At 42.3% G+C, this 115,343-nt stretch carries 83 protein-coding genes, 1 tRNA gene and 2 pseudogenes (1 of these 86 running past the window's edge); 53 read left to right on the forward strand and 33 right to left on the reverse strand.

Features of this window, described 5'->3' with window-relative positions; genetic code table 11:
* A protein-coding gene (locus CZ794_RS08070) for a MobA/MobL family protein (RefSeq protein ID WP_179207275.1) crosses the window boundary here: on the reverse strand, window positions 1–523 show its beginning. It extends 1,703 nt beyond the left edge of the window; only the first 523 of its 2,226 coding nucleotides appear in the window; it begins with the start codon at window positions 521–523; its stop codon lies beyond the left edge, outside the window.
* A 285-nt stretch (window positions 524–808) separates the two neighbouring features.
* Between CZ794_RS08070 and CZ794_RS08075 the strand changes: the two genes are divergently transcribed.
* From CZ794_RS08075 to CZ794_RS08090, 4 genes are all read left to right on the forward strand, one after another.
* Window positions 809–1,321: a hypothetical protein gene (locus CZ794_RS08075; RefSeq protein WP_087041105.1), complete on the forward strand. Its 513-nt coding sequence runs from the start codon at window positions 809–811 to the stop codon at window positions 1,319–1,321.
* Between the two features lie 75 nt (window positions 1,322–1,396).
* Window positions 1,397–4,135 carry a DNA methyltransferase gene (locus CZ794_RS08080; RefSeq protein WP_087041106.1) on the forward strand — a complete coding sequence of 913 codons (2,739 nt, stop codon included), beginning with the start codon at window positions 1,397–1,399 and terminating at the stop codon, window positions 4,133–4,135.
* On the forward strand, window positions 4,128–6,056 hold the full coding sequence (locus CZ794_RS08085) for a DEAD/DEAH box helicase (RefSeq protein ID WP_087041107.1): 1,929 nt from the start codon (window positions 4,128–4,130) through the stop codon (window positions 6,054–6,056). The genes CZ794_RS08080 and CZ794_RS08085 overlap by 8 nt, the downstream gene beginning before the upstream one ends.
* Complete coding sequence (locus CZ794_RS08090; protein WP_256958924.1) at window positions 6,056–7,300, forward strand: GIY-YIG nuclease family protein; 1,245 nt, start codon at window positions 6,056–6,058, stop codon at window positions 7,298–7,300. Before CZ794_RS08085 ends, CZ794_RS08090 begins: the two co-directional genes overlap by 1 nt.
* 424 nt (window positions 7,301–7,724) lie before the next feature.
* On the opposite strand, the gene CZ794_RS08095 is transcribed toward CZ794_RS08090, so the two are convergent.
* The 3 genes from CZ794_RS08095 to CZ794_RS08105 all read right to left on the reverse strand — a co-directional run bounded on the left by CZ794_RS08095 (window position 7,725) and on the right by CZ794_RS08105 (window position 11,377).
* A tRNA-Leu gene (locus CZ794_RS08095) sits at window positions 7,725–7,809 on the reverse strand.
* 240 nt (window positions 7,810–8,049) lie between these two features.
* Window positions 8,050–9,903, reverse strand: a complete 1,854-nt coding sequence (locus CZ794_RS08100) for a sigma 54-interacting transcriptional regulator (RefSeq protein WP_087041108.1) — start codon at window positions 9,901–9,903, stop codon at window positions 8,050–8,052.
* A 112-nt stretch (window positions 9,904–10,015) separates the two neighbouring features.
* Window positions 10,016–11,377: a nitrogen regulation protein NR(II) gene (locus CZ794_RS08105; RefSeq protein ID WP_087041109.1), complete on the reverse strand. Its 1,362-nt coding sequence runs from the start codon at window positions 11,375–11,377 to the stop codon at window positions 10,016–10,018.
* Between the two features lie 148 nt (window positions 11,378–11,525).
* Between CZ794_RS08105 and rimO the strand changes: the two genes are divergently transcribed.
* From rimO to CZ794_RS08170, 13 genes are all read left to right on the forward strand, one after another.
* Window positions 11,526–13,106 (forward strand): 30S ribosomal protein S12 methylthiotransferase RimO, encoded by a 1,581-nt coding sequence (gene rimO, locus CZ794_RS08110; RefSeq protein ID WP_087041110.1) that lies wholly within the window; start codon window positions 11,526–11,528, stop codon window positions 13,104–13,106.
* 170 nt (window positions 13,107–13,276) lie between these two features.
* Window positions 13,277–14,002 (forward strand): UMP kinase, encoded by a 726-nt coding sequence (pyrH, locus tag CZ794_RS08115; RefSeq protein WP_087041111.1) that lies wholly within the window; start codon window positions 13,277–13,279, stop codon window positions 14,000–14,002.
* A 96-nt stretch (window positions 14,003–14,098) separates the two neighbouring features.
* Window positions 14,099–14,653 carry a ribosome recycling factor gene (frr, locus tag CZ794_RS08120; RefSeq protein ID WP_087041112.1) on the forward strand — a complete coding sequence of 185 codons (555 nt, stop codon included), beginning with the start codon at window positions 14,099–14,101 and terminating at the stop codon, window positions 14,651–14,653.
* 331 nt (window positions 14,654–14,984) lie between these two features.
* The gene (uppS, locus tag CZ794_RS08125; protein WP_087041113.1) at window positions 14,985–15,743 is read left to right on the forward strand and encodes a polyprenyl diphosphate synthase; all 759 of its coding nucleotides are present in this window, start codon (window positions 14,985–14,987) and stop codon (window positions 15,741–15,743) included.
* Window positions 15,744–15,995: 252 nt separating this feature from the next.
* Window positions 15,996–16,805, forward strand: coding sequence for a phosphatidate cytidylyltransferase (locus CZ794_RS08130; RefSeq protein WP_087041114.1), 810 nt, complete (start codon window positions 15,996–15,998; stop codon window positions 16,803–16,805).
* A 99-nt stretch (window positions 16,806–16,904) separates the two neighbouring features.
* Entirely contained in the window at window positions 16,905–18,107 is a 1,203-nt protein-coding gene (gene ispC, locus CZ794_RS08135) for a 1-deoxy-D-xylulose-5-phosphate reductoisomerase (protein WP_179207276.1), read from the forward strand.
* Window positions 18,108–18,140: 33 nt separating this feature from the next.
* Window positions 18,141–19,517 carry an RIP metalloprotease RseP gene (gene rseP, locus CZ794_RS08140; protein WP_087041116.1) on the forward strand — a complete coding sequence of 459 codons (1,377 nt, stop codon included), beginning with the start codon at window positions 18,141–18,143 and terminating at the stop codon, window positions 19,515–19,517.
* Between the two features lie 261 nt (window positions 19,518–19,778).
* A complete protein-coding gene (bamA, locus tag CZ794_RS08145; protein WP_087041117.1) occupies window positions 19,779–22,193 on the forward strand; it encodes an outer membrane protein assembly factor BamA in 2,415 nt (804 codons plus the stop codon).
* A 139-nt stretch (window positions 22,194–22,332) separates the two neighbouring features.
* Window positions 22,333–23,349, forward strand: a complete 1,017-nt coding sequence (lpxD, locus tag CZ794_RS08150) for a UDP-3-O-(3-hydroxymyristoyl)glucosamine N-acyltransferase (protein ID WP_087041654.1) — start codon at window positions 22,333–22,335, stop codon at window positions 23,347–23,349.
* Window positions 23,350–23,401: 52 nt separating this feature from the next.
* Entirely contained in the window at window positions 23,402–23,911 is a 510-nt protein-coding gene (gene fabZ / locus CZ794_RS08155; RefSeq protein ID WP_087041118.1) for a 3-hydroxyacyl-ACP dehydratase FabZ, read from the forward strand.
* A 180-nt stretch (window positions 23,912–24,091) separates the two neighbouring features.
* The gene (gene lpxA, locus CZ794_RS08160) at window positions 24,092–24,871 is read left to right on the forward strand and encodes an acyl-ACP--UDP-N-acetylglucosamine O-acyltransferase (protein WP_087041119.1); all 780 of its coding nucleotides are present in this window, start codon (window positions 24,092–24,094) and stop codon (window positions 24,869–24,871) included.
* A 287-nt stretch (window positions 24,872–25,158) separates the two neighbouring features.
* Window positions 25,159–26,676 carry a sodium-dependent transporter gene (locus CZ794_RS08165; protein ID WP_087041120.1) on the forward strand — a complete coding sequence of 506 codons (1,518 nt, stop codon included), beginning with the start codon at window positions 25,159–25,161 and terminating at the stop codon, window positions 26,674–26,676.
* Window positions 26,677–26,716: 40 nt separating this feature from the next.
* On the forward strand, window positions 26,717–26,848 hold the full coding sequence (locus CZ794_RS08170; RefSeq protein WP_087041121.1) for a methionine/alanine import family NSS transporter small subunit: 132 nt from the start codon (window positions 26,717–26,719) through the stop codon (window positions 26,846–26,848).
* A 130-nt stretch (window positions 26,849–26,978) separates the two neighbouring features.
* Here CZ794_RS08170 and tgt read toward each other — a convergent pair whose 3' ends face one another.
* Window positions 26,979–28,130: a tRNA guanosine(34) transglycosylase Tgt gene (gene tgt, locus CZ794_RS08175; protein ID WP_087041122.1), complete on the reverse strand. Its 1,152-nt coding sequence runs from the start codon at window positions 28,128–28,130 to the stop codon at window positions 26,979–26,981.
* Window positions 28,131–28,525: 395 nt separating this feature from the next.
* On the opposite strand from tgt, the gene CZ794_RS08180 reads away from it, so the two are divergent.
* Window positions 28,526–29,116, forward strand: a complete 591-nt coding sequence (locus CZ794_RS08180) for a heme-binding protein (RefSeq protein WP_256958925.1) — start codon at window positions 28,526–28,528, stop codon at window positions 29,114–29,116.
* A 140-nt stretch (window positions 29,117–29,256) separates the two neighbouring features.
* Here CZ794_RS08180 and asd read toward each other — a convergent pair whose 3' ends face one another.
* Window positions 29,257–30,390: an aspartate-semialdehyde dehydrogenase gene (asd, locus tag CZ794_RS08185; RefSeq protein WP_087041124.1), complete on the reverse strand. Its 1,134-nt coding sequence runs from the start codon at window positions 30,388–30,390 to the stop codon at window positions 29,257–29,259.
* Between the two features lie 418 nt (window positions 30,391–30,808).
* On the opposite strand from asd, the gene CZ794_RS08190 reads away from it, so the two are divergent.
* Entirely contained in the window at window positions 30,809–31,942 is a 1,134-nt protein-coding gene (locus CZ794_RS08190) for an endonuclease/exonuclease/phosphatase family protein (RefSeq protein ID WP_179207277.1), read from the forward strand.
* A gap of 434 nt (window positions 31,943–32,376) precedes the next feature.
* Here CZ794_RS08190 and CZ794_RS08195 read toward each other — a convergent pair whose 3' ends face one another.
* Both CZ794_RS08195 and CZ794_RS08200 read right to left on the reverse strand, forming a co-directional pair.
* A complete protein-coding gene (locus tag CZ794_RS08195) occupies window positions 32,377–33,771 on the reverse strand; it encodes a peptidylprolyl isomerase (protein ID WP_087041125.1) in 1,395 nt (464 codons plus the stop codon).
* Window positions 33,772–33,944: 173 nt separating this feature from the next.
* Window positions 33,945–36,947, reverse strand: a complete 3,003-nt coding sequence (locus tag CZ794_RS08200; protein ID WP_087041126.1) for an LPS-assembly protein LptD — start codon at window positions 36,945–36,947, stop codon at window positions 33,945–33,947.
* Between the two features lie 427 nt (window positions 36,948–37,374).
* On the opposite strand from CZ794_RS08200, the gene CZ794_RS08205 reads away from it, so the two are divergent.
* Together CZ794_RS08205 and murU are read left to right on the forward strand one after the other, a co-directional pair.
* Window positions 37,375–38,451 carry an aminoglycoside phosphotransferase family protein gene (locus CZ794_RS08205; protein WP_087041127.1) on the forward strand — a complete coding sequence of 359 codons (1,077 nt, stop codon included), beginning with the start codon at window positions 37,375–37,377 and terminating at the stop codon, window positions 38,449–38,451.
* 97 nt (window positions 38,452–38,548) lie between these two features.
* Complete coding sequence (murU, locus tag CZ794_RS08210) at window positions 38,549–39,292, forward strand: N-acetylmuramate alpha-1-phosphate uridylyltransferase MurU (RefSeq protein ID WP_087041128.1); 744 nt, start codon at window positions 38,549–38,551, stop codon at window positions 39,290–39,292.
* Between the two features lie 310 nt (window positions 39,293–39,602).
* Here the strand turns inward: murU and cydB are convergent, their stop codons facing one another.
* From cydB to CZ794_RS14170, 7 genes are all read right to left on the reverse strand, one after another.
* The gene (gene cydB / locus CZ794_RS08215) at window positions 39,603–40,619 is read right to left on the reverse strand and encodes a cytochrome d ubiquinol oxidase subunit II (RefSeq protein ID WP_087041129.1); all 1,017 of its coding nucleotides are present in this window, start codon (window positions 40,617–40,619) and stop codon (window positions 39,603–39,605) included.
* A complete protein-coding gene (locus CZ794_RS08220; RefSeq protein ID WP_087041130.1) occupies window positions 40,619–42,127 on the reverse strand; it encodes a cytochrome ubiquinol oxidase subunit I in 1,509 nt (502 codons plus the stop codon). The genes cydB and CZ794_RS08220 overlap by 1 nt, the downstream gene beginning before the upstream one ends.
* A 645-nt stretch (window positions 42,128–42,772) precedes the next feature.
* Window positions 42,773–45,238, reverse strand: coding sequence for a triacylglycerol lipase (locus tag CZ794_RS08225; RefSeq protein WP_087041131.1), 2,466 nt, complete (start codon window positions 45,236–45,238; stop codon window positions 42,773–42,775).
* Between the two features lie 324 nt (window positions 45,239–45,562).
* Window positions 45,563–46,735 (reverse strand): hypothetical protein, encoded by a 1,173-nt coding sequence (locus tag CZ794_RS08230; RefSeq protein WP_087041132.1) that lies wholly within the window; start codon window positions 46,733–46,735, stop codon window positions 45,563–45,565.
* A 232-nt stretch (window positions 46,736–46,967) separates the two neighbouring features.
* A complete protein-coding gene (gene coq7 / locus CZ794_RS08235) occupies window positions 46,968–47,612 on the reverse strand; it encodes a 2-polyprenyl-3-methyl-6-methoxy-1,4-benzoquinone monooxygenase (RefSeq protein ID WP_087041133.1) in 645 nt (214 codons plus the stop codon).
* A 199-nt stretch (window positions 47,613–47,811) separates the two neighbouring features.
* Window positions 47,812–49,143: an MFS transporter gene (locus tag CZ794_RS08240; RefSeq protein ID WP_087041134.1), complete on the reverse strand. Its 1,332-nt coding sequence runs from the start codon at window positions 49,141–49,143 to the stop codon at window positions 47,812–47,814.
* Window positions 49,144–49,462: 319 nt separating this feature from the next.
* Entirely contained in the window at window positions 49,463–49,588 is a 126-nt protein-coding gene (locus tag CZ794_RS14170) for a hypothetical protein (protein ID WP_256958926.1), read from the reverse strand.
* On the opposite strand from CZ794_RS14170, the gene CZ794_RS08245 reads away from it, so the two are divergent.
* Together CZ794_RS08245 and CZ794_RS08250 are read left to right on the forward strand one after the other, a co-directional pair.
* Window positions 49,587–53,108 (forward strand): BamA/TamA family outer membrane protein, encoded by a 3,522-nt coding sequence (locus CZ794_RS08245; RefSeq protein WP_087041135.1) that lies wholly within the window; start codon window positions 49,587–49,589, stop codon window positions 53,106–53,108. The two genes, CZ794_RS14170 and CZ794_RS08245, sit on opposite strands and share 2 nt — an antisense overlap.
* Before the next feature lie 68 nt (window positions 53,109–53,176).
* Window positions 53,177–58,171, forward strand: coding sequence for a translocation/assembly module TamB domain-containing protein (locus tag CZ794_RS08250; protein ID WP_087041136.1), 4,995 nt, complete (start codon window positions 53,177–53,179; stop codon window positions 58,169–58,171).
* Between the two features lie 110 nt (window positions 58,172–58,281).
* On the opposite strand, the gene hemP is transcribed toward CZ794_RS08250, so the two are convergent.
* A complete protein-coding gene (gene hemP / locus CZ794_RS08255; RefSeq protein WP_227672156.1) occupies window positions 58,282–58,440 on the reverse strand; it encodes a hemin uptake protein HemP in 159 nt (52 codons plus the stop codon).
* Between the two features lie 305 nt (window positions 58,441–58,745).
* Between hemP and CZ794_RS08260 the strand changes: the two genes are divergently transcribed.
* From CZ794_RS08260 to CZ794_RS08350, 20 genes and pseudogenes are all read left to right on the forward strand, one after another.
* The gene (locus tag CZ794_RS08260) at window positions 58,746–59,831 is read left to right on the forward strand and encodes an NUDIX domain-containing protein (protein WP_087041137.1); all 1,086 of its coding nucleotides are present in this window, start codon (window positions 58,746–58,748) and stop codon (window positions 59,829–59,831) included.
* 443 nt (window positions 59,832–60,274) lie between these two features.
* A complete protein-coding gene (locus CZ794_RS08265; protein WP_087041138.1) occupies window positions 60,275–61,429 on the forward strand; it encodes a lipocalin family protein in 1,155 nt (384 codons plus the stop codon).
* 332 nt (window positions 61,430–61,761) lie between these two features.
* Window positions 61,762–63,207, forward strand: a complete 1,446-nt coding sequence (locus CZ794_RS08270; protein ID WP_087041139.1) for a glyceraldehyde-3-phosphate dehydrogenase — start codon at window positions 61,762–61,764, stop codon at window positions 63,205–63,207.
* A gap of 320 nt (window positions 63,208–63,527) precedes the next feature.
* On the forward strand, window positions 63,528–64,730 hold the full coding sequence (cgtA, locus tag CZ794_RS08275; RefSeq protein ID WP_087041140.1) for an Obg family GTPase CgtA: 1,203 nt from the start codon (window positions 63,528–63,530) through the stop codon (window positions 64,728–64,730).
* Between the two features lie 78 nt (window positions 64,731–64,808).
* Window positions 64,809–65,981 carry a glutamate 5-kinase gene (gene proB / locus CZ794_RS08280; protein WP_087041141.1) on the forward strand — a complete coding sequence of 391 codons (1,173 nt, stop codon included), beginning with the start codon at window positions 64,809–64,811 and terminating at the stop codon, window positions 65,979–65,981.
* A 254-nt stretch (window positions 65,982–66,235) separates the two neighbouring features.
* Window positions 66,236–67,372 carry a uroporphyrinogen decarboxylase gene (gene hemE / locus CZ794_RS08285; RefSeq protein WP_087041142.1) on the forward strand — a complete coding sequence of 379 codons (1,137 nt, stop codon included), beginning with the start codon at window positions 66,236–66,238 and terminating at the stop codon, window positions 67,370–67,372.
* 129 nt (window positions 67,373–67,501) lie between these two features.
* Complete coding sequence (gene argC, locus CZ794_RS08290; protein ID WP_087041143.1) at window positions 67,502–68,569, forward strand: N-acetyl-gamma-glutamyl-phosphate reductase; 1,068 nt, start codon at window positions 67,502–67,504, stop codon at window positions 68,567–68,569.
* A gap of 102 nt (window positions 68,570–68,671) precedes the next feature.
* Window positions 68,672–69,538 carry a hypothetical protein gene (locus CZ794_RS08295; RefSeq protein WP_087041144.1) on the forward strand — a complete coding sequence of 289 codons (867 nt, stop codon included), beginning with the start codon at window positions 68,672–68,674 and terminating at the stop codon, window positions 69,536–69,538.
* Between the two features lie 240 nt (window positions 69,539–69,778).
* Window positions 69,779–70,174 carry an ATP-dependent Clp protease adaptor ClpS gene (locus tag CZ794_RS08300; protein WP_087041145.1) on the forward strand — a complete coding sequence of 132 codons (396 nt, stop codon included), beginning with the start codon at window positions 69,779–69,781 and terminating at the stop codon, window positions 70,172–70,174.
* Window positions 70,175–70,897: 723 nt separating this feature from the next.
* Window positions 70,898–72,214 (forward strand): annotated as a pseudogene (locus tag CZ794_RS14295) (AAA family ATPase); the annotation flags it as partial.
* A 150-nt stretch (window positions 72,215–72,364) separates the two neighbouring features.
* A pseudogene (locus tag CZ794_RS14300) lies at window positions 72,365–73,447 on the forward strand (AAA family ATPase); the annotation flags it as partial.
* Window positions 73,448–73,610: 163 nt separating this feature from the next.
* Window positions 73,611–74,348, forward strand: coding sequence for a uracil-DNA glycosylase (locus CZ794_RS08310; RefSeq protein WP_087041147.1), 738 nt, complete (start codon window positions 73,611–73,613; stop codon window positions 74,346–74,348).
* Window positions 74,349–74,918: a tRNA adenosine(34) deaminase TadA gene (gene tadA, locus CZ794_RS08315; protein ID WP_087041148.1), complete on the forward strand. Its 570-nt coding sequence runs from the start codon at window positions 74,349–74,351 to the stop codon at window positions 74,916–74,918. It abuts the gene before it with no gap.
* A gap of 159 nt (window positions 74,919–75,077) precedes the next feature.
* Complete coding sequence (cmk, locus tag CZ794_RS08320) at window positions 75,078–75,848, forward strand: (d)CMP kinase (protein ID WP_087041149.1); 771 nt, start codon at window positions 75,078–75,080, stop codon at window positions 75,846–75,848.
* Window positions 75,849–76,142: 294 nt separating this feature from the next.
* Window positions 76,143–77,831, forward strand: a complete 1,689-nt coding sequence (gene rpsA / locus CZ794_RS08325; protein WP_087041150.1) for a 30S ribosomal protein S1 — start codon at window positions 76,143–76,145, stop codon at window positions 77,829–77,831.
* Between the two features lie 344 nt (window positions 77,832–78,175).
* Window positions 78,176–78,481: an integration host factor subunit beta gene (locus CZ794_RS08330; RefSeq protein WP_062844148.1), complete on the forward strand. Its 306-nt coding sequence runs from the start codon at window positions 78,176–78,178 to the stop codon at window positions 78,479–78,481.
* Between the two features lie 116 nt (window positions 78,482–78,597).
* Entirely contained in the window at window positions 78,598–79,005 is a 408-nt protein-coding gene (locus CZ794_RS08335; protein WP_087041656.1) for a lipopolysaccharide assembly protein LapA domain-containing protein, read from the forward strand.
* 80 nt (window positions 79,006–79,085) lie between these two features.
* Complete coding sequence (gene pyrF, locus CZ794_RS08340; RefSeq protein ID WP_087041151.1) at window positions 79,086–79,784, forward strand: orotidine-5'-phosphate decarboxylase; 699 nt, start codon at window positions 79,086–79,088, stop codon at window positions 79,782–79,784.
* A 269-nt stretch (window positions 79,785–80,053) separates the two neighbouring features.
* Window positions 80,054–80,851 carry a metallophosphoesterase gene (locus tag CZ794_RS08345; RefSeq protein ID WP_087041152.1) on the forward strand — a complete coding sequence of 266 codons (798 nt, stop codon included), beginning with the start codon at window positions 80,054–80,056 and terminating at the stop codon, window positions 80,849–80,851.
* A gap of 159 nt (window positions 80,852–81,010) precedes the next feature.
* Complete coding sequence (locus CZ794_RS08350; protein ID WP_087041153.1) at window positions 81,011–81,847, forward strand: histidine phosphatase family protein; 837 nt, start codon at window positions 81,011–81,013, stop codon at window positions 81,845–81,847.
* A 145-nt stretch (window positions 81,848–81,992) separates the two neighbouring features.
* Here the strand turns inward: CZ794_RS08350 and rpsT are convergent, their stop codons facing one another.
* Entirely contained in the window at window positions 81,993–82,259 is a 267-nt protein-coding gene (rpsT, locus tag CZ794_RS08355; protein WP_010200097.1) for a 30S ribosomal protein S20, read from the reverse strand.
* 593 nt (window positions 82,260–82,852) lie between these two features.
* Here rpsT and CZ794_RS08360 point away from each other — a divergent pair.
* The 5 genes from CZ794_RS08360 (at window position 82,853) to CZ794_RS08380 (ending at window position 90,554) form a co-directional block, all read left to right on the forward strand.
* Complete coding sequence (locus tag CZ794_RS08360) at window positions 82,853–83,554, forward strand: NAD-dependent epimerase/dehydratase family protein (RefSeq protein WP_087041154.1); 702 nt, start codon at window positions 82,853–82,855, stop codon at window positions 83,552–83,554.
* Window positions 83,555–83,694: 140 nt separating this feature from the next.
* Window positions 83,695–84,210, forward strand: a complete 516-nt coding sequence (rraA, locus tag CZ794_RS08365; RefSeq protein ID WP_218778323.1) for a ribonuclease E activity regulator RraA — start codon at window positions 83,695–83,697, stop codon at window positions 84,208–84,210.
* A 284-nt stretch (window positions 84,211–84,494) separates the two neighbouring features.
* On the forward strand, window positions 84,495–88,199 hold the full coding sequence (gene mfd, locus CZ794_RS08370; RefSeq protein ID WP_087041156.1) for a transcription-repair coupling factor: 3,705 nt from the start codon (window positions 84,495–84,497) through the stop codon (window positions 88,197–88,199).
* A gap of 196 nt (window positions 88,200–88,395) precedes the next feature.
* Window positions 88,396–88,827 (forward strand): HIT domain-containing protein, encoded by a 432-nt coding sequence (locus CZ794_RS08375; protein ID WP_062844155.1) that lies wholly within the window; start codon window positions 88,396–88,398, stop codon window positions 88,825–88,827.
* A 305-nt stretch (window positions 88,828–89,132) separates the two neighbouring features.
* Window positions 89,133–90,554, forward strand: a complete 1,422-nt coding sequence (locus CZ794_RS08380) for an adenylate/guanylate cyclase domain-containing protein (RefSeq protein WP_087041157.1) — start codon at window positions 89,133–89,135, stop codon at window positions 90,552–90,554.
* Between the two features lie 105 nt (window positions 90,555–90,659).
* Here the strand turns inward: CZ794_RS08380 and fdx are convergent, their stop codons facing one another.
* The 8 genes from fdx to CZ794_RS08420 form a co-directional block, all read right to left on the reverse strand.
* Window positions 90,660–90,998, reverse strand: coding sequence for an ISC system 2Fe-2S type ferredoxin (gene fdx / locus CZ794_RS08385; protein WP_062844157.1), 339 nt, complete (start codon window positions 90,996–90,998; stop codon window positions 90,660–90,662).
* Between the two features lie 93 nt (window positions 90,999–91,091).
* Complete coding sequence (gene hscA, locus CZ794_RS08390) at window positions 91,092–92,972, reverse strand: Fe-S protein assembly chaperone HscA (protein ID WP_087041158.1); 1,881 nt, start codon at window positions 92,970–92,972, stop codon at window positions 91,092–91,094.
* A gap of 267 nt (window positions 92,973–93,239) precedes the next feature.
* Window positions 93,240–93,821 (reverse strand): Fe-S protein assembly co-chaperone HscB, encoded by a 582-nt coding sequence (hscB, locus tag CZ794_RS08395; RefSeq protein ID WP_087041657.1) that lies wholly within the window; start codon window positions 93,819–93,821, stop codon window positions 93,240–93,242.
* 76 nt (window positions 93,822–93,897) lie between these two features.
* Window positions 93,898–94,218, reverse strand: a complete 321-nt coding sequence (gene iscA, locus CZ794_RS08400; RefSeq protein WP_058024184.1) for an iron-sulfur cluster assembly protein IscA — start codon at window positions 94,216–94,218, stop codon at window positions 93,898–93,900.
* A gap of 215 nt (window positions 94,219–94,433) precedes the next feature.
* Complete coding sequence (gene iscU, locus CZ794_RS08405) at window positions 94,434–94,835, reverse strand: Fe-S cluster assembly scaffold IscU (RefSeq protein ID WP_087041159.1); 402 nt, start codon at window positions 94,833–94,835, stop codon at window positions 94,434–94,436.
* Between the two features lie 185 nt (window positions 94,836–95,020).
* Window positions 95,021–96,247, reverse strand: coding sequence for an IscS subfamily cysteine desulfurase (locus tag CZ794_RS08410; RefSeq protein ID WP_087041160.1), 1,227 nt, complete (start codon window positions 96,245–96,247; stop codon window positions 95,021–95,023).
* Window positions 96,244–96,753: an Rrf2 family transcriptional regulator gene (locus tag CZ794_RS08415; protein ID WP_087041161.1), complete on the reverse strand. Its 510-nt coding sequence runs from the start codon at window positions 96,751–96,753 to the stop codon at window positions 96,244–96,246. Before CZ794_RS08415 ends, CZ794_RS08410 begins: the two co-directional genes overlap by 4 nt.
* Before the next feature lie 443 nt (window positions 96,754–97,196).
* A complete protein-coding gene (locus tag CZ794_RS08420) occupies window positions 97,197–97,841 on the reverse strand; it encodes a hypothetical protein (protein WP_087041162.1) in 645 nt (214 codons plus the stop codon).
* A 493-nt stretch (window positions 97,842–98,334) separates the two neighbouring features.
* Between CZ794_RS08420 and CZ794_RS08425 the strand changes: the two genes are divergently transcribed.
* Both CZ794_RS08425 and CZ794_RS08430 read left to right on the forward strand, forming a co-directional pair.
* Complete coding sequence (locus CZ794_RS08425) at window positions 98,335–98,607, forward strand: HU family DNA-binding protein (protein ID WP_045445077.1); 273 nt, start codon at window positions 98,335–98,337, stop codon at window positions 98,605–98,607.
* A 399-nt stretch (window positions 98,608–99,006) separates the two neighbouring features.
* Window positions 99,007–100,881 (forward strand): SurA N-terminal domain-containing protein, encoded by a 1,875-nt coding sequence (locus CZ794_RS08430; RefSeq protein WP_087041163.1) that lies wholly within the window; start codon window positions 99,007–99,009, stop codon window positions 100,879–100,881.
* 120 nt (window positions 100,882–101,001) lie between these two features.
* Here CZ794_RS08430 and purH read toward each other — a convergent pair whose 3' ends face one another.
* The 6 genes from purH to mrcB form a co-directional block, all read right to left on the reverse strand.
* Window positions 101,002–102,582 (reverse strand): bifunctional phosphoribosylaminoimidazolecarboxamide formyltransferase/IMP cyclohydrolase, encoded by a 1,581-nt coding sequence (purH, locus tag CZ794_RS08435; protein ID WP_087041164.1) that lies wholly within the window; start codon window positions 102,580–102,582, stop codon window positions 101,002–101,004.
* A gap of 153 nt (window positions 102,583–102,735) precedes the next feature.
* Window positions 102,736–103,098, reverse strand: coding sequence for a DNA-binding transcriptional regulator Fis (gene fis / locus CZ794_RS08440; RefSeq protein WP_087041165.1), 363 nt, complete (start codon window positions 103,096–103,098; stop codon window positions 102,736–102,738).
* Between the two features lie 164 nt (window positions 103,099–103,262).
* Window positions 103,263–104,420, reverse strand: coding sequence for a zinc-ribbon and DUF3426 domain-containing protein (locus CZ794_RS08445; RefSeq protein ID WP_087041166.1), 1,158 nt, complete (start codon window positions 104,418–104,420; stop codon window positions 103,263–103,265).
* A gap of 180 nt (window positions 104,421–104,600) precedes the next feature.
* Window positions 104,601–105,527, reverse strand: coding sequence for a 50S ribosomal protein L11 methyltransferase (gene prmA / locus CZ794_RS08450; protein ID WP_087041167.1), 927 nt, complete (start codon window positions 105,525–105,527; stop codon window positions 104,601–104,603).
* A gap of 120 nt (window positions 105,528–105,647) precedes the next feature.
* On the reverse strand, window positions 105,648–106,424 hold the full coding sequence (locus tag CZ794_RS08455; RefSeq protein ID WP_256958927.1) for a tetratricopeptide repeat protein: 777 nt from the start codon (window positions 106,422–106,424) through the stop codon (window positions 105,648–105,650).
* 93 nt (window positions 106,425–106,517) lie between these two features.
* A complete protein-coding gene (gene mrcB, locus CZ794_RS08460) occupies window positions 106,518–108,992 on the reverse strand; it encodes a penicillin-binding protein 1B (RefSeq protein ID WP_087041169.1) in 2,475 nt (824 codons plus the stop codon).
* 410 nt (window positions 108,993–109,402) lie between these two features.
* Between mrcB and CZ794_RS08465 the strand changes: the two genes are divergently transcribed.
* On the forward strand, window positions 109,403–112,243 hold the full coding sequence (locus CZ794_RS08465; RefSeq protein ID WP_087041170.1) for a heavy metal translocating P-type ATPase: 2,841 nt from the start codon (window positions 109,403–109,405) through the stop codon (window positions 112,241–112,243).
* Window positions 112,244–112,349: 106 nt separating this feature from the next.
* Here CZ794_RS08465 and CZ794_RS08470 read toward each other — a convergent pair whose 3' ends face one another.
* Window positions 112,350–113,072, reverse strand: coding sequence for a Bax inhibitor-1/YccA family protein (locus CZ794_RS08470; RefSeq protein WP_062844171.1), 723 nt, complete (start codon window positions 113,070–113,072; stop codon window positions 112,350–112,352).
* Between the two features lie 307 nt (window positions 113,073–113,379).
* On the opposite strand from CZ794_RS08470, the gene CZ794_RS08475 reads away from it, so the two are divergent.
* Entirely contained in the window at window positions 113,380–114,384 is a 1,005-nt protein-coding gene (locus CZ794_RS08475; RefSeq protein ID WP_179207278.1) for an NAD(+) kinase, read from the forward strand.
* A 56-nt stretch (window positions 114,385–114,440) separates the two neighbouring features.
* Window positions 114,441–114,752 carry a YeaC family protein gene (locus CZ794_RS08480; protein WP_062844173.1) on the forward strand — a complete coding sequence of 104 codons (312 nt, stop codon included), beginning with the start codon at window positions 114,441–114,443 and terminating at the stop codon, window positions 114,750–114,752.
* 74 nt (window positions 114,753–114,826) lie between these two features.
* Here CZ794_RS08480 and CZ794_RS08485 read toward each other — a convergent pair whose 3' ends face one another.
* Window positions 114,827–115,201 carry a HopJ type III effector protein gene (locus tag CZ794_RS08485; RefSeq protein WP_010199421.1) on the reverse strand — a complete coding sequence of 125 codons (375 nt, stop codon included), beginning with the start codon at window positions 115,199–115,201 and terminating at the stop codon, window positions 114,827–114,829.
* Between the last annotated feature and the right edge of the window lie 142 nt (window positions 115,202–115,343).

A 115,343-nucleotide genomic window follows, 5' to 3' on the forward strand; every position in this document is an offset into this window, starting at 1 on the left:
TATTAGGACCAAGGGTAGGCGCTCGAGTGGTCACTAAAATATGGGCATGAAAGTTACGCGGATCAGGGTTTTCCTCCCCTTCGCGTAAGCGTTTCGAGCTAGGCTTAGCATCAGGATCAAATGGCAACTTCATCACCGGACGATGAATACACACATCCGCAATCACATCCATGTCATCAGCAAGCTTTTGAGCGAATTCTAGTGCTAGCGTATGGCGTTCTTTCTCAGACAACTCATAAGGCAGATTAATCAACCACTCACGCGCTACTCGACTATCCGATCGATTTTCTGCTGCCTCAGCCAAATTCCAAACCATTTCTCTGTCTACACTCACACCTAACGCCTTCAATGAAAGTGGTAGAACGATATCGGCACTCATTACTCCACGCTTTCTTGAATAGTCATGGATTTTTCCATACTTAACATCCTCCAAAATATCTCCAGCACGATAAGCTGCACACGCCACCGCTGATTGTCCTGCCTTTCGAGAAATTGCTTTAGTATCGAAATGCACCATGGTCATAAAGAGCGCCTCGTAGTTTGGTTTTTTGCCCCACGTCATTTTGTGGGGCATGGGGTTTGGGGTTTCCCCAACGAAGAAGGATTCAAAATTAAGATAGTAACGAAGTGAATAGATTGAATTTTGAGTCGTTGCTTCGCCCTTAGTCAGGGAGACTCAAACACCCTATACTAAAATATAATGGACTAGAGTTTAGATCGTTTTATGTTAACGGCTATAATGAAATATTGAATCATTATTTAGCACTTGTTATGGTTAGGAAAAATATTACTATAGAGAACAAAAGTTATGTCAGACTTCAACAAAAAACTGTCTGTATCTATTTTTAATAATCAAGATACTAACGACTTAAAAGAGCGAAAACGTTTAGAGGAGTTACAACGCCAAGCTAAAATCCAGCAAGTAAAGTTGGATAAACGACTGAACAAGCAGAAAATTTTGATGGGGGCATTTTTAGGTCAAGTATTGGCAAGTGACGGCGATGATGAAAAGATGATTCAGGATTACTTTGCGATGAATTTTCCGGACTTTCTTACAAGATCGTCTGATAGGTATTTATTTAAAAGTATGGTTGAGAGTTTGGGCGGTGATATGGGCTTGGATAAAGAGGTAGATCCGTTTGTGTTGAATACAAAAGAAAGTAAGCAAAAAGTTGTTGATCAAAGTGTCACTATTGAAGACAGTCAGGCTATAAACAATCAACAGCTGTCATTTGATGCTACTAATCATGAGGAACAGAATTCGCTATTAAACGAAAGTGGTTATTCTAACCACGCAAACAATCAGATTTATCGCGGATAGAAAAACATCTATCGAGAATCAAAAATTAGTATTAGTGAATATTGTGGCTAACTTAGAGCAGCTTAAGGAAATAAAGTGAACGTAACCCAAATAGAAGAAACCGTTAAGAAGTTAGCTTCAGATGTCCTTAGTAGTGCAGTTGACAAGGATCAGTTTATATACGAGTTGATGGCAGCTTATGGGCATAGAAAGACAACAGTAAGCCGTATCAAATCCGGTGAACGTAATCTAGCAAAGGTCGCAGGGGAAGTCAGGGCCAAGCGCCATATCTATTTCAAGCATAGTGATAGCAATAAAGTGTTCTCAGATATCGATGACATGAAGAAAGAGCCTTCTGTCACGCGAGAGAAGATACGCTTTATTATTGCAACTGATTTTAATCAGTTTGTAGCTATAGATACGCGTACTAATGACACACTTGATATTGAGTTTGGTGAGCTTGGTAAACATTTCGACTTTTTCTTACCTTGGGCCGGTATGGAAAAAGCCGTATATCAAGGTGATAATCCAGCTGATGTAAAAGCAGCTGAAAAAATGGCTAAGCTGTTTGATTTGATTAAAGCAGATAATTTCAGTGAAAAAAATAAGAATGATACTGCCGCACTTCATAGTCTGAACGTATTTTTAACTCGTTTACTCTTTTGTTTCTTTGCAGAAGATACGGGTATATTCGCGGACAACCAATTTAGCGGTGAGATTGAGTCTCATACCAAAGCAGATGGTTCTGATGTAGACAGTTACCTTAACCGTTTGTTTAAAGTCTTAAATACTAGCAAAGAAAATCGTCATGATTTACCAGATTATTTGGCCAAATTTGAATACGTTAACGGTGGACTCTTTGCTGACGCTATTGCTTCACCAAAGTTCTCTACCAAGTCTCGCAGAATGCTCATTGAATGCGGTAGCGAGCTAGATTGGTCAAATATCAATCCTGATATTTTTGGTTCTATGATTCAAGCCGTCGTACATCCTGATCAGCGTGGCGGTATGGGGATGCATTATACTTCTGTCATCAACATCATGAAGGTCATTGAACCACTGTTCTTGGATGATTTGTATGCAGAGCTGGAAAATATTGCAGAGAATATTGATGCAAAATTAAAACCTAGTCGTTTACGTAAATTGCATGATCGCATCGCTAATATCAAAATATTCGACCCAGCGTGCGGTTCAGGTAACTTCCTTATTATTGCCTTTAAAGAGCTTAGAAAACTTGAGATGGAAGTCATTAAGCTACGTCAAGAGCTAGTAAAAAACGGTCAGCAAGATGATTTCTTTGATGAAATTAGTCTAGATTCATCATTTTCACGAATTAGGCTTTCTCAATTCTATGGTATAGAGCTTGATGATTTTGCCCATGAGGTTGCTATTCTGTCTCTTTGGTTGGCTGAGCACCAGATGAATGTAGAATTTAAAGCCGAGTTTGGAGATTGTGCCCCATCCCTTCCTTTGAAAGCTTCAGGGGGGATCTTTCATGGTAATGCACTAAAGCTCGATTGGTTCGCGGCTTGTCCTCCACTAGAAAAGGAAGAAGTCTATATTATCGGAAACCCTCCGTATATAGGCTCTAAAAACCAAAATAAAGAACAAAAAGAAGATATGAAACAGTGCTTAAAAGAGCTAACAAATACTAAGGCTCTAGACTATATAGCATGCTGGTTCATAAAGGCCGCTCAGGTAATTAATAGTAAAAGTGCATTCGCCTTTGTGACAACGAACTCTGTATGTCAGGGAACTCAAGTACCGTTACTATGGAAAATTATCTTTAACTACAATGTAGAGATTTTCTTTGCTTACAAGGATTTTAAGTGGAGAAATAATGCAAAAAATAATGCAGGAGTTACTGTTAGCATTTTAGGTTTAAGGAAAGAGTCAAAAACATCTGTGAAAAAGTTTATCTTTGAGAACGAAATTCGACGTGAAGTCACCAATATAAACCCATACCTAATTGATTCAGATAATATTTTAATAGATAAAGCGGTGACTTCGATTTGTGACTTACCAAAAATGCAAGTTGGTAACGAACCTTATGATGGTGGCAACCTAATATTTACAGATAACGAGAAACAACAATTTATTGTTGGAAGTCCTACTTCTGAAAAGTATTTTAAGAAACTTGTGGGCTCAAATGAGCTTTTGAAAGGTACTTACAGATGGTGCCTATGGATTGAAGATGATGAGCTTGAAGAAGCTAAGAACATCCCTGAAGTAAATGCAGTAATTGATGCAGTACGTATATCACGAGAAAGTGGTGGGATGAATGCTAGAAGCTGCGCTCATAGACCTCATCAGTTCCGATGGGTAAACAGATCTAAAACCAATCAAATAGTAATTCCGTTAGTATCGTCAGAGCGTAGACCATATATACCTATATCTTTCATCGATAAAGAAACTATTATTACGAATTTGGGGCAAGTTATCTATGATGCTCCTATTTATATTTTTTCAATTATAAGTTCTCATATCCACATGACATGGGTTAGAGCTATAACTGGTCGATTAGAGAGTCGCATTCGTTATTCTTCTGGGATTTCTTATAATACATTTCCTGTACCTAATATTAGTTCAGGAAAACTAGCTCAACTAGAGATTGCAGCCCTTAATATCATTGAAGCTCGCGAAAGTTATTCAGAGCTAAATTTAGGAGACATGTATGATCCCAAAAAGATGCCTGATGAGGTGCGAAAAGCTCATGAAGAAAATGATAAGTTAGTTGATAGTCTTTATTCCTCTAAGGGCTTTAGCAATGACACAGAGAGGTTAGAGTGCTTGTTTTCACAGTATAAAAAAATAACAGGATGTCAAAGTGCCTAATTTAATACATTTCGAATACGCTCAAACAGGCGCTAGCTCAAACGAAAACTCTATGGGTATGCGATCAATGCAAGCACGAGCCTATGCTGCTAGAGGTAGCCAATACCTATTGCTAAAAGCGCCGCCTGCATCAGGTAAATCACGCGCGCTCATGTTCTTGGCACTGGATAAGCTACATAATCAAGGCATTAAAAAAGCCATTGTAGCGGTGCCAGAGCGATCTATTGGCGGGTCGTTTAGCTCTACAGAATTAAGTAAGTATGGTTTCTTTTGTGATTGGGAGATTGATGATAACAACAATCTATGCATTCCTGGTGGTGAAAGCAGTAAGGTCAAAGCGTTTAAGCGTTTTATGGCAAGCGATGACGAGATATTGATTTGTACACACGCTACCTTACGTTTTGCCTTTCAGGAAATAGAAGATAGCGTGTTTAATGACTGTTTGCTCGCTATTGACGAATTTCATCATGTGTCTGCCGATGGCGATAACGTCTTAGGTGGTGTGTTGCGTAGCATCATGGCAAATACCAATGCCCATATCGTCGCTATGACAGGCTCATACTTCCGTGGCGATAGCATCCCTGTGCTGACACCTGAAGATGAAGCTCAGTTTGATAAGGTTTCTTTTAACTATTATGAGCAGCTCAATGGTTATAACTATCTAAAGTCACTTGGTATTGGCTATCACTTTTATCAGGGTCGCTATACTGATGTCATTCATGAAGTGCTCAACTCAGAAGAGAATTATGGCAAAAAAACCATTATTCATATACCAAACGTCAACTCGGGTGAATCAACCAAAGAAAAATATGATGAGGTAGATGCTATTCTTGAAGTGCTGGGTGAGGCAGGAAAGAGGGACCCTGAAACAGGCGTTATTCCTGTAACAAGGCCTGATGGAACGGTCATTAAGGTCGCAGATTTAGTCGAAGAAAACGACCGAGATATTATCCAAAATTATTTACGTAATATGAATCACGTAGACGATATGGATATCATTATTGCTTTGGGTATGGCAAAAGAGGGTTTTGACTGGGAGTGGTGCGAGCACGCACTTACTGTTGGATATAGAAGTTCACTGACTGAAATTATTCAAATTATTGGTCGTTGTACTCGAGATAGCGAAAATAAAAGCCACGCCCAATTCACTAACCTTATCGCTCAACCTGACGCTGCAAACGACAACGTGACTATTGCTGTAAATAATATGCTTAAAGCTATCACTGGCTCTCTATTAATGGAACAAGTGCTTGCCCCTAATTTTAAGTTCAAAACAAAAAAAGATGGTGATTTTGAACCGACGCCACCAGGAACAATGAAAATAGGTGGTTTTAAAGAACCTAGCACCAAGCGCACTAAAGCTATCATAGAGTCTGATTTGGCTGACCTAAAAGCCGCTATCTTGCAAGATGATAAAGTTATTGCGGCCTCAGCAGGTAAAGTTGATCCTGAGGTAGTTAATAAGATTCTTATACCGAAAATCATTCAGAGAAAATACCCTGATTTAACTGAGGCTGAACTTGAAGAAGTCAGACAGCAAGTAGTAGTCGATTGTGCAATAAGCTCAGCAGAAGTAACTGAGCAAGGCGGTAAGAAGTTTATTCGTATGGCCGACAAGTTTATCAATATTGATGAGCTACATATTGACTTGATTGATCAGATCAATCCTTTTCAAAAAGCATTTGAAATACTTTCAAAATCCATCACGACAGATGTGCTTAAGCTCATCCAAGAATCTATTGAAACCACTCGTATTCAAATGGACTTTGAAGAGGCTAAATTACTGTGGCCTAAAGTTAAGCAATTTGTGCATGAAAAGGGTCGTGAGCCTGATTTGAATAGCTCAGATTTCAATGAAAAAAGACTTGCTGAATGTGTCATTTATATTAAGCAACAAAAACGCAAGAGAGTGCCTGCATAATGAGAAATGAAGAGTGGCAAGTGATAAAGTCTATGGAGTTAGATGATTGGCTAAGCTTCATTGATAGTGATGATGACTTAGGGCTTACGACGATTAAAGCAAAGTCGCGGGTACCTACAGCAGATGAGCACTTAGTCGCTAAATTCCAAGAGATAAGCGACTTTTACAACACTAATAAGCGTTTACCTGAAAATAATATGGCAAATATTAGTGAGCTTATGCTGTTCAAGCGTTTAGAGTCTATTAAGAACAACGATGAGCAGTGCCGTGCTTTAGTGGATTTTGATGAATTTAACCTGTTACCACTTACGCATGAAGTCACTGCACAAGAACCTGAACTGGTTGAAAGAGAGATCAATTCATTTGAAGATATCTTTGAAGATGATGATTTTGGCTTACTGGGTGACTCTGATCAGAGTATTTTTAACATCAAGCATATTAAGGCAGATAAACGAGCCAAAACTGACTTTGTCGCTCGCCGTAAATCATGTAAGGATTTTGATAAATATAAAGACCTATTTCCTATTGTTCAGAAAGAGCTCAACAGTGGTCAACGTAAGATTATTGAGTTTGATGATAAAGGTGAAAACTTAGTAGTTGGTGAGTTTTATATCTTGAGTGGCGTATTGCTTTATCTAGAGGAGGTAGAGTTCAGTAGTGATGCAAAAACAGTAAACGGTAAACGGTTTAGAAAGGACGGAAGAACACGCTGTATATTTGAAAATGGTACAGAATCAAATATGCTTTACCGTTCTCTTGCTAAGGCCCTTTATGCTGACGGTAAAATAGTCTCTCCTGTTGGTGAGTATTTTGCTGATATCAAAAATATCAACGAGGATGATGAGTCGGCTGGCTTTATTTATATTTTAAGCAGTCAAAGCCAAGACTCTCGCATCCAAGCCATACCCAATCTATTTAAAATAGGCTATTCACGCACACCAGTTAAAAAGCGTATTGCAAATGCTGCCAATGAGCCTACTTATTTAATGGCTCCAGTCGAAGTTGTTGCCAGCTATGAGTGCTATAACATGAATACGCAAAAGTTTGAAAACTTAGTACATACCGTATTTAAAGATGTTTGTATCGATGTTGAAGTTGCAGATTTGCAAGGTAATATGTGCAAACCTAGAGAATGGTTCAGTGTGCCTTTAGAGCAGATAAACACAGCGATTGATTTGATAGTGAGCGGGCAGATTGTAAATTATAGGTATAACTCGACTACTAAGAAGATAGAGCTATGCTGAAGAAACCGTACAACTAACTTGATAAACTAAGCGTATAAATTTGAGTTTACTATACCAAGAAGATCAGAACCTACAGTGCAGAATTTAAAGTTAGAGCAAACTATTCTACACAGCATAATGAAGCAGCCATATAAGCTATAGTTTGTATGGCTGTTTTATTTGTTAAATTCAGTGAGATGTTTTTCGTAAAATTTACTTGAGAAAATATAGGTAAAAACCTATTTCTATCCCACGGCACAGTAAGATCTAAAGTTATAAAAAACCTGCCAAATGCACGTAAAGTAAGACTCTCAGGATATTATTGCAAATTATACTATCCCACGATCTATCCCATCGTGGGATTAGACTCAAATTGCAGACATAAAAAAACCTGCTCGAAAGCAGGTCTAGTATAGGTTTGAGAACTTTTATCACTATCCGAAAATGGTGGGGCTGGAGAGACTCGAACTCTCACACCTTGCGGCGCCAGAACCTAAATCTGGTGCGTCTACCAATTCCGCCACAGCCCCATTTTCGTTACTCTATCATCAAAAGCGATTAAGTTCAAACGCTATCTAGACAGTTAACTGATTCGGTAGTGCGTCTCAGTGGTTGGCTATTATATAGAGTTTGAATTTTTGGTCAACCCCTATTTTCGATTATTTTTAATTATTTAACGAATATTTTTCAAAACATTTATAAATAATTGATAATAAAAACATTTTTATTTAAAGATTTTGCGGCTTAAATACCTATTTATTTGGTTTTTGCTATGACGAAATATCTAATTGCTGTAATTTGCGTGTCAGCGTATTACGTCCCCAGCCAAGTAGGTTAGCAGCGGCTATCTTTTTACCGCCACTGTGTTTAAGGGCGGCTGTCAGTAGGATGCGTTCAAATTCAGGCGTTGCCGTTTGCAAAATATCAGTTTCACCTTCTTGTAGTGACTGCTCAGCCCAAATAGCCAAGGCTTGCTGCCAGTTCTGACTCTCAAATTCTTCAGACAGAATATCAGCGCCAGCATGGTGGAGCGGGTCTTGTAGGGTTTCTTGTATCGATGCAGACGATTGTTGTGGCTTAAGTGGACTGTGCTCAAGCAATTCTGGTGGCAGATCATCAACCATGACCGTATCGCCAGTTGCCATGACAGTGAGCCACAAGCAAACGTTTTCAAGTTGGCGTACATTGCCGCGCCATTCAAAAGATTGCATCATCTGCATCGTTGCAGGATGCAGCTGCTTAGGTGTCGTATTCATTTGCTCAGCCGCGCGCTGCATAAAATAGGTGGCTAGGGCGGGGATATCTTCGCGCCGTGTGCGCAGAGGCGGTAATGGAAGGCGAATGACATTTAAGCGATAAAACAGATCCTCACGGAATCGACCCAGTTTGACCAGCTCTTCTAGATTTTGATGGGTAGCAGCGATGATGCGCACATCTACTTTGACCGGCTGCTGTCCACCTACTCGATAAAACTCTCCATTGGCCAATACCCGCAGTAGACGCGTTTGCGTGCTAAACGGCATATCTCCAATTTCATCTAAAAACAACGTCCCTCCGTTTGCTTGTTCAAAACGGCCTTGGCGTGTTGTGGTGGCTCCTGTAAAAGCACCTTTTTCATGACCGAATAACTCTGATTCAATCAGATCATGCGGAATGGCTGCCATATTAAGAGCGATAAATGGTTGTTGTTTACGAGGTGAATGCTGATGCAAAGCGCTAGCCACCAATTCTTTACCTGTCCCTGACTCTCCTGTAATCAAGACGGTAATAGGTGAGTGCGCGAGTCTACCAATGGCACGAAACACGGTCTGCATGGCTTGCGATTGCCCAATAATTCCACTGGGATTACTTTGTGCCTGAGATTGGATTTGGGATTGATCTTGAGTATCAGCATCAGCTTTGATCTCAGGTTGATTGCGAGCAGGTTTATGCGTTTTAGCCGCTGGACGAGTGGTGTTAATAGGTTTTGTTGTTGCCTCTAATGTGGCCGCTTTATTGGATGCATTATCAGGAGCGTTATCGATATCAGATCCCGTGACACTGGAGTTCGTCGATCTGTTCGGTTGATAATTGATGGCTTTATAAATCGTTGCGACAGCATCGTCTAAGTCAAAGGGCTTAGGAAGGTATTCAAAGGCGCCTGTTTGATAGCTGTTGATTGCAGAAGTCAGGTCTGAATGCGCCGTCATAATGACGATGGGAAGCTTAGGAAAATGTCGGTTTACCCAATCACTAAATGACAAGCCATCCATCATTGGCATGCGAATATCTGTCAATATCACGTCTGGCAATGGCTCGGCCGATTCTGGCTGCTGCAAGATATCATTGAGACGTGTCCATGCTGCTTGCGCTTGTGTAAAGCTAATAACCGTCAGTCCAGCATCTTCAAAAGTATCAGCCAATATCAAACGCAAGGCAGCATCATCGTCAATAAGCCATAAAGTGGCAGAGTAGTTATCAGCAGAATTGTTGATGGTGACTTTTTCGGTTTGAGCCTTAGCCCTTTGATCGTTAGCCTTTTGAGAGTTCAAGGCTTGATTGTCTGGCGTTTGATGATCAAAATTTTGCTCGCTTGATGAGTCGTTATCGCTTTTAGGGTTATGCGTGTGGTTATAGTCAGTCATGTATCAGGCCTAATGAGCAATGAGTTGATTCAGGTTTGTGATTGAGTGGTGAGTCAATGAGTTAAGCTTTAATACCATTTAATATTTAATGCCATTTAAACTTTAACCGTATTTACATCTCAACGATTGGTTGGTTAAACGGTAGATAAAGCGTAAAGCGGGTTTGGCCTTGGCTATTGTTGAGACGGCCATGAGAGCTTTTTGATTGTGTGGAGCTGACATCAATCATACCATGATGATGGCTGATAATATCTTGCACAATGGACAATCCAAGTCCCGTCCCTGCTGCACGGCTGGTCACCATCGGAAAAAATATCTGCCCGATGAGTGCTGGATCAATTCCTGAGCCATTATCGGTAATGTTCACTTGTAGTACTTGTTTATGCTGCTGCCCACTGATGGTGTGCTGAAAAGCCACGCGCGTTTGAATATGCAACGTCGGTTGGTAATCATCATTGCTACTATTGTGCGCCTGTGAAGTTGCAGATTGAGCGTCGGCCAACTCTTTTTGCTGCAATGTTTGGGCAAACTCTGTCATGGACTCGCAAGCATTGTTGATCAAATTTAAAAATACTTGAATCAGCTGATCTTTGTCCGCCTGCAACTCTGGTAATGATAAGTCATAATCACGTTGTAATATGACTTCTGGATATTGATTAAGCACTAAGGTTATGACGTGTTCCAATGGTTCATGGATATTCAGTACCTGCCAATTAGGCAGCTGATTCGAGCCAAGAAATTGCCCAATAAGATGCGTCAAACGATCCGTTTCCGAAATAATAATATCAGTATAGTTGCGAAGTTTTTCCGCAGTTTTTTGCAAATTGTGATTGGGACTCAATACAGGGGTCGATTGAGCAGTAGTATCAGACAATTGAGAACTGAAAGTAGCGGTGTCACTAAAGGTGATGAATTTTCGCTGTAGCAATTGCGCCGCACCGCGAATACCAGCAAGCGGATTTTTGATTTCATGTGCGACCGAGCGTAGCATATTTCGAGCGACGCTATATTGTTGCTGCTGGCGTTGTTCTTCTGAGATACGGCTTTGGCGATCCTTACCCCACATCTCAATGATAAAGTAATGCTGCTGTTCATAGATAACAGGCGTTACGCTATAGTCGACTGACAACGGCAAATTACCATTTAAAGGCGTATTTATCATGTGATCGTGATCGATAAAAGGCTGCTGATAATGCTTTGCCTGCGTAAAACGCTCGGTCAAAGAGCAAGTGGGTTCACCTTCTTGATCTTCAATTGAAGTATGATCTTTTGACGTTGAATCCTCTGTAACCAATAATGTCAATATAGACTGGTTGAGCAATCTGCCACTACTGATCGCAAGTAACTGTTCAGCTTGCGCATTTAACCAAATAATAGACAGTGCATCATTGACCCATAAAATAGACGTAAACAAATGCTGTGATAAAAACGCTAAGTCAGGTGTCAGTTTTGCTTGGGTCAAATCGCTTGTCATAGATAATGCCTAATGAAGTGCTGCATAAATTAAAAAGGGCTTGATATAATATTTAACCACAAATCAACAGTATAGAGCGGCAAAACTGGCGATTTTTGCAAAAAAAACGTACAATGCGCACAGCCAATTATCTCAAGCAAGGTCAGCCATGTCCAAAACTTCTACCGAGTCGGTAAATACGACTACGATCACCTCACCGTCAGCGTCTACTGCTCCTAATAATACAGCCACTATATTCAATCCTGCTAAGCCTACGATGGCACAAGCGCAAGGGTCGTCAGACAGTAGCCAACCTTACCATCATAAAGCCAATCACAACCAAAACCGTAGTATTGTGCAAAGCAGTGACGCCGCCTCGACGGCAGCAACGGCTCATGCGCCAGTGAGCGCCGCACCAAAGATTGGTTTTGTATCGCTAGGTTGCCCAAAGGCACTGGTAGACAGTGAGCGCATTATTACAGAGCTTAGCCGTGATGGTTACCAAGTTGCAAGCGACTATGACGGTGCAGATTTGGTCGTGGTCAATACATGTGGTTTTATTGAATCCGCAGTACAAGAATCGCTTGACGCCATTGGTGAAGCCATTAGTAAAAACGGTAAAGTGATTGTCACAGGCTGTCTTGGCAAAGAAGCAGAAAAAATCCGTGAAATGCATCCAGCTGTGCTCGCTGTGACGGGTGCTCATGCTTATGATGAAGTCATTACTGCAGTGGCGCAGCACGTGCCTCGCCCCAATCGCAGCTTGGATGCCAACTATGACCCAAAAATAGATTTGATCAATGAAGCAGGCATAAAATTAACGCCAAGTCATTACGCTTACCTAAAGATTTCTGAAGGATGTAACCACCGTTGTACCTTCTGTATCATTCCAAGCTTACGTGGTGATTTGGTCTCGCGTCCGATTGACAATGTCATGAATGAAGCGTTAGCACTTAAAAAAGCAGGCGTGAAAGAGCTGTTGATCATTTCACAAGATACCTCTGCCTACGGTCTCGACTTAAAGTATAAGACCAGCTTTTGGAATGGTATGCCACTAAAGTCTAAGTTTTATGACTTGTGCCAAGCTTTGAACGACTTAGGAATTTGGGTGCGCTTGCATTATGTCTATCCTTATCCGCATGTAGACAAAGTTGTTGAGCTGATGGGCGAAAAAAAGCTGTTGCCGTATTTGGATATTCCGTTCCAGCATGCCAGTCACAGCATTTTAAAAGCCATGAAACGTCCTGCCCATAGCGAAAATACGTTGGCACGCATCAAAGCATGGCGTGAGATTTGTCCAGATATCGTGATTCGTTCAACCTTCGTCGTCGGCTTCCCTGGCGAAACAGAAGAAGATTTCCAGTGTTTGCTTGATTGGCTGGTCGAAGCCCGTCTCGATCGCGTTGGTGCGTTTACGTATTCTGAAGTCGAAGGTGCCGTTGCCAATGATTTGCCAAATCATGTACCTGAGGCGATTAAGCAATCTCGTTATGAGCGCTTAATGGCATTACAGCAAGAGATATCGGCACAAAAGCTACAAGAGAAAGTTGGCAAGACCTTGATGGTATTGGTTGACGAGATTGATAGCGACGAAAATATCGCGATTTGCCGTAGCTACGCTGATGCGCCAGAGATTGATGGCCATGTCTATGTGGATGATATTACCGATCAGGTAAAAGTGGGTCAATTCCTAACAGTCACTATTGATGATGCAAGTGAATATGACTTATTTGCCAGTTATCAAGGTTAACACTGACTATAATATGCGAGTGAAAATTGCCCAAGGGCGGGCAGTTTTTGCTACAATTAGCGCAATTTAGCCTGCTTCATATGCCATCAGCCAGTATGGCGTTGCGGGCAGACGCTATTTGTACTTTACCCATGATTGTAATTATAATTTAATACTAACAAGGTGACCTCATGTCTGACAAAAATCCACGTTACTCCCGTATCTTGTTGAAACTCTCTGGTGAAGCTTTGGCCGGCAGTAAAGACATGGGTATTGATACCGAAGTACTCGATAAAATGAGCTTATCCATCGCCCACTTGCGCGGACTTGGCGTGCAAGTTGGCATCGTCGTTGGTGGCGGTAACTTGTATCGCGGCGCACAGTTGCAAAAAGAAGGCTTGGTTGGCCGTGTGACAGGTGATCAAATGGGTATGCTCGCGACAGTCATGAATGGACTTGCCATGCGTGATGCCCTTGAGCGTCGTAATATCAAGACGCGTTTGATGTCAGCATTGCCAATCGGTGAAGTTACTGAAAGCTATAGCAGTCGTAATGCGATTCGCTATCTTAAAAACGGCGAAGTTTGCATTTTTGTGGCAGGCACAGGCAACCCATTTTTTACTACTGATACCGCTGCTTGCTTACGCGGCATTGAAATTGAAGCGGGTCTCATTTTAAAAGCGACCAAAGTAGATGGCGTTTATGATAAAGACCCAAGTCTACATTCTGATGCCAAAAAGTACGACGGCTTAACGTTTGATGAAGTGTTAGAGCAAAAATTGGGCGTGATGGATTTGACCGCCATTGCCTTATGCCGTGAGCACAATGTACCGCTACAAGTATTTGATATGAATAAGCCCAATGCTTTATTGAATGTCATTATGGGCGAAAATGAAGGCACGCGCGTTTATCATTAATACGAGTGATGACTCTTGTTGTAATAAATACCCAAATAACTTTTTATAACCAACAATAATGAATGATTTGTCGGTAGCGATAAATAAGGATACATGATGATTAAAGAGATTAAGCAAGACGGCGAAGCGCGCATGCAAAAAACGCTAGAAGCGCTTGAGAGTACCTTTAGTAAAGTACGTACTGGCCGTGCACATCCAGGTATGTTATCTGGTGTGATGGTCAGTTATTATGGCGCACCTACGCCATTGAACCAAGTTGCTAGCGTAAACGTAGAAGATTCGCGCACGCTATTGGTCCAGCCATTTGACCGCACCATGGTACAAGCGGTAGACAAAGCGATTCGTGAAGCAGATTTGGGTCTGAACCCAATGACAGCTGACGTGATTCGTGTACCAATGCCAGCGTTGACAGAAGACACACGCCGCGACATGCAAAAACTTGCCCGCGGAGAAGCTGAGAGCAGCCGTGTTTCTATTCGTAATATTCGCCGTGATATGATGAATGACATCAAAGAGTTGGCAAAAGAAAAAGAAATCTCAGAAGATGATGAGCGCCGCGCCAGTGACGATATTCAAAAAATCACTGACAAGTATATCGATACCATCGATAGTCGTCTGAGCAAAAAAGAAAGCGATTTGATGGAAGTATAAAACGGGTCAGCTTATTATTTTTGACATAACCCGTTGAGTAATATTTCTACCGTTAAGCAGCCAATGTGCGAGTGCTATTGGCTGCTTATTATTGTGTCGACTGTTTGATAGCATACTGTTTGATACTATCATGTCAGCATGACTTTTTGATCTTACTCAACGCATCAGCAAACGTGTTTTTGAATACTTGGCCCATCATATCTTATCGATGATAGACATATATGCTCTAATGAGGCATTTATGATAAGTTCATGAATTGTCCGTATGGCGCTTTTTAACGGCGCCAGTCCACGTTATTATTATCTTACTTCAACAATAAGCAAGTTTTCTTATGTCCTCTTCAGTTTTTTTGGCTCCTGACATTCTTCCACGCCATATCGCCATTATTATGGATGGTAATAATCGTTATGGTAAAGCCAATGATTTGGCAAAAGGTCAAGGACATGTCGCTGGCAAAGATGCCTTAGATCCTATTGTTGAGTATTGCGTCGAAACAGGTATCGAAGTACTGACTGTATTTGCCTTTTCTAGCGAAAACTGGCAACGCCCGCCCAGCGAAGTGGCACTGCTCATGCAGCTGCTATCATCAACCATCTATGAGCAAATACCGCGTATGAATGAGTACCGTATTCGCTTACGTTTTATTGGTGATCGCAGTCAGCTCAGCGATAGTTTGCAGGCATTGATGGCGGATGCAGAAGAAAAAACAGCAAACTTTGAAGCCATGACGTTGGTCATTGCTATCAGTTATGGTGGACAGTGGGATATTGCCCATGCTGCAAAACAGCTGGCCAAGCAAGTCCAAGCAGGACAGTTACAGGCTGAAGAAGTCAACGAAGAGCGGCTTGGTGAGTATGTGCAGTTGGCAGATGGGCCAGCGGTAGACATGTTGATACGGACGGGCGGTGAGTATCGCCTCTCCAATTTTTTATTGTGGCAATCTGCTTATGCAGAGCTGTTTTTTACCCAAACGTTGTGGCCAAACTTTGGGGCGGAGGAGCTGTCTACTATGGTAACCGAATTCGCTCAGCGTCAACGCCGCTTTGGTAAAACCAGCGAACAAATAGTGATAGAGCAGCAGCCTCGTTAATGTCGTGACGCTTTTGAGGATTTATCAGTGCTTTTATAAGTAAGTACTTTTATAAACAGGTGCTTTTATAAATAAGCATCTCATAAATAACTCTTTTACAAAGCCAATATGCGATTAGTAGTTAATAAGCGGTGTTTGTGAAATAATCAATACTTTCATTAAGGTCAATTGCTATTAAAAAATGATTGTATATTGACTGCTATAATGCACCTTTTGTTCATGCGTTTTTCATTATTATAAGGCTCAATAAGTATGTGGCAACGAATTAAAACGGCAATTATTCTCGTTATTATCGTTGGTATTGCAATGTTTGCGAGCCAAACTCCTATTTTATTTGCGCCGCTATTAGCCATTGGCGTCATTATTGCTGCTCACGAGTGGACCAAGCTGATGCCCGCATGGCGTCAGCCACCAGTTTTTGTATTATTAGTACTGTTACTGACATCGGTGTCGTTACTGTTTAAAGTGACTTGGTTGTTTTGGTGGATTGCTGCCATTGCGATATGGCTAATGGCATTGTCTTGGGTAAATGCCTTTCCGACACATACCAACTGGTATGGTAAAAAGCTGGCATTGATGGGCGCTGTGATATTGACGGCATCCATCACAGCCATGTTTTACTTATGGCAGTTGTCGGCATGGTGGCTGTTGTATGTATTTTTATTGGTATGGTGTGCCGATAGTGGTGCGTATTTTGTTGGGCGTAAGTTTGGTCGCCGAAAAATGGCTCCAAATGTCTCACCCAATAAAAGTATGGAAGGGCTTGCAGGTGGCCTAGTGACAGGTTTGCTAGTCGTTGTGGCCATTAGTGTCTTTAAGCTGCACCTGACAGGTGTGCCTTTGGTTGCTTTTGTGGTACTGTCCGCGCTAACCATTTTGGCCTCCGTACTGGGCGATTTGTTTGAATCAATGCTAAAGCGTCGTGCCAAAGTAAAAGATTCAGGAACCATACTACCTGGGCACGGCGGCGTGCTTGATCGTATTGATTCATTATTGTCTGCCACGCCAATATTTGCCTTTGGCTTTTGGGCGATACAACATTTTGGTTTGATGGTTGTATAAAGCTAAAACGTCTTTGTACTGGTCTGTTTTGTATTTACCGTATCGCTTACCTCCATACTTTTTATATTCTGTACTCTTTATATATAGGCACCATTGGTTATGACGCAACGCATCGCCGTCTTAGGCGCGACAGGTTCAATTGGTGATAGCACGCTTGCAATCTTAGCGGCGCAACCACAGCATTATGACGTCTATGCATTGTCAGGTCATCACCGTTTAGACAAGTTATTCACGCTCTGCCAGCAGTTTTTGCCAAAGCGTGTCAGTGTGCCGCTGACAGCGGTAGATGATTTTGCTCGTCGTCTCAGTGCGGCAGGCTTAAATATTGATGTGGTCGGCGGCGAGGCGGGGCTGGTAGAAATTGCCAAAGACTCCCAGACCGATACGGTGATAGCCGCTATTATGGGCGCAGCAGGCCTTCCTTCTACTTTGGCCGCTGCCCGTGCAGGCAAGCGTATCTTGCTAGCCAACAAAGAAGCGTTGGTGATGGCAGGTCAAGTAATGATCGATGCGGTCAAGGCAAATAATGCGACCTTGCTACCACTTGATTCTGAGCACAATGCTATTTTTCAATGTTTGCCGCTTGCGATTCAACAAGACAATACCCAAATTCACCAAAAAGATCATGGGGTACGCAAGCTTTGGCTAACGGCATCTGGTGGGCCGTTTTTGCAACAATCATTTGAACAAATGCAACAGGCAAGCGTTGCTGAAGCCGTCAAACATCCAAACTGGTCAATGGGTCAAAAAATATCGGTTGACTCTGCCACGATGATGAATAAAGGTCTAGAGTTAATCGAAGCGTGTCATTTATTCAATCTGCCTGAAGATAAGATAAATGTGGTGATTCATCCACAAAGTATCATTCACTCAATGGTAGAATATAGCGATGGCAGCTTTTTGGCACAGCTCGGCAGTCCAGATATGAAGACGCCAATTGCGCATGCGCTCAGCTATCCCAAGCGTATGGATAGTGGCTCGCAGCCGTTGGATCTGTATGCACTCAGCGGATTAGAATTTATTGAACCTGACTTACAGAAATTCGCCTGTTTGCGCCTTGCTCGCCAAGCCATGCAAGCAGGGACACACGCAACGATTGTACTGAATGCAGCCAATGAAGTTGCAGTAGCGGCATTTTTGAATGGACAGATTCGTTTGACAGATATTGCTGATATCAATGAACAAGCCCTCACTGAGATTCAAGTACCGTCATTGAATGACAATGCCGACATAGACGACATATTGGCAATTGATAAAATAGCGCGTCATCATACTGATAGGCTTATCGAAAATCTGACATAATTACTTTATGAGCCATTTAATAGAGAACAGAGCATGACATTTTTATTAACGCTACTGGCGGCAATATTTGTCTTGGGCCCACTTATTGCTTTACATGAGTGGGGTCACTATATCGTAGCGCGTCTTTGCGGTGTGAAGGTGCTGACGTATTCTATTGGCTTTGGACCGAAGCTTTTTGGTTGGACCAGTAAGAAGAGTGGCATTGATTATCGCATCTCAGCATTACCGCTTGGTGGCTATGTCAAAATGCTTGATGAGCGTGAAGGTAATGTCGCAGAACATGAGCAGCATTTGGCTTTTAATCGTCAACATCCGCTAAAAAAGATTGCGATTACTGCAGCGGGTCCTCTCATGAACTTTATCATTGCAATTGCGCTTTTTTGGGTGTTGTTTATGACGCCATCAGAGCAGCTTGCGACAAGAATTGGACAAGTCTTACCTGATACACCTGCTGCTATTGCACAGCTTCCGGTTGGGGATAAAATTGTTGCCATTGATGGCCATGAAGTGCAAACGTGGGAAGGTATTAACTATCGTCTTGCAGATCGTATGGGTGAGACAGACAAGGTGAGTGTTACTTTGCAGTCAGATACAAAAGCCGATAGCCCGACCAAAACATATCAAGCGCCCATACAGCAGTTTATGCAAGGTGCGGCACAAGGTAAAGATGCCCTGAGCAGCTTTGGTATGATTCCATGGCAACCCAATATTGCGCCAATCGTTGGCAACTTGACCCCCGACGGTGCTGCCAGTCGTCAAGGTCTGCAAAAAGGTGATCGCATTACGGCTATCAATGATGAACCAATCAAAGACTGGATCAGTGCGACTCGTATTATTCGTGATAGTCCAGAAAAGTTGCTTAATTTTACGGTATTGCGTGATGGTCAGTCGGTTCAATTACAGATTATGCCACAGGGTAAAAAAGACAATTTAGGTAACGATTATGGTCAGATTGGTGCTATGGTGGAGCAATCTGAGATTGTTATTCCTGATGCTTATAAGACGACCGTGGTATATGGTCCTGGTGAGTCACTGATCAAGTCTTTTGAGAAGACTGAGCAGTTGGCTGTCATGACAGTGAGCTCGATGGGTAAAATGCTGTCAGGTATGATTGGATTAGACAATTTATCAGGTCCAATTACCATTGCCAAAGTTGCCAAACAAAGCTTTGATATCAGCTGGGAGATGGTGTTATCTACCGCAGCTTTGATCAGTTTGAGCCTTGCGGTATTGAACCTTTTGCCCATTCCAGTGCTGGATGGTGGACATATTGTCTATCATTTTATTGAACTGATACGCGGCAAGCCACTTTCAGAAGGCGTACAAATGGTAGGGTTGAATATCGGCTTACTCTTGCTGGCAGGTTTCATGGTGTTAGCAATTGGTAATGATATCAGTCGTCTGTTTTGATTAATTATTCCTCCATACCCTTCATCAGAGGAGATATAATAATGGCTTTACCTCAATTGTGTTGTCATTATTCATGTGACAGACAAATAGCTTTATATCAGGACCTCTGTACTAATCGTAATTTTTAGTTTATTTTGTGATGCATTTTATATAAAGTGTTCTGAGTCTCCCATGTATCATTTGAATGTGACATGCAGTGGACTAGACAACAGGCGCTTTTTAACTTAACTTAAGCAAGTTTTTTATTGACGGATAGTGTTTATGCGTACGCCTTTATTTATGAGCGCGGCAGGGTTGCCGTTAGTTGTAGCGATGATGAGCATGCCAGCACAGGCTGCCGAGTTTGTGGTAACTGACATCGGTTTTAATGGTCTACAACGCTTAACCCCAGATAGCCTCTATCCGGTTCTACCTATTTCGGTAGGGGATACGGTTAATGACAGTAGTTTGGCGGCCAGTATTAAGGCGCTATATGCGACCGAAAACTTTGCCGATATTCAAAGCCGTGTGGAAGGGGGGCAGCTACGATTTGATGTCGTTGAGCGTCCAACCATTGCTGAGGTAAATTTTGAAGGCAATAAGCTCATTCCAAAAGAAGGACTTCAGCAAGGTCTAGACAATGCTGGCCTGGCTACTGGTAAAGTGCTAAAACAAGCTACTTTGCAAGGTGTTGCCAATGAGCTACAGCAGCAGTATATCAGCCAAGGTTATTACAATAGTAATATTGAGGTTGACCAAACCCTACTTGATGGTAATCGAGTGAAGCTTGATGTGCGCTTTATTGAAGGCAAGCCTGCTAAAGTGGTGGATATCAACGTTATTGGCAACAAGCACTTTAGTGACGAAGAAATTAAAGATGTTTTTGCTGTCAAAGAGTCCTCTTGGACACGTCTACTGTCTAAGTCTGATCGTTATGCGAAAGAAAAGCTGGCAGCAAGCTTAGAGAATCTAAAAGCGCTGTATCAAAACGACGGGTACGTACGTTTCGCAGTTGACAATGCCGTCCTCAATATCAGTGAAGACAAAAAAAATGTCTTTATTGAAGTTAGTCTGAGCGAAGGCGAGCAGTACCAATTTGGCGAAACAAACTTCTTAGGCAAACCAACATTTGATACCAATGAGCTAAAAGATTTGGTCACTTTTGCCCCTAATGAGAAGTATTCACAAGCAAAATTGGATGAGACGACCGCTGCACTTAAGAGCCGTTATGGTAATGAAGGCTATTACTTAGCTCAGGTTAGACCAGTGCCACGTATCAATGATGATACCAAAGTGGTTGACGTCGATTATTTTATCGATCCTGCACGTCCAATTTATGTTCGCCGTATTAATTTTACCGGTAACATCAAAACCCAAGATGAAGTACTACGCCGTGAGATGCGTCAATTAGAAGGCGCATTGGCTTCTAACGATAAGATTCAATTGTCACGTACTCGTTTGATGCGTACAGGTTTCTTCAAAGCTGTCAATGTGGATGTAAAACCTGTCCCTAATCAGCCAGACCAAGTTGATGTTAGCTATACTGTTGAAGAGCAACCTTCTGGCAGCTCGACGATTGCAGCTGGCTACTCACAAAGTGGCGGTGTTACGTTCCAGTTGGATCTGACCCAAAATAACTTTATGGGCACAGGTAACCGTGTTAAAGCCGCATTATCACGTTCAGAGACGCGTGACTCTTATAGCTTGGGCTATACTGACCCGTATTTTACCGAAAATGGTGTATCACAAGGTCTAAGTGCTTATTATCGTGAGACTAAATTCGATGATAGAAACGTGAGTGAATACGTTACTGATTCGTACGGTGCTACCTTGAATTATAGCTATCCTGTTGACGAAACCAAGCGTGTAAGCGCAGGTATCAATGTTGATAATACCTCAATCCGTGGTGGTCGTTTCCTAGGCGTGTCAAACGTACAGCAGCTACTAGATGATGGTGGTTCGTTTGAAGACTTCACAGGCGAATTTGAAGGTCGTACTGGCTTTAAAAATGATTATCAAACTTACAACTTGTTATTAGGATGGGATTACAGTACTTTAGATCGCCCTGTTTTCCCGACTAAAGGAATGAGCCATACGGTAGATGCCACCATTGGTTTGGGTGATGCTAATTATCAAAAGCTTATTTACCAAGGTAATATATACTATCCAATCTACAAAGACTGGGTTGCTCGCGGCTATACCAAGCTAGGCTATGGTAACGATTTACCATTCTATGAAAACTTTTATGCTGGTGGTTATGGTTCAGTACGTGGTTATGAAGCCTCAACTCTTGGTCCTAGATCAAAAGCTTATACCGATGCTATCAACAATTTTGATAGAATTAGAGATGAAGAGATTGGCGGTAACGCATTGGTTAGCTTCGGTAGTGAGCTGATTTTGCCGATGCCATTTAAAGGCGATTGGGCAGACCAAGTACGTCCAGTACTGTTTGCTGAAGGTGGTCAGGTATTTGACACCACTGATAAAGAAGATCGTACTTTTGTCAATCCCAATACAGGGGTTGATACTGGAGTACCACTGTTGACGCAAGACAATAAATTCCGTTTTAGTGCTGGTGCAGGGGTGACTTGGTATACGCCAATTGGTCCAATCTCACTAAGCTATGCAATGCCTATCGGTGATAAAGACGGTGATGAAACTGAGAAAGTTCAGTTCCAAATCGGTAATACTTTCTAACTTGCCATTATTGTCTATGCTGGTTTGATGAACAATATAGAAGGTTTAAAAGAGCGAAGTCTCTATTAAATATAAATAGATCGCCAAGATGATTTTTCAGCTTGGCGATTGCCATATTCATAATATATTAATAGCAACTATGATAACGATTGAGCAACTTATCACTCGAATTGAGCAGCGTCAGCCTATTGTTAATAAAGCTGATATAAATGCTGAGCAATTACATCAAGCATTTGATAGCGTTGGTAGTTTAACCACTGCAACTCATAAACAATTAAGTTTTTTAGCAGATCCTAACTACATTTCGAGTCTAGCGAATAGTCAAGCAGGTGCAGTATTGGTTACTGCCGAATACCTTGACCAAGTGCCACACACAGCAATTGCGTTGGTCGTGGCGAATCCATATTTAGCCTATGCTGGTGCCAGTCAGCTGTTTGCTCGTGAGTCACTGTTTAATGGCATTCACCCAAGTGCGGTGATTTCTGAAAGTGCAGTGATTGCTGAGCAAGTCAATATTGGCGCTTTTTGCGTGATTGGTGATAACGTACACATTGGGGCAGGCAGCTCAATTGATGCTCATGTGGTGGTTGAAGACAATACAAAGATTGGTCACAACTGTGTCATCAAGTCTCACGTAGTTATTGGGTACGGTAGCATTATTGGAAATCATGTCAGGTTACACGCGAACGTGAGTATCGGCTCTGAAGGATTTGGCTTTGCACCTACGAGAGACCCTAGTACTGCGGGCTGGGAGCGTATTGCTCAGCTTGGACGTGTGGTGATTGGGGATCATGTGCGCATCGGCAGTAATACCTGTATTGATCGCGGTGCTATCGATGATACGGTCATCGGCAGTCATGTGATTATCGATAACTTGGTACAAATTGGACACAACGTACGCATTGGTGATGGTACTGCTATTGCAGCACAGACAGGTATCGCAGGAAGTACGAGTATAGGTAAGCGCTGTATTATTGGCGGAGACGTCGGTATCACAGGCCATATCGAAATAGTAGATGATGTCATTTTATCTGGTATGACAATGGTCACCAAATCCATTAAAAAGTCTGGTTCATACTCTTCTGGGACGGTTGCTATGCCGACCACTGAGTGGCGACGAGCTGCGGTTCGTTTCCGTAAGCTTGGTCGTGATTAACAAAAACACAAATACGTTTTAAAGATTTAAAACATTGCAAGGAAATGCCATTATGAGCAGCACTGATACAGATAGTTCAATTGATAATAATGTAAAAAGTTTGGCTGAGCAGGGGCTCACGCTGCCATTAACCTATCACACTCTGAAGCATTACTTGCCGCATCGCTATCCTTTTTTATTGGTGGATAGAATTATCGATTGTACGCCTGGAGAAAGCATTACTGGTATTAAGAATGTGACAATTAACGAAGAGTTTTTTAATGGTCATTTTCCTGATGAGCCAATTATGCCAGGCGTATTGATGGTTGAGTCGATGGCTCAGGTATCAGGCGTTCTTGGATTTATCAGTGCAGGGCTGACATCAGAAGATGGGTATTTGTATCTGTTTGCAGGCGTGGATAAGGTTCGTTTTAAACGTCGTGTGATTCCTGGCGATCAGCTGACCATTCGTGCCAAATCAGTCATGCAAAAGCGTGGTATTTATAAGTTTGATTGTACCGTTCATGTTGGGGATGAGCTGGCGGCTAGCGCGCAGATAATGATCGCACGTCAAGAGCAATAGTACGGATTGCTACTTATCTATGATTAGCAAAAGTGTCTAAAAAGCACATCAAAATAGACAACAAACATTGTTATTTACTATGATGCTGTACCTTTACGACACTTTTTTTGGCTGACGAAGCCAGAACGGTTATATTCGCTTTACTATTTATTCGCATAAACTGATACAAAGGTCCATATTATGAGTCAGATTCATCCAACAGCACTCATCTCACCGTCCGCTCAAATCGATGAGACTGCTATCATTGGTCCATACTGTATCGTCGGTGATGAGGTAACGATTGGCGCCCATACAGTTTTGCATCGGCATGTGGTTGTGACCAAACTCACCCGTATCGGACAGCACAATCAAGTTTACCAATTTGCAAGCATTGGTGAAGATCCACAAGACCTAAAATATGCAGGTGAACGCACATGGCTTGAGATTGGTGATCATAATACTATTCGCGAGGCTTGTAGCTTACACCGTGGTACAGCGCAAGACAGTGAGCTTACCAAAATCGGTAGTCATAATTTATTGATGGTAAATACGCATGTGGCTCATGACTGCGTGATTGGTGACCATAATGTGTTGGCTAATAACGTTGGCGTGGCAGGACATGTAACAATTGGCGACCATACCATCATTGGTGGTAACTCAGGGATTCATCAGTTCTGTACGGTTGATGATTACAGCTTGATTGGCGGTGCCAGTTTGATTCTAAAAGATGTTGCAGCCTTTACGATGGTATCAGGGAATCCTGCAAAAGCACATGGTCTTAACATCGAAGGCATGCGTCGTAAAGGTTGGTCACAGGATACCATCGATATCTTACGTCAAGCATACCGCACAATCTTTAGATCAGGCTTAACAACCGTCCAAGCACTTGAAGTGTTGAATAGTGAGTTACTACCAAAAGAGCCAAAAATTCAATTAATAATTAACTCATTAGAGAAAAGCCGGCGCGGTGTCGTACGTTAAACCGATGCTCGCTTTTTATTCAAAAATCTAGAGCTTATTAGGGTTCTAATCAGCTAAAATATTATCAATTTCTGCTAAAGTATCAAAAAGCCATAACCAAATGTTATGGCTTTTTATGTTTATAATTACTTGACTTTTTTAGTCGCTTAGCAGAAACTTCCTAATCATATACAGTTAGATTCTAGTAACGTATTTTAACCAATAGCTTGTGTAGTCTCTTTAAGTATCTGTCTTTAACTGAGTTTGATAACTTAAAGGGAATTACAATTAAATTTTAGGAGTGTTGTATGGCAGAGCAAAGGGAAAATTGGTCCAGTCGAACTGGATTTATTGTAGCCGCTGTCGGTTCAGCTGTGGGATTGGGGAACATATGGCGCTTTCCATATGTTGCTTATGATAATGGTGGTGGGGCATTTATGGTGCCTTACCTCATTGCGTTATTGACCGCAGGTATTCCATTATTATTTTTAGATTATATCATTGGGCATAAGTATCGCGCTGCAGCCCCTCGTGCTTATAAGAAACTGGCACCTTCTGGTCAGTTTGTGGGCTGGTGGCAAACGCTCGTCTCTTTTGTGATTGCGGTTTATTACGCGGCTGTCATTGTATGGGCCGGCAGTTACATGTTTTTCTCGTTTGGTCAAAAGTGGGGCGAAGACACCACAAACTTTTTCGTCAGTGACTTTGTCAAGCATACTGGTGACTTAACCTCAGTATTTGTACCCCAAATGTTTATAGGCTTGGTCATTGTTTGGGCGTTAGCCATATTGATTATGTTTGGTGGCATTCGTAAGGGTGTTGAGCTTGCCAACAAAATTTGTTTGCCATTATTGCTGGTATTATTTGGCGTTATGGTATTTAAAGCGATTACTCTGCCAGGTGCGGTCATTGGTTTAAATGCTTTCTTTGAGCCAAATTGGACGAGAATGAGTGATCCTAATGTTTGGTTAGCAGCTTATGGTCATGTGTTTTTCTCATTATCAGTAGGTTTTGGTATCATGGTCACTTATGCCTCATACCTACAGAAAAATACAAACCTAACAGGTGCAGGATTGGTAGTTGGTTTTGCTAACTCTTCATTTGAGCTTATGGCGGGTATTGGTATTTTTGCTGCAATTGGTTTTATGGCGATGTCGACAGGTCAAGACGTGTCTGAAGTGGCTAGTGGCGGTGTTGGACTTGCATTCTTCGTCTTCCCTAAGATCATCTCTACTATGGGCGCCAGCGGTGATTTCGTTGGTTTCTTATTCTTTGGTTCTTTGGTAGTGGCTGGTATTAGCTCATTAATCAGTATTCTTGAAGTACCTATCTCTGCTTTTCAAGGTAAGTTTGATTGGTCACGCAAAAAAGCTGTTGCTATCATATGCGGCGTATGTGCGTTGATATCTATTTCTGCTTTCTCTACTGGTAGCTCATTAGTACTAGTGGATGTGATAGATCATTTTGCAAATAATATCGGTATCGTTGCTGGTGGTTTGATGTCAATTGTTTTAGTTACTTGGTTTCACCGTAAGAAAATCCCAGGTTTATTGGCGCATAGCAATCGTATCTCTAGTGTCAAGTTAGGTGGCGCTTGGGTCTTTATGTTGACCGTTATTACGCCAACTGTACTGACTATTGCTTTAGGTCTTAAGTTTATTGACTTAGTCAAAACACCTTATGAAGGTTACTCTTCAACGATTCTATTGCTGTTTGGTTGGGGCGTAGTCGTATTCTTTGGTCTAGGGGCATTCATATTAAGTCGTATGAAAGGTATCCATGATGAAGAAGATAATAGAGCTCGTGCCATTGATGATGCGCGCTAGATAGTTAGCAGATAGATTAACATTTCAATAGGAATTTATTATGAGCACTTCAGCTATTATTTTTATGATTATCTCAATGGTACTGATATGGGGTGGCTTAATTTCTGCCATCATACACCTGCGCAACAATCCTGATATTCCAATGGATCAAGTACCAGATGATAACTTGTAAAGTTTAGTCTACTAAAGACTTTAATGTCTTTAAGGTTTTGACTATTATAAAAAATGCCAATCAGTGAAAGCTGACTGGCATTTTTCTTATTAAATAGTCTAAATAAAGCAGTTATTTAGTTCTACTGATATCAACGAAGGTTTAATTCAGGAACGGTTTGACCACGTTTGCTATAAAACTCACTAACGAATGCATCAAAGTTATCTTGTTCGATGGCGTCTCTGATACCTTGCATCAAGCGTTGGTAGTAGCGCAAGTTGTGAATGGTTGCCAACTGTGCGCCCAGCATCTCTTTACACTTATTCAGATGATAAAGATAAGCACGGCTAAAGTTTTGGCAAGTATAGCAGTCACATTCAGGGTCTAGTGGGCCTTCGTCGTTACGATATTGGCTATTGCGAATACGTACCACACCAGCATTATCTGTATCGCCCGTCACAAAATAATGACCATTACGCGCATTACGAGTTGGCATGACACAATCAAACATGTCAACACCGCGGCGTACGCCTTCAACCAAATCCTCAGGTTTACCAACGCCCATCAGATAGCGCGGCTTATCTGCTGGCATATCATCAGGAAGATAATCTAGGACATCTATCATCTCTTCTTTTGGCTCACCAACGGATAGACCACCGATGGCATAACCATCAAAGCCAATATCGAGCAGACCTTCAAGTGATTGCTGACGCAGATCAGGATACATACTGCCTTGGACAATACCAAATAGGGCATTGGTACTGCCCAGTCTATTATGCTCATCAATACAGCGCTGTCCCCAGCGTAGTGATAGCTCTAAAGATTTTTTGGCTTCATCGTGAGTGGCTGGATACGGCGTACACTCATCAAACTGCATAACGATGTCAGAGTTTAAGCTGTACTGAATTTGCATAGATTTTTCTGGAGACAAGAAAATCTTAGCACCATCGATAGGAGACTTAAAATTGACTCCTTCTTCAGTGATTTTGCGCATTGCTCCAAGACTAAATACTTGGAAGCCGCCTGAATCTGTCAAAATAGGCTTATCCCAATGCATGAATTTGTGCAAACCACCAAATTTGTCGATCACTTCCGTGCCTGGACGCAACCATAAATGAAAGGTATTACCTAAAATGATATCGGCACCAATCGCTTCGATATCGCGTGGTAGCATGCCTTTGACCGTGCCATAAGTGCCAACAGGCATAAAGGCAGGCGTTTGTACATCGCCATGATTGAGATGAACCGTACCACGGCGTGCACGCGTTGCACCGCTAGCTGTTTTATGTAAGACAAATTGCATATGATGACCGCTATCTAAGCTATGAAAATAGCGCCAATTATAGCACCATTGGCTGTTTTTTTGGACATGGATGTTTTGGGATATACGAGATACTGATGGTTAGGTTGATAGAAAATAAAGCGGAACTATAGTAAAGCTTAATAGACGCTGTTTGCATAGACAATTGACACCATAAGATTTTTATAATGTTGACTATAAGCATTAAAGTTTCGGGCACTAGCGCTTTGCTATAACCAAAAGATACAGACATTACGATAGAGTCGTTGGTAAAGTAAAAATGGGTGAGAGGGTAATAATCATAAAAATGTACTGCTATATGTATATGCTGGAGACACGAGATGACTAGGGCATCTTACTTATTGCTGAGCAGTTTATTATTGATATCAGGAGAAACTATGGCTATTGAAGAGCCAAACTACACGGTGTTATCACAAATAGATGACTTTGAATTGCGCCATTATGATGCACAGCTGGTGGCTCAAACATGGGTAAGCGGCGACCAAGATACGGCCAGTCGTCAGGGGTTTAAAATTCTAGCCGATTATATTTTTGGTAATAATACAGCACCAAGTGGAGAGAGCAGTAAAATAAGTATGACCGCACCTGTTACGATGCAGTCTGACAATCAAAATGAGGCCATATCACAAAAAATTGCCATGACTGTACCAGTCAGTATGCAACAAGATGACGACAAATGGCGTGTACAATTTACCATGCCTAGTAAGTATACGATGCAAACCTTGCCAAAGCCGAACAATCCAGACATCAAAATTGTAGAGATGCCAGCCCAGACTTACGGTGTGATTAAGTTTTCAGGGTTAGCAAGCAGCAAAAAAGTAGCAAAAAAAACAGAAACGCTAAAATCTTGGATGCAAACTCAAAAGCTCATGGTAATAGGGACACCAGAGCTGGCACGCTATAACCCACCTTGGACGTTGCCTTTTATGCGTCGCAATGAAGTGCTGATTGCTTATCAGCCCAAATAGTGCACGTTAATATTTTGGGTATTTGCTGTATTCATGGACATATAATTGATTCTTTTTTGTGATAGTTTTAATTGAGAGAGGCGATATAAAAAAAGACAGCAATCGCTGTCTTTTTTTTGTATAAATTAGCCTGTCATAAATTATCTATTTTGTTCACGAATGATATTCAGCATACGGCGTAACGGTTCAGCGGCGCCCCATAGTAGCTGATCGCCAACCGTAAAGGCTCCTAGGTATTCAGGGCCCATGTTGAGCTTACGCAGACGACCTAGGGCAACGGTCAATGTCCCTGTCACCGCTACAGGTGTTAAACGGTTGATGGCCGCTTCTTTATCGTCTTCAACCAAATCTAGCCATTCGTTACCGCTATTTTTTAGCGCGGCCTCAATCTCTTCTAACGGAATGTCTTTTTTCAACTTAATGGTCAGGCCTTGAGCATGACAGCGCATCGCACCAATACGTACACACATGCCATCGATAGGAATGGTATTGTCGTCTGAATTACCCAGAATCTTATTGGTTTCAACGCCGCCTTTCCACTCTTCTTTTGACTGTTTGTTGTCTAGCTGTGCATCGATATAAGGGATCAAGCTGCCTGCCAATGGAACCCCAAAGTATTGCTTAGGAAAGCTATCTGAGCGCTGAGTTTGAGCAATTTTTTTGTCGATATCCAAGATGGCACTGGCAGGATCAGCCAACTCGTCTTTGACGGCATCATGCAACACACCCATGCCACTAATTAGCTCACGCATGTTGTTTGCACCAGAGCCGCTGGCTGCTTGGTAAGTCATCGCGCTGACCCATTCTACCCAGCCTCTATTGAACAGCTCACCAATGGCCATGAGCATCAATGATACGGTACAGTTACCGCCAATAAAGTCTTTTTTGCCTTCAGCCAACGCATTATCGATCACGGTACGATTGACAGGATCAAGGATAATGATGCTATCGTTTTTCATTCGTAGCGTACTTGCGGCATCAACCCAGTAGCCATTCCAACCGCTATCTCGTAATGGCTGATGGACTTTTGAAGTATAATCTCCACCTTGACAGGTAATAATCACATCACAGGCAGCTAGTGCATCAATATCATGAGCGTCTTTTAATTGGCCAGTTTGAATACCATCAAATTTTGGTGCATCACCACCGGCATTGCTGGTTGAAAAAAACACAGGCGTAATACCTTCAAAGTCTTTTTCTTCAATCATACGTTGTATCAATACTGATCCAACCATACCGCGCCAGCCTACCAAGCCTACTGTCAAATTACCCATGAAATCTAATCCTATTTACAATTAATTATTGCATTACCAGCCAATAACAATGCCGTGAATGGTCACAAAAAGCAAGACGTTTTGATGATTTTTACGCGTTTTTCATGCACTATTAACTGTGTTTGCCATAACTTTAAGTTATTAAAGTAAGTCCGATATTTGCTCTTGTTGTCACTCTCACCATATTAAAAATCATTATAAAGTTGTTCAAGAGATAGCGAGCAAAACAAGCATAGTTTTTATATTTTCTGACCGTTATCGCATAATTAACACGCAATAAGTAGGCGATAATCTTTTGAGATGATAAAGTAAACCACAATGCTGGTTCAATTAAGAACAGAAAAGCGCTTGTCAGTGAGTGAATAATGACTATCATCATTGGCTCATCTATTATTTTAATCAACGGTTAATACACATTATGGATCTCTCACTATTATATTACGGTGCACAGTGGTTAGCAGGATTCATTGCATTTATAACAATTTGGGGATGGATACCGCTAGATAACTGGTGGGTACGCGGTGTAGATTTTCCACGCATACAGATTATGGCGCTCGGTATTATCGCTTGGATTGGCATGATCGCGTTTTGGTCAGAGTGGCAACTGGGGCAATGGGTATTGTTCGCAGCTTTATGTGTCACTTTAGCATTCCAGCTTAGAATGGTATTGCCTTATACCAAATTGTGGAAAAAAGAAGTTGAACCTGCAAAAAGTAATGCAGAGGGAACCTCACATCATCTTAAAATTATGGTTTCAAATGTACTAACGCCAAATGATGAGACACAAAAGCTGGTTGATTTGGTTAAGCAAAAGCAGCCTGACATTCTTATTACCTTAGAAAGTGATAAAAAATGGGAACAAGCACTGCAGCAAGTCGAAGCGGATTATCCTTATACTGTAAAAGTACCGTTAGATAATTTGTATGGTATGCATTTGTATTCTAAGCTTGAGTTGATTGATCCTGAAGTCAAGTATTTGATGATTGATGATATACCTTCTATACATACGCAGTTGCGTCTGCACAATGGCCGCGTGATATGGCTATATTGCTTACATCCTATGCCGCCAAGTCCGACAGAGGCGGATAAATCGACCACTCGTGATGCTGAACTGTTAATGGTTGGCAAGCATATAAAAGAAAATGAGCAAACCGCGATATTGGCAGGTGATCTCAATGACGTCGCATGGTCAAAGACCACCAGACGCTTCCAGCGTATCTCAGGCTTATTGGATCCGCGTATCGGACGACACTTTATCAATACCTTTCATGTCAAGTATCCGTTTTTACGTTGGGCACTGGATCATCTTTTTCATAGTGCCTGCTTTACGGTGGTTGATATCAGACGCCTGCCTTCGGTCGGCTCCGATCATTTCCCTGTGATGACCACACTACAGTACGAGCCAGAAAAAGAACATAAACAAAAGCAAAATGCGCCTACGGCAGAAGCAGATGATATTAAAGAAACCGACCACAAGATAGAAGAAGGCAAAAAAGAAGGTAAAAAAATCTCAAACGAGAATATGGAAGAGCATATAAGTCCAGCTTTATAAATCATAAATAAGATGAGTAAAACAGGGATAAAACTTACTACAAACATGTAAGCATATGCTTACGATAAATAAGGTCTTTAGCCTCTAGTGGCATCATAGTGATTGCACTACAATAAAACCATCAACAAAAGGACATGCAAGGATGCATTGTTGAGACAGTACCCTAAGCGTTCAGACCAGCCCGCTGTTCTTTTGGTGTACTGTTTGTGACTTAGGATAAGTCAAAAAGGAGTAAATAATAATAACAACATGAAGCGTCATAGCCTCGAACCAATCGCCCTAGGTTCGAGGCTATTCTTTGTATAATCGTTTTAGCTTGTAAATAATGCGTCACTTATAATAGTGAGCTTGCAAATAAAAAGGATACTTGCTCATGCAAGTATCCTTTTTTGATTCGGTGTTTTTTAATCCAGTACCGTGGGTTTGTCTATCGACTACCCAAGTATCTGAATATAAGCGCCCGCTCTTAGCTCTTGTAACCAATCTTCTTTGGCTTGCGGGGCCAAACGTTGATAAAGGGCTTGACGTGCCATGTTACGACGATATTGCGTACTCACGTCTTGCTCACGCTTACCTTCTACTTTCAAGATATGCCAGCCAAACTGAGTTTTAAAAGGTGCTGAATAATCACCGACTGTCGTGTTTTTCATCACTGCATCAAACGGACCGACCATATCTTCTGCACTCACCCAATCAAGATCACCGCCGCGACCAGCTGATCCTGGATCATCTGAATAAGTAGAAGCTAGAGCAGCGAAGTCAGCGCCATTACGCAGTTGACTATACAGATCATTAATTTTCTGTTCAGCAAGCGCATCTGTTTGTAGTTCATCAACTTTGACTAAGATATGACGAGTATGCCACTGCGGTATGAGCATCTTGTCGCTTTCTTTTTTGTCAGCAAGTTTGATGATATCGATACCTTCAGGCGTCACTAATGGTGCACTGACAGCGCCAACTTCGAGTTTGGTAATCTCAGTTGATAACTCTGTAGGTAATGAAGCGGCCTTGTGAAAGCCCATATCGCCGCCTTGCAACGGGATAGGATAACTGCTTTGGGTAGCAGCAACGGCTTCAGCAACATTAACGTTTGGCGCAAGTAAACGGGTGCGTAAGTCTTCGGCGACTTTTAGCGCCTCTTTGCGTTGCGCTTCTGATAGGCGGCTATAATCATCTATATAAGGTACGCGTACATGAATCGTTTGATACTCGCTTTGATTCAAACGCTTGGCTTCAGGTGACGCCAAAAACGCATCAATGTCTTGTTCGCTAATACGAACACGACTGCTGATTTGACGCTGTTGTAAAGCCTGAATAGAGGCTTCCTCAATCAATTGTGCACGCAGAGCAGCATAGCTACCAGGTCGTGCTGCATCCAAACTCTGCTGCAACTCTGATAGGCTATTGAGACCTTCTGATTGAGCGATTTGACCAAGACGCTGATTGATAACTGCTTCATCTGGATTTAAGCCAACACGCTTAATCATAGACAATTGCAATTCGCGTAAGATAAGAGCGTTTAGTACATCCGACTGTAACTGTGCTGAATTTGGAAGGTTTTCGCCAGCGGCTTGAGCACGTGCTTGGGTTTGCACGATAGCATCCACCAATTCACTTTTTAAAATGGCGTTTTCATTGACCAAAGCAATAATGCCATCTGTGCTATTGCCTGGTGTCAAACGATTGCTACTGTTTTGCTCAGCAGGGCTTGCGGTTTGTCCTACAGGGGGCTTGACGGTGGCAGCGTGGGCACTCAATGTCAGTGCAAGACTGGCACTCATAGACAGCAGTACAGCGCGGCTGGTCTGACGTAAAGAAAAAACTCTCATGATGCTCCTCATCAATGTCATCACATCGGATGGTAGTCGGTTAACGCTAGCTGATACTTTCAATAGATAAGTATCAGCTAGGATAGTCCATAATAGGGTTGCAGACTGGGTAATATAAAATACTTTATGAATATTTATGCAAATAATTTTTTAACCTGACAAAGAATAACTTATCAGTCCTTCCATGCAGTTTGGACAGGTTCAAAGCCCAAAACTTTATCAGACAATAAGCGTGTCAAGCGGCTGCTACCACTGCCAAGACCATTTAATCTGATCTCCGCCATGATCGCTTGGGTTGGTTTGTCTTTGACATTTAGGTCATTATAGTAACGACGACCATAAACTGCAAAACCAAAACAGCAATCTTCATAGTCAACACCCACTAACGAGTCAAGCATCTTATCACGATTATGATCATATTGGCCCTGAGCCAATATTCGCCAGCTATTATTGATAGGGAAGACGGCTGATGCTGTAAATGCAGCGAGCGGTAGCTGATTTGTGTTTTCGTCACGTTGACGTTTGACGTAACCGACATTAAATAAGCTGTTTTCTGATGGCTGATAACGCAGCTCAGTCGTGATGTAATTTAAGTCATAACTATTGGTAAGCGCGCCACTGACATCCACCCAAAAATTATTATAGGGCTGTGTGCTTGTGTCCCAAACCATTCCTGAAGAAGAAGAAGTAAAGACGGGTTGTTCGTTTTCAAGGGTCACACGTCCATCATCGATATAAAACTGCTCTGCTATGCTACCATCAAAACGTGTCACACCCGTTGCGTCGATGTAACGATAGTTGACTCCAGGAGTGATCGAATGCAAATCTTGCAAGCGATCATGACCTAAGAACCAACTGTCCGAAAATAACTGCTCGTAGTTAATAGAAGCAATACGCGTATTAAAGTTAGGCAGCTCGTTTTGGTTTTTATAAGGGGAGTACGTATATTTCAATCGCGGGCTGAGTAAGCGATAGCCGCCCATGGTGTCATCAAAAGCGCCAAAGGGTGAACCTGCCTGATAAAAGTTCAATCCCGCATCGATACTGGCTTGCGGCACAAATACAGACTGACTACCGTCTTCATCACTCAAATCATTGTCTGCTAAACTGTCTTCATCATAAGACGTGTACAAATGCTGCAAGCTTAGCTTAGGTCTAATATAGCCCCAAGATTTTTCTATTGGATAGGCGGCGCTTAGCTTGTTATAAATACGGGCACCACTTTTTTCATTCTCAGAGCCATCATCGATCGACTTTTTGAAGTAAGCAGAATCTTGTACACCTGTAATATCAAAATTCTCAAACCAAGGCAGGCGATAATTAAGTTTGAGCTGCGGCAATCGTGAGTAAGGCTTATCTTTGTCTTGTAATGGCTGTCCGCTATCTGTAAAAGCATCTAAAGTCTGAAACGTTTCTACCTTTAATTCGCCATCAACATAGTCATTGTAATAATTGACGCGAGCACGGCGTGGTAAGTTGATGGTGCTGTCTGATAAACCCAACGTATCGAAATCATTAAGGTAGTCAGCATCTGACACATAGCTGTATTTGGCATCACCACTCAAGCGAGGGATGTCCTTAGATGTCCAGTAATGATCATAAAAAAAGCTGGTACGATCTTCATCGCCATATTCTCTATCATTAGGTAAATACGAGCCGTTAAAAATACCTTCGCCGTAGTTTTCGGTTAAATAACGGAATTCACCTGAGACCATGGGGTTACGATCAGTATAAATGTGGGTATTAAGGGTGGCGTCGTAGTTGGGTGCAAGATTGAAGTAATAAGGCACATCAAGCTCAACGCCACTTTCACTACCAATACTCGCGCTTGGCAATAAGAAGCCACTGCTGCGACGACTGTCAATTGGAAAGTTAAAATAAGGCAGATAGAATACTGGGACATCAGCAATACGGAAAGTTGTGTTGTACGCTTCACCGCGACCAGTGTCTGTATCTAAATCAATGCTTTTTGCATCGAACTGCCATTTACGATTGGTCGGCGGGCAGGTGCTAAACATCACCTCATCCAATTCGTACTGACTGTCATTGGGCTTGTTCAAACGCTTAGCATAGCCATGTGCTTGTAGTGCCACACTGGCGAACGCCACATCATTAGCGGTTGATTGTCCAGTTTCAGTATTGTAAGCCAAGCTGTCTGCAACACCGATGAGACCTCCTTGAGAGGCTTTATTGCCAAAGTTGCCCTGAGACGCTTCAAGAGAATGACTCGCAGCATTACTAGATGGTCTTTGGCCAGTGGCTTGATCCGTAAACATGACCTTGCCTTGAGCAGCAGCAACGCCCGTGTTTAAATCGACCAAGACTTTTTCTGCTTCTATGTGCTGCGTACCCTGATTGACAATAACGTTGCCTGAGAGTTCGGCATAATCGACGTTATTGTAGTAACCGTAGTCTGACTCTGTAAACAAAGGCGCTTGATTGTTCGGAAGACCATCGAGGTTCGGTGCTGGCTGACCATTTGCTGCTCCAGCCTCATTCACGGCGCGCTGATAGTTTGGATTACCCTTTGGATATACCCATTGACCTTCACAGCGTTGAGCGCTATCAATTGAGCTTGGTAACAGTCGTAAGTCTCTACCCACTTTTGGAATGGTTTGTGAGTTGGGTGTCAAAGCGTTTTGATTGTCGTCAGCTGTATTGTCATCTTCGATATCTGCTGTTTTATCCGCACTGTCCAAAGCCGGTGTCTTCGCACTATCTGTATCTGGGGTCAGCTCATAAAACTCTGCCAAACGCATCAGACTGTCTTGAATACTCTCCTCGCTAGTCTCACGTTGAGTCGCGCCTGTCATAGAATCTGACATGTCTGTCTCACTGAGCGATGCATCAGTATTTATTTGAGGGTTACTACTTTCCTCAATATCAGTGATATCCAGAGCACTGCTTTCTAAAGTGCTGTCTAAAGTATTGCTATTTAAATCGCTGTTATCTAAAGCACTACTGTCTAAACTGTTGTCATTTAAATCAGTGGTATCTAAGCGATTGTCATCAAAATCACTATTGTCAGGGCTATGAACAGCACTATTATCAGTGACTGGTAGCTCTGTTGAAGATGCATTGACATCGTTTAGCGCAGCACTGACGGTGAGGCTGGATAAGCCTAGGGCACCAAATAAAATCAAGCGAATGCTTTGGTAAAGCGGAGAATATAACAAGGGCACACCTATGATTGCAGAGCCTATTGGATTGCGATACGGAGTTTAATAGCTACTAATTATTCTATATTGTAAAGACAATACGATAACGAATAAGCAGCTACTAAATTCCTAATGGGTAATGTAATCTCAAGAATTTAGACGTTTTACATATAATGACGACTAATCATAGTCAAAAAAAACCAAATCAGCTACACTATTTACCAAAATTTATCGTATAGACTGGCTATTTTTTAATGGTCACTGAGAGAATGCTCAGCGCTAAATACTGAATAATATATCAATATGATTGTTACAGTATCTGTTGTGGCTCAAGACGTTACTATTTTAGCAAGTATTGGTGCGACTTATCACTACTTTAATTGTTTATGACGCATATTTAACTTTTGATACCTTTTTGACTGACCCAATAATTTTAGAGCCCAACATGACTATGACCATTACAAACAATCGCCTTCAGCATTTAGAGCACTGGTTGCAGCAAGTATTTGCTGGCAAAACATTCAATCTTGACAGTTTGCCAGGTGATGCAAGCGCACGTCAGTATCATCGTCTTCAGCTATCAGACGGCAGTGATATGACAAAATCGCGTTATATTGTTATGGATTCTGCTGATGAACAAGATGCCATGCGCCAGTTCATCAATGTTGCCAAATTGATGTCCCCAGCAATCAATGTACCCACGCTCATCGCACAAGATGTAGAAAAAGGCTTTTTGGTATTACAAGATTTTGGTGCGGTGGAGTTTGCCCATTTACTGGTCGATGCAGTACCTAGTAAGGTCAATGAGCATTATCAGCTTGCCATGCAGACATTGGTTGCACTCCAAACGGTTCCGGTTGAGACCGCAAAGGCTCAGCACCAGTTGCCAGATTATGATGAAGAACTACTAAATCGCGAAATGGATTTATTTAGTGAGTGGTTTATACCTTACGTTGGTGTGGCCCTTGATAAGACACTGTGGGGCAATCTAAAAGCGATATTGATACAACAAATTTTGCGCCAGCCTCAAGTTATCGTCCATCGTGATTATCACAGTCGCAATCTCATGCAAGATCAAGCGGATCACTCACGCTTGGGAGTGATTGATTTTCAAGATGCGGTCATAGGTGCATATACTTATGATTTGGTGTCATTGGTACGTGATGCCTATGTTGAATGGCCAGAGCCTCAAATATCTGAATGGATTAGCGATTTTTGGCAGTTACAAAAGCAAGCAGCGCTAACCACAGCGGATAGCGTGGCGCAGTTTGAAAATGATGTGAATATCATGGGTGTGCAGCGTCACTTAAAGGTACTGGGCATATTCATTCGCTTATCTGAGCGTGATGGCAAAGATCGCTATCTCGCTGACATTCCCAAAGTCATGCGCGATTTGGTTATCGAGTTAAACTGGCTGGCTGAACAGGGCGATGCTGACATCCAGCAAGCCGTTACGCCTTTTAACCAGTGGCTACGGGATGTTGTCTTGCCTGCTTATCAAGACACATTTTCTGCGATATAAGTACTGACAAATCGATACTGATAAATACAGATGACTCATGAGCTATGTCTCAATGTTTAGATTAAGAATTTACACGATACGATAAAAAGGAATATGCATGTCAACGTCATCGACCTCTAAGATTACGCAAGCAATGATTTTGGCTGCGGGTAAAGGGACACGCCTACGTCCGTTAACGCTTGAAACCCCTAAGCCACTGGTTGAAGTGGGCGGACAGCCGCTCATTGTTTGGCATATCAAAGCGTTGCATGCAGCAGGCATCACTGATATCACCATCAATGCATCATGGCTTGCCGATAAATTAATGGACACATTGGGCGATGGCTCTCAATATGGCGTCAGCCTACATTGGTCCGTTGAAGAAGATGAACCGCTTGAGACAGCAGGCGGTATCTTTCAAGCATTGCAAGCAGGTCAGTTAAGAGATGAGCCTTTCATCTTGGTCAACTCCGATATTTGGACGACGTATGATTTTAGGCAGTTAAAAGATTACACGTTGAGTGCTGACCAGCAGGCGCATTTATTATTGATTGACAATCCTGAGCACAATGATAGTGGCGACTTTGCTGTCAATAATGGTCTGGCCAGCGAACACGCAATTGGTGATGCAGACAAATACACATTTGCTGGTATCAGTGTCATATCTCCTAGATTAATGGATGGCTTGGTGTCAGGGCAACCAGCAGCATTGGGACCTTTATTAAGACAGGCTATGATCAAGTTCCAAATCACCGCTGAAGTCATTACTGATAATTGGATCGATGTCGGTACACCTGAGCGTCTGACACAGGTAAATGAGTTCATTGATAGTAAAGGCGCTGACAATCATTTGGGTGCATAAACCCATTAGCAAATAAAACAGACCCATAAAAAAAGCAGCGTTGATTGCTCGACGCTGCTTTTTTATGGCCTTAGCAATTGACATCAAACGCCCATTGCTAACTTGATTATTTGTGCAAATATAAAAACAACCAAAAATCCTGCCACATATAAACCAAAAAACCATAACCATTGTGACTGTTTTTTACTAAGCTTTTTCATAAAAACTCCTGATTGGCTCATGAGCTGTGGTTATGCTACATCAGTAGTAATAACCACAATGTCAGTCTTATCTATCATAAATTGCTATTTACGATTAGTGCGTTTTACGATTAGTACATTGGGTTGTGATCTGTCTTACCCTTAAACGTATAATAAGCAAAAGCGGTATAACTTAAGATAATCGGTAGCATAATGACCGCGCCAATTAACATAAACGACAGCGATGTATCGGCTGCGGCCGCATCATAAATGGTCATCTGATACGGTACGATATAAGGGAATATGGCAAAACAAACCCCAATATAACCCATCAAAAATAATGCCACAGTCAATAAGAAAGGACGATACTCACGTTCTGTCTTTAAGTCTTTACGCATAAGGAAAAATAACAACAACGCAATAACAGGCATCGGTGCAAGATATAAAATACTTGGCAACATAAACCAGCCTTCGAGCGCATCAATGTCTGAAAAATACATGAACACGGTCACAACAATCATCGCTACCACTAGGGCAGATAGCAGCCAACCTGAGACTTTACGTGCCCAGACTTGTAATGTGTGCTCAGTTTTTATGATGAGCCATGTCGAGCCAAGCAGCGCGTAACCAATAATCATGGCAAACCCGCAAACGATAGAAAAAGGCGTTAACCAGTCAAAAGGACCACCTGTATAAAGACGGTTACTGGCCTCTAATCCTTGCACCAGCGCCCCAAGCATAATACCTTGAGAGAACGTCGCAATGACTGACCCAACAAAAAAGAAAGTATCCCACACATGACGACGTGCTGAGGACTTAAAGCGGAACTCAAACGCAACGCCGCGCATAATCAGTCCAAACAACATAGCAGTCACGGGCAAATAAAGCCCCGTCATGATGATACCGTAAGCAACTGGGAAAGCGGCAAATAAACCACCCCCACCCAATACCAACCACGTTTCATTACCATCCCAAAACGGAGCGATAGAGTTCATCATGCGGCTGCGATTTTTATCAGAACCTGCAAAGGGGAATAAAATGCCACAGCCTAAGTCAAAACCATCGAGCAGTACATAAACAAAAACAGCAAGGACGATAAGTCCACCCCAAATTAAGGGTAAGTCTAATACATCACCGAAGTTAAACATTAGCGTAACCCTCCATCATCGACATCATCAGCAGGCTTGCTAATATCTTCTGCGTCATCTTTTCTAGTATTTTCACCTGCATTTTTATCACCGCTCAATGCACGACCTTGCGATTCAGTGACAGAGTGATCATAGAAATGATCTTCTGCTGGATCCTCATAAGGTTTGGGCCCTTGCGCAATCAGTCGCAAAATATAAAAGCTGCCAGCGCCAAACACAAAAATGTACAATATGATAAAGCCAATGAGTGTCGTCGCCACTTGCTGTGCAGCGACTGGCGACATACTTTCAGCGGTACGAATAACGCCATATACTGTCCACGGTTGACGACCTGTTTCAGTCACAAACCAGCCTGCCAATATGGCGACAAATCCAAGTGGTGTCATCATCATCCATGCACGGTGAAACCAGACGCTATCGGGGCTAAATTGCTGCTTTTTAAAATATTTATAAAGACTAAACAAGCCAACCAGCACCATTAACATACCAATAGCAACCATGATACGAAATGCCCAAAAGACAACAATAACGACAGGTTGATCTTCAGGTGCCCAGTTTTTGAGACCCTTAACTTCGCCATCTAGTGAATGAGTAAGAATCAAGCCGGTCACATAAGGAATTTTTACTTCGTATTTATTGGTTTGGTTTTCCTGATCAGGAATAGCGAATACACGCAGAGCAGCCCCGCGCTCATCCTCCCAAATACCTTCCATCGCTGCCACTTTGGCAGGTTGATGCTCTAATGTGTTTAGACCATGCTCATCGCCAATGAGTACTTGAGCAGGTGCCACAAAAATCGCCATAATCATTGCCATACCTAGCATGATACGACCATGACGGCGGTGCTCAGTATGCTTTTTAGATTGAAGATAGTAAGCACCGATACCGCCAACCACAAAAGCAGTCGTTAAGAATGCGGCTGTCATCATATGGGCGTAGCGGTAAGGGAATGACGGGTTAAATATGATTTCAAGCCAGTCAGTGGGGTATAGCAACCCATCTGCGCCCATCATAAAACCCTGCGGCGTCTGCATAAAGCTATTGGCAGCCAAAATCCAAAATCCTGAAATCAGCGTACCAACAGCGACAATGGCAGTTGAGGCAAAGTGCATACGCTTGCTCACGCGGCCCCAACCAAATAGCATAATGCCCAAGAAGGAAGCTTCTAAGAAAAACGCAGTCAAGACTTCGTAGGCAAGTAATGGACCTAAGACGTTCCCAGCTTTATCGGAGAATACGGCCCAGTTGGTGCCGAACTGGTATGACATAACCACACCCGATACCACCCCTAAACCAAACACCACGGCAAATATTTTTACCCAGTGTTTATAAACTTCGGCATAAATAGGGTCGCCAGTTTTTAGCCAACGGTATTCAAGCACCGTAAGCCAGCTGGCAAGTCCGATGGAAAAAGCAGGAAAGACGATATGGAATGAGATAACGAAAGCGAACTGGATGCGTGCGAGCAAGAGCGCATCGAGCTGGTCAATCATAAACGTAGCGAACATAAATGGTTACCCTTATCTGTTACCTGAACAGCGCTAGCTTCCATAAAACGCTTAAGTAACTGTCCGTAATTGTCTATAGACCAAAATGACAAGTATTACGGCAGTAGCTCAGTGTCGGCTAGCGAGCAACATTAGGGACAAAGTGCAGCTAAGCTAACAACTGTTTCGTTGGATTGAATAACTTACATCCTTATAAATTAATGTATTGTCGTACGAATTAATATATTGCTGTCATATGTTAGAGACATATTATGCGCTTACCTAGATATACACGCAAGCCAAGTGATGTCATCGTTACATACCTAGCAGTCATCTAAAAAAGTTAAAAAAATCCTTAGAACATTGAATAAATACTATTCAATAACAAGGGGTTAATGAATAGCCAGTATAGTCAAAAATGCCAATGAGAAATATGATTCAATGATATAGTTAATTTCAAATAAAAAACGTACAACAATAATAATGTATTGCCAATAATATATTTTCGTAGCCTCTTTCTGCGCACACGCAGCAAGCAAGAAAATATGACGTTGGCAGTACTGTATTTATTTTATATTGGATTGACCATACGTCTTATAGTCCAGCTCGCTTATTTTTTGGCAAGTCGATAGCGCTGAATCATTGATCATATAATACAGATTGCCATTATTCTTGCAATTGTTTATGCAAAATACGTCTCAAGGTCAAAATCGTTTGTGGATTGGTTTGGATACTATGACCACCACTAATAATAGTCTCAGAAGTTGCCCCTTCTAAATGTGCACTGGTGTAAGGAACAATGCCGTCTGACAAGCGTTCAGTTAATGCTTGGCTTATATCACTATTGACCGTGACGGCAGCCACAAGAGGCTCAGCAGGTATCGCTGAGGTGTCGGCAACGTCATTTTTATCATCGGGTGTGTCTTCTTCTACCGCCTGTGACAGATCGACTTTTGCACCGCTTGGCTGCATTTGCGCCAAGCCTTGAGTGATATCGACATCATTATTGGCAATAATGGAATGATAGGTGACGCGATCGTTGATAGCAATGTCTTTAGTCAATTGTATAAAGGATGACTTATCGCTCAGTTGGCTGGCACCGTTTTGTAAGTACAAAGCACCCAGTGGGTTTTGTGCTAACTCGCCTTGAGTCGCAATCGTGGCCAAATTATCCGTAACCGTTTTTACCAAGCCAACGGGTAGATAGACAATGCGACGTAGCGCCCGTGTAAACCAACGATCGGCATAATCTGTACCGCGAAAAGGCGCGGACAAAAAGACCGCTGTGTCCACTTGCGGTAATGCCTTAAGCTCAAACCGATCTTGTAGTTGGTTTTCTGCAAAGGATGCTTTGAGAGCGTCGCGAATTCTACGTTTTTCGCTACCAGACAGTTGGTCTTCGTCATCCAATTTATCTAAGTTATTGGCCAAGTTATCATCGGAGAGCATCATACGAGCAATAATAGCACCCATGCTATGACTGATGATGACACTATTTTTGCTGGCGCGATTTTGCCCTTTGGGATCAGTTTGCTGATACGTAGTCTCAATCAAGCGCTGAATTTGATAACGGTTTTCTAAAATAGGCAGATTGGTTGGATAAAATATTTGCCAAACTTGGTAGTTATCACGCAGTTTGTCATCATTTAGAATATCGTTGGTCAAGTTGACCCACGTCGCCGGACTGGATGCTAAGCCATGTAGCATAATTAACACGCGCTTATCGGGGTCATAAGGCTCAAGCATAAATAGCTTGGGCAGTCTTTCTTCGGGTTGACGCGTGATTAGGTTCAAATAGCCGACGCCATCTAGCTGGTTTTCAGACAGCCACAAGCCATAACCTGCAGAGAAGTTAGCCGCTAGAGGGTAGTCATTGTTTAAAAGGTTAACGCTTTCGCTTCGGTACGGGTTATATAAATGAATATCAAGCTTGCGACTACTCAATACCCCAAGCACGCTATCCCCACTGGGCTGAATCAATCCAGTTAACAATAAGTGTCCTGTAGGATAGATACGTGTGCTTGGGTCAGTGTCGTCAGTAGAGCTATCATTCTTTTCATTGGCCAATCGACCTGACAATGAGGAGACCAATAATTGACGAATCGTTGTGGTATAGCGATCGTCTAATGAAGCCACCAAGCTGATACCCAATCCTGGACGCTTGCTAATGGAGTTGAGGCCAGAGAGACGTAACTCATAAGTGGATACGAGATCTGCTAATGCGGAAGTTTGCTTGTGTGCATTCTGTAGATAGTTATTTTCGTTGGGCAAATAAATACCAAGATCGTAGTCGTCAACTTGCACCTTCATGACTTTGACTTGATCAACAGTCTGTCCTTTTAGCGGGGAAGGATTGGCAATAGCGGCTTGCTTGTCATTACTAAGGTTGGTAGCGTTGGTAGGTAAGTAGTCTACCTTGACATCGCCCATTGACTTCTCTGAGCCATTGGTTGAGCGATAGAGCTGGGTAATAACATCGTTGCTGGCCGCGTTATAGACATCTTGGGTTTGGATGTCGATATCACTTGGGATACGGTTTTGCGTATAAGCATTCTTTTCTTCATCAGCACCTTCAAAATCATGTGCCAAACTGTCATAAAATAAATAAGTGTAACTTGACTTGATCGCATCAAATAAACGAGCTTGATAATCGGTCACACAGCGACTGGTATTTTGTTCTTGAGTCTGAGACTCAGCTTCACTCAAAGGAGCATTGGCATAATAAGGGTCAAGTGGCGGACGAGCAAGTGCATTGCGACAATCTTGTGACTCAGCAAGCTGACGTGCTTTTGCATAATGTAGTTCTGCAAAAATCGCTAGAGCAGAGCGGTAGTGTTGATTTAGGATGCTATCGGTCAGCTGAGTCAGGCATAAGTCAAATTGCTGCATACAGGCTTGTTCATTAAGACCTGCTGATAATAATGCTGAGGCTGTGTCGCTACTGAGATTTTTACCTGTGACAATATTGCCGCGCTGTGCGGTGATGGTCTTCGCTGAGGTTTGTTTATTCACTGACACCGTGCTACAGGCAGGCAAAAGCGCGACTATGGCTATCAAAGCGACTGACGTGATGGTTAGAGGCTGCTTATTAGTGTGCGCCGCCATGTTTTTGATAGAGCGAACGAAAGTCATAGGTCAGTCCAATAAACGTCAGTCATAAGGATGCGATTACTTCACAGGATAATGATAAGAATGAGTGTAGCGTAACTTCTAGAATTAAACTATTTTATTTAAGCTTGATAACTTAATTCTATTTTTTAGAGTAGACAGTCAAATTATGGTTATTATTTGAATTAAGATACTTAAACATAATATGTATAAAAATAAAGGAATAAGTAAAGGAGATATAGACGAAAGGGAGTTTTACAGTCATAAAAAAGCACCATCATTTCATATCAACATACTATCGATATAACATAATGGTGCTCAATATCAGGCCTAGACTATCTAAGCATATTAGACATTGGGTTTAACATTGATATCAGGAGCAGGAATGTCCCAAATATAGAACTTGCCTTCTTCTACCAGCTTAATTTGTTGAGGAATGATGGTATTGTTTGGATTTTCTCCAGCAAGACGACGCAAACGCTGCAATGCATTATCACGACGATCACTCAATACATCGGACTGTGCCAAGCTTTGCTCTGCTTCTGTGTATCCCAAAGACACCGCTTTATCCAAATATTTTTGTCCTTCTTTGAATCCACCGCCTTCTGACAACATCATGCCATATAAAAAGTTGGCTTCACCACTATCAGGTTGGATTTGGATAGCGCGATCAACATACTTACCGCCACGTATGGTGTAATCTGATCCTAGGTCTAGGTTACGTCCCATACCGTTTAGTTTGGCAGCACGAAGCAACACATCGTAAGAAGCATTTGGTGATTGGGCATAAGGCTCGATCCATTCAGTCAATACTTTTATTTTTTCACGCGTGTTGTAGCGCTGGGTGCGGTTAGGGAAGTTTGGTGGGTAATGGCGCGCGTTGGGTGAGGCTTCTGCGATAAACGCATCAAGCAAGCTCACGTCTAGTTTATCCGTACCAAGCCCTTTTTGTTGAGGAATCAATACAGTTGGGACAAAACTGACGTCAGACAATTGTACTTGCGGTGTTGGAATATTAGGAAGCTGACCGCCACGAAGGTCAATGCCAGTTGCAACCATTGGACTTGGGGTATATACGCGAGTCGTGCCTGTTGGCTCAGCGTTGGTAGCTCCAGTAGCCGTCACTGGTCTTTGTGTGGCGCTGCTATTCATTGGAGCATTATTTTGTTGGACACGGTTCTGTTGAATGGTGCTTTGTTGATTGCTATTTTGCTGAGTAGTATTTAATGCCGTATTAGTAGCGATAGCGTCCATTGGTGCGTTTGTTTGAGGGGCTGCTTGTGTAGTTGGTGCGGTGGCACTGACGGTAGCATTGGGCCGTGCAAGACGAATGACTCGTTTGCTTGAATCCATAGCACTAGGGACAGAGGTACTAGTCGTAGCTGTAGTATCCGTCTCAGCCGCATTAACAGGCGCTGATAGCATCATTGCACAGGCAGCCGCTAGCGCTGTCAAGGTAGCAAGTTTAGGCGACTTGGCTGGCAAGTTACTAGAAAGAGTCGATTGGTGGTTGGCTTTCATAAAAATCGTTACCTTAATTATTCGTGGTTGAGCAAAGGGATGGCAATTAGGTTGTGTCTGTGAGGCAAAATCGTACAAATTTTTAATACCCTACCAAATTAAACTCAACGCTATCAGTAGTAGGATTGTTAATGGTAAGAATTAACCAAGCTAGAGGTTATCGCTAACACTATACATCATTACATGGCTAATCGTGCTTACTGCATCAGCAATGATAAACGCTATTTTAGCACTACAAATGATACGCAGTGGCTTTCATACGATTGGCCATCCAGCGCATGGTCTGACGAACGGGCGGTGGTAATGCTGCGCCACCACTTGTCAAAGCCAGTTCGCGATGGTGCAATTCTTCAATATCCATCTGTGCCAGTATCTCTTTTGAGCGTTGATCGTGTTCAGGTAACTGCTGGATATGATCTTGCAGGTGTTCACTCACTTGCGCTTCTGTTTCGGCGACAAATCCCAAACTGAACTCATTAGAGATGGCACCTGCCACCGCTCCAAGGCCGAAGGACATGCCATACCATAATGGTGTAAAGACGCTGGGATGACTGCCCAATTCGTTTAAACGAGTCTCACACCACACCAGATGGTCGACTTCTTCTTCGGCTGAGTGTTGCATGGCTTGTTTGACGCCCTCGTCCTTGGCGGCAAAGGCTTGCCCATGATATAGCCCTTGCGCACAGACTTCACCTGTATGGTTGATACGCATCAAACCTGCAACGTGGCGTGCTTCTGTGATGGTAAGCTCAGGAATATCATCGCTGCTTACAGGTAACGGACGGGTACTAGGATTGGAATTGGGCACGACAGCTCGTAATGCCTTGTCGACCCCAAGTAATAAATGGTCGATTTTGGATAAGGGACGCGGGGCCATGATTCACTCCTGATGGCTTAAAATACGGTAAGGCTTAAGGTAGTATAAATATGTTCTATCAATAAGGCATTATCAATACAATAAAACTGCCGACTGCTTTGAGATTATCATCATAATGACTCATTTTTTACTATAGCAAATAATCCAAATTATCCGCACGAATTTCTCATTTACAACGTTCATATTACAAGCGATAAGATTACGGACTGATGCCATCATTTGTTTGGATGACTGCATCTTTGATGTGTTTGTTGAGCTTGATATATAAAAACGCACCAAAGGCAATATTCAGCAGGCCTGTCACTAAGAAGAGCTGAGGCAATGTTAAACCTAAGGCGTTCAAAATAACAATCGCAAAGATTGCCGAGGTCACCATAAAGATGGCATTAAAGATATTATTGGCGCCCACAATGCGAGCACGATGGCTTTTAGGTGCATAGGCTTGCATAGAGGCGTACAAAGGTACGATATATAACCCGCCGCTAAACCCTAAAAAAAACAGATCTGCAAACACACGCCAGCTACCGCTGAGTCCAAATAAGTCACCAATACCGAGTAAAGCATCATTATTCACATCGAGGTTTAAGCTTGAAAGCGAAAAATACAAATCAATGGCAAAAATACTGAGGCCTGCAATACCAAAGGGCAGTAGACGTAGACTGACCTGATTTTTGGTCAAGGATTTACACAGTAATGATCCGATTGAAACGCCGACAGAAAACAGGGTCAATAAGAAGATAACCACCGACTCATCACCTTGCAAGATGACCTTGCTAAACTCTGGGGTTTGCGTCAGAAATGTGGCTCCATAAAACCAAAACCAGCTGTTACCAAGGATGACAAAGAATAAAAAAGGCAAGGAGTATAAATAGCGAATGGTTGATAAGCTGGTGGTGATGATGTTCCAATTGATGTTCAAATTGGGCTGCATCGCAGGCATGGTGGGAATATAGCGAGCAGCTAAATAACCCAATACCGCGACAACCAATACAGTGGCACTGATCCAATATAGCGACTGTGATAACTGAGTTAACACGCCCGCGATAATCATACCCAAAAGAATGGCAAGCGATGTGCCCATTTGAAACAGCCCATTGGCGCCAACCAACTCATCTTCCTTCATCGCTTGTGGCAAATACGCGTACTTAATCGGTCCAAAAAAAGTCGAATGGGTACCCATTAAGAATAACGCCACAAACAATAGTGCATACCACTCAAAAACGAAGCCCACCGCAGCAATTGCCATAATCACCAACTCCAGCAATTTAATCAATCGCGTGAGTTTTGATTTTTCGAACTTATCGGCAATTTGTCCTGCCAGCGCCGAAAATAAGAAATAAGGCAAAATAAACAACATGGCAGCCAAGTTATTTAAAATGCTCACTTCCATCCCTAACTGACTGGCAGCGGTATAAGTCAAAACCAGTATGAGAGCTTGTTTAAAAATATTGTCATTAAACGCGCCCAAAAATTGGGTAAAAAACATAGCGTTGAAACGGCGATGCTTAAACAGTTGAAACTGATTTGCCATGGAAGTTCCTGCGGATAGGTCGCGGCTGATTGAGTAAAAAAACGTCAAACATAATTTTCGAGATAACGGTAATTGTCAATGTTATCAAAAACTTATTTGAATGTAGCATAGGTTTTGTCAATATTAGGAAGTATAATAGCAAGGCTTTAGAAAAAATACATGCAGCCTATGCTATGATTTCATAATTAACTAAGTTATGATTTGTAAATTTCGCATTGTTACCTTATAAGGTGTGAGTGGGGCTAAAGGTTCGCTATCACCCAATTTCATCTCTTAGTGAGTACAAAACAAGACTAAAGTTCGTTTTTTTGGGCTATCATTATCTAAAGTAGGTAAGAAAGCCACCATCATTTTCATCAACTGCTTGACGTTTATCCACCGGTAAGACTTGGCGATTGTCATCGCTAATAATATTGTGCCGCGTGAGGTGATAGGAACCGAACATGAAACATCAGCCTTCAACGCCATCGCGCACCGTATCAATCATGCCGCGTGTTATTGTCAATACACAGGATGATATTAGTAACCACAGCCATCAAGAGAATGTTCAAAAGACGATGAACGATACGCATGATAATGTCTCACGTATGTACTTTAGACGTTCCGCACTTTTTACAGCATTAGCAACCAGCCTAGTCGGTTTTGGTATTACGCCTATAGCATTTGCCGATACTACCGATAATGCAACAATCGACAATCAATCTATTACTGATCAAGCCATGACCGCTCAGGCAGCCAACTTGGTAGAAGGCAATATTGAGCAAAATGATGATCAGCTTAATATGGCCCTAGATGCACTGCGTTTAAAAAAGGCCGTAGAACAAGGCATCATCGAGCAATCTGTACTAGATGATTACGCCGAACAAAGCCTAGGAGCTAAAAAATCAGAGTCAAAAACTGGAACCACGCAGAACCCAAATACCCAGTCTTCGAGTGCGTCTAATACTCAGACCAATATGGATTATGCAGAAAACGTAGATAGCGACCTTGATCTGTCTGAGAATGCCAATGACGATTTGGCGCAACAAGCCGCAGCGATACAACAACAGGGTTATCAGATGATGACGCCTGAACAGATTGATCGTGAGCTGGCTGCGATGGATCTACAAAATACGCAAGATATTGAGAACATAAACAGTAGTAGTAACGGTAACAATAATCCTATCAATCGCAATGATAATGATTTTGATGGGCCAATTGCGACGTTGGCAGATACTACCCCGCCAATTGGCTTAGATGCGGAACTGGATGCGAACAGTTTGCCCATACCCAATAATCTCGATACATTAGGTCGAAATGGAACAGCAGATGAGCAAGCCGAAACGTCTGAGGTGATGTCGCGTCCGATCAATGTAAGCGATGCGGTTAGTAGTAGAGATGAGGAAGGAGCGAGTGAAGGTATCGTTGCAGCAGGTGAGGTCACTGGTGCAGAGGGCACCTCATCATCAGATATTATAAATCCTGATGATTACTTGCCAGATTATCAAACAGAAGATCAGGCGATTAGCCAAAGCATCGAACAAGCGAGCAAACCCAAACCTTTAGCTCGTAATAGAGGAAATATCGTCAAACGCCTTTATAACCGTTTGTTTAATAACGGTGCGATGACATTGCCACACGTAGACACCACGATTTATATGAGTCAAGCAGCGCCTGATGGTACGGTGGATAATACATCAAAAGTAATTAAGGCGGATGATGATATTCAGCCTATGAAAAACATCAAAGCAGCACTTGATGATACAACCGTACAATCAGTGGTCGACTTTACGGCTGCCTTACCTCGGTTACGTGAAACCGCGTTAAATGCTGCCAAAGCTGTTGGTTATTATGATGTTACCTTGCGTCTACGCCAGCCCAATGCCGATACGATAGATGTCATTATCGATGAGTTGGGTGAGCCTGTGCGCGTGGATAGCCGTATTGTTGAGGTCCGCGGTGAAGGCCGCGAACAAAAAGAATTTATTGATTTTGAAAAAGAGCTGCCGCCACAAGAGGGCGATATTTTTAATCACCGTGTGTATCAAAACAGCAAAGCTGCACTTGAGTCGCTGAGCAACACCTATGGGTATTTCGATCAATATTGGCTAAACAAGTCTGTCGATATCATCTTGCCTGACAACACAGCAGACATCTCTTTAATCTATAACACTGGCGATCGTTATGAGTTTGATGATGTGGTGTTTTTTACTTATGATGCAGAAACCAACACACTGACGCAAGATCCAGATAAACTGCCTGTTGAATTGTCATTGTTACAGCAGTTGTTTGACTTCAAGCCTGGCGATCCGTTTTATCGTCCAGACGTGACTAAGTTTAGCAACGATTTGTCAGCCACACGTTACTTTAATACGGTCAACGTCGAATCAATACTGCCGCCAAATGAACGCAGTGAAGCCAGCACATTGGCATTTAGCAATGCGCCAAATACCAATAATGAAGCGCTAGATAGTGATATCAACAGTGACGGCACAACAAGCACAGTCGCCACTGATGTTAATAGTGCCAATGGCAATGCTAATGGTACAGAAAACTTAGCAGCAGCCAATGATTCGCGTAATATCAGTCAAGACAATGCCAGTACTTCTGGTGAGGTTGTTGCAGCAAGTGAAAGTGATACTAGCGCCAACAGTGGCGATACAGTGAACCCAGCTGATATTGCTACCCTTGAGTTTGAGGCAGATGAAGAAACACTAGACAAACTGCAAGCCATTAGACGAAAAGCAGAACGCTTGAGCAACTTACCAGATGATCGGGTATTAGATGAAAAAGATCAAGAAGCGCAGAATCTGTTAGGCAAAATCAGTGATTCAATCAGTAATGTGGCTCAAAAAATATTCCCTGACGAAAAAAGTATTCTTGCAGATGAGAATTTTGTGCCACCAACACTAGCAGGACGCAAAACCCCGCAAGATGTTTTAGAAAGTAAAAAAGTACCGCTGTATGTTTTCGTATCTTCTAGTAAGCCTCGGGATGCTCAAGTTGGTCTCGGTTATGGCACCGATACAGGCGTACGAGCAACGGCAAAAATCGATTACAATTTATTGAACCGTCAAGGTTATCAGGCGGGAGCAGAAACTGAAGTCTCAAGAATTAATAAAAATATAGGCGTTTACGCCAGTCGCCCTTGGAAGCATCCACTCAATGACAAGTTGGAAGGACGCCTCACGTATGAAGAAGAGTTAATCGATCAAGGCGAAGGTAACTTCGATCTGTCTACTCGCACACTAAAAGCAGCACTGAACCGCAATATCCGTCGTGAAAAAGGCTGGAATAGCAGCTACTCTGTACGCTATCGTTTGGATGAGCTTGAAACAGGCGTTGATGATACCAAGTTGGACGATCTTCCCATACGTTTCACTTCTTCTAATCCTAAGCAAAAAGCATTGCTATTTGGCTATGGTATTAATAAAACCAGTGTTGATAACGCGACCAATCCAACGCGTGGTATACGACAGTATTATTCACTTGAAGCTGGGGCAAAGAGCGCCTTTAGTGATACCGATTTGGCAATTGCGCGTGCAGGGGTCAGTGGTATCTATAGTTTTGGCGAAGACAAAAAGCATCAGGTACTAGGCAGTGTTAATACAGGCTATATTTGGGCAGATGATTTTTATGACGTGCCTTATAAACTTCGCTTCTTTGCAGGTGGTGATCAGAGTATCCGAGGCTACGACTATGAAAGCTTATCTCCGATAGATAAAGGTTATCTGACCGGTGGACAGATTCTTGCAGTGGGTAGCGCAGAGTACAATTACGAATTTAGACCTGGCTTTCGTGGGGCATTTTTCACTGATGTAGGTAATGCCTATGACAAGAATTTTGATACTGAGACAAAAGTTGGTGTTGGTGTTGGGGTTCGTTGGGCCTCACCTGTTGGCGTGGTGAGAGTCGATGTGGCCGCTGGCGTGACAGAAGATAGCATTCCAATCAGATTGCATTTCTTTATTGGCTCTCCTTTATAATTGGATTTAGTGTTTTTTTATTTATCGTGCCGATTGCTGGTAATCATTCTTTAACGTAGTTGAGTGTCATGCTGACAAATAATACCCCGCCTAATAACTCACCAGAGGAAGATCCAGCACAGCGCGATGCTCGTGCAGTCAAACGTTGGTATCCGCTGTCTTTTTTACTTAAGCTACTGGTACTGATTTTAATCGTATTAGCGATTATGTTTGCAGTCTTTTTCTATGCGGTAGGTACCGATTCAGGTACCAAGTTTGTCTTAGACAAAATCAGTGCTGAGACAGGAATCAAGTTTAAATACGGGCGCGGTAACTTACGTGATGGTATTTGGATTACGGACATCGATATCGATGCGACTGAAGATCTTGAGGTGCTGGTCGATAAAGCCTATGTCAAGATTGGTTGGCGTGCCGTGTTTGCCAAAGAAGTACATTTGCGTGAAGCGGACATACAAACCATTGAGATTCTCAATAGTAAGCCGCCAACAGGTGAGCCATTCGACTATAAAACCTTACAGTTGCCAGTGAACTTGCGTTTTGATCAAGCTAATATTAAAAAAGTTATCTATAAGCAAGTGACTAAAGATCCTATCATTGTTCATGATATTGCTGCCCGTGATTTGACATGGGTCGGTAGTACAGTGACGGTTGGGCGTGGTGATCTACGCTATGCCGACATAGTTAAAGTCAGTGCGTTGCAAGGTAATATTGATTTGCAAGGGGATTATCCGCTGGACTTAAGCGCCATTGCAGAAGTCAGTGCCTTAGACAAAGCCTATATTGATCCGCTCAATATTACCGCAACAGGAACGCTAAAGCGTACAGTTGGTAAAGTACGTAGTCGCTATAATGATAGTGATGTGAGTGGCGATTTCGTTGTACAAGGACTGGATACTGATGCGCCGTTCCAAGCAAAATTGCAGTGGGATGATATTTTAATTCCCTATGCCGAAGATCAGAATATCCGTCTAAAAAGTGGTCGAGCAACTGCAACAGGGGTTATCTCAGAGATACGTCTGCGAATCAATACTGAGCTCACAGCAAAAGATATTCCGTCAGGTCACTATCAAGGTCGCGGTATTATCGCAAACAGTCAATTACGTATTGATCGCTTGGATGCCGAAGTGCCTGCGGGTCATTTGATATTGCAAGGTATTTTGGATTGGCAAAACAGCTTTGATGCAAAACTGCGAGCGACTGGTAGCAATTTTGACATTCGTAAAGCCATTCCGAATGAATATGCCGACTTTAAAGCGTATGCACCGCAAAAGCTTAACGGTAGGTTGTCATTGCATTATCAGCTTCAGAATAGATCTGGTAATACACAGATTGATGCAGATTTGCGTCAACGAGATGGTGAGCACCTCAATGCCAATATGGTCGCTGGTAAGACATCAGCGAAATCTAAGCAAGCAGCGCCTTGGTATATTGATGCAAGATGGGAGAACCTCATCCGTCGAAATGTACCCGATATCGGCAATATTGACAGTCCAAGTGGACAAGCGAATGTCATTGTTCAGGGGTCACGACTCTCTGTCGATGGCAAGGCCGTCATCAATGAGTTGAATGCTGCCCCCAAAGGAAACTACGATGTGCGCCTGCGTAAAGCGGGTGACGTCATTGATATTAACCGTCTTAACTATACAGGTATAGTGGGCGATTTATCAGGCACTGGACAGATTCAGCTGGCAAGCAAACGTCGTCCATTATCATGGCAAGTCGATGCGCGTACCAAGGGTCTGCTACCCAAACAGTATCGCAGTGATTTACCACTTGAGCGTTTGACTGGTAGCATCAGTGCGCGTGGTCGTCTATTGAATATTACCAAAGGCGGTGTAAGTGGTCAGCGCCATATCATTACTTTGAACAATACGGATTTGCAGGCACAGCTGGATGCCACGCAAGATAGCCGTACTATTGGCATCACAGGTGGCGGTGATGCCAGTGTCGATATCGTTGGTGGTGAGCTGTCTGTCTTTGATGCAAGATTCAATGGACAGATTGATACAGCCGATGTACCGAAAGGACGCCTTGTCATCGATGCAGCAGGCACGCCAAACCTGATCAGCATCCGCAAGGTCAATTACAATGGTGAAGCGGGCGCAGTGAATGCCAAAGGTGTTATTGATTTGCGCAAAAATATTGGCTGGACCATTGATGGCCGTTTTGATCAGTTTAATTTAGGCTATTTCTTGCCTAATAACCCAGCAATCATTACAGGTGATTTAAAAACCAGTGGTGAGTGGCAAACTGCGCCCAAAAACCAAGCCAATGCAGCAGGCAAGTTGCAGCGCTTTGCCGTCAATTTCGATGGCATACTAGATGCAGAGCAACTACCAGCAGGTAAGTTGACCATTGATGCTAGTGGCGATTCGCAACTGATTCGTATCAAACGTCTGCGTCATGTAGGCGCAGCAGGTAGTATTGATGCCAAAGGCACCATAGATGTGCGTCAAGGGATTGCTTGGGATATTGATGCGGTCATGGATCGCTTTAACCTAGGATACTTCCTTAAAGACACGCCAAGTCTTATTACGGGTACCATTAAAACGGATGGTCGTTGGAGTGATACACAGCAAACCATCAATGTTGATCAGATCGATCTTAGAGGCATGCTAAAAGGTCAGACGCTTAGCGCCAAAGGCAGTTTGGCCGCAAAAATGCGTCTGCCAAAAGACTTAGCAGGTTATTTCAAACGTCTCCAAACGCAAGACGCGCAAGCACAATACAGACAAGTTAATGCCTTGATTGATAGTTTGAATGCGGACAATCTGGTACTGCGTTGGGGTGATAATTACATTACTGCAAATGGTAATGCCAAGCAATTACAAGCAAAAATCAATATTACCAGTTTGGATCAGCTTTCAGACAAGCTGACAGGTAAAGTCACAGGCGGTGCGACTTTAGCGCAACCAGCAGGACAAGCGTTACCAACCATCTATATTGACTTGGTAGGTGAGCGTCTTGCATTGCCAGGTTTTGTCTTACGTCAAGGACGCGTGCGCGGCAAGCTGGTCAACTTGGCAAATAGCCCAAGCCAGCTGATTGTCACGGCTGAGGGTTTGGATGCAGCTGGTCAAAGCTTTAAACGCCTTAATGTTACCTTTAATGGCACTGAGCAGTCACATATCGTCGATCTAGGCGTTGCCAACGACCAGCTTGATATCAATGCAAGGCTTAAGGGCGGTTTTAATCGGAGCAATCTTAGCTGGTCGGGTGTGATTGGTCGAGGACGTATCAAATCTAAATACGCCACCTTAAACCAGTTACAGCCTGCACAACTGATTGTGAATTTACCTAATAACCAGAACGGTAAAAATAGTGACCTAAAAGTGCAACTGGCAGCGCATTGTTGGCAAGCTTCTGATCAAACGGGTAAGTTGTGCTTACGCGAAAACTTAGTGGCATCGCCAGATAAAGGTGAGGTCAATGTTGCTTTGCAAAATTTAGATACGTCATTGTTCTCAGTCTTTTTACCTAAAGATATTGAATGGCAAGCCAAGATTAACGGTAAGGCTATTGTCGGCTGGCAAAAAGGTAGCCCGCCAACTATCAATACGACATTATACTCGGATAATGGCAAAATCGGCCTAATCCAAGATGGTGATAGTGCACCTGTATCATTGCCTTACAAGCGTGTGTCACTTATTGCGTTATCAGTCCCTGAGGGTATCAAGCTGCGTACTGACATCAATACGGGCCGCGGTGCTCGCGGCTATGCTGAAGTCGTGGTTGACCCCTATAAAGCGCCTAAGCCAATCTCTGGTGCACTGGTGCTAAATGAGCTTAACTTAGCGGTATTTAAGCCTTTCTTACCAGGTATGCGAGTACTTGAGGGCAATATCACGATGGCAGGTGGGCTTGGCGGTACATTAGATACACCGCAGTTTTACGGTGATGTAAAGCTTGCTAATGGGCGTATTGCGATGCTTGACTTGCCAGTGAATTTGACCAATATAAATACTGAGGCCAAAATTCGCGGCACACAGGCAACCATTGATGGCTCGTTTAAAAGTGGTACTGGTAATGGCACTTTAACAGGGACAGTTAATTGGCAACAAAAGCTACAAGCCAAATTGAGTATCGTGGGAGAGCGTTTGGTCATCACGCAGCCACCGTTACTGGTCGCTGAGATTAATCCTGATGTTGATATTATCGTACGTCCAACTGATCGTTATGTCGATATTAAGGGCGCTGTCACTGTGCCTTCAGCGACTATTCGTCCACCAGAAGCCAGCGAAGATATCATTACACAAACCGAAGATGCCGTTGTACTTGATCGTCGTCTGATTGGCAATATTAATGACGTATTGGCTGTCTCAAAACCTTGGTCTATCAATGCTGATGTTGGCGTCGATTTGGGCGATGATATCAACTTCCGTGGTTTTGGTGCCGTGATTCCATTGGCAGGCGCGATTAATATCACTCAATCTGGTACGGGTGTCATGCGTGCAAGGGGTGTGGTGCAAGTATCACGTCGTACTAGTGTTGGTATCTTTGGTCAGAATTTAGACCTTAACTATGGCCAAGTACGTTTCAATGGCGATGTCATGAAGCCAAATCTTAGTATTGAAGCTGTTAAAGAGATCAGCGGTAAGACTGTGGGTGTACGTGTCAAAGGCAGTACGGAAAGTCCAAATATTGTTGTCTTTAATAATGCAGGTTTAACTCAGCAGCAAGCGATGAACGCTCTAGTAACTGGTCGAATTGATAATAGAAGTGCCACACAGATCAGTGAGCAAGGATTTAAGTCGCAAGTGACCAACAATTTGGCAGCCGCTGGATTGAATTTTGGTTTGGGTGGTACGCGTAACTTAACCAATCAAATTGGACAAGCCTTTGGTTTTCAAAGCCTGACAGTCGATGCGTCAGGTAGCAGTGAGGACACCAATGTCAATGTAACAGGTTATGTGTCTCCCGATTTATATATTCGCTATGGTGTCGGTGTATTCAATGCACAAAATAGCCTATCGGTTCGTTACCAGTTGACTCGTCGTATCTATGTTGAAGCGACTTCAGCGGTAGAAAACGTAGTCGATGTGGTGTATAGCTGGCAGTTTTAGAGTCTGGGTTTAAAAGACCATGCTGATGACGATATAATTTAAAACCAATAAAAAACGCCTTTTAATGAAGGCGTTTTTTTATAATTGATCTGACATTATGGTTGGTTATTTTATTTGGTTAGAATTAAACGGTTATTACGTGTTAGGCGCAAACGATACTCTTCACCTTCATGCTCGATTCTTACTTCTTTGGTTAAGGCAAATAAGTGTTGTGATTGTAGCGTGGGTAGGCGGTTTTCACGGCAATTTAAGTAACGAGAGATGACCATACTCATGGCAAATTCCTTTTGATAAAAAGTGGCTGAATAAATTAGTAGCTGAATGAATCAATAATAGTGTGACTGCCTTTTAACGATAATAATTATCATTTACATTCAATAATTTTGCAAGCCAATTTATAAAATAAAATGCAGTTATTATGTAAACTTATCTTAAGCAATCTACATGGATTATTTTTGCTAATTATTGCTTATAAAAATGATCATTGTAATCAATAGCTTAAGCTGTAATTAAATTTTTTACCCTGCTTGTTTAAAAAAGGCAGAGGTTACAATAACAGTAATAATGGAATCTTATGTTGAATAAAGCACGTAACCAACAAGAAAGTCAAAAAACCATCGTAAATGTAGCCGTGGCAGTCATTCACTACAAAGACCAGTATTTACTAGGATTTAGAGATGCAGCTCAACACCAAGGCAACCGTTACGAGTTTGTAGGTGGTAAGATAGACAATAATGAAAGTGGAGAGCAAGCCGTTATTCGAGAGGTTGCTGAAGAGACTGGCATCGCCATTCAGGATAACACTATCGTCAAACTTGGTCGTCTCCATCACGACTATGGCGATAAGCAAGTGAGCTTACAGGTTTATAAGATTGAGTTAACCACGGCGCAGCATGAGCAGTACAAACACTGTCAATATGGTTTAGAAGGTCAAGCACTGGTGTGGGTAAGTAAACTTGATTTGTTAACAGAGCAATACCCATTACCAGCCGCCAATAAGACCATTCTTAAATGGTTAAGCGTGCCGACTATGATTGCAATTACTTATCCGTTAACACATTCTGATCCAACATCAGCTTGGCTACAGTACCATCAAGAAAACCTAATGCTAAATAGCTGGGTATATATGCGAGTGAAAGAAGTAATGTCCGAGGACATAGTCGGGCGCTTAATGCATCAGCGTCCAGATCTTTCAGTCATTGTCTCTCATGATGCTGATCATGCCCTTCTAATGCCCGAAGATGTGGGCGCTGAAAATAAACATACCTCTCAGCAAGTAGTTGCTCATCACGTAACCCATACGGCACTGATGCAATGGTTCGACAGTATTCAAGACAGTAATGCATCAGCTCAGCTTATTTCGCACACGTATCCATTGATCGTCAGCTGTCACGATGCTGCCAGTATTAAAGCTGCCAATCGACTTGCCAGCGCCCGTTTACAGCAACAATTGCCACCAGTAATCGGCGCTTTTTTATCACCTGTATTGATAACTCAAACTCATCCTAATGCTGAGCCACTTGGTTGGGAGAGATGGTCAAGTTTGGCGCAGTTGGCAGATATGCCTATCATTGGTTTAGGCGGTTTGTCGCCCGCCATGATCGATCAAGCTTTGGCGTATGGCGGCATCAGTGTGGCGGGTATACGGCATTTTTATTGATTTTAAAATCTAAAAACCTTTTGCGATATTAAAATTTTCTTTGTAATTAATCACTTAGATTTCAACATAATATTATCTAAGACTGATGTTGATTAAAAAATCTTATTTTGAATAACGGATTTTTAACATATTTATCTGCTCAGTAACTATGTGTTTATTCCATAGCATAAACACATAGTTACTTACAAACCGTTGCTTTTTCCTACATTGCGACACTGTTCTAATCGTCCATCTGTCCTTAATATAAACTACCTAAACAAAGCGTCTTTACGTTACTTCCACTAATCCAGATGGTCACCCAAACGTTTTATTGCTATTTTGATAACCTGTAATTTTTATGCGCTTACTGGATATATTTTCCAAAATAAGTGGTAGATAAGATACTAAATATAATTAACGATAGATAAGACACGCTAACTAACATTATTAACAATGGTACCCATATGAAAACCAATAAGTTACCTAAATCAGCATGGCCTGATTCACAGGAAGCTGGTTCTCAGTCTTCGCAAGCTAGCCAGTCGAGCCGCTATTATAAGAAAGACAATAGTGCTCAGACCAGCTATGCGAGCAATGATTCTAGCTACAATCATGCTAGTTCAAACGACGATTATCCTCATCCTTTAGCTGAAAATGCCTCTAAACAATCTGGGCAAGATGGCTATTTTGGATATAAAAGTGCTAAACAGACGAAAGACCCTATTGTGACTGATCGTGGCAGTATGACGAATAATAAGATCAGTGGAGATTTCGAGATGCTTAATAATTATAAACAGCCACAGAAATTAAGTAAAAAAGAACCACTGATGTCAAAGTTTGTAGAAGAACAAGAAAGCACGTTAACAGAGGAGCTCGGACAAGAAACTGATCCATTATCTTCCAAAATTACTTCCTATAAAGAAATACCGGAGCGTGTATTTATGAATGGATTGATCAAGCATACAGGTATTGCTTTAGCGATTATCATTCCTTTAGCTGCATTCTCAGCCTATGCTGCAACACCACCAATGAATAACACGCCTAAAGCCAATGTGGTAGCGGATACAATGGCGACAGAGAATATCTCAATTAAGCCTGATGCAATCATACACAAGTCCGCTAGTACACCAACCACAGTCAATAGTGTGGATCTCAAAAAATATGCAGGTACTTGGTATGAAATAGGCCGCTTGCCTATGTATTTCCAGCGTAAATGTGCTGGTGATGTCACAGCGAACTATACCGAAAAGACAGATGGCTCAGGCATTGTCGTTACTAATAAATGTATGAGTGAAGATGGCTCTGAGATCACCGCTGAAGGGTTAGCTAAGCCAGTAGATGACACTGGAAGCAAATTAAAAGTAACCTTTTTGCCATCTTGGATTCGTTGGTTACCAGTGGGCCGTGCCGACTACTGGGTATTAGCACGAGATCCTGATTATAAGACAGCATTGGTTGGAACGCCTGATAAAGACTATTTGTGGTTGCTGGCTCGTTCGCCAAATATCAGTCAAGAAATCTATGCCAAGTATCGTCAAATCGCCCAGCAGCAAGGGTATGATTTGAAAGAATTTAAATTAACACCGCAGACAAACCAAACCACTCGATTGGTGCCATAATAATTTAAATATAGAACTAAGACAGCTTTCTGAAGCTAATGGGTTGTAATTGGTCAGTACAGAACACATAGAGAAGTAACGCCATTGATTTCTATTTTGTTTCTTAGATGACTAATAAATAATAATAAAGCGCCTTATCATACTAGTGGATCGGTTATCACTGGCAAAATAAGGCGTTTTAGGCTAAAATCTACGCGATCTAAATACTCTATTGTCAACAACTTACATTCATTGTGTTTGCTTGAGGCACCAGAGTGATTGCTTAGACTATCTATCATCACTTCTTATATTTTTCTTTATATATTATTGATCCCACATTACTGACCATAAGGATGTTTCTCGTGAGCAACGCTGATACCTTACGCCAACTACATCAAGACCATTTAAGCAACTACAACAATCAAGAGCAAAACGCAATCGAGCTTATGGGGTTACTAAACAAACTCTATAACGAGCAAGATGTGCAAGTGACCTTGTTCGGTGATACGCTTAATACGACTTCAACTGGTCAGATATTGGCATTGCATCAAAAAACAGCGTTACGCAACCAGAGCGCTCAGGCTATCGATATTGCTGAGACGCTAGCGATGGTAAAAGCATTAGCTGCTAATGACAGTCTTCAGTCAGCACAAGTGGACGTTGGTCAGTTAATTGCGAATGACAGCGATCTACAGACTGCGCTTCAAGCAGTAAACACCGATAACAATACCGTCAATGCTGCAGCCGATACTGTATTATATGGCTTTGGCCGTATTGGACGTATCCTGACGCGCTTATTATTGTCACAAGCGTCAAGCGCCAAAGGCCTACAGTTAAAAGCCATTGTCGTACGTCCTGCTGCTGCTGGTGATTTGGCAAAACGTGCGTCATTGTTAGAGCGTGATTCGATTCATGGCAGCTTTGCTGGCGGTGTTGTGGTAGATGAGCAAAACAATGGTTTGATTATTAATGGTCGTTTTGTACAAGTTATTTATGCTAATGACCCAAGCGATATTGACTATACTGCATATGGTATCAACGACGCTTTAGTCATCGATAACACAGGTATCTGGAAAGATGAAGCAGGCCTTAGTAAACATTTACAGTCTACTGGTGTTAAAAAGGTTCTGCTAACAGCACCTGCTGGCGGTGATATCAAAAACGTCGTTTATAACGTTAATAATAATACCGTTGGTGAAGATACGATTGTTAGTGCTGCTAGCTGTACCACCAATGCGATTACACCTACGCTAAAAGTGTTGAATGATGAGTACGGCATCGAAAATGGTCATGTTGAAACGATTCATTCGTTTACGAACGATCAGAACCTAATCGATAATTATCATAAGGCCGATCGCCGTGGTCGCAGTGCTGTACTTAATATGGTCATTACCAGTACAGGCGCAGCAAAAGCGGTTGGTAAAGCACTACCAGAGTTGAGTGGTAAACTAACAGGTAATGCGATTCGTGTTCCAACGCCAAACGTTAGCTTAGCGATTTTGAATTTGAATCTAAAAACTGCACCAAAAAGCGTAGAAGCGTTAAACGAATTTTTACGTAATATATCTAATAGCAGCACTTGGCAAACTCAGATTGCGTACACAGACTCGACCGAAGCGGTTTCAACTGACTTTGTTGGTGACACTCATGTAGGTATCGTTGATGCGCAGGCAACCATTTTGACGGACAACCATGCCATCGTTTATATCTGGTATGACAATGAAGTAGGCTATAGTACTCAAGTATTACGTTTGGCAACGCAAATGGCAGGCATCAGCTATACTCAGATTCCAGCATAAATTGTCAACATGTTAAAATTCAGATGCGGTAAAATGATATAGTAAGTCTAACATTGACGCTGCACTTGCTGTTATTGTCAGCAGTATTGATAGACAGCATCTGATATGTCATATCCAAACACCCGATAGTCCGATTGATTATCGGGTGTTATTGTCATAACGGATGACAGATAAAGTTAAATGTAGGTTGTCGGAACTGTGTCAAAGCGGCAGAAATCATTTAGAACAATTATTCATTTAGAAAAATATAGTGAAAACCTAAAAATACAGCCGTGGGTTGTACCAGTACATAAACTGGATTGTGAATTAAGGAACGTAAGATGCGATTTATTGATGAAGCCGTCGTAACGGTAAAAGCAGGTGACGGTGGTAACGGAATCGCCAGTTTTCGCCGAGAAAAATATGTGCCGCGCGGTGGACCTGATGGTGGTGATGGCGGCAAAGGCGGAGATGTTTACGTCATTGCAGAAGACAACACAAACACGCTAGTTGACTATCGTTATACCCGTCGTCATGATGCTATGAGAGCTGAAAATGGTCATAGTAGAAACTGTTCAGGTAAGGGGTCGGATGATCTTTATTTACCTGTACCAGTGGGTACAACTGTGGTCGATACTGAAACTGATGAAGTGTTGGGTGATTTGATTGAAATTGGTCAGACACTACTGATTGCCAAAGGCGGCGATGGTGGTCTAGGTAATACTCATTTCAAAAGCTCGACCAACCAAGCACCGCGTAAAGCGACCTCTGGTTTTGAGGGTGAGTTAAAAGTCCTCAAGTTTGAATTAAAAGTAGTGGCTGATGTTGGCTTAATTGGTTTGCCAAATGCTGGTAAATCGACTTTTATCCGTCAAGTCTCTGCTGCGCGACCAAAAGTCGCTGATTATCCATTTACCACGCTTGTACCGAACTTGGGTGTGGTCGATATTGGTCGTCATCGCTCGTTTGTGATGGCAGATATTCCTGGTCTGATTGAAGGCGCATCAGAAGGTGCAGGACTTGGTATTCGCTTCTTAAAGCATGTTGCGCGTACGCGTCGTTTGTTACACTTGGTTGATGTGAAACCAGTTGATGGCAGTGATCCTGTACAGAACGCTCGCGTTATCTTAAATGAGCTTGAGCGTTTCTCTCCAGAATTGGCTAACTTGCCGCAGATTTTGGTATTAAACAAAATCGATCAGGTCAATGAAGAAGACTTAAACGCGCTGTGCACGCATATCGTGGCTGAACTTGGTTGGACAGGTATGGTCTTTCGCACCGCAACCTTGACTGGTGAAGGTGTTGATGCGGTTAAATATCATTTGATGAATGATATCGAGCTTGAGCGCGAGCGTGAAATAGAAGATCCTATCTTCGCTGAAGCGCAAAAAGAACGTTTTGAGCGTTTAGAAGCCGAAGTGCGTCTAAATACTGAGGCTCAGCGTGAAGCCTATCGTGCAGCACGTAAAGCCGCGCGTGAAGGCTTAGATTTGTCTGACTTGGATGATGACGACGATGGTGTTGAGGTAATGTACGTTCCTTAAACCAATACGCTTGAGCAAGTATATTTGAATGTTTTAAATAACCCCCGTAATCAATTCGTATAATAAATAGGAGTTTATATGGCAGTTGACATAGCAAATACGACCGAAGAAGCAAGGTTTGTTAAACAAAATCGTAACTTCAATATTCAGCGCGTTATTGTCAAGATTGGCTCATCATTATTGACAAATAATGGTCGAGGGCTGGATCGTACTGCCATATATGAATGGGCGAAACAAATCGCAAAGCTACATAAACAAGGGGTTGAAGTACTACTGGTGTCTTCGGGTGCGGTTGCCGAAGGTGTGGTACGTATGAACCTTGAAGAGCGACCCAAAAAATTAGCAGCGCTACAAGCTTGTGCTTCTATTGGCCAGATGGGATTGATTGAAACTTGGTGGTCAGCATTGATCCAACACGGTATTCAAAGCTCGCAATTGTTATTGACGCATGATGATTTGTCTAATCGTAGCCGTTATCTCAATACGACAGGGGCGCTGACGCAGTTATTAGACTGGCGCGTACTACCTGTGATCAATGAAAATGACACCATCACGATTGATGAGATTAAATTTGGTGACAATGATACGTTGGGTGCAATGGCAGCTGCCATGGTCAATGCTGATTTATACATTATTTTGACTGATCAAGAAGGTGTGTTCACAGATAACCCGCGTGACAATCCTGATGCCAAAATGATTCGTCAAGAGCGTGCCATGGCGGACTATTTATTTGATATCGCAGGCGATGGCGGTAAGCTTGGACGCGGTGGTATGTTAACTAAAATCCGTGCTGGTCGTCTTGCTGCCATGGGTGGTTGTCCAACGGTCATCGTTAGTGGCGCCATTGATAACGTTATTACTCGTGTGGTGTCAGGCGAAGCAGTGGGTACGCTGCTTACGACTAATGAGGAAGACAAAATCATCGCTCGCAAGCAATGGCTTGCAGCGCATTTACGCATGTCAGGCAGTTTGGTCGTCGATGCTGGAGCTGCAAAAGCACTAACGGAGCACAATAGAAGCCTATTACCGGTTGGTGTTGTAGAAGTTCGTGGCGGTTTTGATGAAGGCGATGTGGTAGAAATTGTTCATCAAGATACAGGTGAGCGTATTGCAGTGGGCCAGGTGAATTTTGCGTCTCATGATGCGCGCCGCGCAGCTCGTGAGCGTACTGAGCAATTTGACAAAATTTTCGGTAGTAATGAAGAGCGGGTCGTTATGGTGCATCGCGATAACTTGGCATTGACAGTGTAACGTATCAAAAGTACAGAACATTGACTATGTAGTACGCTCCAATAGAGAGTCATTGCTCATAGTTAATGTTGTATTTTTTATTTGGCCGCTTTCAAAACATCTAGAAAATCATAATGTATGCAGTATTACATAATTCTAGATTAGCCAGTCTTATCTATACGTAATAATCGTCTACGATTCTTTTATCTAACTTTTTTATTCAGTACGGTATTTAGTATTTATCATAAATACCGTGCCGCTTTGGGGATTTATACATGAGTGCTTCAGACAATAGTAGCTCGATTCAGCAAGAGTTTGCACCTTTAAAAAACGACAGATTGCTACGAGCGCTACGTTTTGAGTCGATAGATACCACACCAGTTTGGATGATGCGTCAAGCAGGCCGATATTTACCTGAATATAAAGCGACTCGTGCAGAAGCGGGTGATTTTATGAGTTTGTGTAAGGACACCGCTCGCGCTACTGAAGTGACCTTACAACCGTTACGCCGTTATGATTTGGACGCGGCTATTTTATTCAGTGATATCTTGACTATTCCTGATGCCATGGGGTTGGGGCTGTATTTTGAGACTGGAGAAGGCCCTAAGTTTAAATATCCTATCCGCGAGCAGGCAGATCTTGATAGATTGCCAGTACTGGATGCTAATGACTCTTTAGATTACGTTATGCGGGCTGTGACAAGTATTCGTAAAGCGCTTAATGGTCAAGTGCCTTTGTTTGGTTTTTCTGGTAGTCCATGGACGCTAGCCACTTACATGATTGAAGGGGGTAGCTCAAAAGATTATCGTTATACCAAAGGTTTCTTATATAGCAATCCTGAGTTTTTACATCAATTATTGGATAAGTTGGCGACAGCCGTGATTGATTATTTGGATGCCCAAGTTGTTGCTGGTGCGCAAGTATTACAAATATTCGATAGTTGGGGCGGCGCACTTGGCCATCGTCAGTTTATTGAGTTTTCTCACGCTTATAACAAGCGCATTGTCGCTGAGTTAAAAGTACGTCATCCACAAATTCCTGTGGTTCTATTCACCAAAGGTGGCGGATTATGGCTTGATGTCCAAGCAGACAGTGAGGCTGATGCATTGGGTTTAGATTGGACGATGCCAATTGATCGTGCAAGACAGGTATTGACTGAAAGTCAGCGACAGTTAACCAAGCAGCATAAAAAGCTACAAAGCAGCAAAGCCATTCAAGGTAATTTAGACCCTGCCACGTTGTATGGTTCACCTGCCACTATTCGCAGCGAAGTAAAAGCGATGCTAGATAGTGCTTATGCTAGCGGTGAAAAAACAGGTTATATAGCAAACTTAGGGCATGGTATTACTCAGTGGGTCAATCCAGATAATGCCAAAGTATTTATCGATGCTGTACATGAGTATCAACTTTAAAGAATCAGAATACTAGTAGCTATATTATAGCTCTAGTGATTATCGTTTTTATGACCACAAACTTAATGTTAAGCTCAAAAATAGAGGTTACACTCTAGTATTTACTGCGTAATAGAAAAAGGACATCTTATGATTTCGGCGGCGATTGTTGGTGGTACAGGTTATACAGGTATTGAACTGATTCGTTTATTATCTGCACATCCTGAAGTGTCTATTGATCTGCTTACCTCACGTAGTGAAGCAGGTACAAGAGCTGACGAGATATTTCCAAGTTTGCGCGGTGTGTCAGACATTGTCTTTAGTGACTTAGGAGACAATACACTTGCAACACTACAACAGTGTGATGTGGTGTTCTTTGCAACACCTCATGGCGTGGCAATGCAGCAGGCGGAAGCATTGACACAAGCTGGTGTCAAGGTGATTGATTTGGCCGCCGATTTTCGCTTGCAGTCGTTAGCAGATTTTGAACATTGGTATCAGCAGTCGCATGCTTGTCCTGAGTTATTGAAAACAGCGGTATATGGCTTACCTGAAGTCAATAGAGATAAGCTTGCGAGTGCTTTAGTAGTAGGGAACCCAGGCTGTTATCCGACCACTGCTATTTTGGGTTTGAAACCAATTATCGATGCTCAAAATCAGCAAGCAGAAAGATTAATCGAATCACGTATCGTGATTGATGCAAAATCTGGGGTTTCAGGCGCTGGTCGTCAAGCGAAACTTGCGTTAAATTATGCTGAAACAACCGATAATTTTAAGGCGTACAGCGTTGAAGGACATCGTCATCTACCAGAGATTGAGCAAGGTGTTGCACAATTACTAGACAGTCAGTTTACGCATCGTATCCGCTTTTTACCGCATCTTGTACCTATGATTCGTGGTATGTTGAGTTCTATCCATATGGAATTGACTGAGGCAGGTGCTGCTATCGATTGGCAACAAGCCTTTGAAGAAACCTATGCGTCAGAGCCGTTTATCGATGTCATGCCTCAGGGGATTTATCCTGATACGCGTAGCGTTCGCGCTAGTAATCGCTTACGTATTGCGGTACATCAAGACAACGAACGTGCTGAGCTGACCGTTATCGTCGTACAAGATAATTTAGTGAAAGGCGCAGCCGGACAAGCGGTGCAAAATATGAATGTCATGTTCGGTTTTGATGAGTCTATGGGACTAAATTTTGCGCCCATCGTCCCTTAATAAGGATATGTTACTCGCACGTTGTTCATATTTATGATGCTAGGTATTGATTATAAATTCCGCTATAATGGCTTGCCTTTTCTGTTAAGAGATATTGTCTAAATGCGTGTTAAGTTCGTACAACGCTTTTGCTCACAACCAACACGTTTATCGTGCCAAGCCTTTACTTTGCGTCATAGAGAACCTAGATTGTATTCTATTGACACGAACAATGGGTCAATACGTGCGGCCGGTAATGGACAGCAAGGGGCATCCACACTGCTATTGGCGCTATTTGTAGTGGTGGTTTTGGTAACAGCTACGGTTGGATTACTATTTGGACACAAGCTGGGTTATCAACGCGGTTTTCATGCTATGCAGACGGAAACCAAGCAGGCGATGATCAACAGCAGTGAAGCAACCAAAGAGCTTGAAAAACTGCGCTTGAGTAACAAAATAGCGACTAATCAAGCAGCTACTGCTAAGCAAGAATTGGCAATAAGCTTGGCCAATATCAAAGAGTTGCGTGAGAACCAAAAAGAATTAACGGTCGAAAATAGACAACTTTCACAACTCAATGAAGCATATGCCGAGATTGTCGTTGATGAAGGCGGTATGCCATTGAAGATACTTGGCGCAAAAATCAAACCCTTACCTGAGAACTCGTTTGAGTATGGTTTTGATGTGGGTATGCTGAGTAGCGACGGTCAAGCCAAACGCTTACAGCCAACTTTGACACTGCTCAACGATAACTCTTTAGTGGAAGTACCATTAGATCCAGCAGTCTATAGCATTGATGGTATTACCCGTATCCGTGGTCGTTTTACAATGCCAACAGGCTTTAGACCACTACAGGTCAAACTTAATCTAAAAGCAGGGGGGCAAGAGATAGAGCAGTTGTATAACTGGTCGCTAGGAGCCAGTGTGGATAATATGCCTCTCTCACTTCTCGACTTGTCAGAAGTCGATGAAAGCCCTATTGATCCCTAATTGTGTAGTGATTGATGATATTGGCCTCAGTAAAGATACGAGCTGTATAAAATAACTCTTGATTTGTTTTCTGTCTCTCTCGATAAGATTGATGCGGGCGAAACCCGTACCGTTGATAGATGAATATGGCAGCAAATTTATTGGCTCAGTGATGGGTAGATATGATACTCGCCCTTCTAACTCTCCATTCTTTTCTATTCAAACTTACCTTATAATTTTATTGCTATTATTATGAAACAAATGATACTTGAAACAACGCCCACTGTTTTAGATTGGCACTTTCCAAATATGCCAGCTCATCGTGCACAAGAAGGCGATACAGATGGCGAAACCTCACCACAAGCTGATGTACTTGTCGCGGAGCCAGAAGTGGCTAAGCCGCCGATGTATGCTGTCGTAATGTATAATGATAACTATACACCGATGGAATTTGTGGTCTATGTTCTACAGTCAGAATTCCGTCATAGTATGGATTCGGCAGTTGAGATTATGCTGACAATACACAATAGTAGTAAGGGGATTGCTGGTATTTATCCTAAAGACATTGCTGAGACTAAGGCCAAAAAGGTCAATAGTCTTGCCCATCGTGAAGGCTATCCTTTACTGACTCAAATAGAACCGCATCAAGGCGAATAACGGTTATTTTGAAACCCCTATATTTAAGTTTTTTATGTCAACTCAAATGGCGGTACCTCTGCTACTGACAATACTCTACAATTATTCAAACGTCTTAAATGGATGACACTATTGATAAATATGATAGGGATTTTGAATCGGGCTTCTGACCTTAAGATTTTTTCTTATAAAAATTTTTTGAGCAATACTTATCTCATCACTGGCTTGATTTCCCTTCCATATAACCTCATATAATTTATCAAACTGTCAAATGATGGTTTGTATAATGATGATTTTATTCTCCTTATTTTTTGCTAGTATTCAGATTCTCCTCATATTTATCACGTATCCCGCTTAAAAAGCACCTTCATATTTTCTCTATTCTCATTTTATATTTCAGTTATTTGTTAAGCTTCACACGTCATTTAACGTCTTATTTACTTATCGATTCTGACAGACATAATGGGCAATATGCTTCGATACATTTTAGTCTGCGTTAATAGATTGACTCTGATTGAGTATCGTGCTGAGATAAAGACAAAGCAGATAGCAGTTATCAAGAAGCGTTATCTATGATAGGTAGTCAAAAGATATCAGAATGAGGCAGGATTCATCTCATTTAGCATTACCTGTTTAATAATATATACATTACCCTTGAACAATTCATCTATTGCCCTGATTTACTTACTAACTCATTAATAAAGCTATCAATTATAAAGATAGGTATAACCGTAGGAAGCCGTTATGTTAAGTCGTCATCTTGAAGTTTCTTTGCGTTTAGCAATGACACTTGCGCGCCAAAAATCGCATGAGTATCTCACTGTTGAACATTTATTATTAGCGTTATTAGAAAATACTCATGCTGCCAATACATTGACGGCATGTAATGCTAACGTTTCAACGCTTCGTACTGAGCTTGAGGCTTATATTAATAAGCACACGCCAACTGTTGACGCTGACACTGAGCAGTCACCACAACCAACGCAAAGTTTTGATCGTATCCTACAGCGGGCCATTTTTCATGTGCAGTCTATTGGTGGTGGTCGCCTTGTAGAAGGGTCGGATATCTTGGTTTCTATGTTTTCAGAGCATGACACCTATGCAGTTTATTTGCTTAAAAAACAAGGTATTAGTCGTCTTGAGCTGACTCAGTATTTATCACATGGTCAAGATAAAGATGAGCCGTCTGAACCACGCGCTTCTATGACGGGTGAGCGCCGAAGTGCCTCTGAAAAAACCAGCAAAGATCCATTGGTAGAATATGCAACCAATTTAAATCAGCGCGCTGCTGAAGGCAAAACGGATCCTTTGATTGGTCGTGCTTCTGAGATTGAGCGTGCCGCCCAAGTCCTATGTCGTCGCCGTAAAAATAATCCCTTACTGGTTGGTGAACCAGGCGTTGGTAAGACTTCTATTGCCGAAGGTTTGGCATGGTTAATTATCAATGACAGAGCACCAAAACCGCTTAATGGCTGTGTCATTTATAGTTTGGATATTGGTTCTTTGATTGCGGGTACTAAATATCGTGGTGACTTTGAAAAACGCATGAAGTCATTGCTTGACGCCCTCAAGAAAAAGCCAAACGCCATCTTGTTCATTGATGAGATTCATATGATTATTGGCGCAGGGTCGTCAATGAGCAGTAATATGGATGTGTCAAATCTAATCAAACCAGCCCTTGCCAACGGTGAGCTGCGCTGCATCGGCTCAACGACTTTTACCGAATACCGTCAAGTATTTGAAAAAGATCATGCATTGTCACGTCGTTTCCAAAAAATCGATGTGAAAGAACCAAGTGTTGATGACAGTATCGACATTTTGCGAGGTCTCAAACCGCGTTATGAAGAGTTCCATAACGTTGAGTATACGGATGAAGCGTTGGTATCTGCAGTACAGTTATCTGCTAAGCATATTCATGAGCGCTTTTTACCAGATAAGGCGATTGATGTGATTGATGAGGCAGGTGCTTATAAGCGTTTGGGTGTGATTCCTGATGCTGCCGATATTGATGCTGAAGAAAGCTTTATCGCTGATATAGAGCAAGACTTTGACTCACAAATAGATAGTGATGATGGTTTTGACAGCGATAACGAGGATGTTGACAACGAAATGAAGCGTGAGGCCGATACAGCAAAAGCCAATGATCGTGCTCAATCATCTGATGAGACTAAAACATCCAAGAGTAAGAAGAAGCCACCAATAAAAATTGATGTGGCAGATATCGAGGCCATTATTGCAAAACTTGCGCGTATTCCACCCAAATCTGTGTCGAGCGATGATAAGAGTATTCTTGAGCATTTAGATCGTGATCTTAAGCATTTGGTATTTGGTCAAGATGAAGCTATTGAGACATTGGCTGACGCCATCAAGTTATCACGCGCTGGCCTCAAAGCACCAGACAAGCCGATTGGTTCGTTTATGTTTGCTGGCCCAACAGGCGTTGGTAAGACAGAAGTGTCACGCCAGTTAGCCAATCTATTAGGTGTGGAGCTGGTACGCTTTGATATGTCGGAGTACATGGAAGCTCACACAGCGTCACGTTTGATAGGTGCGCCTCCAGGTTACGTCGGATATGATCAAGGTGGTTTGCTGACCGAAAAAATCAATCAGTATCCACATTGTGTGTTGTTACTTGATGAGATTGAAAAGGCGCATCCTGATGTCTTTAACTTACTATTGCAGGTTATGGATCATGGTACGTTGACGGACAACAATGGCCGCGTTGCTATCTTCAAGCAGGTTATTGTGATTATGACCACAAACGTTGGCGCTGATAGTATCAGTCGCTCTTCTATGGGCTTTACCCAGCAAGATCATAGTCGCGATAATACCGAAGCTCTTAAACGTGTGTTCACACCCGAGTTCCGTAACCGATTGGATGCGATCATTCAGTTCAACCCATTGGATACCTCAGTTGTGGTGTCAGTGGTTGATAAGTTCTTGGTTGAGCTGCAAGTGCAGCTTGATGATAAACAAGTAACGTTAGAGATTGATGATGACGTACGCGATTACTTGGCAGAGAAGGGCTATGATCGTTTGATGGGTGCACGTCCAATGCAGCGCTTAATTCAAGACGAGATCAAAAAGCCATTGGCCAGTATGATTTTGTTTGGTGATTTGGTCAACGGCGGAGTAGTACACCTTACTTTAGAGCCTGAAGCGACTGATTCAAAAGATGAGACAGCAGTGAAGTTGAATAAAAATTCAGATAAGGGTTCAGCAAGCAGCCGTATTGTCTTAACAGTCGTAGAGACTCATGAACCACACCCAGACTCTGAATCACTAGCCAGTTAAATCATTCGTACCAATATTATAAGAACGGTTACCATGTTAGTGGGGTAGCCGTTTTTTTATTGTTATAATTTACGATTACGCCAATAGATTATTTTTTGGCCCTATATTAAAAAGTATTCACGCGCTTCTTTTCTCTATTTATAACAAATATAAAGGATATATTATGGAACTGTTTGATGAGCCGAAGACAAAGACAGATGAACAAAAGCAAGCCATTTTAGACAATGTGCGTTTGCCAGAAGATTGGAAAAAGGCATTAGCAGAAGAACTCACGTCTGACAATATGGACAATCTAAGAGCTTTTTTAAAGAGTGCCTATCAATCCAATGAAAGTATTTACCCACCAGCTCCTTTGATATTTAATGCTTTTAATTTGACGCCGTTGTCACAAGTAAAAGTCGTGATTTTGGGGCAAGATCCTTATCATGGTCCAGGTCAGGCAATGGGATTGTCTTTTTCAGTACCCAAAGCCATTCCAAAGCCGCCTTCACTAAATAACTTGTTAAAAGAGATGGCGGATGATATCGGTATTCGTCCTTCAAATCATGGGGATTTAACCTATTGGGCGCAGCAAGGTGTGCTGCTTTTGAATAGCTCATTGACTGTGAAAGAAAGTGAGCCTAATAGCCACCAAAATCAAGGTTGGGAGCAGTTCACAGATGCCGTCATTGACGTGATTAATGAGCAGACCGACCACACTGTTTTCATATTGTGGGGCAGTAAGGCGCAAAAAAAGGGGAAATATATTAACACAGACAAACACCTGATTTTGACGGCTGTACATCCATCACCACTTGCCGCGAATCGTGGAGGGTTTTTTGGAACTAAGCCATTTTCTAAGACCAATGATTACTTAAAACAGTATGGTCGAACACCCATTGATTGGCAACTGCCGCAGTAAATGATGAATATCTCTAATCTTCGACAATCTTTTTTATCAGCAACTCAGCTGACAAGTATAAATCTTGAAAACTGTATATTTTGGCAGGTTCAAGATGTCCAGTGGATGCAAGAAGCACTGAAGCTTGCCAAGCAAGGTGCAGTGCTTGGAGAAGTGCCAGTCGGTGCCATATTGGTACATAATCATCAGATTATCGGTCAAGGTTTTAACGAACCTATCGGGCGTCATGATGCAACTGCTCATGCTGAGATCGTGGCACTAAGAGATGCCTGTGCACGTCTAAAGAACTACCGCTTACCATTGCAGACGACTCTGTATGTGACGCTAGAGCCTTGTACGATGTGTGTTGGTGCTATGATCCATGCACGTGTCGACAGGGTGATATATGCAGCAAATGAGCCACGAGCAGGTATGGCGGGTAGTCAAATGAACTTGCCTATTCAGTCTTTTTATAATCATAGTATGCAAGTCAGTAGTGGATTATGTAGTCATCATAGCAGTCAAATGTTAAAGGCATTTTTTCGTGCCCGTCGTAAAGCCACAAAAATCAAAGACAATGTAAGCAGTTAACAAGATATTAATCTTGCCGCTAGTGATAGTTGGCTTTCTTTGCTATAATATTGCCCTATTTGACTGCGGAATAATAAAAGCGCAGTCAAAAACTTGATAAGTAAGTATGGCTAAATTGCAAAAGATTATATAGGTATCATCTATCACTAAGTGAGTATTATGACTGTTTCTACACCTGATAGCTCCACACCTAGTTATAAGGAAAATGGTTCAGCGCAACTATTGCGTTTTCCGGTCATTTGTATTGACGGCCCAAGTGGCGCAGGTAAAGGCACAGTAACGTGGCGTTTGGCCCAAGCTTTGAATTATCAGTTGCTTGATTCAGGTGCGTTATATCGTATTGTAGGTCTGAAAGCATTTGAAGCAGGTTTGATTACCGAAGATGCCAGCAACGTAATTGATGAGGCGGCTGTATTAGCGTTGACACAGAATTTAGAGATATCTTTTGTACCGAATAATGAGTCAGGCCGTGTCGATATTATCGTCAATGGTGAGGCAGTGGGTGAGCAAGTTCGTAACGAAACAGTCGGCGGTTATGCCTCACAAATAGCAGTATTTCCAGAAGTTCGACAAGCATTGCTTAAACTTCAAAAAGACATGGCAACCCGTTCAGGGTTGGTCGCTGATGGTCGCGACATGGGCACAGTGGTATTTCCGGACGCTGACGTAAAAATATTTTTGACGGCAAGTGCTGAAGCGCGTGCTGATCGCCGTGTGACGCAGTTATTGGCAGCTGGTCAAGAAGCGGATTTTGAAGCGATTTTAACGACTATCAAGGCTCGTGATGAACGTGACGAAAATCGCGCAACGGCACCATCCAAGCCTGCAGAAGATGCTTTGTTGCTGGATAGCTCAATACTAGATGCTAATGCCGTCTATGAGCAAGTGAAACAACATTGTCAGGATCAAGGCATTTGTTTTAATAGTTAATAAAAACAACATATTAAGTACTAAAAATTTCACTATAAGCTTTAACTTTAGTATAAAATTGTACGAATAGTAATCTTAATAAAGTGGCTAAATCATCTAACTGTTAAGTAAGCTTTAAAGAATGAGTGTTAAAGACAGTTGTTGTTAATGAGTTCCTAAAGCTATTTGCTTATTATCAACAAACGTTTTTTTATATGACTACATAAGATATAAAACCAGTATTCTCGTTTTATGCTGTCATAAATTTGATCCGTACTGTGCTGGACAGGATACGGCTATACAAAGGTAGAAATAATGGAATCATTTGCTGAACTATTTGAAGCGAGCATTGAAGAACAGGGTCTGGATATCGAGCGTGGCTCGGTTATTACAGGTACTGTTGTGGCCATCGACAGTGATTGGATCACAGTAGATACTGGTCTTAAATCTGAAGGTATCGTCGCTCGTGAAGAGTTTTTAAGCGAAGAAGGCGAACTTGAAGTTGAAGTTGGCGATAGCGTTGATGTTGTGGTTGAAGCGGTTGATAATGGTATGGGTCAAACCTTACTATCACGCGAAAAAGCCAAACGTGTTGAAACGTGGAATGTCCTTGAAAAAATCTATGACAACGATGAGATCGTAAAAGGTATCATTTCTAGCAAAGTAAAAGGTGGTTTTACTGTAGACGTGGGTTCAGTACGCGCGTTCTTACCAGGCTCGTTGGTAGATGTACGTCCTATTCGTGATACGACGCATCTTGAAGGCAAAGAGCTAGAATTTAAAGTTATCAAACTTGATCAAAAACGCAACAACGTTGTTGTTAGCCGTCGCGCAGTTATGGAAGCTGAGAATTCAGCTGAGCGTGAAGAGCTATTGAACAAGCTTGAAGAAGGTATCGAGATCGAAGGTATCGTTAAGAACCTAACTGATTACGGTGCGTTCGTTGATCTTGGCGGTATTGATGGTCTATTGCACATCACTGACATGGCATGGCGCCGTATCAAGCATCCATCTGAAGTGGTAGAAGTTGGTCAAGACCTAAAGGTTAAAGTATTGAAGTTTGACCGTGAGCGCAACCGCGTAAGCCTAGGTCTAAAACAACTTGGTACTGATCCTTGGGATAACGTTGGCGGTACATACCCAGTTGGTAGTGTTGTAAAAGCGCGCGTAACCAACCTAACTGATTATGGTTGTTTTGCTGAGATTTCTGAAGGTATCGAAGGTCTAGTACACGTATCAGAAATGGATCATACCAACAAAAACATTCACCCATCTAAAGTAGTTCAAGTGGGCGATGAAGTTGAAGTAATGATTCTTGATATCGATGAAGAGCGTCGTCGTATCAGCCTAGGTATCAAACAAACTCTAGCTAACCCATGGGATGAGTTTGATAAGAAACATGAGCGCGGTGACAAAATCACTGGTACGATCAAATCAATCACTGACTTCGGTATCTTTATCGGTCTAGACGGTGGTATTGATGGTCTGGTTCATCTGTCTGATATCTCTTGGAACGAAACTGGCGAAGACGCTATCCGTAACTACAACAAAGGCGACACTGTAGAAGCGATGGTATTGTCTGTAGATGCAGAAGCTAACCGTATTAGCCTTGGCGTGAAGCAGTTAAGCTCTGATCCATTCAACGAATACCTAGTCAACAATGACCGTGGTGCTATCGTTAATGGTAAAGTAAAAGAAGTAGACGCTAAAGGTGCTACTATCGAACTTGCTGACGAAGTTGAAGCTTATCTACGTGCTTCTGAAATTCAGCGTGACCGCGTTGAAGATGCAACTAAGCATCTATCTGTTGGTGATGACGTTGAAGCGAAGATCATTAGTGTTGATCGTAAAACACGCAACATCAACTTGTCTATCAAAGCGAAAGACGAAGCTGAAGAGCGTCAAGCGATTAAAGATCTTGGTAGCACTAGCGCAGCTGCTGCTCCAGGTTCTGAAGCACAACCAAAAACAATTGGTGACTTGATCAAAGAGCAAATGCAATAAGCTACAAATTGCTAACATAAAAGTATGATAAAAAAAAGCGACTCCGGTCGCTTTTTTTTATAAGTAAACTTTGGGTTTGCTATTTCTTGATAAGGTTTTTGCTTAAAGAGGCAAACTCTTGTTTTCATTTACTATAATATCCGCTATCATTTGCAACATTGAGTAAAGATATACAAATCATGGCTTACTTAGGCTCATAATAGTGGCATGATCTATAGATTTCTACCATAATCGATGCGATGATAAGAGTAATTTTTTAAACAGTGTTATTATAAAATATTACTTGGAAGCAACAGTCTAAGCTAAAATCGTCTTATCCATTAATCAACAAGGCAAGCGTAATAATGCAGCAAGCAATCAACAAGTCCGAATTTATTAGTAATTTGAGTGCAAACTGTGACACGATGACTGATACAGTGGTCGATGACGCAGTACGTGAAATATTGAATCTGATGACCCATACTTTGTCAAATGACGGTCGGGTAGAAGTTCGTGGATTTGGCAGTTTTTGTCTTCACCACCGCCGTGCTCGTATGGGGCGTAATCCTAAGACAGGAGAAAGCGTACCAGTACCTGCAAAGGCTATTCCACACTTTAAGCCAGGTAAAGCATTACGTGAAGCAGTCAACGACAAAGTTGCAAATGGTTAATCATCATCATAGAATTTAACTGAATAAAAACTCTCGATGAGACAATAAGCTAGGAAATTTTACTAGCATAGGATTTTCAGAATATTAACGATATTCCAAACTGAGGTATGTATCTCATGCGATTTTTACTCTTTGTCCTATTATTTTTAAGTTTTGCTTATGCACTTGGTCTGGTATTGGCAAACAATACCGAGATTGGCGTAAACTTACTATTTTCGCAAGCACCTACAATGAATCTAGGATTATTATTAATCCTTTGTCTTATACTTGGTGTCGTCATTGGCATCTTGTTGGCTTTACTTATTTTCCGTGTCCTACAAAATAAATGGGAAATATCACGTTTGCAAAAAGCAAATGCAAACTTGCAGGAACAACTGACTCAAGCCAATATTGTGATTGATCGTCAAGCAAACTCACCAACAGTAGAAGATGCTGTCTATGGTTCTACCACAACTGGCATGCAAGACACGACAACAACGACTGCAGCCAAAGAGCCTATTCTTACCAAGCATAAGCGAGATTAATTTGGTGAGTAGGAGGTTTATGATTAAACCTGAACCCTATGTATGGTGTTTTAATAATTTAATATAGATATGGCAAAACCATGAATAATGTAACTCAGTCTCCCATCATAGTTGCTTTAGACAATATGAGTATGGCGGCATCCTTAACGTTAGCAGATCAGTTAGACCCAGCACTGTGTCGATTAAAAGTAGGTAAAGAGCTTTTTACTCGCTGTGGTCCGAGCATCGTTCAAGCCTTACATCAGCGTGACTTTGATGTATTTTTGGATCTAAAATTTCATGATATCCCTAACACGACTGCACAAGCCGTTCTTGCTGCTGCTGATTTGGGAGTCTGGATGGTGAATGTGCATGCAAGTGCAGGGTTAGAGGCGATGTCATTATCCAAACAGCGCTTACTTGATGGCAATTTTGAGACATTGCTTATTGCCGTTACGGTATTAACGTCAATGGACAAAGTAGCGCTGTCACAAACTGGTATCGTTGCAGAATTGGATGAGCACGTCAGCCGATTGGCGCAATTGACTAAGCAAGCGGGTCTTGATGGGGTGGTTTGTTCGGCACAGGAAGCCAAAGCACTCAAAGCGCTATGCGGTCATGACTTTAAATTGGTAACTCCAGGTATTCGTTTGCCAGAAGATAATGCTGATGATCAAAAGCGTATTTGTACGCCAAAGCAAGCGCTCAATGATGGTTCTGACTACTTGGTTATTGGTCGTTCAATCACGCAGGCACCAGACCCTGCTGCCAAACTGCAAAAAATATTGCAAAGTATTTGAAAGTCAGTCTGAGCGCCTAACGTAATAACCAGCAACGAGCAGATTTAGTATTGTATCTCGAAAAAATCATAAAAAAGACAGCTTATTACGCTGTCTTTTTTACTTTTTGTAGAGATGAAAAAAGGTGCTACACTGTTTGAAATTGTGCTCTTGTCATACCTAAAACTGTGCTTGATTGGTATGACAGTGACTCAATTTGTTCTCAGCAACTTTGATTTTGTTTATCACTCGAGTTTTTAAAATAGCATCATAAAATAATACTGGAAAATATGAAATTACAGATCTTAAGCGACTTACATATCGATAGCTATGCCCGTCAGTCGCATCCTATAGGACATATCCCTAAGACAGATGCAGACGTGGTGTTAGTGGCAGGAGATACTGCCAATAGTGACAGCGGAATGCCTTGGCTACAAGAGCAGGCAGCGCGTCTACAAGTGCCTTTGATTACCATTGCAGGCAATCACGAATACTTCAATGAGAATGTGCTCGATTTTGATGAGAAGCTGGCTACTTGGGATAATTATAATAATGAGTCAATGCAAGGGGTAAAGATACTACAGTGTCAACATATTGATATTGATGACGTACGAATTCTAGGATGTACGTTATGGACAGATTATCAATATAAAGCCAATGAGGAGACCATGGAAAAGGCCAAGCACTTTATGCGTGACTACAAGCAAATATACGCAGGCACCGAGCTATTTTCACCTGAGGTATCAATACAAATTCATGCTAAGCAGCGCCAATGGCTTCAGCAAGCTTTGATAACAGCAAAAGAGCTGGGCAAAAAAACCATCGTGATGAGCCATCATAGTGTAAGCCCGCTATCAGTCTCTGAGAAATATGCGAGCCTACCGAGTAATGCTGCTTTTGTCAGTGATTTTTCTGAATGGATGCATAAAGATTGGGCGCCAATGCTTTGGGTACATGGTCACACTCATGAAGCCTTTGATTACCGTATCGGTAATACGCGTGTGATCGTTAATCCGCGTGCCTATCCTAATGAAGTCAGCAGTACGGCTTTGGCATTTTCATGGGATAAAGTGATTCATATTGACTAGTTTGGATATGCGGAGTTTAAATGTCTTGACGAACAATACCATAAAACTTCTATGAATTACTTTTTTATCAAAAGCTTTTATTTTTATAGTGATCGCTTATATTACAATTGATCTTATATTTCATTCATTCGTATCCAAAAATCTGCTACGCTTATCAGTATGAGTAAACATCAGAATAATCCCATATCTAAACTGTCTGCTGAGAAGCTTGCGAAGCATACTCCAAGTGCACCAGCGCCTTCACATCTGCCTGATAGCATGATCTCATCCGTCCGCCTATTGCCTGAAGGCGAGCGTCTGATTTTATTTACCAGACACTCGCTACGAGAGCGCTCTGATGGTAATGGTTTTGCCAGTTATCAATTACCACTGACTCCAAAAGGGCGTGTACTAGCAAAATCTTGGGGCCGGTGGTTGGCTGGGCATTTACCCTATTCACTTGATGTCGACAGCATCTCAAGTCCGATTGGTCGTTGTATTGATACGGCGCAGTTAATGCAAGAAGGGGCAGGGCTTAGGCGTGATATTGCGCATCAGTCATTACTGGTCGAGCCAGGTAGCTTAGTCACTGAACCTGACATTGCTACGCCTATATTTAAAGAAATTGGCGTCCTCAATTTTATCAACCGATTCTTGCAAGGAAATCTTGAAGGCACCAAAAATGCCTACCAAGGCGGTCTCGATATCCTATCACTTTTTTATCAGAATCAGCCGCAACATGGTCATTTGATGCTAGCTGTCAGTCATGACACTTTGCTGTCCGCGTTTTTGGCGGTTATGTTTGATGTGGTTGAGATCGATTGGAATGATTGGCCAAAGATGATGGAAGGGGTATTTTTGTGGTTTGATGATAAACCTTTTGAACAAGCAAATGCTCATTTTGTCTGGCGCGGCGAGGTATATGTTCGTCCAATAAGCGCTTTGTTGGACAGTTACCGTGCAGCGGGTTTCCATGCCAGCACCTTATTGTTACCGCCAATCGCAACATCGAAGTAAGGCCAATCTTAAAAAATTGCCCATATCAAATATCTAGCTTGTATATCACACAGACATAAAAAAACCTTGCCCCAGTATTAGAACCAGTAACAAGGTTTTAGTCAATGCGCGATGATCACGCAATGCGGTCTAAACAGTACAAATCTTAAGCTTGTAGGCCTTTGATTGTTTTGTTTAGGCGGCTCTTACGACGAGCAGCTTTATTCTTATGAATAATACCTTTGTCAGCCATACGATCAAGAACTGGTACCGCTTTTTTGTAAGCTTCGGTAGCCGCGTCATAATCTTTAGCTGCGATAGCCGCATCAACACGTTTTAAGTAAGTACGAACCATAGAGCGTTGTGACGCAGAGTTCTGACGACGTTTGGTGTTTTGACGGGCGCGTTTACGAGCTTGTGCAGTATTAGCCACGCGTATCTCCTTGATAAAGACAGATAAAATATGAATGTTGATTGCAATAATGGGTTTAACAATCATTGGTGACGAGCAGCCGTCTCGTCAAACATGATGTCGATGTCTGATATCAGAGTATCTAATATCAATAGATCATCGCAAGCGCCAGAACTGTTTGGAATAATTAAACAGCGTTGACGTGTAAAGCCGGTTATCTTATCAAATTATTGCGCTTAGGACAATATATTTGATGATTAATGCTCAAAGAAGTTGTGATAACCCTTGGACTGCCGGCTCTTTCACCTTCTGATGAATGGATACAGTCAGTTTATCTGTTTAAAAAAATTATCATCAATTGAAGTAACCGAATGAAGTTGATTGAGTTATTTCTATTTATTGAGCATTATACTGCACTTAAATAGTAAAAATGATTCGAAATTGCTAGGGGTATGCCAAGAGAGTCAGCTATAGCAGACAAAATCTCTTACAATAAACTCTACAGAATAACGTCAATGGTTGTGTAATTTAGGTATGATACTAAAAAGAAGCGCTTTTCAAAATTGCGCTTTTTATTATAAGAAATTTTCCAACCGTATATAAGTGGATAGGATATGCAGCGAAAAGCAATTGTAATTGGTGCGACAGGATTGGTAGGTCAACATCTTGTTAAGCAACTGAGTGAGCTTTATGACACATTAATTGTGATTGCAAGGCGCCCACCACGCTATATCAATACCAGCATGCGCTTTTATCAGGTCAATGATTTTGATAATTTGGCTGAAATATTTTCAAGCGTTGGTGTTGATAAAAAAACAGATGCATTTAGTTGTCTTGGTACGACGAAAAAGCAAGCGGGTAGCAGTGAGGCTTTTAGAAAAATTGATCATGATTATAATGTGAATTTTGCCAAACTTTGTCAAGATAAGGGCGTTGAAAACTTTTTTTTATTGTCTTCAATGAACGCAGATATTCACAGTCGTTTTTTATATAATCGAGTGAAGGCTGAGACTGAACAGTCCATTCTGGCTTTAAATTTTACGCAAACTGTTATTTTTCGTCCCTCGCTATTGCTTGGTAAACACAAAGGTCGTCCTCTTGAAAGCATGGGTCAAAAAGCCTTTAAACTCATCTCACCTTTGGTGTCAGAATCTATGCCATTGCATCCTATCTCTGCTAAGCGCGTTGCTAGTGCCATGGCAATGAGCGCCCATGATATTTATGAACGTAGTAAATATCGCTCTGAGCCTAGAATCACTACAACCCGTATCATCGAAAATAAGCAGATGTTGTCGATGACAAGAGTGAAACAATAAGTCATCAAGCACTGTCGGTAGGTAAGTAGTTTTAATGTGTTAAATAGCCTAAGCAAAACATAAGTAATCTAAGTTTGATAATGTTAATATTTTTATTTGAGCATTAAAAAGGGAGTTTGACCGTGTCAGAATCAATGAAGATGAGTATTGAAAATTTTGTGACTTGTGATCTATTAGATGCCAATCCTGAATCACAAGTCTGTCTACCCAATATTGAAGGCAAATCATTTCATCAATTTGGCGGCAAGGACAAATTTTGCGGTGAAATTGTGACGGTAAAGTGCTTTGAAGACAACAGCTATGTTAAATCATTATTGAACAGTAATGGGAAAGATAAAGACGGTAATGGAAAGGTGTTGGTTGTCGATGGCGGCGGCTCTATGCGTTGTGCACTTCTAGGTGACATGATTGCGCAGGCGGCTGTTGATAATGGCTGGGCTGGCGTGATTGTCTATGGCTGTGTCCGTGATGTTGATGATATGGCAAAAATGGACATCGGCGTGATGGCGCTTGGCTGTATTCCCCGTAAATCAACTCGTCGTGACGAAGGACAGACGGATATCGAAATCAGTTTTGGTAATTTAACACTGAATTCAGGCATGTTTGTATACGCTGACAATAACGGTATCATTGCCAGTGATAAGCGCCTCATTTAAATAGCAATATTTAAGCAGTAATCAATCAATATGCAGTCATAAAAACCTCAGCTCATATGCGAACTGAGGTTTTTTGATATGTGTGACACTTTTTGGACCGATATAAATTTTTTCTTCACCCTTCGATTTCTTCTAAAAAAATACGGAGCAATAATTTAGAGACCGTATATCTGGATAATATTGAGCAAAATGACTAAGTGACAAACCGTTACGGCATAAGTTTTGGCAATTGCTTAAATATTCGTATAATAGCTATCTGACTCTTAACTTCGATCCTATTTTTTATGCCTATCACTGCTTTGACTGACGCATTTGACCCTATTAATCAGCAGCTTTTTCCTATCCAAAACACCGAGCGGCGTTGGCTTGCACCTGTGCATGGTGCTGTCAGTAGTTTGTGGCTGGCAAGTTTGGTACAAGCGCCAATATGGGACGTTGCTGACCGTCTTAAAATCGTGGTGACACGGGATCAAAACCAGCTCAATCAGATAGAGACAGAGTTGGCATTTTGCGGGGTCGATGCCTACGTGTTTCCTGATTGGGAAACGCTGACCTATGACGAGCTGTCACCGCATCAGGACATCGTAAGCGAGCGTATCAATCTGCTGACGGATATGCCAACCTCAGGCGTGCTTTTGATCTCCGTACAGGCACTGATGCACCGTGTGGCACCGCCAAGCTGGTTGATTGGGCAGCATTTTGATCTGAGCGTTGGCGACCGATTTGATATCAATACGCAGCGTGAGTTACTGGCAAAGGCAGGTTATCGAGCGGTTGAAAATGTCTTTGAACCAGGCGAGTTTGCGGTGCGTGGTAGCATTATTGATATTTTTGCCATGGGACAACCTTTTCCGCTACGCCTTGATTTGTTTGATGACGAGATTGAGACGATTCGATTCTTTAACCCTCAGACTCAGCGTACGTTGACCCCTGAAGATCTTAACGCCATGATGACGGGCAATGACAGCAGTATGGCCAAAGAGTCATTGTCTTTATTGCATAAATTGCCTGATATCTCAAAACCTATCAAACAGTTTCAAATCTTACCTGCAAAAGAGTTTCCACTTGATGAAGGTCGCGAAACTTTTCGTACCAATTTTGCCGCGATGTTCCCTAATGTCAGTAGCCGTAAGTTTGAGCTACATAAGGATGTGATGGCGGGTATTGCAAGTAGCGGTCTTGAGTATTATCAACCGTTATTCTTTGATGCAAAAGACTGGGAAGCAGAGAGTAGTTTGTTTGCCTATTTGCCAAGTGACGCACTATTCATTACTGATGAATTGATTCATGAAAAACAGGCAGATTACTGGTCGCAAATTCAGCGTCGCTATGAAGAGCGTCGCCACGATATTGACAAACCCATTGTCGCGCCTGAGTTGTTATACCTATTATCAAATACCTTTAACGAGCATCTCAATCATTATCCCCGCGTGATATTAAGTGCACGTGATGGGCTAGTCACTATGAATGACGGTGACGTGACAGACAAAGCAAATAAGCTACTAGAGCCTGTCGTCTCTACTCAAAAACAAGGGGTAGTGACGCTAAGCGCTCAAGAGCCACCACAACTGGCGGTGAACCATCAAAAAGCTGAGCCCTTAACTGAGTTACTAGATTTTTTGAGCGTGCAGGCACAGACCTCGACACCAGTATTGGTGGTTGCTGAAACCGCGGGACGCCGTGAGATTCTGATTGAGCTATTCAAAGGTAAAATCGATGTTAAGGCTTATGACAGCTTTGAAGCCTTTTTAGCATCTGATAAAACTAAGAGAGTAGTAGATAATCATTTACCTCAAGTTGGCTTGACAGTTGCGCCCATTGAGCGTGGCGTATATGTGCCTGAGCGTCTGGTATTGATTAGTGAGACGCAGTTGTTTGGTCGTCAGGTGTTACAAACACGTCGTCATCGTCAAAGCGGCGTGTCAGAAGAATTTTTGGTAAAAAGCGTTACGGAGATAACGGAAGGCAGCCCAGTCGTCCATATCGAGCACGGAATTGGTCGTTATAATGGTCTTATTACTCTAGATGTTGGTGACGGTGAGCAAGAATTCATTCATTTAAAGTATGCCGATGATGCCAGTATTTATGTTCCAGTCGCTAATCTACAAATGATTAATCGCTATAGCGGTGGAGATCCAGCGCTAGCACCTCTCCATAAAATTGGTAGTGGTAAATGGGATAAAGCAAAACAAAAAGCATTAGAACAAATTCATGATGTGGCCGCCGAGCTCTTAAATATGCAAGCGCGACGTGAGGCCAAAGTTGGTATTCATTTTAAAATAGACAGCTCGCAATACGAGCTATTTGCCAGTCAGTTTGCTTTTGAAGAGACGCCCGATCAGGCGAATGCCATCCATGCTGTGATGGAAGATATGAGACAAAATCAGCCAATGGATCGTCTCATTTGTGGAGACGTGGGTTTTGGTAAAACTGAGGTTGCTATGCGAGCCGCATTCATTGCGGTGAGTGCCGGTTATCAGGTGGCTGTTTTGGTTCCGACAACACTGCTGGCAGGTCAGCATGAAGACAATTTCCGCGATCGTTTTGCTGATTGGCCAGTACGAATTGAAACGTTATCCCGCTTTGGCGGTAAAAAACATCAAGACACGGTCTTGACTGATTTGACGGCTGGTAAAGTCGATATCGTCATTGGTACTCATAAACTGCTACAACCAGATGTGAAGTTTTCTAATCTGGGCCTCATGATTGTCGATGAAGAGCATCGTTTTGGTGTACGTCACAAAGAGCGTATTAAGGCCATTCAGACCGACGTTGATAGTATGTCTATGACAGCGACACCAATTCCTAGAACGCTTAATATGGCGCTGTCAGGTATGCGAGATATGTCAATCATCGCCACACCGCCAGCACGTCGCCTCGCCATTAAAACCTTTGTGATGCAAAAAACAGAAGCATTATTAAAAGAAGCCATCTTGCGTGAGCTGTTGCGCGGTGGACAAGTCTATTTACTGCATAATGATGTGGCAAGTATCGAGCGTATGGCGGAGACTATCCGTGAGCTTGTTCCTGAAGCACGCGTGGGTGTGGCGCATGGTCAAATGCAAGAACGTCAACTTGAACAAGTGATGCAGCAGTTTTATCATAAAAAGTTTAACGTATTGATCTGTTCGACCATTATCGAAACGGGTATTGATGTCCCCAACGCCAATACCATTATCATTGAGCGTGCTGATAAGTTTGGTCTTGCGCAGCTACATCAATTACGTGGTCGCGTAGGTCGTAGCCATCATCAAGCCTATTGTTATTTACTGGTGCCTTCTATCAAAGGGCTCAAAGGCGATGCCAAGCGTCGTCTGCATGCAATTGAACATGCCAATACCTTGGGCGCAGGCTTTATGCTGGCCAGTGAGGACTTGGAGATTCGCGGTGCTGGCGAGATATTAGGAAAGCAGCAAAGCGGCAACATGCAGGCGATTGGGTTTAGCTTGTATATGGATATGCTGGAACGTGCCACCAAAGCCATTAAAGCAGGAAAAGAGCCTGACCTGAGTACACCATTGTCGCTGACCAGTGAGATTAATTTGCATAGCTCTGCTTTGATACCAGAAGAGTATTTGCATGATGTGCATCAGCGTTTGCTGTTTTATAAGCGCATTAGCAATGCCGATGATAAAGAAGCGCTCACAGACATCCGTACCGAAATGATTGATCGTTTTGGAACCTTACCAGATCAGACTAAGCAACTTTTTGCAGTTCATGGACTACGCTTACAAGCAGAACCGCTCAAGATTAATAAAATTGATGCCAATAGCAGTAGTATGACACTTGAATTTGCACCAGATACCCCAGTTGAAGCATTGGCAATTATCAAGCTGATTCAAACTGATGGGCAGCGATATCGAATGAATGGAGCATCGGGTATTCGCTATCAGGATGCTGATAAACTGGCAACGCCGCAACAGCGAGTGACCGTTATCCAAGACCTGCTTCGCTATTTTAGTGAACATATGGTTGATGAGTCCAACTAGCTTCACTCAAAGATCGCGATAGGCATATTAAAGTATCGCAATGGGTAAAATGCGTAACAATAATCCAAAAAGCGCAGTCAATCAGCAATGGCGCTATTTTATCGGTTAGATACCTGATAAAATAACGAGATTGTTTTGTATTTTTACCTATTTTTATCTTCGCTTATTCAAGTGCCATAAAAAGAGAACCGTCATTATGTTCCAACTTCATCATAAACTTGCTGCTGACAGTTTCTTAGTGGGAGATTTTCCATTATCGACTTGTCGTTTAATCAATGACTGCCAGTTTCCGTGGTTGATCTTAGTGCCGCGTGTATCGGGTATCAAAGAGTTGTACGAATTGTCTGAGTCAGATCAAGCACAATTTTTGCGTGAATCAAGTTGGTTATCAAGCCAGCTGGCTAAGACTTTTCAAGCAGATAAAATGAATGTAGCTGCACTTGGCAATCAAGTCCCTCAGCTGCATTTTCATCACATTGTTCGTTACCAAAACGACATGCAATGGCCGAACCCAGTATGGGGCGTAGCCGCCGTTCCTTATACCAAAGACGTATTGGCACAGATGCAGCAAACCTTAATGATGGCCTTACGTGGGCATCATCAAATGCCGTTTGACTGGCAGATGTAGGTTAATACTGCCAGTAATTGATTGACTATTATTGATTATAAAAGAAGCCAGATAATTATATTATCTGGCTTCTTTTATGGAATTACATCTAAAATATAGTGTCAAATCAAGCGGTATAGTAGATAAGTCATTAACGGACAAAGGGGGTTTCTTTGGTTATCAGTGGCATAGGCTTTATTACAGTTAAAAAGTATAATATATTGTTGGGTAACCGTATAAATAAACTACGCTGAAACTCAATGGCACATCGATATTTTGATAACACTTAACTTTCTCATCGCCTGCTAGATAAAGTGATCATTTTTATGGCTTTTTTAGACACACTAAAATTAAAGTCTCCGTCAAAGGACAAAGAGATTTGCCGATTTGATTACCCAGAAGTGTTTGTATTGGTTCTTACCGTAGTATTACTCGCCCTACATTATAATTTTCGTCCTACTTCAATGGCGCTATTGGTTGTCATTCTTTTACCTAGCCTCATGATCCTTATTTATAACTACCGTCGCCCAACCAGCTTTTGGACGTCCAACATGGTTGTTATATTATTCTCAGTAGTGATTGGTTCAATACAGTTTTGTACAGTGATATCGCTGAGTTTGGTAGCCTTGATCGGCGTGCGTATGATCATAAGCGGAGTCGAAAACCGTCTAAGGTTGTTTACCGTGGCATTCGTGACCTCTATTGTCTTTTATTACGTCAGCACTATTTTGGATAACGAGGGGTTGAATTGTAATGAGGGCTGGGTTCCTCCCGTCGTATTGTTAGCCAGCATGATGGTTATTCTGTCTCAATTTCGCGGTATTCACCAAGAGTATATTGGTTATAAAGAAAGTGCCCGTCACGCAAGTGGGCGCTTGAGTACGATGGTGTCGGTCATCAATAAGCTGGCACGCTTTGTACCGCCGCAAATTTGGGAGCCAATCGTCAGATCAGACAGTCCTGTCAGCGTATCAAATAAGCGAGCCAAGCTAACGATCATGTTCTCAGATATTGTGGGTTTCACTGAGCTGTCTGATAGCTTAAGTGCCGACAATTTGGCTGATATCTTGAACACTTATATGGAGCGTATGACGTTAATTGCCAATAAGCATGGGGCAGTACTCGATAAGTTCATTGGCGATGGCATGGTGTGTTTTTTTGGTGAGCCAAACAGTCGTGGCCCGCGACAAGATGCTTTGGACTGTGTGGCCATGGCGATAGATATGCGCCGTGAGATGCGTACCTTGAGGCAAAAGTGGCGACTGATGGGGTTTGAGGGATTGTATATCCGTATCGGTATCACGACAGGATATTGCCATGTGGGTAACTTTGGTAGTAATAATCGCTTGAGCTACACCTTGATTGGTAAAGAAGCCAATCTGGCAGCCAGACTTGAGTCTAGTGCTGGTAAAGGGATGATATTGGTAAGTGAGAGTACGTATGATTATATTTGCCACAATTATGAGTGCGAATATGCTGGCGCGTTTCAATTAAAAGGGTTTGATAATAAAATGAGTGCATGGCAAGTATTAGACCCCGATTCTAATGTGACTCATCAATCAAAGTGGGTGGATCATACCTTACCTGGTTTTAATCTACATCTAAACTTCAAAGACATAAAAGATTACGATTATCAAGATATCAGGGCTCGTTTGAATTTTGCACTTGAACGTATTGAGCAGGAACAAGAAAAGATAGTCACAAATATGGAGGTGGAAAGCAATCGTGATACTACCTCTCGTAAATAAAAATACGAATAATAAACTCCCATACCGTCAAATATAAAAAAGCCAGCTATCTTTATCATAGCGGGCTTTTTTTATCGTCTGTAAAGAATCATTTATTACAGTTAATCAATGATTCTCTTTTGCATGGTTGAGCGTATATTTGGGAATCTCAATAGTCAAATCGGTTTCTTCGAGCATAACTTGGCAAGATAAACGCGAATCAGGCTCTAGTCCCCAAGCACGATCTAGTAAATCAGCTTCGACATCGTCCATCTCATCTAAACTGTTAAAACCTTTACGGACGACCACATGGCAAGTGGTACAAGCTTTCGACATCTCGCACGCATGCTCAATTTTAATGCCTTTTTCTAACAGTGCTTTACATAGGTTTTTGCCAGCTTCAAGTTCGACTTCAGTGCCTTCAGGGCAAATCTCATGATGGGGTAGTACAGTAATTTTTGGCATAAATTGTCTTTCCAATGCTAATCAATTTAAAAAATAAAATATATAGGAGGTGATCTTAAGACCGCTTCTAAGTCATATGGCTAAAGGTATCTACTACCAATCTTGCGCACTGGTTCCAGCCATACTGGCTTTGACGCTCTGATTCATAATACGGGCAGCAAAAGCATCGCTGTGCGGTTTGAGCTGAGCCTGCTTGGTTTCGATAACAGACAAGTCATCTGTGCTAAGTGCTGTCTGTAGTGCTTGTATCTGCTCAGCTAAATCAGACTGCTCTTCGGAGGTCAGTAACGGGGCAAACTCCTTTAGAGCCGACTGTAGAGCCAATACTTCTCGCTCAGCCTCCACTTTGGTTTCAATCAAAGAGCGCATGTTTTTATCTTCTTCTGCGTACTTAAACCCTGAAACAAGTAACTGCTCTTTTTGTTCATCTGATAAACCGTAAGAAGGCACAATTTCAATCTTACTCTCAGTTTTAGTAGTGGTTTCTTGCGCACTCACGGTTAACTGTCCATTGGCGTCAACACTGAACGTGACCTCAATTCGAGCAAATCCTGCTTTCATTGATGGAATACCATACAACTCAAAACGCCCCAGCGAACGGCAGTTTTCTACGGTTTCGCGCTCACCTTGTACGACATGAATCACCATGCCAGTTTGACCATCTTGATAAGTAGTGAATACTTGACGTTTTTTAACAGGAATTGGGGTATTACGAGGAATGAGCACTTCAACCAGACCACCCATCGTCTCAAGACCAAGCGACAAAGGGGTGACGTCTAACAATAATAGATTGTTATTAGTGTCACCATTGACCAGTTGATGAGCCGTTTGCGCAGCGCCCAAGGCAACGACTTCGTCTGGATTCAAACGACAAAGAGGTTGTTTTTTAAAGAAATCAGTAACGACTTCCTGTACGGCAGGCATACGGGTAGAACCACCAACCAAGATGACTTCATCCAAATCTACACTTGATAACTTAGCGTCACGCAGTACTTGCTCGCAGACAGTCAAGGTTCGGCGACTCACAGGCTCTATAATAGCAAGTAGGTCTTCACGGCGTAATACACCTTGATAAGACTGATTGTTCACTGTGATATCAATGTTTACTTGTACAGCATCAGTCAATGCTTGTTTGTAAGTCTTGGCTTGCTGGGCAAGAATTGATTTATCATGACGACTCACGTCTTTTGGGTCGATATCCAATTGTTTGATAAGCCAATTGGTCAGCAAACGGTCAATATCATCGCCACCGAGTGCACTATTACCACCCGTTGCCAATACCTCAAACACACCATCTGTCAGCTTTAAGATAGAGACGTCAAACGTACCGCCACCAAGATCATAAATCAAATAATAGCTTTCTTTGGCATCGGTTTGATTTGGTTGATCCAAACCATAGGCGACTGCTGCTGCCGTTGGTTCGTTTAGTAAACGCAAGACATTGATACCAGCGGCTTGGGCGGCATCTTTTGTGGCTTGGCGCTGTGCTTCATCAAAGTAAGCAGGAACCGTAATTACGGCGCCTTCGATGCTGTCAGCAGGTAAAGCACTTGCTGCTCGCTGCTTGAGCGTTGCTAAGATACGTGCTGAAACTTCAACTGGCGACACCTCACCTTGAGCCGTCACAAATGTCGGCATATCATCTGTATTGCCACTCAGCTCATAAGGATGAGAGAACTTGATATCTGATTGACTGCGGCCCATAAAGCGCTTGGCTGAGACAATCGTGTTTTTTGGGTCATCTGCCAAGTGAGAGAGCGCGTCGTTACCAACCAAAGGAGTCCCTGAACTTGGATAATAGACAATAGAAGGCAATAAAGTATCGTTATTTGAGTCAGCCTCTAAGACTTGTGCCTTGCCTGACCGTACTACAGCGACCAATGAGCGTGTGGTACCAAGATCAATCCCTAGGCCAAAACGATGCTGATGAGGTTGAGCACTTTGATTGGGTTCGGCAATTTGCAATAAAGACATAAGATAACTCAGAGATAAAATGAATAAGTGAAATGAAGCAAATACAACACACGCACAGTGATATACTTAAGGCGTCTACTTTGCTCTCAATGCAGAGCAGCAATCAGGCGTGCTGAAAACAAGAAAATAGATTATACGATATAGTGGATGCTATTTTAACCATGATGTCCAAATAGGCATCATAAGTTCGACGTACTTTTATACAAAAGCCAATAGACCAAATCGGATATAAAAATTCAATGGTCAGGTATCTATACTATCAAAGCGTTAGACATATAGATCGTCATCATCTGCCTGATGAGCAGTCGAGACTTCATCAAGTCCTGTGGTGACATCAGCATTCAACTTCACCAAAAACTTTAATTTTTGTGTGGCATCAATGGCGGTTTGCCAATCTTTGTTCTGATAAGCATGACTAAAACGTTCAGATTGTTTGATTAAGCGTTCTACGATTTGCGGATGCAGCTGCTGTAATACCAGACGGTCTTTATCGATGATAGCATCATCCAAGTCCATACGCATTTGCATTGCATCTTCTAGAAAATCCAAATCTGCAATTGAATGTTCTAAATTTTGCGCTTGACCTGCCATCTCTAAAAGATAACTGGCACGGCTATCGGGTGCGCTTAATGTCTGATACGCTTGATTAATCAATGCGGATGCTTGCTCAGAGTGCTGCTGAGCTTGCTTGGTATCTGCTAGATTCTTTGCAACATTATCGGGATGATACTGCTTTTGAAGCAGACGTAAATGTTGATCGAGACGGTCTTGCTGAACCTCAAATTGTACTGGTTGCTCAAATAGGGCAAAAAAGTTATCAAACTGGGCTTCTGGAGTCATGTCGGTCATATCATACGCCTTACTTTTTATATTTGTTTTTAACGTTTTTATCAGCACTTTTTTGTCAGCACTCAAATTACAAACCTCAAACGGTAAATGATTCACCGCAGCCACATTCGCCTTTTTGATTGGGGTTGGTAAATTTGAAGCCTTCGTTTAACCCTTCTTTTTCATAATCCATCAGCAAGCCATCCAAATAAACCAAGCTTTTAGGATCGATAAAAATACTGACGCCACGGCTTTCATAGCGCGTGTCATTTTCGTCAGGTATATCAACAAACTCTAAAACATAAGCCAACCCCGAGCAACCTGCTGTACGTATGCCGACTCGAATGCCTTCACCTTTACCGCGATTATCCAAAAAATCTCGAACATGCTGAGCGGCGCGTTCTGTCATTTCAATCATGCCAACTCCCATTGACTATCAATAAGAAATATATAAAGCGTTATAAAAACTGGCAACCAAAATGATGAGTTTGCCAAAATAATGTGCTAACAACGTTTAGAAAATAAAAGGTGACAATTGCGTAAGCGTTATTGTCACCTCTTTAGCGTTAATCGCTGTTTAACGTACTGCTACTAACGCATCGCTAATAAAATAACAACTTATGGGCTAACAACTTAGCTAGCTGCTTCTTCTACTGCGCCGTGTTTACCTTTATAGTCGCTAATAGCGGCTTTGATGGCATCTTCAGCAAGAACAGAGCAATGCACTTTTACTGGTGGTAGTGCCAATTCTTGAGCGATATCGTTGTTTTTGATTTCGCTAGCTTGGTCTAAGCTTTTACCTTTTAGCCACTCAGTAACAAGTGAGCTTGATGCAATCGCTGAGCCACAACCATACGTTTTAAAGCGTGCGTCTTCGATGATGCCATTGTCATCAACTTGGATTTGTAGGCGCATTACATCGCCACAAGCTGGGGCACCAACCATACCAGTACCAACGTTCTTGGCATTTTTATCAAGATTACCAACGTTGCGTGGATTTTCGTAATGATCAATAACTTGGTCACTATAGGCCATGGGGTTTTCTCCTAGTTAGATGATGAGCAATAGCTTAAGGGTTTAAAACGCTACTGACTCATCGATAATTGGGGTCAAACTTGTCATTTATAGAAACAGTATTTATAGGAACTGAATTTATAATTGTCTGATGAATGATTCAATGATTATATTTTATAATCATATCTATATTTTGGTACAGAATTTTAGTGCTCAGACCATTCGACTGAGTTTAAATCAACACCTTCTTGGTACATGTCCCAAAGTGGTGATAGGGCGCGCAATTTATCAACTGCCTCATGCATTTGTTTAATAACCGTATCGATGTCTTCTTCGGTGGTATAACGACCAAAGCTAAAGCGGATTGAACTGTGAGCCAATTCGTCTGGACGACCAATAGCACGTAATACATAAGACGGCTCAAGTGTCGCTGATGTACAGGCAGAACCTGAAGAAACCGCTAAGTCTTTTAGAGACATCATGAGTGATTCACCTTCAACAAAGTTAAAGCTGATGTTCACAATATTAGGTACGCTGTGCTCAAGATCACCATTGAGATAAATCTCTTCGATATCTTGTAAACCATCCCATAATTTTTGACGCAATTTTGCTGCATGAGCATGGTCTTCTTCATAGCGCTCATTGGCTAGAGCAAAGGCTGCACCCATACCAACGATTTGGTGTGTTGGTAATGTACCTGAGCGCATACCACGTTCATGACCACCGCCGTGCTGTTCTGCTTTTAAACGAATACGAGGCTTACGACGAACGAACAATGCACCAATACCTTTAGGGCCATAAGCTTTATGACCTGAAAAACTCATCAAGTCAATTTTCATCTCTTCAAGATTGATTTTTACTTTACCGACAGATTGAGCACCATCAACGTGGAACACAATACCAGCATCACGAGTGATTTCACCAATCGCAGCAACATCAGTCACTGTACCAAGCTCATTGTTTACCATCATAAGCGATACTAAAATCGTATCCTCACGCAGTGCTTCTTTAACTTGCTCAGGTAAAATCAATCCAGTACTTGGCTGTGGCTCAAGATAAGTAATGTCGAAGCCTTCTTGCTCAAGCTCACGGCACGTATCAAGTACCGCTTTATGCTCAATTTTGCTGGTGATAATGTGCTTACCACGAGACTGATAAAAATGTGCTGCGCCTTTAATGGCTAAGTTGTCAGACTCAGTTGCACCAGAAGTGAAAACAATCTCGCGTGGATCAGCATTGATGACTTCAGCAACTTGCTGACGAGCCGTTTCTACTGCTTCTTCTGCTTGCCAGCCGTAACCATGCGAGCGCGAGGCTGGGTTACCAAAGATGCCATCTACAGTCAGATACTCGCTCATCTTAGCAGCTACTGATTTGGCAACTGGTGTGGTGGCGGCATAATCTAAGTATATAAGGTTGTTATGTTGGCTCATGCTGGGTTTGCCTCGCTGTTCGATAAAGTAATAGTATTGATGTCTTTTATGGAAATATCTTTGGTAGATGTGTGCTGACGATCTGAAACCGATTGCACGTTTTCCATGTCTAATAATTGCGCTAAAGTTATATTTTTCAAGTATTGTTCGATATGGATCGATAACGCAGACCATAAGTCGTGAGTTAAACACATTGTACCATCTTGACAGTCGCCGCGCCCTTCGCACTGCATCGCATTTACTGATTCGTCAACTGCCGATATGATAGTCATTACATCTATTTCATGTAATGGCTTGGCTAAAAGATAACCACCAGCGGCACCGCGAATACTAGTAACAAGACCACGTTTACGAAGCTTTGAAAATAGCTGTTCAAGATAAGAGATAGAAATCGATTGTCTTTTGGCAATATCTGATAATGAAACTGCAGTATCTTGCTGACTGGTTTGTAATGCCAAGTCTAGTAACGCAGTAACGGCGTACCTGCCTCGAGTAGTCAAACGCATATGTTATCTCCAAACTTTTATGTCATTTTTATTTAACAACGGTCTTAGCAAGGTGAGTATGACAGTAGCCAATAATATGGGCGCTACTTGTATAATGTGATACTGGCTAAGATTTGTCTTATCGCTATTAAACAACAGATGATCGACCCGATGTGTGCAACGATTGAACCCATTATACTTAATCCTGAGTAATTTAGTCAAGATTAAAGTAGAGTTAAATGGTTAATCGAGCTCATCATGATGATTGATAAAAACAATGACATTCGAATGAAAAGGAGTCAGACAAATTAAGAGGCCATACTAAGTTTTTGTTCTAGAAATAAAAATCCATATACAGTACTAGCAAGGTCGCAAAAATAAAAAAGCGTTTAACGCCCATTATATAGTAGACGTTAAACGCTCATATAGACGGCGCTAGGCTGTCTAGTGATATTTGATCAGAACTAATTCATCAACAACGCAATGATTGAGCCAATCATGACGACAATGGCGATAATGGTCACAATCATTAGGGTCTTTTGCTTGCTTTGTAGCTCTTTCAACGTCGTTTCAAGTTCGCGGTTTTTGATGGTTAAAGTATTAATTTGGGTTTGCTGCTCTTTAATACGTAGCTGATAACTCTCTTTTTTATCCGCCTTTTCAGCGTCAGTAGGATGGTTTTTATCCTTCCCACCCTTAAATTTCTGAATAACACCCCGAATCAAATTGCCAACACCAAGCTGCATAATGAATTGCTTGACCAGTTGTACTTGAACAGACTCACCCCGCATTTGTAGCTTTTCAGTCGCCTCGCTATCATGAGTGCTAATAGCATTTATAATTTGAACGCTATAAGCATTGATGATGACATCAGGCTCACTACGATCAATTGGAAGTTCGGCATCTAACAATACCCCTTTGGTGCTAAAGGTAGCAAAAACCTCAACATGAGGTAAATACAAACGTAGCGCTACAACAGTGCCTTGTTTGGCTAGCGGATAAGCAGCTTTACGCAGTTCGGGATCCAAACGTAACAATAGTGTTAGCGCCGACTCGATGAATACCAAAATAATATTAAGAAGAGAGTGGGACAACGTAGAACGCTTCATGTAAATAATCCGTTTTTTATTTGACAAATCTGAGTCAGAATTTAAACAAAGCTTAAATTCCACTCAATAGATGCAATGTTATTTTCTTATAGTAACGTCTTTATAATAAAAAGTAACGCTAGTTTCTGTCGGTTAATAAATTATTACCTGATTACTTGGCAGTCAATAAAAGTGCTGGCATCCATCATTGATGATGTAGTAAAAGGTAATACATCTCGTTTTGATGACAGAAAGATTGACATTTTAGCTAAAATAACCATCTCTGTAGAGAGTTGCAAAGGCTTTGCGTAACATTGAGTGTCAAATACGTAGTGCAGAGGACGAAAATATGTAAAATCACTTGCGCTCCTTATGCTGCCTTGATATAAAGACGATAACAAAGCGACACCTGTTAATATGCCAGTCAGGCAGTTCTTATTGCTTAAATGCTATGAGGGCGTTACAATGCTTGGCGTGAGCGTTTATTATCCCCCTTAAACTTGAAGGAAATTTTATGAATAAGTCAGAATTAATTGATAGCATCGCAGACAAAAGTGGCCTAAACAAAACTCAAGCTGGTGATGCTCTAAACGCTGTTATGGAAAGCGTTGGCGAAGCATTAGAAGCTGGCGATAGCATTTCATTGGTTGGCTTTGGTACTTTTAGCGTAAAAGACCGTAAAGCACGTACTGGCCGTAACCCTAAAACTGGTGAAGAGCTTAGCATTCCAGCAAGCAAAGTACCAAGCTTCAAAGCTGGTAAAAACCTAAAAGAGCGCTTAAACTAAGCCGTTGTTTTAAGTGGTAGGTGGCCTGCGCTGTATAATGAAGCATAGATGAAGAAAGACAGCGTTGCTAGCCATGATACAGATAGATTATCGTTCATGACTTGTGGTTTACTCCAAGTAAAGTTTTGAGCGAAAAAAAGCACCTAATAACTGGGTGCTTTTTTTATTGGGATAGTTTGTATCAGACAACGTGAATATTTTGAGTATGAATCAAAAATCACGTATCATAGGGCGCGCGATAGATGCGTTGTTCAAACAAGGCTGCTTTATAAGGCCTTATTATTTTTTAGTAAATGCATATGTTCTTATTCTTACCATTGCCTGCTTAGATAGCATTGATATTAATAATAATATTACAATGGTTTTTCATCAATATAGGTTAATAAAGCAGAGATAACTATGGATAAATTGCGCGATTTTTTAAAAAGCTGGCCAGGTCGCATTTTATTGATTTTATGCCTATCGCCACTCGCTCTACTGGGTGTCGAAAGCTATTTTGGCGGTGGGGTTGATCCCAATCAGATCGCTCAGGTGGGTGATGCTAGCGTAGGATTGTCAGAGTATCAAACTGCTGTAAATAATCGTCGCACTGAAATCTTAGAGCAAATTGATGATGCCAGTTTATTGAATGAAGATGTGTTGCATGAGCAAGTACTAAAAGGTCTTGTCGATCGTACATTGTTAGAACAGCAAGCTGGTAAGCTTGGCATGACAGTCTCTGACGACACCATCAATCGTCTATTACGCGAAGAAGCGATATTTAAGGATGCAGAGGGTAATTTTTCTAACGATCAATTTGCAAACTTTTTGCGTCAGCGCGGTATGACTAAGAACCAGTTATTTGCAGAATTTCGCAATCAGCTGAGTCTTGATCAGCTTAATGCCAGTATTGTAGGTACAGCAGTGTATCCAATGAAAGCCGTTAGTCAGCTGATTGATTTGCAGCTTGAGTCACGTAATATCTGGCTATATCGTTTCAAATGGCAAGATTATGCCGATCAGGTCAACATAAGCAAAGGCGACATACAAGCCTATTACGATGCCAATAAAGACACACTAAAAAGTGCAGCAATGGTAGATTTGGCTTATTTGCAACTGAGCCCTCAATCTATTCAAGTCAATGAAGTTACTAAAGAAGACTTGCAGCAGCAATACGACGCTTATAAGCAAAGTCAGGCAATCAACGATGAGCGTCAAATCAGTCAAATTTTATTGACAGGTGATGATGCCAAAGCACGAGCAGATAAGATAAAAGCCCGTTTAAATAAAGGTGAGTCTTTTGCAGCACTGGCAAAAGCAGAGTCTGATGACCCATCAGGAGAGACAGGTGGCGATATCGGTCGATTTAACCCAACGGTCTTTGGTAATGACGCACAAGCAGTTGAAAAGGCTTTAGAAGGGTTGAGTGTTGGTGGCGTGACCGCACCAGTTAAGACCAGCTTTGGTTATCAGATATTTACTGTCACAGAAGACAATGGCAGTAAAATACCAACGCTAGAAAGCATGCGTGACGAATTAACTGCAAAAGCAAAAGAATACAAACGCCAAGAGATGTATGCTGATAAAGTAACCGCAATTAATGACTTGGCAGCAGATGGGTTTAGTATTGAAGATATTGCTCAGCAAGAAAACGTAACCCTTAAACGTATTAAAAACTATACTAAAGAAAACAATCAATCAGTACTGTCTCAGCCAGCGGTGATCAAACAGGCCTTTGATGAATTCACCATTCAAGATCAGGCAGTAACAGCGGGTATCGAAGTTGGAAATGGTAATGTCTGGGTACAACCAAGTAACTATCGTCCTACTAAGACACTTGATTTAGCAGCGGCAACCCCAAAAATTACTCAAATATTACGCCAGCAAAAAGCCACAGCATTGGCACTGAAACAAGCCAAAACGTTGGCTGCTAGTATTAAGACGCCAGCTGATATCGGTAAACAACCAGTACGTCTTCAATCATTAGGCAATGTTAACCGTCAGACAACTCGATTGACAGAAAAAGAGCGTGGATTGGCATTCAGTCAGCAAGCTGCTGATAATGGTGTTGTTGCTACTGCTAGTGAAACTGAGACAGGCGCAACGTTACTGGTGGGTGATCGTATCAAAACAGAACAACAGTCACCATTGTCTGAGATGCAAAGAGCGCAAACCGCTACCATCATTCGTGATAATTTGGGACAAGATCAGCTACAAGACTATCTAGATTATCTGCGTTTGGTGTATAAAGTTGAAGTTAATGAAGCCAACATGAAAAACGCACAAGGGCGTTAATCGGTTGATTGATTATTGAGACTGACTACTTGTAAAAATAGAACATAAAAAAGCCACTGTCAAAATACAGTGGCTTTTTTATTATTACTTACGTTTGTTACTATCTGCAACTGTGATTTACTAGTGGCGGAAATGGCGCATACCTGTAAATACCATTGCGATACCATGCTCATTTGCTGCAGCAATGGTCTCATCATCACGCATAGAGCCACCTGGCTGAATAATGGCAGAAATACCAACTTGAGCAGCATTATCAATACCATCGCGGAATGGGAAGAAAGCGTCTGATGCCATGACAGCCCCTTCGGTAGCCAAGCCTGCGTGCTCAGCTTTGATGGCTGCAATACGGGCTGAATTGACGCGACTCATTTGACCTGCACCCACACCAATCGTACGCTGGCCTTTTGCGTAAACAATGGCATTAGATTTGACATACTTTGCTACGTTCCAGCTGAATAGTAGATCGGCAATTTGCGCTTCGGTTGGCTGAACGTCTGTAACGATGGTCAGATCATTGGCAGTAATCAAACCAAGATCTTGCTCTTGCACCAGCAGACCACCATTAACGCGTTTGTAGTCTAGCTGGGTATCACGTTGATCCGGTGCAGGTAGTTCGCCGCATACCAATACGCGCACGTTTTTCTTAGCGGCCGTTGCTTCAAGTACACCGTCTTCAATGCTAGGAGCGATAATCACTTCAACAAACTGGTTGTCGATGATGGCATGAGCAGCTGCTAACGTCAATGGACGGTTAAAGGCAATGATGCCGCCAAAAGAAGACTCAGGGTCTGTGCTAAAAGCCGTGCGATAAGCCGTTACCTGATCAGCATCAACAGCGACACCGCAAGGATTGGCGTGCTTGACGATGACGCAAGCAGGCGCACTAAAAGCTTTTACGCATTCAAGTGCTGCATCAGTATCGGCGATATTGTTATAAGACAGTGCCTTGCCTTGTAATTGCTTAGCGGTCGCAATAGAGGCTTGCTGGCTTTTTAATGGGTTATTTTCTACATAAAAAGCGGCATTCTGGTGGGGGTTTTCACCGTAGCGTAGGTCCTGTACTTTTTCAAGTTGCACATTAAATGTACGCGAAAAATTCTCAGCGCTTTGGTCTTCATTGACACGACTACCTAAGAAGTTGGCAATCATGCCGTCATACTGTGCAGTATGTTCAAAAGCTTTTACGGCTAAATCGTAACGTAGAGCAGCTGTCAGCTCAGTACCATCACCTAATGCAGCAAGTATACGCTCATAGTCAGCTGGATCAGTGACAATGCCAACGTGGGCATGATTTTTTGCCGCTGAACGTACCATAGTAGGACCACCGATATCAATATTTTCGATGGCATCTTTCATGGTTACATCAGCACGAGCAATGGTTTCAGCAAAAGGATATAAATTCACCACAACCAGATCAATACGTTCAATGGCATGATCACTCATGACAGCATCATCTGTACCGCGACGCCCAAGGATGCCGCCATGAATTTTAGGATGCAGGGTCTTAACACGACCATCCATCATCTCAGGAAAGCCTGTGTAGTCTGATACTTCGGTGACAGCAATATTGTTTTCTGTGAGTAATCGATAAGTACCGCCAGTAGAGAGTAAGCCAAAACCTGCTTTAATAAGACCTTCGGCAAACTCAACGATATTAGATTTATCAGAGACCGATAATAGGGCAAGTGGGGTTGTGCTCATAAAAAAACTTCCATAAAAAAAGCCTGACGTAAACGTCTGGCAAGGGGATAACGACAATTATTGTAGACGATATCGCTGAGGATAAAGTCATGAACATTAAATTGCCATGCATAGTGAAGGTTGGTGAAAATAGGGGCGCTCATATAGCCTGTGCTACATTAAGTCGTAAGTTTTAAGTTTTTTGCGTAAAGTACCGCGATTAAGACCAAGAATTTGTGCACATTTGGTCTGATTGCCTCGAGTTTTTTCGAGCACGACAGATAAGAGTGGTTCTTCGATTTGTTTTAAGATCAATTCATACAAATCAGTAGGTATCTCGTCACCTAGCATGGCGAAATACTGTCTTACCACGCGCTCTACATGTACACGTAAAGGCTCTTGTGCATGATTGGTATCACTGTCTAAAGAAGAGCAAAACCCATGCGCCGGATGACGATAGTCGTTCTCATTATAATCGGCAAGATGATCAGAGCTTTTGGCAAAATGATTGGCGTTATGCTGTGCATGAGTTGCCATAAGATAATGTCCTTTAGAGAGAATCAAACCGTGAGAGGGTAGGGTATTATATCAAACTAATTTTGTCTAGCGCTGACAGATTGGCTGTTATCTTCAGTAGGATTATCGAATAAGAACAGTTTTACTCTGTAAGTGACCAGCTGTTTTGCTGTTCAACCACTGAATCAGTACAGAGGATTTATGGTGATCTCGCGGATTTGCGTATTAGTAACAGGGACGGTAAACAAAAGCTGCCTAGCACTATCAGCGGCCAAATAGTTTTGTTTACTCAACAAATACTCTTCTGGTGTCGCGATAAATTCGCCAATTGTATTATTCGCACTATAGATACTGACCTTGAGATTTGGATAAAGCTGGGCCTTCGCACTTTGGTTTTTTAACGTCGCACTCACATCGCTAAAGGTGCCAGCATCATTGACTAGGCTTGAGCGATGATCAACGTCAACGATTGACAAAGCATTCAAATCAGCGCTTGGCAAACTGCAAGCAGCGATAGAACAGATGGTTTGTAAGCGATCAGCATAAACTGGATTTTTGACCAGATTTTCTAAATTGAAAATAACATATTGAGCAAAAAGTAAGAGGGCCAGTACTGAGCATCCAAGCACCCATAATAAGAAGGCAATGGACTGTTTCTCTGATATTGGTAAAAATTTTGTTTGAGATTTTTTAATATGCTTTTGGGGAATGTTATTTTCGTTCTTAAGAGGCACACCCATATTCAGCAATAATTGCGATAAGTCTGTATCGTCTTGTAGCGTATCTTTACGCTTGTTTTGTTCTTTTAGAAGCTCCTCAAGCCATGCGTTATCCGTTTTTTGATCTACGCTTGCATGAATATCATTAGCTGCTACTGAACTGAGCACAGAGGGTGACGTTGATGTATCGTCATTTAATAAAAGTTTTGTCGAGGCGCGACTTTCTTTATTGGTTGCTTTAGAAGTATTGTTTGAAGGTGTGTTAACAGGAGTGGATGAGTGACTTGCTTGAGTCAGCCATGCATCCATACTATCCAGCGAGTCATACTCTACAGCGGTCTCTGAGGTCTCGTCAATATCCATATCATCATAAATCAAATCATCAGATGAAAACGCTTTTACCCGTTGCCTATTCGCAGACGGTATATTGTGCTTGGGTGATTTGGTTTTTGATTGAGTATTAGTCAGAGAGGTGTCATGAGTGACAATAAGGTGTTTGTTGACCAAAAAACTTTTTTGACACTGCTCGCAGTTGACGATGGCATTGACTTTATTTAACTGAGTCTGCTGTACATCAAAGCAAGCTTGGCAATGGGGGCATTGAGTTTTTATGGCAGTGGTCATAGGGTCGAATCCAAAAAAGTATGGTTATCAATACCGCTTAGCCACTTATAAAAACTGCCTATCACGCTCATACTTGCATTCAAATGTACAACACATTGATGAGTTATAGCTAACGATAGAGTGGCATCAAACACATAACATTTGACTACCCTCTATCGTAACAGATGTAATTAAATGTTGCTAGCCTGTAAATGTACCAGATAATCGCTGCCAGTGCTGCTCTTCTTGAGCAGTGAAAGCATGTTTCGGATCAAGGGCAAAATAGGGCTGATAAGCTGCCATGACTTGCTCAGTTTGTGACTCAATCAGTCCTGCCAAAACAATACGGCCTTGTGGTGCGATTAAGGTAGAAAAATATGGTGCTAAACCAATCAGAGGTTTGGCCAAAATATTGGCAACGATTACGTTAACAGGTAAGATATCATGCTCTGAGCAATAATCAGTGAACGCTTCTGGCAGAAATGCTTGTAGACGATCACCCACTTGATTACGCGCTGCATTTTGATTGGTGGCCAGTACAGCTTGCGGGTCGATATCAACGGCAAAGACGCGACGGGCACCTAATAACAAAGCGGCAATGCCCAAAATACCCGAACCACAACCATAATCGATGACAACTTTATCATTTAAATCTTGTTCTGTTAGCCAATCAAGACACAAACGAGTGGTAGCATGATAGCCAGTCCCAAAAGCAAGTCCTGGGTCCATAATAATGTTGGTTGCCTCAGGGTTAGGCGGCGTTATCCAATTTGGCACAATCCACAAGTTATTGGCACATTCGATAGGGTGATAGTTACTCATCCATTCGCGTTCCCAGTCTTTGTCATCAACGGCGCTCAGCCAAATACGTGTGGCTTGTACTTGAGCGGCGATCTCATGACTCAATTGCTCAACTGCTTGGCGACTACCAGTGTCAGTTGTGGCATCGAACAGTCCAGTTAAGATCACATCATCCCATAGTGGTGATTCACCAGGTAATGGTTCAAATAAAGGCTGGTCACCTGCGTCATCTAAAGCGATGGATAGTGCGCCTGCTTCTAGTAGCAGTGCTTCAGCCAAATCGACGTTTGCTTTTTCACATTGTAAATGCAGTTGTTGCCATGCCATAACGATAACCTTGAATAAAAATGGATGTAGATATACTTTAAGTAAAAAAAGAACGTATCAAATTTAAAAATGATAGAGTGATTGCTTATTTGGTGCTTGATGATTCAAAGACTGGCGTTACTAGCGTAAGGCTTGCTTTGCTTCACGCACGACGCGCGAATTACCTTGGGCTTGTCCAGACTGCAAGATAATTTGCCACAAGGCTTGCCTACGACCAGAATCTTGCGAAACCGTAAGCCCACGTCTAGCCATCGCCTCTGCTTTACGAGGTTGGTTCTTTTTCAATGCCACTTGCGCTAGATAAAAGTATACGGCAGATGACTTAGGCGCTAGGCGCTGTGCACGAGTGAAGCTGTTTTCAGCATTGGTCAGGTTGCCAGATTTCAATTGATTGATGCCCGTTTGCATCAAATTGCGAAATGCTGGCAGATCGCTGTTGTTGCTTATCGCCTTCTGTGTCCTTTGCTGTGAGTTTTTTCTTGCTTGTTCGAGTAACTCATTGCGAGAGGGTACTATTGGTTCTGAGATCATGTAATCATCACGAGAAGGGGGGAGGATGATAGTATTAGATGGGATTGATATGGCGCTAGGGGTATTGAAAGTAGGTGTCTCTTGCGTCAAGGGATTTGAGGATTCAGAAGAATCATCAGACTCAATCGCATCGTCACTCTCATCATCGGCTCTCACGATAGGCGCTTGAGTGACAGGTGTAACCGTTACCATGGTAACGGCTTTTGATGTCTGCCCCTGTGAAGGTGAGCTAGCTTGCATAGGTGCACTCTGTGCTGTAGTAGACATGCTTGGTGCAGTCTGACAGGCACTTAAGCTCAACATGGTAATCAGTACACCAACTGACAATGAGGTATTGGTAGCGTGGCACTTTTTGAGTGGTATCATAAGCATCTGCTTAGCTGATGCAGCTTGATTGAGAGATAACATCACATCGAAACCCTTTATAAGTTTTAAAAACAATTTTAGCGTCATCTAATTCTAAAACCACTCAACGGCACGGTCATACCAAGTATCAGCACGACTTTCTGCATCATTACCTTCTTGATTATCAGAGTCAACCGCTTCGCCATTTGGAATCTCCAAACCTTCACGACGACGTTGCTGGTTAATAGCGCTTTCCTGATCTTGTCCTTGCATCTGTTCACGATTACGATCTTGTTGATAAAGGCCGATTGCACAGCTGCTGGCCTCTTCTGGCAAATGCGCAGACATTACTGGTAAGTAGCGCGCATTAGCACAGCGCTCATTTGATAATTTGCCTGAGTTGTTTTCAAGCCATAACCATTCGATACCTTCAGGCTCAGGCAGTGCCACAGGGGTAAGTTTTAAGCGTTTCATATAGTCAACCCAAACTGGTAGAGCACCTGTACCACCGCTCAAACCAATTGGCTTGTTGTCATCACGACCAACCCAAACCACGCTGACATAGTTACCACTATAGCCTGCAAACCAAGCATCGCGGAAATCGTTCGTAGTGCCTGTTTTACCTGCTAGGTTTAGATTGCTACCAAGCGATTGCGCACGTCTAGCAGAACCCGTCGCAACCACTTGTTGTAACGCATAGTTGGTCAAGAAGTTGGTTTCAGGTGGGATACTACGCTGAGTATTTAGACCTGTACGTTGTAAAATGCGACCACGATCATCAATCACAGTACGAATACTATGGATAGGTGTGCGGAAGCCGCCAGTTGCAAACACTTGGTAGACGCCAAGCATATCCATTGGGCTAAGATTGACTGAACCTAATAACGCAGAAGGATAGGGTGGTATTTTTTCTTTAACACCCATGCGCTTTAACTGCTTGGCAAAGGTATCTACACCAAACTCCATACCCAAACGTACGGCACTGTGATTATAGGAGTTAGACAAAGCAGTGGTGAGTGGTACAAAACCATGATCGCGATTGTCATAGTTTTTAGGGTTCCACTTGGTGCCGTCATTCAAATTCACCGTGATTGGTGAGTCATCTATTGAGCTGGCAAGATTATAACGACCGCTTTCAAGCGCTGTCATATAGATAATAGGTTTTAACAACGAGCCCACTTGACGCTTGGCATCGACAGCACGGTTAAAGCCTGTAAACTCACTGCCACTACCAACCACAGACACAAGCTCGCCAGTTTCAGGGTTGGCACTGACTAATGCGCCTTGTAGATTTTTGGTTTTGCTATTGTTGCGACGCAGCTCCCCAAGTTTTCTATCAACGGCCTTGTCTGCTGCTAATTGAGCAATAGGATCAAGAGTACTAATGATAATTAGACCTTCGTTTTTGAGGTCATCAGAGTAGTACACAGTATTTAATTCACGTTTTACGATATCTAAAAAGTCTGGGAATTGACTTTTACCTTCAACAGGCTTATCAACGATGCCAAGTGATTGCTTCACGGCTTTATCATAGTCTTCTTGGCTGATTGAACCGACTGCGAGCATATTGCTCAGGACAATATCACGGCGCGCTTTTGAATCTTTTGGATTGCGACGTGGGTTATAAATACTTGGACCCTTTGCCATTCCGACAAGCATGGCTTGTTGATCCAAACGCAGCTCATTTAGAGGTTTGTCAAAATAAAATTGCGATGCCAAACCAAAACCATTGATCGAACGATTGCCGTTCTGACCCAAGTAAATCTCATTCAAATACGTTTGTAGAATTTCGTCTTTACTATAATGCAGTTCAAGCAGTACAGCCATCAAGGCTTCATTGGCTTTACGTTTTAGGGTACGGTCAGAATTCAGATAGAAGTTTTTAATTAGCTGCTGCGTAATGGTTGAACCACCCTGTCTAGAGCCACCCGAAAAATTATTGAGAACAGCACGTGCAATACCACGTATCGAGACCCCTTTATGCTCATAAAACGCGCGGTCTTCCGTGGCTATCAAGGCGTCGATCAATGGCTGTGGTACTTCATCTAAAGAGACGACCAAGCGATCTTCGTTGCTATCTGGATAAATACCACCAATATTGACAGGTTCCAAACGAATGATGCCACTTTTGGCAGGTAAAGTGCTTTGAATCGACTCGATTTTATTACCAGCAATGGTCATTTTAATGACTTGCTCTTTGTCGATGTCACTTGAGCTATAAGTAAAGCCACGCGTATGGATAAAATAGGTATTGCCTGAGCGGTGATAAGTACCTGTGCGATCATAGGACTTATTGCTTTGGTAATTTAAAAGCTCAAGCCACGTCTTCATCGTATCTCTATCAACATTCGCACCTTGATACAATTCAAGGGGCTGGGAATATACTTTTGCAGGAATGTCCCAGCGCTTACCCTCAAACTTATGGGTAATAGTGCGATCAAGTTTCACTAAGTATAGTGCCAATAGGACCATACCAGCGATGACGATGATTAATAGAAGACTACTAAATACTAAGCCGCGCTGCTGTGAGGGCAGCGTATGATGAGTAGGCTTAGAGGAAGGTAATAGCTTGGGATTGGATTTTTGCACTGATGTCGCACCATTTTTGGATAAAAAACTGCCTCATAATGACGTAAAATGACAAATTTTTCAATCTATCATCGTCAATGCAGTCATTCATTGTAAGTAGACTACAAGCAGTTATGCTACTTGCAGCGACGGCTTATAGTATAATCTGTCTCTAAATACTCAGATTGGTAATAAATCGTCGACCGCGTTTGATTGAATTTAGGAATGATGTATAAGATAGCAATTTACGACTGCTATCACGGTGTATTTTCTATGAATTCGACATTGAGTTTTTATTCTGCGTAAACTAATGGACATCGATACGATTGCAAACTGTGATATTAAATGGTGTTCAGCACTACCAATAATAGCAAGTTTACTAAGAACAAATAGGGTTTGAGAAAACCTATATAGAGGAAGTAAGCGCGATTATGTCTAGTACTCCATCACAAGCGGCATCTAGCAGCCACTCTTATGAAGACAACTCTATTATCGACGGCTTGGTATTACCGCTTGCTGGTCACTGTTTTCATTGTGGTGATCCAGTGCCGCAGCCGCCTTTTCATGCTGAGATATTAGGCCAGTCACGTGAAATGTGCTGTATGGGCTGCCAGTTAGCGTCACAGAGTATTGTGGAAGCGGGTCTTGAACAGTATTATCTGGATCGCTCAGAGATTAATCGCACTGCAAGCCTGCCAACCCAATTGAGCCGTCTTGAAGTTTATGATCATGATGAAATAAAGTCGCAGTTTGTCTATGCTCAAGATGGGCTTTCAGTCGCAGAGCTGTCCGTCAATAACTTACGCTGCGCTGCTTGCACGTGGTTGATCGAATCGCGGCTAGACGAGTTAGATGGTATCCGTCAATGTCAGGTCAACCTGACCAGTCAGCGTATGCGAGTGATTTGGGACGAGCGTAAACTGCCCATCAGTCGTATTTTAGCCGTTATCAATGAAATTGGCTATGAAGCAAAACCGTATCGACAAGATACTCATGAGGCCATGCTGGCACGTCACAATAATCAAATGATACTGCGCTTAGGTATTGCTGCTCTGGGTTCTATGCAAGCCATGATGTATGCCGTTGCGCTGTATTTTGGCGAGTACAGTGACATGTTGGTTTTTCAACGAGACTTTTTGCGTTGGGTATCCTTATTCGTTAGTACGCCTGTTTTCTTCTACGCTGCCATTCCCTTCTTTACCTCTGCATGGTCAGCGATTCGTGCGCGTCAAGTCAATATGGACGTGCCTGTTAGCATTGCTTTAATCATTACTTTTTTTGCAAGTCTTTATGCCACTGTGACAGGTCAAGGGGAAACCTATTATGACTCAGTCAGTATGTTTGTTTTTTTCTTATTAGCAGGGCGTTATATTGAGCATAATGCTCGCCTAAAAGCGGCCACAATGGCAAACGATCTGGTGGTGGTTGAACCGGTACTGGTACAAAAAATTGCTGAAAATAAGGCAGCAGCGCGGCAAATTTTGCAGCAGTTAGAGCAAAATGCGCTCACGCAAGTGAGTATTACTAATAAAAGTGCAGATACCAGCAATCTGGTTGATAACTTGGGCGTGAGCGATGCCAATTTGCAAAGTACTGCCAATGCTATGCCAAATTTTATGCAAAGTATAGATGACAATGTCTATCAAATCACTTCACAGATTGCACAAGATTGGCAGCAAACGCGATATCAATCATTAGTCACGTCACAATCACATACAGATGGTTTAGAAGAAAAACAAATGGTAACTGCCCATAGTTTACAAGTGGGCGATATCATAATGATTGAGGCAGGTTCTGAGATTATTAGTGACGGTATTCTACTCAGCCCAACGGCAACGGTATCACAAAGCTTACTAACGGGTGAGGGCGACTTGATTCTCAAGACCCAAGGTGATTATATCGTTGGTGGCGCGCAAAACGACAGCCAACCCTTTGAGATGTTAGTGACAGCGTTACCAGAAGACAGTCAGATTGGCTTGATTGATCGATTGATGAATCGTGCTATGAGCGAAAAACCAAAGCTTGCGCAGCAGGCCGATAAACTGGCACGTTGGTTTGTTGCTCGGATTTTGATATTGTCTGTTTTGGTCTTTGTGGGTTGGTATATTGTTGAGCCAAGTCAGGCTATTTGGGCCACGGTTGCAGTACTGGTAGCAACCTGTCCTTGTGCGCTCTCTTTAGCGACGCCCATTGCATTGACAGTAGCCACCAATCGTCTTGCCAGCTATGGGTTTTTGACCACGCGTGGCCATACCTTGCAAACGCTTGCTGAGATTACCCACGTCGCGTTTGATAAGACAGGTACGCTGACCTATGGCAAACCCAACTTATTGAATATTGAGTTAATAGATGCCAATCATAAAATAGCGCTTCACTGTGAAGATAAAAATCGCAATCTAATACTGACCGAGCAAAAAGATGCAGTGCTAGCAATCGCTGCTGCGTTAGAAGTAGGGAGTCGTCATCCCATTGCCCATGCCTTGTTGACGGCTGCCTACCAGTTGCATTTGCCAGCAACGCAAGACTTGCAGCATTATCCAGCAGGTGGCGTGGAAGCCATGATCGATGGAGTACTCTATCGTATTGGTCATATAGACTTTGCTCTGAATCGCATAAACAACACTAAAGTCGGTCAAGATTTTAATATTGATTTGGAGATGCATCGAGCCAGCTCAGCAGTGGTGCTGTCTTGTCAAAAAAATCAATCAGGATCTTGGCAAGCGCTCGCGTGTTTTTATTTTAATGACAAAGTGCGCGATAGTGCAAAGGCCATGCTGGATACGCTCAAAGCATCAAATATTGAAGCAGTCATGTTGACAGGTGACCCAAGTCCCCAAGCGCTGGTCATGGCCCGAAACTTAGGCATGCAATATGCCTATAATGGCTTATCGCCCACTGATAAAGTCAATTATATTCAGCAATTACAGGCAAAAGGCGCGGTAGTGCTCATGGTGGGCGATGGCATCAATGATGCGCCCGTATTGGCTGCCGCCGATGTCTCAACCTCAATTGCAGGTGCAGCAGATTTGGCGCAAGTATCGAGTGATAGCATCATTTTAAATGGACAAATCGAAGCTATTACTGCTGCCAAGCGTATCGCTGACAAAGCTGAACGCATCATCAAACAAAATTTCCGCTGGGCGCTTATCTATAATGGCGTCGTATTGATACCAGCAGCACTAGGTTATGTGCCGCCATGGCTCGCGGCCATTGGTATGTCACTAAGCTCATTGTTCGTCGTACTAAATGCGCTGCGTTTAAAGCGCGCTTAGATTGATAATTGTTTGAACTAGCGCATAAAAAAACCGCCTTCATTAAAAGGCGGTTTTTTGTCTGAAATAGCGTTTTGTTTAAAAGACTGGTTTGGCAAGTTTTAGATTAGTCTTGTAGATAGCTAAGCAAACGCATAAACTCAATGTACATCCATACCAGAGTTGCAAGAATACCAATACTAAACAACCACTCGTAGTCTTCAGAAATGCCCATTGCCACGCCACGATCAATGTTGTCAAAGTCTAACAAAAGTGTGAAAGAAGCAATGACAATCACGAACAGACTAAAACCAATGGCAATAGCGCCACCTTCAAACAAAAACGGCAAGGTTGAGCCAAATGCCAAAGAAAGCACCCACTGTGCAACGTAAACGAGCATAATGGCGATAACAGCTGAGGTCACAATTGAACGGAACTTTTCGGTGACTTTAACCAAGCCTGAACGATATAGTCCTAGCATCACTGCTGCAGTGACAAAAGTTGCGCACATTGCAGTGACAGGTACTGTTGGGTACATTCTCATAAAGAATAGTGAGATACCGCCCAAAAAGATACCTTCTAGCAATGCGTACGGCACAGCCAACGTCTTTGCTTTTTGCGGTTTAAAAGTGATCACAAGGGCGAGAACGAATGCAGCAATCATGCTACCAAAGGCTGCCATTGTGATAAAACCCTGCGATAGTCCTGCCATGAGGGCATAAAAGAAAAAGCCCACACCAGTGATAGCAGATAAGCCAAGTAACAGACTGGTCTTTTGAATCACACCCTTGACCGTCATTGGGTTACCGCCGATCGCAAGTTCTGCGCGACTGACAATAGGATTGGCCATACATGTATCCTTAATAATAAATTATATAAATATCAGTTACTTTAGCAAAACCGCCATTATTGTCAACTGTGTTTACGTGACAACGGTCAGGGTTTGAGCATACCTTCACATTAGGCTGTGTGTTGTTAAACTACTTATTGATTGAAAAAATGCTGCACCGCTCAATCTACTTATCTGAAGCGTCAGTAAGGTTGCCCTTATGAACCAGATTACGACAGTTAACAAGGATAATTCATAAACGTGCTAGTCTAAGCGTTCATTTATCGCTATCATTGCCCTGTAATTTACCGTTATACCGAGTCGTTTTATGGAAAACTCAGCGCAGTCAGCCAGATTGCCACACTTACATGAATCAGAGCTATTCCACGCTATTAAAAACCCTGCTTTTAGGCGTATTGGTTTGATGGGGCGTGCGGGTAAGCGTAGCGTTACTCAAAGTTTGGTGCAAATTGCTCAGACCATTAATGAGATGAATCTCACACTGATTATGGATGTGCAAACGGCAAACTTGCCCACATTAAATCTCGCCGAAATTGAAAAAGTTAAAATTGTGAAGCGTGGCCTGATTGGCGAGATTTGTGATCTGGTCATTGTCGTTGGCGGTGATGGGTCAATCTTACATGCTGCTGAAGCGCTGGCACGCTATCGTGTACCAGTATTAGGTGTTAACCGTGGCCGCTTGGGGTTTTTGGCCGATGTCAAACCTGATGAGGCTGCGTTTAAATTACGTCAAGTATTAATGGGTGACTATCAACTCGATCATCGGTTTCTCTTAACCATGGAAATAAGAGAAGGGCGTAAAATTATCCATGAAGACATGGCGCTCAATGACGTGGTCTTGCACGCGGGTAAGTCGGTACATATGATTGATTTTCAGATGAAAATCGACGGTCAGGATGTCTACAGGCAGCACAGTGATGGCTTAATAGCAGCCACACCCACAGGGTCAACGGCTTATGCCTTGTCTGGTGGTGGCCCTATTATTCATCCAAGTATGGATGCCATTTGTTTGGTTCCCATGCATCCGCATACGCTATCTAGTCGACCGATTGTGGTCAGTGGTAATAGTGAAGTGTGTATTCGTATTCATGAGGACAATCGCACTCAACCGATGGTTAGTGCAGATGGCAAGCCAAGTGTACCGCTTGAACAAGAACAGCGTCTTTATATTCGTAAACATCCTGATAAACTTACTTTATTGCACCCGCCTGGATTCGACTTTTATGAAGCTTGCCGGACAAAGCTACACTGGAACGTCCATGCAGAAGAATTCAGTCTCGATGTCGATGATGATATTATGGATGACGAGTAAGTGCATCAGTGATATAAAATACGTTATATAGAAAATAGTGGTGGAGAGTAGGTAAGATGGATAAGCAAACAATATTAGCAAGTTTAACACCAGATTTGGTCGATAAATTCCGTATGGCGATTGAGCTTGGAAAGTGGCCTGATGGTCGTAAGTTGACAGCTGAGCAGCGCGAAACCTGTATGCAAGCAGTGATGATTTGGGAGCATGAACATTTATCACCTGCCGAGCGCACAGGCTTTATTCATAAACCAGTCAAAGACAATGGCGATATCGTTGGCGCAGAATGTGATGTGGAGCATGAACATCATTACCCTAATATGCCCAACCCTAAAGGCGCTGTACAGCCGATTAAATTTCATAACAAATAAATTGAATGATCAATAATAGACTGCCGCAAAAAAGCCACGCTAGTTAGCGTGGCTTTTTTTTGCTTAACAGATAATTAAAGTGCAGTCGTATCAACGCTAGGGCGTACGGTTAAGGGATTTTTTTGCATCAAAAACCCTTGCCAACCCCAATGTAGAAAGTTACGAATATTGGCATGGTCAGTACCGTTAGGAGTGGCCTGAACCTTGGCATAATGCTCGCCAAACAGTTTTAGCGTATCTAGCTGATTTAGACCATGATGCTTGGCAAAACCAAAAATTTTCGCACTACCTTCGTTTTCACCAGCTGCATTATGTACCATGCCATTCACGAATGGCGCAGGTGCATAGCGATAAAAATCATCAATAAAGCTGATGACATCATTGAATCCAATGGCTTTTTTATTCAAACCATTAAGTAGAGCCGATACATCTGATTGGCGAATACTCATAAATAAGTGACCTCAGAGCAGATTAAAAAAGCAAAAACACAGTAATTCTAAAAATATAATACCCAATAATAGTTAGTTACTAGGTAGCTAATTACTAAGCATCACAGATTGCCTTAGCGATTAAAATAGTCTTCATCATCAA

The organism is Psychrobacter sp. JB385 (assembly GCF_900163785.1).
Lineage (GTDB): Bacteria > Pseudomonadota > Gammaproteobacteria > Pseudomonadales > Moraxellaceae > Psychrobacter.

What these genes read in the sequence shown, in the direction of transcription:
- CZ794_RS08105 (WP_087041109.1), bottom strand. Translation starts at nt 11,377, where the DNA reads ATGACAAGCGATTTGACCCAAGCAAAACTGACACCTGACTTAGCGTTT.
- iscU (WP_087041159.1), bottom strand. Translation starts at nt 94,835, where the DNA reads ATGGCCTATAGTGACCAAGTTATTGATCATTACGAAAATCCACGCAAC.
- CZ794_RS08260 (WP_087041137.1), top strand. Translation starts at nt 58,746, where the DNA reads ATGTTGAATAAAGCACGTAACCAACAAGAAAGTCAAAAAACCATCGTA.
- bamA (WP_087041117.1), top strand. Translation starts at nt 19,779, where the DNA reads ATGCGTACGCCTTTATTTATGAGCGCGGCAGGGTTGCCGTTAGTTGTA.
- pyrH (WP_087041111.1), top strand. Translation starts at nt 13,277, where the DNA reads ATGTCTGACAAAAATCCACGTTACTCCCGTATCTTGTTGAAACTCTCT.
- CZ794_RS08415 (WP_087041161.1), bottom strand. Translation starts at nt 96,753, where the DNA reads ATGCGTTTGACTACTCGAGGCAGGTACGCCGTTACTGCGTTACTAGAC.
- CZ794_RS08090 (WP_256958924.1), top strand. Translation starts at nt 6,056, where the DNA reads ATGAGAAATGAAGAGTGGCAAGTGATAAAGTCTATGGAGTTAGATGAT.
- CZ794_RS08230 (WP_087041132.1), bottom strand. Translation starts at nt 46,735, where the DNA reads ATGAAAGCCAACCACCAATCGACTCTTTCTAGTAACTTGCCAGCCAAG.
- iscA (WP_058024184.1), bottom strand. Translation starts at nt 94,218, where the DNA reads ATGATTGAAATGACAGAACGCGCCGCTCAGCATGTTCGAGATTTTTTG.
- prmA (WP_087041167.1), bottom strand. Translation starts at nt 105,527, where the DNA reads ATGGCATGGCAACAACTGCATTTACAATGTGAAAAAGCAAACGTCGAT.
- rraA (WP_218778323.1), top strand. Translation starts at nt 83,695, where the DNA reads ATGAGTATTGAAAATTTTGTGACTTGTGATCTATTAGATGCCAATCCT.
- CZ794_RS08335 (WP_087041656.1), top strand. Translation starts at nt 78,598, where the DNA reads ATGCGATTTTTACTCTTTGTCCTATTATTTTTAAGTTTTGCTTATGCA.
- CZ794_RS08420 (WP_087041162.1), bottom strand. Translation starts at nt 97,841, where the DNA reads ATGAAGCGTTCTACGTTGTCCCACTCTCTTCTTAATATTATTTTGGTA.
- CZ794_RS08165 (WP_087041120.1), top strand. Translation starts at nt 25,159, where the DNA reads ATGGCAGAGCAAAGGGAAAATTGGTCCAGTCGAACTGGATTTATTGTA.
- CZ794_RS08465 (WP_087041170.1), top strand. Translation starts at nt 109,403, where the DNA reads ATGTCTAGTACTCCATCACAAGCGGCATCTAGCAGCCACTCTTATGAA.
- CZ794_RS08130 (WP_087041114.1), top strand. Translation starts at nt 15,996, where the DNA reads ATGTGGCAACGAATTAAAACGGCAATTATTCTCGTTATTATCGTTGGT.
- CZ794_RS08425 (WP_045445077.1), top strand. Translation starts at nt 98,335, where the DNA reads ATGAATAAGTCAGAATTAATTGATAGCATCGCAGACAAAAGTGGCCTA.
- CZ794_RS08455 (WP_256958927.1), bottom strand. Translation starts at nt 106,424, where the DNA reads ATGATACCACTCAAAAAGTGCCACGCTACCAATACCTCATTGTCAGTT.
- tadA (WP_087041148.1), top strand. Translation starts at nt 74,349, where the DNA reads ATGATGAATATCTCTAATCTTCGACAATCTTTTTTATCAGCAACTCAG.
- lpxA (WP_087041119.1), top strand. Translation starts at nt 24,092, where the DNA reads ATGAGTCAGATTCATCCAACAGCACTCATCTCACCGTCCGCTCAAATC.
- CZ794_RS08240 (WP_087041134.1), bottom strand. Translation starts at nt 49,143, where the DNA reads ATGGCAAATCAGTTTCAACTGTTTAAGCATCGCCGTTTCAACGCTATG.
- rimO (WP_087041110.1), top strand. Translation starts at nt 11,526, where the DNA reads ATGTCCAAAACTTCTACCGAGTCGGTAAATACGACTACGATCACCTCA.
- fdx (WP_062844157.1), bottom strand. Translation starts at nt 90,998, where the DNA reads ATGCCAAAAATTACTGTACTACCCCATCATGAGATTTGCCCTGAAGGC.
- pyrF (WP_087041151.1), top strand. Translation starts at nt 79,086, where the DNA reads ATGAATAATGTAACTCAGTCTCCCATCATAGTTGCTTTAGACAATATG.
- CZ794_RS08475 (WP_179207278.1), top strand. Translation starts at nt 113,380, where the DNA reads ATGGAAAACTCAGCGCAGTCAGCCAGATTGCCACACTTACATGAATCA.
- tgt (WP_087041122.1), bottom strand. Translation starts at nt 28,130, where the DNA reads ATGCAATTTGTCTTACATAAAACAGCTAGCGGTGCAACGCGTGCACGC.
- CZ794_RS08410 (WP_087041160.1), bottom strand. Translation starts at nt 96,247, where the DNA reads ATGAGCCAACATAACAACCTTATATACTTAGATTATGCCGCCACCACA.
- argC (WP_087041143.1), top strand. Translation starts at nt 67,502, where the DNA reads ATGATTTCGGCGGCGATTGTTGGTGGTACAGGTTATACAGGTATTGAA.
- CZ794_RS08100 (WP_087041108.1), bottom strand. Translation starts at nt 9,903, where the DNA reads ATGACTGACTATAACCACACGCATAACCCTAAAAGCGATAACGACTCA.
- hemE (WP_087041142.1), top strand. Translation starts at nt 66,236, where the DNA reads ATGAGTGCTTCAGACAATAGTAGCTCGATTCAGCAAGAGTTTGCACCT.
- frr (WP_087041112.1), top strand. Translation starts at nt 14,099, where the DNA reads ATGATTAAAGAGATTAAGCAAGACGGCGAAGCGCGCATGCAAAAAACG.
- CZ794_RS08245 (WP_087041135.1), top strand. Translation starts at nt 49,587, where the DNA reads ATGAAACATCAGCCTTCAACGCCATCGCGCACCGTATCAATCATGCCG.
- fis (WP_087041165.1), bottom strand. Translation starts at nt 103,098, where the DNA reads ATGGCAACTCATGCACAGCATAACGCCAATCATTTTGCCAAAAGCTCT.
- ispC (WP_179207276.1), top strand. Translation starts at nt 16,905, where the DNA reads ATGACGCAACGCATCGCCGTCTTAGGCGCGACAGGTTCAATTGGTGAT.
- CZ794_RS08350 (WP_087041153.1), top strand. Translation starts at nt 81,011, where the DNA reads ATGAGTAAACATCAGAATAATCCCATATCTAAACTGTCTGCTGAGAAG.
- CZ794_RS08075 (WP_087041105.1), top strand. Translation starts at nt 809, where the DNA reads ATGTCAGACTTCAACAAAAAACTGTCTGTATCTATTTTTAATAATCAA.
- CZ794_RS14170 (WP_256958926.1), bottom strand. Translation starts at nt 49,588, where the DNA reads ATGTTCGGTTCCTATCACCTCACGCGGCACAATATTATTAGCGATGAC.
- rpsA (WP_087041150.1), top strand. Translation starts at nt 76,143, where the DNA reads ATGGAATCATTTGCTGAACTATTTGAAGCGAGCATTGAAGAACAGGGT.
- CZ794_RS08170 (WP_087041121.1), top strand. Translation starts at nt 26,717, where the DNA reads ATGAGCACTTCAGCTATTATTTTTATGATTATCTCAATGGTACTGATA.
- hscB (WP_087041657.1), bottom strand. Translation starts at nt 93,821, where the DNA reads ATGACCGACATGACTCCAGAAGCCCAGTTTGATAACTTTTTTGCCCTA.
- asd (WP_087041124.1), bottom strand. Translation starts at nt 30,390, where the DNA reads ATGGGTAATTTGACAGTAGGCTTGGTAGGCTGGCGCGGTATGGTTGGA.
- cydB (WP_087041129.1), bottom strand. Translation starts at nt 40,619, where the DNA reads ATGTTTAACTTCGGTGATGTATTAGACTTACCCTTAATTTGGGGTGGA.
- CZ794_RS08190 (WP_179207277.1), top strand. Translation starts at nt 30,809, where the DNA reads ATGGATCTCTCACTATTATATTACGGTGCACAGTGGTTAGCAGGATTC.
- CZ794_RS08375 (WP_062844155.1), top strand. Translation starts at nt 88,396, where the DNA reads ATGTTCCAACTTCATCATAAACTTGCTGCTGACAGTTTCTTAGTGGGA.
- hscA (WP_087041158.1), bottom strand. Translation starts at nt 92,972, where the DNA reads ATGTCTTTATTGCAAATTGCCGAACCCAATCAAAGTGCTCAACCTCAT.
- purH (WP_087041164.1), bottom strand. Translation starts at nt 102,582, where the DNA reads ATGAGCACAACCCCACTTGCCCTATTATCGGTCTCTGATAAATCTAAT.
- CZ794_RS08480 (WP_062844173.1), top strand. Translation starts at nt 114,441, where the DNA reads ATGGATAAGCAAACAATATTAGCAAGTTTAACACCAGATTTGGTCGAT.
- CZ794_RS08470 (WP_062844171.1), bottom strand. Translation starts at nt 113,072, where the DNA reads ATGGCCAATCCTATTGTCAGTCGCGCAGAACTTGCGATCGGCGGTAAC.
- lpxD (WP_087041654.1), top strand. Translation starts at nt 22,333, where the DNA reads ATGATAACGATTGAGCAACTTATCACTCGAATTGAGCAGCGTCAGCCT.
- CZ794_RS08265 (WP_087041138.1), top strand. Translation starts at nt 60,275, where the DNA reads ATGAAAACCAATAAGTTACCTAAATCAGCATGGCCTGATTCACAGGAA.
- CZ794_RS08345 (WP_087041152.1), top strand. Translation starts at nt 80,054, where the DNA reads ATGAAATTACAGATCTTAAGCGACTTACATATCGATAGCTATGCCCGT.
- CZ794_RS08220 (WP_087041130.1), bottom strand. Translation starts at nt 42,127, where the DNA reads ATGTTCGCTACGTTTATGATTGACCAGCTCGATGCGCTCTTGCTCGCA.
- mfd (WP_087041156.1), top strand. Translation starts at nt 84,495, where the DNA reads ATGCCTATCACTGCTTTGACTGACGCATTTGACCCTATTAATCAGCAG.
- CZ794_RS08225 (WP_087041131.1), bottom strand. Translation starts at nt 45,238, where the DNA reads ATGACTTTCGTTCGCTCTATCAAAAACATGGCGGCGCACACTAATAAG.
- CZ794_RS08300 (WP_087041145.1), top strand. Translation starts at nt 69,779, where the DNA reads ATGATACTTGAAACAACGCCCACTGTTTTAGATTGGCACTTTCCAAAT.
- CZ794_RS08380 (WP_087041157.1), top strand. Translation starts at nt 89,133, where the DNA reads ATGGCTTTTTTAGACACACTAAAATTAAAGTCTCCGTCAAAGGACAAA.
- fabZ (WP_087041118.1), top strand. Translation starts at nt 23,402, where the DNA reads ATGAGCAGCACTGATACAGATAGTTCAATTGATAATAATGTAAAAAGT.
- CZ794_RS08445 (WP_087041166.1), bottom strand. Translation starts at nt 104,420, where the DNA reads ATGACCACTGCCATAAAAACTCAATGCCCCCATTGCCAAGCTTGCTTT.
- CZ794_RS08205 (WP_087041127.1), top strand. Translation starts at nt 37,375, where the DNA reads ATGACTATGACCATTACAAACAATCGCCTTCAGCATTTAGAGCACTGG.
- cgtA (WP_087041140.1), top strand. Translation starts at nt 63,528, where the DNA reads ATGCGATTTATTGATGAAGCCGTCGTAACGGTAAAAGCAGGTGACGGT.
- uppS (WP_087041113.1), top strand. Translation starts at nt 14,985, where the DNA reads ATGTCCTCTTCAGTTTTTTTGGCTCCTGACATTCTTCCACGCCATATC.
- hemP (WP_227672156.1), bottom strand. Translation starts at nt 58,440, where the DNA reads ATGGTCATCTCTCGTTACTTAAATTGCCGTGAAAACCGCCTACCCACG.
- murU (WP_087041128.1), top strand. Translation starts at nt 38,549, where the DNA reads ATGTCAACGTCATCGACCTCTAAGATTACGCAAGCAATGATTTTGGCT.
- CZ794_RS08330 (WP_062844148.1), top strand. Translation starts at nt 78,176, where the DNA reads ATGCAGCAAGCAATCAACAAGTCCGAATTTATTAGTAATTTGAGTGCA.
- CZ794_RS08430 (WP_087041163.1), top strand. Translation starts at nt 99,007, where the DNA reads ATGGATAAATTGCGCGATTTTTTAAAAAGCTGGCCAGGTCGCATTTTA.
- CZ794_RS08270 (WP_087041139.1), top strand. Translation starts at nt 61,762, where the DNA reads ATGTTTCTCGTGAGCAACGCTGATACCTTACGCCAACTACATCAAGAC.
- CZ794_RS08180 (WP_256958925.1), top strand. Translation starts at nt 28,526, where the DNA reads ATGGCTATTGAAGAGCCAAACTACACGGTGTTATCACAAATAGATGAC.
- rseP (WP_087041116.1), top strand. Translation starts at nt 18,141, where the DNA reads ATGACATTTTTATTAACGCTACTGGCGGCAATATTTGTCTTGGGCCCA.
- CZ794_RS08310 (WP_087041147.1), top strand. Translation starts at nt 73,611, where the DNA reads ATGGAACTGTTTGATGAGCCGAAGACAAAGACAGATGAACAAAAGCAA.
- coq7 (WP_087041133.1), bottom strand. Translation starts at nt 47,612, where the DNA reads ATGGCCCCGCGTCCCTTATCCAAAATCGACCATTTATTACTTGGGGTC.
- CZ794_RS08195 (WP_087041125.1), bottom strand. Translation starts at nt 33,771, where the DNA reads ATGAGAGTTTTTTCTTTACGTCAGACCAGCCGCGCTGTACTGCTGTCT.
- CZ794_RS08485 (WP_010199421.1), bottom strand. Translation starts at nt 115,201, where the DNA reads ATGAGTATTCGCCAATCAGATGTATCGGCTCTACTTAATGGTTTGAAT.
- CZ794_RS08250 (WP_087041136.1), top strand. Translation starts at nt 53,177, where the DNA reads ATGCTGACAAATAATACCCCGCCTAATAACTCACCAGAGGAAGATCCA.
- cmk (WP_087041149.1), top strand. Translation starts at nt 75,078, where the DNA reads ATGACTGTTTCTACACCTGATAGCTCCACACCTAGTTATAAGGAAAAT.
- CZ794_RS08360 (WP_087041154.1), top strand. Translation starts at nt 82,853, where the DNA reads ATGCAGCGAAAAGCAATTGTAATTGGTGCGACAGGATTGGTAGGTCAA.
- CZ794_RS08295 (WP_087041144.1), top strand. Translation starts at nt 68,672, where the DNA reads ATGCGTGTTAAGTTCGTACAACGCTTTTGCTCACAACCAACACGTTTA.
- proB (WP_087041141.1), top strand. Translation starts at nt 64,809, where the DNA reads ATGGCAGTTGACATAGCAAATACGACCGAAGAAGCAAGGTTTGTTAAA.